Source organism: Streptomyces sp. NPDC020884, assembly GCF_044333935.1.
In the GTDB taxonomy this organism is placed as follows: Bacteria; Actinomycetota; Actinomycetes; order Streptomycetales; family Streptomycetaceae; genus Streptomyces.
In genome coordinates this window covers 55420-170325 of the sequence record NZ_JBIRRY010000009.1, presented here as the reverse complement: position 1 = coordinate 170325, position 114906 = coordinate 55420, and the positions used below count along the sequence as shown (strand labels likewise).

The window sequence follows — 114906 nt, the reverse complement described above, 5'->3', positions numbered from 1 at the left end:
GGCTACCGTCAGCTGGTGAAGGACATCGTCGCGGCCGCCGACCCCCGGGTCGACTTCTCCGCGTACGACCTGGTCAACATCCTGGTCAGCCCGAACGCCGGCCCCTCCGCGCTGGACACCGTGCTCTCGGTGACCTTCTCCGGCAACGACGAGGCCCCGACGGCGGACGGCGTCCCGCTCTCCAACACCTCGTTCGTCTACAGCCGCCAGGACGACGGATCGGGGTCGTACGCCGAGACCGGCTACCGCGTCCTGCCGCACGAGAACGGCCATGTCTTCGGCCTCCCCGACCTCTACACGATGGAGGGCGGCGGCTCGGTGGGGCACTGGGACATCATGTCCGAGGACTGGGGCGCCAACAACGACTTCCTGGCCTGGCACAAGTGGAAGCTCGGCTGGCTCGACAACGACCAGATCAGCTGCGCCTCGCAGTCCGGCATCAGCGAGCACACGCTCGGCCCGCTGGCCACCGAGGGCGGCACCAAGCTCGCGTTCGTCCCGCTGAGCGCCCAGTCCGGCTACGCCGTGGAGGTCCGCACCGCCGGGGGCAACGACGAGGCGGTCTGCCGGCCCGGGGTGCTGATCTACAAGGTCAGCTCCGACGTGGACACCGGCCAGGGCCCGGTCTCCGTCGCCGACGCCACCGAGGACAGCGGCGGCTGCACCCGGCGCCCCAACGTCCACGCGGAACTGTCGGACGCCCCGTTCCGCCCCGGACAGACCTTCACCGACCGGGCCAACGGCGTACGGATATCCGTGCTGGACGAGGACGACGACGGCAACTACCGGGTACAGGTCACCCGCCCCTGAGCGGCCCGTCGGTGCGCAGCACCTCGGCCGGCCGCTACTGGAGCCGGCCGACGACGGAGATCCGGCCCTCCCGGCGTACGGCGAGGTCCCCCGTACGGAACCAGCCGCCGTCGCCGAACGCCTTCCCGGTCGCCGCCGCGTCGCGCCAGTAGCCCCGGAAGAGCGACTGGCCGCGCAGCCACAGCTCGCCCGGCTCCCCGTCCGGCAGCTCCTCCCCCGAGGGCCCGGCGACCCTCACCTCCGTCACCGGGGTCGGGCGGCCCGCACTGCCGGGCTCGGTGCGGTAGTCGTCGCCGAAGTGGGCGAGGACCCCGCCGCCGGTCTCGGCCAGGCCGTACCCGTTGCGGGGCTCGACACGCGCGCCGTACCGGGCGGTGAGGCGGGCGACCAGGGCGGGCGGGGGCACGGCTCCCCCGGTGTCGAACAGCGTGAGGCTCTCCAGCCCGTCCCCCGCCCGCTCCGCGGCCTCCAGCAGCTGGAGCCCGGTGGAGGGGGACCCGGCGAAGTGCGTGACGCGGTGCGTACGGATCAGCCGCAGCGCCTCGTCCGCGTCCCACTCGTGCATCAGGACGAGGGCGCCGCCGACCGCCATCGCCCCGTAGCAGCCGGTGAACGCGGCGGCGTGGAAGAACGGGAACGTCATCAGCGAGACCGGGGCCGGCCCCTGCCCCGGGATGACGCCGCGCGCCAGTGCGGAGGCCGCCGCGTGGTAGCGGGGATTGAGTGCGGCCGCCGCCTGGGCGAGATGGGTGGCCACCGCGCCCTTGGGGCGGCCGGTGGCGCCCGAGGTGTAGAGGATCGTGGCGTCGTCCTCGGGCCGGGGCTCCACGTCGGGCGGCGCGGCCAGCGGGTCGGGGGCGGGGAAGTCCTCGTACCGCTCGACGCGCAGCCCCGAGGCCTCGTCCCCCTCACCTCGGGGACTGTCCGCCGCCCGGCCCGCCCCGTGGAAGAGAACGATCCGGGTGCCGGTCCGCCGGGCCCAGCCCGCGACCCGGCCCAGCCGCTCCCCGTCCACCAGGAGCACCCCGGGCGCGCAGTCGTCCAGGGCGTGCGTGAACTCGTCCTCGGACCACCGGGCGTTGAGCGGTACGGCGACGAGACCGGCCAACTGGGCGGCCCAGAAGGCGATCTGCCACTCGGGGTGGTTCCGCATCGCGATCACGGCCCGGTCCCCGGGGCGCAGCCCGTACCCCTCCCGCAGACGTACGGCGAGGGCGGAGGCGGCCGCGAAGAACTCGGCGTAGGAGTACCGCTGTTCACCGGCGATCAGGAACGGCGTGTCCCGGTAGGCCCAGGTGGTCTCCACGAACTCCCGGAGCGTGCGGGGCCCGTCGGCGTACTCCGGCGTCCCCCGCTCGCCGAGGACCACGGCGAAGGGTGCGCCGGGCGCGGTGAGCGAGGCCTCGACGCGCGCGGCGCGGCGGGTGCGTTCCGCACGGGCCGCGGTCTCTTCGGGGGCCGGGGGCGGGGACGGATGGGTGTGCGGCACGGACGGCCTCTCTCACGCTGGCGCTGGCTGACACGCGTGACGCTATGCGGGAGGCGGCTCGACGCAAAGGGGCGGCCCGTCATCCCTGGCGGGGACGGTCGCGCGGGACGGGGGCGGCGGGACGGCGGGCGATCCCCGCCGGACAGGTCCGGGGCGTCGAAGTGCCGCTCGGCCCGGTTGGCGCAGGACCTCCTCCGCCACCACCGGGGCCGAGGCCCGCCACCGGTGGGGGCGAACTCCGCACCCCGCCGGTGGCGTCAACCGGACGGATCGACTTCATACCTCCGCGGTCAGGGCGTCCTCGCCACGGGTTCCGCCGCAGGTTGCGCTGCGGGTTCCGTTGCGGGCGAGGGGATCCGGGGGGCCGGCAGCCCGGTGGTGAACTCGACCTTTCGGGACCTGCGCAGCGCCCGGACACCCTCTCGCCGGACCTTGCCCGATTCGGTGCGCGGCAGGTCGTCCACGAACTCCAGGAACCGAACCGGCTGGGACGCGGACAGCCGTTGCCGCAGGTGCGCGAAGAGCGCCTCGGCGGTGGCCCGGCTGGCGTTCCACCCGGCGGCGAGCACGACGTACGCCTTGGGCGCCAGTGCCGTGCCCTCGGACACCGGCACCACGGACAGTTCGGCGACGGCGGGGTGCAGCACCAGCACGTGTTCGAGCTCGAGGGGGGCGATCAGCGACCCGTCCGGCCCCTCGAACACGTCCTTGCGCCGCCCGAGATAGACCAGGGACCCGTCGCTGTTCCACCGGGCCAGATCACCGGTTCGGTAGAGGCCGCCCGGGGTGTGGATGGCGGCGTTGTCCTCCGGGTCCAGATAGCCGCGCATCATGCCGACCGGTTCGTTGCTCAGGTCCAGGCACAGCTCGCCCTCCTGGGCCGGCTCGTCGGTGCCGGGCCGGACGACCACCAACGCGTAGCCCGGCAACGGGTGGCCCATGGACACCGGGTCAGCCGCGGAGGAGGCGGTGACCCCGGCCAGGGCGGTGACCTCGGACTGCCCGAACCCGTTGCGGACGGTCACCCCGGCGAGGTCGCGGACCTGCTCGACCACATCGCCCATGAGCGGTTCACCGACGCTGACGGCGTGCCTCACCCCGGGCAGGCCGTCGGGCAGACCGGTCCGGATCAGCGCCCGCCAGGTGCTGGGCGGGGCACAGAAGCTGCTGATCGTCCCGGTTCGCAGGACCTCCAGCAGCCGCTGCGGGGTCGCGTCCGCGCTGTCCATGGACACCACGGTGGCCTCGGCGTTCCAGGGACCGAACAGGGAGCTCCACGGGTACTTCGCCCAGGCCGGGGCGGAGACGTTGAGATGGGTGTCCCCGGGCTTCAGCCCGTTCCAGTACATGCTCGCCAGATGGCCGATCGCGTAGCTGACGTGGGTGTGCACCACCAGCTTCGGCCGCGAGGTGGAGCCGGAGGTGAAGTAGTAGAACAGCGGCTCGTCGGCCTCGGTGGGGCCCTCCGGCACGAAGGCGCCCTCGTGCTCGGCCGAGGCGGCGAAACCGACCCAGCCTTCGTGCTCCCCGCCCACGACGATCCTGGTCCGGAGCCCGTCCACCGCGAGCCCCGGCACGATCCGATGGTCCGCGATCATGTGCTGGGCCTTGGCCCGGCCGATCCTGGTGCTCAGCTCCTCGGGCGAGATGGAGAGGAAGAGGGGGACGACGACGGCCCGGATCTTGATCAGGGCCAGCATCAGCTCCCAGAGTTCGAGGCGGTTGTCCATCAGCAGGACCACCACCTCGCCCCGGCGCACGCCCTGCGACGCCAGCCAGTCGGCGGTCCGGTCGGAGCGCCGGGAGAGCTCCTGGAAGGTCAGTTCGCCCTGCCCCACGATGCGCAGGGCCACCCGGTCGTTGCCCTCGGCGATCCGGTCGAACCAGTCGATCGCCCAGTTGAACTGCCGCGGCCGCGGCCACTGGAAAGCCTTGCGTGCGGCGTCCTGGTCCTCGGCGTGCTGCAGCAGGACGTCCCGCGCGGCCCGGAACTCCCGGTAGGCATCGTCTTGCACGGACAACGTTTCCCCGATCACTGGAAGGCCTTGGACTTGGCCCGGCGCAGCACGCTGAGTGCGATCACGTCGGCGTCCCTGGAGAAGGAGGTGTTCACACCCGGCCTGCCGTTGCCGATCTGGGTGAACCAGCACACCCGCTCGGTCGGAATGCCCAGCGCGTAGACGGCCCGGTGCGGCCTGCCGTCGGCGGTGATCACGCGGCGCTCGGCCGGTGTGATGTGCAGCGCGCCGGTTTCGAATATCTCCTCGTCGTCGCCGTGCACGAACCCGACGGCCACCCGCTCGTCGACCAGTTGCCGCATCAGCGGGTCGGTGTTGCGCACCAGACCGGCGGCCGGGATCCGCGAGTCGATGAGTACGTCGCAGTGCCTGCGCGAACCCTCGACGGCCGGGGACTCCAGGAAGAACCGGCCCTGCTCGGCGTCGTATCCGTGCTGTACGTCCGGCCCTGCGACGTCGAGCACCTTGGCCTCGATCAGCGCCAGGAACTGCGCGGAGCGTTCCAGAGGCGGGCCGGTGAAGAGCCGCGAGGTCCGCGAGACGAACCGGCCGAGGAAGTCGGCCCGATGGGACCGTGGAGTGAGTCCGCCGAAGTCCACGGCGTGCCGCAGTACTTCGCGGGAGTCGCGGATGGCGTCCAGTGCGGCCTTGAGCGCACTGTCCACATTGCCCTGACCGGCCTCCGCGATGTCGGCGCGCATGATGCGCCCCACCTCGGCGACGACGTCCGCGGCGGAGTCGAACCGCTGGGTCCGGAAGGGCCTGGACAACTGGTCTAGGTCGACGGGTGCCACGTCCTGGAGCCCGTGGCGCAGGGCCGCGTCGCGCCAGCTCGCCAGGTCCGGGCCGATGGCGCGCAGCTCGGCGGCGAGCTCCTCGGCCCGCGCCGCCCCGTGCTGGATCCTTGCCTGGGTGGTGTAGTAGACGTAGTTGATCTCGGCTTGCAGCAGGGGCAGGACGTCCTGGTCGAAGTCCAGGCTCGGGCTTCCCCGGCCCGCCACGTTGCGCTCGCGCAGTCGGCCGATGGCGGCCGAGGTGAGGAACTTCGGCGCCGAGCGGCCGGTCACGTCCTTCTGGTTACGGCCCCGCGAAAGGATCGGCAGGCCGCTGCGGGAGCCCGCTACCAGCTTGGGTTCGTTGCCGCTCGGTACGTAGAACATCGACCCGTCGACGCTCTCCTTGAACTTCCCGCCCCGGCCGACGGTGCAGGACATCAGGATGTCGTAGAAGGACAGGCCGAGCCCCACCACACCGACCGTGGCGTGCGACGGGATCGAGGGCAGGTCCAGGTCGGCGGCCGAATCGCCGCTGAGGTAACGGAGTCCGGGCCGCTCCCGCGCGGACCGCGCCAGCGCGGACTGGTGCTCCGTCAGCTCCGCCCGTGCGTGGCCGGAGGTGATCACCACCGCGTCGGCGGTCACGGTGAACGCGTCGTCCGATGTGGACACTTCGAGGGTGTAGGCGTCCTCGGACTCCCGCAACGAGGTGACCCGGCCGACCACCTCGACGATCTCGCCGAGCTCGGACACGCTGCGCACCACCGCGTCGTACACATACCGCAGATACCTGCCGTAGGCGTATCTCGGCGCATAGTCGTCACGGCCCAGACCCGACAGGGCCGGGTCCGGCTGTGTGCTCAACCACTGTTGGAAGGACAGGCCGGCGCCCGGCCGACACGGCTTGCTGTCGTCGACCCCGGAGAACATGCTGATCTCGCCGACCACGGTGTTCATCAGGAAGCAGGTCTCCTGGTCGGTGCGCCAGATGCGGCCCGCCCCCAGTTCGGCCGCATCGATCAGCCAGATTCTGACCCTGGGTGGGTCGGATTCCGCCGTCAGGTTGGCCGCGATCCGCTCGAACACCGAGATCCCGCGCGGCCCGGTTCCCACGATTGCGACGTTCAGCACCTCGTCGGTCAGGTGTCGCACGGCCTGTCACCCCCATCTGTGAAGCGTTTCCTCAGCGCGCTGCCGCGCCGAGGTCGTCCATGGCCGGCAGGCGACCGAGTGATGCGGCGATCAGTTCGTCGGAGGCCGCCATGTCGGTCATGCCTCCGCTGAGGAAGTGCTCGTAGGCCGACAGGTCGAGCAGTCCGTGGCCACTGAGGTTGAACAGGATGACCTTCTCCCGGCCTTCCTTCTTGGCCAGCAGCGCCTCGTCGATCGCGGCCCGGATGGCGTGCGCCGACTCGGGGGCCGGGATGATGCCCTCCTCGTTGGAGAAGGTGATGCCGGCCTCGAACACCGAGTGCTGCGGGTAGGCCACCGCCTCGATGAGCTTCTGGTGGTACATCGCGCTCACCAAAGGGGCGGCGCCGTGGTAGCGCAGGCCGCCGGCGTGGATGCCCGGGGAGACGAAGGTGTGCCCCAGGGTGTACATCTTGGTCATCGGCGTGACGCCGGTGTAGTCGTTGTAGTCCCAGGCGTAGCGGCCCTTGGTGAGCTTCGGGCAGGCCTCGGGCTCCACCGCGACGAACCGGGTGTCCAGGCCTTCGCGCACCTTCTCGTGGAAGAACGGCAGGGTGATGCCGGAGAAGTTGCTGCCCGCGCCGACCGAACCGATCACGACGTCCGGGAAGTCGCCGATCGCACGGAACTGCCTGACCGCCTCCTGCCCGATCACGGTCTGGTGCAGCAGGACGTGGTTCTCCCCGCTTCCCACCGACAGGTTGCAGCGGTCCACCTGCCGGGCGTGCTCGAAGGCCTCCGCGTTGGCGATGGACAGGCTGCCGTCGGTGTTGGGGTCACGGGCCAGCGCGGCGCGGCCGGCCTCGGAGTTCTCGTTGGGGCTGGAGATGACCTCGGCCCCGTTCATCTCCATCATGATCCGGCGGTAGGGCTTCTGGTTGTAGCTGACCCGCACCATGTAGACGGTGCACTTGATGCCGAAGATGCGGCAGGCGACGGCGAGCGCCGACCCCCACTGGCCGGCGCCGGTGCCGGTGGTCAGGCTCGTGATGCCGGCCTGCTTGTAGTAATAGGCCTGGGCCAGCGCGGTGTTCAGCTTGTGGCTGCCGGTGGTGTTGGTGCCCTCGTACTTGTAGTAGATCCGGGCCGGGGTGTCGAGCAGCCGCTCCAGCCGATGCGCCCGGTTGAGGGGGGTCGGCCGCCAGCGCAGGTACTCCTCGCGCACCGGCTGCGGGATCTCGACGAACCGCTCCCGGCCCATGCTCTGCCGGTACATCGACAGCGGGATCTGCGGGGTGATCGGGCCGCCGTCCTGGCGGGTCTCCGGCCTGGCCTGCCGCAGCTTCGCCGCGTCTTCGACGCCGCTGAGGTCGGACAGCACGTTGTACCAGTGCGTGGGAACGATTTCTTCAGGTGTCAGCGAAGCTTCTGCCGAATTTGCCATGATGTCTCCGATCCTGGTTCCTAAGAACTTCCGACGTGGGACTGGACCAACTTCGCGATGTCGCCGACCCGGCTCAGCGCGGCTTCGAATATCTCACCGTCTCCGATCTTGATGTCAAACTCCTGCTCAAGACGGACAACGATTTCAAGAATATTGAGTGACTCGATTCCGATCTCGTGCAACTCGTCATCGAGTGCGATATCGGCAGGCGCAGACGAGCCGATCACGGCCGTGATGACCTCGCGCACCCGAGTTTCGATCTTCTCAGGAGACGTCACATCAATCCCTCTTCCCGGACAGTCCTTCGCTTATTTCGGCCATTCCGCTAAGCCATGGGAGCGGCCATCGCCACGGTGCGCAGCCCGAGGAGCAGCAGGATCGCTCCGCTCGCCCAGGCCAGTCCCACGCGCACCGCCGGTCTGACCAGGAGCCGCCTTGCCAGGCCGACGAGCCCGACCACCACCGCGTACCAGGCGGCGCTGATCAAGATCTGGACGGCGGTGAGTGTGGCCACATCGGCGGGTGAACCGCCGCCGGCCGGCAGGAACTGGGGGATCAGCGCCAGGTAGACGGTGGCCATTTTGGGGTTGGCAGCACTGGTGACCAGCCCTGATCGATAGGATTGCCACAAGGTGAACGCATCGCGCCCCTCAGGTGCCTCCGTCGGCTGGTGGCCGTAGTTCCGCCGGTTGTACACCGTCGTCACCGCGAGGTAGCAGAGGTAGGCGGCGCCCGCCAGCTTGAAGGCGGTGAACACCGTCTCGGAGCTCTGCATCAGCGCAGCCAGCCCGAGGGTCGAGGCGACGGCCCACATGAGCAGGCCGGTACTGCTGCCGAGAATGGTCACCATCCCGGCCCCCCGACCGAATCGTAGTGTCTCGTTCACCAGCACCATGAATGACGGCCCCGGCGCAGCAACCATGACGAAAACCGTCGCAATGAAAACCCCAGTCACCATGAGGGCGGCTCAATTCCGGCCAACATGCGACCGGAATATGGATCGAGCACTTGCGCGTCCAAACGGAAGACACCCCTCCAGTTTTCGGCATCCATGGTTGTCGATTGTCGGCGCCGGCTTTCCGGCGTCTACGGTATCCGCCTCGGGCATAGCGGGCAACCAACCTCCAATGTATTGAGGCAGCCAACGGGCATTAATCACGGCCAATTTCGGCCATCCCGAAGTACGGCCAGAAACATGTTCTACCGGATGCGGCCACGGCATCCGCAGAGCCCGATCGCGGCCACCATGACGCGGGTGTCGTCGCTGGTGGCAGCCTGTCGCCAGGGCCTGGCACCGACACCACCGGGCGATCCGGCGCAGGCCGCGCTCGCGGCCGGGCGGCCGGGGGTGGCCGTACGAAGACACGCGGGAGACAGACGAGATCGGGACAGATCGACGGGGCGAGCCCAGCCGTACCCGACGGGGTGAACGCACACCGCCGTGAACGCGCGGACGAGCGCGAGGGAGACGGTCCCCGCGGCCGGGTCTTCGGTCACCTGCCGGGGGTGCGCGCGGCGGCCGCTCGGGCGGCGCCTCGGCCGTCATCGGCACCTGCCGGCCGCCGCCCCCTCGCAGGATGCACCTGTTCGTTCACCGCGAGACCGCGGCAGAAGTCATGGGCCGATGTGCACAGGGGAGGCCCAGAGGGAGGGGCGGTCGGGGTGGCGTGCTCGGAGCTCGGACACCGCGTGGTGGAGTGCAGGGGCGACGCCCGTGCTCGGGTAGGCGGTCAGGTGCTGGTAGAAGGACTCGGCCAAGCGAACGCTGGCATGGTCGGCCACCGGCCAGAGGCTTCCCACCAGGTCGCTGAAGCCGGCCAGTTGGAAGGCGGAAAGCAGGTTCAGCGACTCATCGGGGACGTCGATACGACTGCGGGCGGTCCCACAGGCGGACAGAAAGGCCAGACCCCCCTGTCCGGCGCGGGCGGTCGCGATGTCGCTGAAGTGCAGCCTGCCGTCGGGCAGGACGAGGTGGCCTTCGTAGTGACGATCGGCGTCGAACCCCGCATGGCCGGCGATGTGGACGATGTCGTGGCGCTGGAGCTCCGCCATCAGACGCTCGCGCGTGGCAGCCTGCCCACGCAGGAGGCGGGCTCCTGGCAGCAGGCCGATGAGTACAGCGGCTTCCTCGTCGGCACCGGGGAGATCGGGAACTCCGGGAGCGTGCGGTACGGCGACAACCAGCGGCCGGCTCCCGGCGCTCGTCCGCGACGGCCGCGTTCGGCCGAGTGCGCGCACCGTGCCGGTGTACGACGAGGTCACCAGGTCGAAGGCGGAGCCTTCCGCGGGGCGCTCTGCCATGTGCAGGGGAAAGTAGGAGAGGAAACCGGTGGGACACCACCACAGTCGTGGCCTGCCGGTCGGATCGTCCGTGCCGCTACGAGGAAGGTCCCGGACGGCGTCGAGGACCGGGCCGACGACGGCGTCCCAGAGCAGTGCCAGGCCGGACCGCACGTCGTCCTCGGCGAGAAGCCGCTCGCGTACGGAGCGTTCGGCGTCCAGCGCGAGTTCGGATCCGGCGATGATGCTGGTGCTGAGCGCCCTGACGGTGGCCCGGCTGAGCCGGGGCAGGGGGAGCGAACGTACACCGTCCTCCGTCACGATCAGTGCGTGGGATCCCTCGCCGTCCTTGCCGGCGATGGGCACCACCACCGGGCCCGCCTTGCACGCGGCGAGGATCTCCGCGAGGCGCGGCGGATGAAGGAATCCCTCGAACCCCGGCACCCGTCGGACCTCGGCTGTCAGCCGCTCCCGCTGTTCGGCCAGTTGCTGCCGACGGTCGGCGTCCGGTGCCGCCCGCCATTCGCCCGGGAGGGTCTCCAGCGCGGCTGCGAGCTCGGGGGACCGGGCGCGCAGACGTTCCAAGTCCGCCGAGATGGCCGCTGATTCCCCATGGATCAGCCCGCGTCCCTGTTCCAAGAGTTCGAGTGCCCGTTCCGGCCGGCCGATGGAGATCAGGCACGCAGCGGCCACCGCTGGGAGCGGCGCGTACTCCACGAGGGTGCGGGCCCGGTCCCGGTCGTCCCACACCTGTCCGACGCGTTCCGGGAGGAGACGGACAGCGAGCGTCAGATCCTCCGCGGCGGTGGCAGGGGCGCCCAGGGCTAGGGCGAGCTTGCCCGCAGCCCACGCACCGTCCAGACGGTGGCGCACGGAGGCGGCGGCGGAGTCTGCCACCTCGCGCAGCAGCCGTGCCGCTTCGCCCGCGTCCGCAGGGTTGCCGAGATCCACGTACCGGTTGTTGAGTGCGGATCCGAGTATGAAGCGCCGCACTGCCTGTCGGTACGGGGTGTCCGCCGCGTCGACGGCCGTCCGCAGGAGGACCACGGCCTCATCGAGGGCCGCGCGGTCCCCGGAGCGGGTGTACCGGTCCGACAGGGCGTTGGCCAGTGCTTCCAGCACCACGCCGGTCGGCTGGCCGGAAGAATCCTCGTAGGCCTCTCGGGCCAGGAGCAGTGCCTCGTCGGTGTCACGGGCTGCCGCCTCCCCTGGCCGGGAGAGCGTGGCCCGTAGCCTCAGCCAGCGGCTGAGGTTGGCTGCCAGCGCGATACGCAGCTCCAGCGCCGGTCCCGGGCCGGCCGTCGAGGCAAGTGCGGTCCGGCCGAGGCTGATCATCTCGTTCAGTGTCGCGGTGTCGATCAGCCCGCTCTCGTCCCCGGCCAGTCTTTCGAGGTGGAAGGCGAGATTGTTGAGTTCCCGGGGGATGGCCGGATGCCCAGGCGGAAGTGCCGCGACCAGTGATCTGCTCAGGGCCACCGCTTCGCGCAGGCACCCGATGTCGCCGGTCGCCTGGTACTGGCGGTGCAGCAGGCCGGCGAGGTTGGTGGTGTGGTCCGGCCGGTTCGGATGGTCGCCCGGCAGCATCTTCAGCGCCCTGCGGTTCAAGCCGATGAGTTCGGCGAGCGCGTCGGGGGTGTGCCGGGACTCGTAGGCCACGAGCAGCACCTCGCACAGGCGTGTCAGGTAGGCGGCCTGCTCGGGCGTTTCGGAAGAGGACTCCTCGAACAGCCGCCGGGCGAAGCCGAGTGCGCCCGTCATGGCGTCCGGGACGGCGTGGTGCTCGTGAAGCAGAGTCAGCACGTGCGCCAGGTTGCTGGTGGACCGGGCGCGGTCTGCTTCGGCCTCGGCCATGACCATGCCCAGTTGCAGCACAGCGGCAGCGGCGAGCAGGGCCGTCCTGTCGCGCGGTCCGGCTTCCTGAAGGAGGTGACCCGCGAGGTCGCCCCAGCCACGGACCTGGGGCGCACCTGGCCGTGGAGGTGCCGGAAGGGCACGGCGCACTGCTTCCGGTGCGGACTCCGGTTCGGCGTCCCGCAGGGGGGCGAGCAGCGTGAGCGAGAGCGTCAGATCCCGTTCGTGCCGGGGGTTGCGCTGAGGGTCCGCTCCGCCGCGCAGCCAGAACACCCAGCCGGCCAGTTGGAGGAGACGTAGATGCGGCTCCACGTCGAGCTGCATGTCCTGGACCACGGCGCGTACGGCGGATTCCAGGGATTCGGCCGCTTCCTGCTCCGCCTCGGATACCAACAGGACGCCGATGTCCTGGCGGGCGGAGTACGCCGCGAGCCGTCGCGACAGCGAATGCGCCGCAGGGCCTTCCGGATTCAGGCCCTCCGGCATGGGAGCCACTCCTCTCGGCTCTCGTCCCAGACAAGGGTGCGGCCCCGGAGTTCGGTGCGGTCCATCGCAGCCAGTTGGCGCAGGGCGCTCGCCGGGACGGGATCCGGCACCACAAGGTGCAGATCGGTCTCAGGATCGAGCACGCTGAGGTATTCGGCGGGAGCGGCGGTCGGGGGAGCCTCCACGGCGGCCGGCTCCGCGCTTCGGGAGCCCTGCAACCGGGCGCGCAGACTGGCGTAGGCGTCGTCGGAGGACTTGCCCACGAGAGCCTGCACGAAGGGAAGGACCACCGAGGTGGCGACACCGCCGAGGACCAGCGCCACCCATTCGGGCACGTCGCGTACGACCGGGACCTCGATGGCCTCCCTGTGGGCGGAAGTCTCCGGGCGCCGGGCCATTCCGTCGGCGATCAGAGCGGCGACCGTAGCGGTGTCGCTGCTTCCGGGTATCGGCCGCCCCTCTCTTCCCGGGGACGAGACCTGCCAGTTGTCGTCGGCCGCACTGAAGCGGACGACGCAGTCGTGCGGCTCCTGTGGGTACAAAGGTGGATCGGCACGGAGCCATAGCCACCCCATGTCTCCCGTCCCGTCGCAACTCTCGTCCCAGTAGACCCTCTTGCGCACCAGGCTGAAGCCCCGTGCGAGGAGAGCCTCGGTCATGCCCGCGAGTCGCTCGTCTGCCCCTCGCAGCTCGTTCGTGGCGTCACCCTCTGAATCCAGCACACTCCATTGTCTCCCCAACTTCTTCGTGGGGAGGGGGACTTCGGGTAGTTGACCCTACGTGCGAGCTGTCTCTGCGATGCGCTCACACTGACCTCGGACAGAACCCTCAGCGGGGGCGCGCCCTCGGCGACGTAGTTCTCGCCGCTGTCAGGCTCGACCGGCATCGGGCAGCGAGGGAGACCTCCGACGTAGCGAGACGCTGCACATATTTCCGTCATCGATGGCGCACTCACAGGCATACGCGGAAGCAGGCGCAAGAAGGCCCTGGCCCTGCCACTGCCCGTAGACCGGGAACCGTCGGCCACTGCCCGGAAACCGACATCCCGGCGCCGCACGGACATCCCACCCCACCCGCGCACCGTGGACACCTTGATCAAATAGGCCTCCACCCCCACGCGCTCCCCGGAACTTCCCAGGTCAAACGGCATGGCGCGACCACACGGCGGCGCTGGGCGGCAACGGAGGCGACCGCGGTAACCCCTATCGGCTAGGCTGTCACCGGTCAGTCGACCTTCAGGGTGCCTGCCTGGGAAAGTGTCCCTCCAGACCGCTTCCGGGCATCGCCTCAGGGGAGCCTGACCAGGGCGTTTGTCACAGCCTGCCCGGCATTCCCCACGGGTTTTCCGGCAAGGTTTTCGACAAACCCCGCCTTCGTAGCTCAGGGGATAGAGCACCGCTCTCCTAAAGCGGGTGTCGCAGGTTCGAATCCTGCCGGGGGCACACTCTTCACCAGCATGGACATCAAGAAGGGCCAGGTCAGGGCATATGCCCCGATCTGGCCCTTCGTCGTGTCGTCCCCCGCCGTGTCGCGGGCCCCGGTTCCCCGGGGGTCAGCCGTTCGGAGTGCTGTCGACCTTGAAGCTCATCTTGACGCTGCCGTTGAGGACCGACGTCGCGGTGACCGTCACGCCGTACTGCTTGCCGTCGGCGGCCAGTTGGCAGCGGACCACGGCGTTCACCCGGGCCGGCAGGTCCTCGGGGCAGGAGAAGGCGTCGGGCGCCTGGCCCGTCTGTGCCGTCAGGGCGGCCTTGCCCTGACGGGCCACCTCCGCCTTGGCCACCGCCGGTCCCCCGCCACCGGCGCTCGGCGTGCCGGTGGGCTGGGCCGACTCGGTGGGCTCGGTGGATTCCGGCTCTCCGGAGGCGCCCGCGCCGGGGGCGTCGTCGACCTTGAAGTCCATCTTGACCTTGTCGCCGTCGACCGACGCCGCGGTGGCCGTCATGCCCTGCTTCACGCCGCCCACGGTCAGCTCGCAGCGGACGGTCTCGCCCACCTCGGCCTTGAGGTCGTCCTCGCAGGTGACGTCGTCGATCTCGCGGCCGACCTTCTGGCTCAGGGCCGCCGACGCCTGCTTCGCGACCTCGTCCTTGCTCACCGCCTTGGGGCTGCCCACGCTCACCGAGCAGCCCGCGGCGAACAGCACCGCCAGCATGCCCGCTGCCGTTCGCGCCACGATCCGGTTCCGCGTCGTCTGCTGCATCGATTCCCCCGTAATTATGTTCATGTCAAGCATCAGCGCGTAAACGTATCACTGGGTTCCGGTAGCCGGACGCCTCCGGCCAGGGCCGGTCCGGCGCCCCGGAGGCCGCCCCTCCGCTCACCCCCGGCCGCTCGGCACGAGGAGAAAACCTGTGGGGCGCGACCCACCCCGTACGGGAGGATCGGCGACCATGACCGGTCCGCGCACGCTCGTCCTCCCGCCCCGACTCACCGCCTCCGCCCGGACGTTGCGGGGAGTCGCGCTGCGGCGCGGGATGCGGGTGGTGGAGTCGGCCGCCTCCGCGGTGCCCGAGAGGCTGGGGAGACCGGAGGGGCCAAGTGGGGCGGGCAGGACGGGTGGGGCGGGTGTGCACCTGCATGCCGGGCCCTCCTTCGCCGACGTGGTGGCCCCCACCCTCGGAATCGCCCTCCTGGAGGCTCCCGCCGACTGGCTCGCACGGCTCCCGCAGGCGCTCACCCGGCGGGAGATCCGGGCCATGCCCATCGATGAGGCGTACCGGCTGCGCCGCCCCGCCTTCGTCAAGTCGCCGAACGACAAGAGCATTTCGGCGCTCGTGTACGCGGACGGGTCCCGGCTGCCCGGACCGGATGCCGTGGACCCGGCGACCGTGGTGCTGGTGAGCGACGTGATGACGTTCGCCGTCGAGTACCGCCTCCATCTGCTCGACGGGGCCGTCCACACGGCCGGGCAGTACGCCGAGGCCGGCCGGCTCCGCCTCGGACCGCCGGACAGCGGCGCGCTCGCCTTCGGGCGGGAGGTGCTCGCCGCCACCGGGCAGACCCTGCCCTCCGCGATCGTCGTCGACGTCGGCCGGGACGACGAGGGCCGATGGGCGGTGATCGAGGCCAACGCGGCCTGGGCGAGCGGGTGCTACGCGGCCGCCCCGGACCGAGCCCTGGACACGGTCCTCCGTGCCGCCGGGCCCGCCACGGACCTGTCGCCGCACGACCGCGGGTTCGTACGGTAGTGGCCACTCAGTGGCAGGACGCCCTCATCTGGGCCGCCGCGTGGTGCGCGCCGACCCGTCGTGCGTCGCCCCAGTCCCGGCCCCGGTCGATGAGCTGCACGGCGAAGACGTCCCCCTTGACCGGGTAGCTGCGCACCGGGACCCCGCTCCCCCGGTGTTCCGTCTGGAGCACCGCGAACCCCGTGTACGCGGAGTCCGCGTCGTCCGGGTCGGAGAGCACCCGGTAGACCGTCGGATCCCCGGCCGTGTCGCGGGGGCTGCCGCTGTCGGGGACGAAGACGGTCAGCGCGCACTCCCGGAACCCCTGGCCCAGCCGCCAGGACCAGGTGGCCGTGGAGCCCCGGTCCTCCGTCGGGCTGCCCGACATCGGGACGGCGCTGAACCGGCCGTCACACCCGCCGCCGTCGAAGCCGCCGTTCTCGACCGTGTACCAGCCCGCGTCCCCGTTCTCGAAACGGCCGCGTTCCTCGTACGTACCGTCCGCGCAGCCGGGGCCCGCCCACTGGGCGAAGCGGGGCCCGCCGCCCGGGGGCTTCGACGGCTCGGGAGTGGCGGGGGCGTCCGTGCCCGCGTCCGTGCCCGGTCCCGGTCCCGGGGCGATCCTCGTGGGGGCCCCGCCACCGACCCGGTCGGGCAGCGCGCCCGCCCGGCCCGCCGCGTCCGTACGGGTGCCCCCACCGCCCACGCCCCCGCCGACCAGCAGCGAGACGACGGTGACCAGGCCTCCGGCGGCCACCACGACGCCCGCCGCGAGCAGGGCCTTGCGCCGGCGGGGCAGCGTGGAGAGCCGGCCCGTCAGCGTCTCGCGCACGACCCAGGAACCGTCCAGGCCGGCCGCGCGGGACGCCCCCGCCGAGCAGCCGGGGCAGACCATTCCGGGCAGCGGGCCTCGCCGCCCGCCGCCGCAGTGTTGGCACCTCATGGCAGGACACCTTGCCAGTGCGCCGCCCGCAGAGGGAGAGTCCGTACACGATGGCCCGTACACGGGACGTGAGAGCCCGGCGGGAGCAACGCCCTTGCCGTACCGGCGTGTTCGCCTTCGGGAAGCGGGACGGGGTGGAGCGGTCCGTTCCGGCCGGGTCCCCGGGTGGGGTCAGCTCAGCTCTTCGGGGCAGGGCGTGCCCGGCTGGAACTGGTACGGGGCCGCCAGCCGGTAGACGCCCGGTCGCGGCGCGAGGAGTTCGGTCCACTCGTCGCCGTACGGGCCCTCCTCCACCTTGTTCAGGCAGCCGTGCGTATTGACGAAGGTCTTCGGCGCGGTCTCGTCCTCCTGCGACCGCTCCTTGGACTCCTCCGTCTCCTGCGGGCGCTCCACGCTCTTGCCGTCCTCGTCGACGAGGGCGAGCCACCGCGAGTACGGAACCCGGATCAGCAGCCGGCCGGCCGACTTCACGGTGATCGTCAGCTCGTCCGCCCCCGCCCGCTCCACCGTCGCGGGCGGATCGGCGAGCGGCACCGGGTCCAGGACCCGGAAGAGCTTCCAGTTCGCGTCGCCCCAGATCTGACGCAGGTAGGGCTGCCCCTGCTCGACCAGCTCCGCCTCCTGGATCGCCCCGTTGTCCGGCCGGTCCTTGGGCAGCACCACGTAGTGCACGGCCCAGCGGTCCAGCCACTCCCGGTAGTTCACCGGGTCCAGCGTGTCGTCGTAGAAGAGCGGGTTGCGCTTCATGTCCGCCTGGCGGTTCCAGCCGCGCGCCAGGTTGACGTACGGGGCGAGCGCCGATGACTCGCGGTGACTGCTCGCGGGCACCACCTCGACCCGGCCGCGCTCCGCCTCCACCTGCTGGAGCTGGTTGACCAGCGGGGCCAGCTCCCGGTTCCAGGACGCGGCGGGCGCGGTCCGGACGATGTCGTCGACGCCCTTGAACCCGATCCAGAAGTTGAGGCCCACGAAGGCCAGGACCAGGGCGTACCAGCGGCGGCTGCGCGGCACCGCGTACGGCAGGGCGGCGAGCAGCGCCACCCCGGCGAACAGCATCGCCATGCGCGTGATGTTCGACCCGATCTGCGAGTCGATGACGTACGTGAGCAGCGTGCCGATCCCGTAGACGGCGGCGGCGGTGCGGACCGTGCTCCAGTCGCGCGGTACGAGGACGTACACGAGGGCCGCGAAGAGGAACGGCAGCGACAGTGTCCCGAGCGACATCGGCTGCGTACCGGAGAACGGGAACAGCCAGGCGGACAGCCCCACCACGGCGACCGGGGCGAGCCCGATCGCGTACGCGCCGGGGCGTCGTTTGTGGAGGAACAGCGCCGCCGCGACAACACCGAGGAAGAGCCCGGCGACCGGGCTGGACGCGGTCGCGAGGGCAGCGAGCGGGGCGGCGACGGCGGCCTTGGCCCACCGCTTGTACCGCCACCGGTACGGCCAGCAGAACACCGCGGCCACCGCGCCGACGGCGAACATCATCCCGAGTCCGAACGTCACCCGGCCCGACAGCGCGTTGCACAGGAACGCGAAGACCCCGGCGAGCGAGCAGGCCAGCGGATTGCGGACGGCCCGGACCCGCACGAGGATCAGCGCGGTCAGCGCGGAGGAGATCGTGCCGACGATCATCATCGTCGTACGGACGCCGAGCAGCGACATCAGGTAGGGCGAGACCACGCTGTACGAGACGGGGTGCATGCCCCCGTACCAGGCCAGGTTGTACGCGGTGCCGGGGTGCCGGCCCACGAACTCGGCCCAGGCGTCCTGCGCGGCGATGTCGCCGCCGGTGTTGGCGAAGAAGAAGAACCAGAGGAGATGGAGGACGGCGGCGGCCGCCGTCGCAATGGTGACGGGGTGCCGCAGCAGCCGCCGGGCCGAGACGGACGACGAGTCGGGGGCGGCAGCGGACGACGGCTCGGGGGCGGCAGCGGCGGCCGACCCCGCGACGGGGTCGCGCGACCCGGGGTCGCCGGCGGATCCCGGGGACTCGGTGGGCTCTGAGGGCTTGGTGGGCTCTGAGGGCTCGGTCGGCTCGGTGAGCTCGGTCGGCTCGGAGGACTCGGTGGGCTCGGTCGACTCGGGAATCCCGGAGGCATCGGCAGCCCCGGAGGAATCAGGGGACTCCAGGGAATCAGGGGACTCCGGCACGCGGGGAGACGGCACGCGAACGTGCAGGGCGTCGTCCCCGGCCCCGGTGGTCTCGTCCGCCTCGCGGCCGGGCTTCGGCTCCGCGGTGGTCACTACGGCTCTCCCCGTCCTCCGCCGGCCCCGTACCTCCCCAAGGACGCGTCCCGGCGTCCTGGAGTTGTCCGGGGACGCTAACACGTACCTCCGACAGCTATCTCCGTCATGAACGGGAGGGGCGGACGACTCCGCCCACCCCTCCCATCAGGCGTCTCAGCCGATCCTGGCCAGCTTGTCGCCGAAGGCCGGCTCGGGCAGGTCGCTCTGCAGCACCACCGGTGCCGTGACCTTCCCGGTGCCGGTGCCGACGGTCACCTGGCCGACCTCGCTCCCGGCCTTCGCCGCGTGGTCGATGCCCTCGCCGTTGTCCGTGACCTTGAGCTCGACCTTCAGACCGGACCAGCCGACCGCCTTGAGGTTCTTGGTGGCGACCACCGGGGTCTGTCCGCCGAACCCGTTGTCCACGTACCCGACGACGTCGCCCTTCTTCACCACCGTCGCCGACGTGGCGGCCTCCTGCGCGTCCTTGATCAGCTTCAGGCTGTTCTGGAGGGACAGCTCCAGGCTGTCGTAGACCCGGCCGGTCCCGGCCTGCTGGCCCATGACCGCTCCGTAGATCCACAGCGTCTTGCCGTCCACGACGGTGTTCGCGGACCAGAGCAGGTTGCCGCCCGCAGGGGTGGAGGACCCGGTCTTGATGCCGCTCACGCCCGGCTGCAGCAGGAGGTTGTTGTTGTTGTAGATCTTGCCGTCGATGCCCTCGATCTCGACCTCGGGCATGTCCACGATCTTCCTGAAGACCTCATTGCGCATGACCGCCTGAGCCAGCTTCAGCTGGTCGGTGGCGGTGGAGACCGTGGTCTTCTCCAGCCCGCTCGGGTCCGTGTACGTCGACCCGGTCATGCCGAGGTCCTTGGCCGCCTCGTTCATCTTGTCGATGAACGCGTCCTCGGTCTTGGCGTCCCACCGGGCGAGCAGCCGCGCCGCGTTGTTCCCCGAGGGGATCATCAGCAGCTGGAGCATCTGCCGTTGGCTGAGCTCCTGGCCCTTGGTCAGCGGGGCCGTCGACTCGTCGGGCCGCTTGGACTCGTCCTCGGCCTTCTGGTCGACGGTGATCGTCTCACCCTCCTCGTCACCCTTGAGGGGGTGCTCCTTGAGGATCACGTAGGCGGTCATGACCTTCGCGACGCTGGCGATCGGGGCCGGCTTCTGCGCACCCTCGGAACCGAGCGACCCGACGCCGTCGACCATCACGGCCGACTGGCCCTGGCCCGGCCAGGACAGCTTCGTCGCAGCGCCCTCGAAGGTGTACGTCGGCTTCGCCGTGAGCTCGAGCGAGGGCTCCGGCAGCGGGCGCATCACCTGCACGATCGCAAAGATGATCAGCAGGAGGAGCACCAGCGGGGTCCAGATCTTGACCCGTCGTACGGCGGTCCGGACCGGGGTCTCCGCGGGCGGCGGGGTGTTCGTCAGCTCGGCGAGCAGGTCCAGCGGCGGCCTCGGCGGCAGCGGCTGCTGCCGGGTGCGCTCGGCCGCGGCCCAGGACGGGGCGGCGGGCTCGGCGGAGGCCGGAGAGCCGGCCTCCGGGGTGGGCGCGGGCGCCTTGGCCCCGGCACCGGGTCCCGCCTGGGCCCCGGGCTCGGACGCGGACTCGGGCTCCGGCTTGCGGGGCGCGGGGGCGGACCGTACGTCGTCGGAGCGCAGCGGCACGAACGTGCTCGTGCGCTCGGCCTCGCTCTCGGGCTTGCTCCCGCTCCTGCCCGTGCCCTCGCTCTTGCTCCCGGGCTTGTTCTCGGGCTTGCTCTCGCGTGGCGGGAGCTTCAGCGCGGTCGTCGCCTGGTCGACCCGCTCGGCCGGCTTGAGCGCCTTGAAGATGGCGGTGGGCTGATCGATTCCTCGCAGGTCGGAGGCGTCGTCGGCGTCAGCCTCGGGCTTCGGCTTGTCGTCCGCCTCACCCTTCGGCTCCGCATCCGGCTCGTCCTTCGGCTCCGCGTCCGCCTGGGGCTCGGGTTCTGCGGTCGCGGAGGGCTCGTCCTTGCCGTCGGCATCGGCACCGACCTCGGCATCGGGCTCCGCCTCGGAGTCCGCGCCTGCGTCCGCGTCCGCGCTTGCGTCTGTGTCGCTCTCGGCGTCCGCCGCCGGCTTGTCCTCGGCGTCGGCATCGACCCAGGCGGCCACCGCGTCACGCAGACGGCCGTCCCCGGGCTCGGGCTCGGCCTCGGCCTCGTCCGCCGTCTCCTCCGCGGGCGTCTCCGCGTCGGAGGCCTCCGCGTCCGTGTCCGGGCTCGGGCGGTCGTCGGCGTCCCCGGTGTCCTCCGGAGGCGCGTCGGCCTCCCCAGAGGCCGTGGAGGCCGTCACAGCCGCACTCTCCGGCTCAGAGACGGTCTCCTCCGGCTCAGAAGCGGCCTCTTCGCGCTCGGGAGCGACCCCCTCCGGCTCGGAGACGGTCTCCTCCGGCTCGGAAGCGGCCTCCGCGGGCTCGGAGACGGTCTCCGCCTCGGGCTCGCGCCGGGCGGAGTCCTCCGGAAGCCGGGGACGGAAGACAGCGGTCGCGGTGTCCGAGGTGACCCCCGGGACCGACGCCGTACCGGGACGGTCGTCCGAGCCGGAGTCCGCCTCCGCCTCCGCATCCGCGCCCGTGTCCTCGCCGGGGTCACGGAACACGGCGAAGCGCGGGTCGCGTTCCTCCGCAGCCGTCCCCGACGACTTCTGCTGCTCCGTTTTGTCGGGGGACTCGCCCGCCACCGATGCCTCCTCATGCGCTGCGGGGCAACCCCGCGCTGTCCGAACCATCTACCAGTGTCCTGTGTGAACCCCTGGCCGAGCTGCTAGACGAGAACGACATACCTACTGGTTCCCATACAAAGCAGGCAGGCGCTCTCGACAGATGAATGTGAGAGGGGTCACCCTGTCAGACATCCACGCGGGGAGGCATGGATGGGCAGGAGCCGCAGAACAATCCCGGAGGAGCTTTTGTTGCTCGCTCTGGACCCGACCACGGGTACCACAGCGCAGCCGCAGTCGCTCGACCTCGGCCTGGCCGGGGCACAGCTAGTGGAGCTGGCTCTGGCAGGACGGATAGCCCCTGACGGGGATCGTATCGCCGTGGTGATGCCACGGCCGACAGGAGATCCGACTCTGGACTCCGCACTGGAACTGCTGCGCCGTCGTGGCAGCCCGGTTCGGGCGGTCCACTGGATCGGCGGGCCCCGACTGGGGCTGCGCCAGATCTATCTCGCTCATCTGGAGCGTTGCGGCATGGTTCATGCCGTGGCGGGCCAGATGTGCGGAGTGCTGCCGACGACTCGCTACCAAGCGACGGAGACGGCGATCAGCCGGGACATCAGGGCCCGGCTGGACAGTGCGATCCGCACCGGCGTACCGCCGGACCCGCGGACCGCGGCGCTCGCCGCACTGGCCCACGCGGTCGGACTCGGCAAGCACCTGTACCCCGGGAACGAGGGGCGCTCATCGCGCTCCCGGCTCCGGGACCTGATCAGGCACGACCCGATGGGCGGACTCGTGGCGCACGCCGTGATGGACGTCCAGAACGGAGTGGCAGTCCAGCCACGCCGTACGCAGCAGGCAGCGGGCGTTCCGTTGCAGCCGCAAGCACAGGCCCGTCGAGGCAGCATGGTGCACACCGCCGCGAGCTGACCGCACGGACCTGAGAACAGCACACCGCCGTACCGTCGTCACAGGACCCGGTCCGGGAGCCGCACCACGCACGGGGCAGCCGGTAGTCACCACCACCGGCTGCCCCGTGCGCTTGCGCGCCCTCCCGCGCACCGGTGCGTACGCCCCCTGTGGCCTGCGTGTGGCCGTTTCCCAGCGCGGCCGGGGCAAGGGGTGGCAATCTGCTGAGCAGTAGATACGCACAGCTACATAGCCGGAGGTGCACTTTCCGTGCCGTCCAACGTCAATCCCACTGTCAGGCGACGCAGGTTGGGCCAGGAACTGCGCCGCCTGCGCGAACTCAAAGGCATGACGGCCGAGGAGGTGGCGGAGCGCCTGCTGGTCTCGCAGTCGAAGATCAGCCGCCTGGAGAACGGCCGCCGCTCCATCAGCCAGCGCGATGTGCGCGACCTCTGCGGGGTGTACGAGGTCGAGGACCACCGCATCGTGGACTCGCTCATGCAGATGGCGAAGGACTCCCGCCAGCAGGGCTGGTGGCACGCCTTCGGCGACATCCCGTACAGCGTCTACATCGGTCTGGAGACCGACGCGGAGTCGCTGCGGGTGTACGAGCCGCAGATGGTCCCGGGCCTGCTCCAGACCCGGGCGTACGCCGAGGCGCTGATCAGCGGCGCGCTGCCCGAGGCCCCTCCGTCGGACATCGAGAAGCGCGTCAACGTACGGTCGCGGCGGCAGGACCGGGTCAACGCGCCGGAGAACCCGCTGCGGCTGTGGGCCGTGATCGACGAGTCGGCGCTGCGCCGGCTGGTCGGCGACAAGCAGGTGATGATCGACCAGCTGGAACACCTCGTCGAGCAGTCCCACCTGCCGCACGTCACGGTGCAGGTGCTGCCGTTCGACATGGGCGCGCACCCGGGCATCAACGGCCAGTACGCGATCCTGGAGTTCCCGGACGCCGCGGACTCCAGCGTCGTCTACATCGAGGGCGTCACGAGCGATCTCTACCTGGAGAAGGCGAACGACGTGCAGCGCTACAGCGTGATGTACGAGCACCTGCGGGCGCAGGCGCTGAACGTGGAGCAGACGCGGGAGTTCATCAGCAAGATCGCCAAGTCCTACACGAGCTGACGGACCTGGCGGGAGCCGACGGAAGCCTGCGGCACCTGGCTGCACCAGCGGAATCAGGACACCTGTGCGGGCGTCCGCAACGCGATCCGGGGAGCGTTGAGTGAGCGGCGGCGGCATGGTACACCGCCGCCCACTCACCACGGAAGGCTTACCAGCAGAAGACCATCCGGTCGAGTGAACGGCCATCTCATGGACGGGGCTTGGCGAGTAGCGTCGATCACGCCAATCGGAATCAGGTTGGTGCGACTCACCCAACTCTCTGAACCGGAGTGAACATGGCCATTCATCAGGGTGCTACGGACCAGTGGACGAAGTCGTCGTATTCCGGGGGCAACGGCGCGTGCGTCGAGGTCAAGTCCCCGGTCGTTCTGTCCATCGCCGTCCGTGACTCGAAGGCCCCCGAGGGCCCCTCGCTCACCTTCGTCCCCGGCGCGTGGAACGCGTTCGTGCGTGATGTCGCCACCGGCACGGTCAACGCCTGACCACGCATCACCGTACGACCGCATCAGCGCACGACCGCATCACCGTACGACTGCACCACCGCACGTATGCATGACCGCATCACCGCATGACCTGATGGAGCCCTCTCGACCGGTTCGCCGTCCTGGCCGAGGGGGCTCGGCACCACCCGCCACCGCCCGCCACCGCCTGCCGACGTCACCGCAGCCGGTCGACGTACCGGTCGGTCCCCGGCACGGTCGGCACGAACGGGGCGACCAGCTCGACCCGCCCCAGGCCGGACTCCGCGACCGCCGCGTCCAGGCCCGTGAAGTGCTCCTCCCAACAGGCCCGCGGATCCTCCTGGAGGAACCACAGCAGCGTCAGCCGGGTCCCGACCCCCTCGACCTGCTTCACATACGTCATCCGGTCGCCGGGCAGAGGCGTCGGCCGGAACACCGTGACCATGGCCGCCGGTGACCCCTTCAGCCGCTTCGGGAGATGGCGCGAGCGCAGCCACTCCAGCAGCTCCGCCCGCCGTTCGGGCCCCTCGGCGTCGACGACCTGAAGGACGAGGCCCGCGTACGGGTGGTCCAGGGCGTGGAAGTCCCGGGGACCGGCGGCTCCGTCGCGGTAGACGGTGGCCTCGTGGTCCTGGAAGGCCGTGAAGACATGGGTCCGGTCCTGATAGACCCGGCCGTCCCGGTTCAGCCTCCTGTTGATCGCCACGGTCCACTTCATGTGGTCGTCGTAGCGCCCCTCGGTCACCCAGTACGTCGACAGATAGCATCCGGCACCGACCGGCTGGGCCACCGCCGACTTCTCCGGGTACCGCAGTCCCTGGAGGTCCTTGGTGGCCACCCAGCGCCGCCCGGCGAACATCCACGGCATCGCCGTCGCACCCGCGTAGTAGTGGTCGTCCTCGTACCAGCGGTTGTAGGCGTACTCATGGCCCGGATGCGGTTCGACCATGGTGATCAGAGCGTGTCCCGGGCGGACCCCGTACGGCCCCGCTCCCGCCAGCTCCGCGTACCGCTCGCTCGCCGCCCCACCACTCGCCCCGCCACTCGCCGCCCCATCGCCTGCCGCCCCGGCGTCATCGGTCATCGCGTCTCCCTTCCCCTTCCATCGGGTCTCGCTTCCCCCTACTCTGACGGTCCGTCAGATGAACTTCCAGGGCTGGGAGGCGCCGATGTTGCTCGCGGGGAAGACCGTCATCGTGTCGGGCGTGGGGCCGGGGCTCGGGCACCGGGTCGCTTCAAGCGTCGTCCGGGACGGCGGGCGCGCGGTGCTCGGGGCGCGTACGGCGGCGAATCTGGCCAAGTCGGCGGCGGAGATCGACCCGGAGGGCCGGCACACCGCCCACCTGTCGACCGACATCACGGACGAGGCGCAGTGCGAGGCGCTGGCCGCGCTGGCGGTCGAGCGGTTCGGGGGCATCGACGCGGTGGTCCATGTCGCCGCCTGGGACAGCTACTTCGGCGGGATCCAGGACGCGGACTTCGCCACCTGGCAGTCGGTCATCGACGTGAACCTCCTGGGAACGCTGCGGATGACCCGGGCCTGCCTGCCCGCCCTCAAGGAGCGGGGCGGCTCGGTGGTGATGATCGGCACCCAGTCCGCGGTGGCCGCCCCCTCCCAGGTGTGGCAGGCGGCGTACGCGGCATCCAAGGGGGCGCTCACCTCGGCGATGTACTCCCTGGCCCGGGAGTTGGGGCCGGACCGGATCCGGGTCAACACGGTGCTGCCGGGCTGGATGTGGGGGCCGCCGGTACAGGCGTACGTCCGGTTCACCGCGCACACCGAAGGCGTGCCGGAGCCCGAGGTGCTGGCCCGGCTCACCGAACGGATGGCACTGCCGGAGCTGGCGACGGACGGGGATGTGGCGGAGGCCGTCGCCTTCCTGGCCTCCGACCGGGCCCGGTCGATCACCGGGCAGTCGCTGCTGGTCAACGCGGGCGAGCTGATGCGCTGACGTACTGCCGCACGAGGCACCCTCCCTCTCGACTTCTCGGCCGCACGGGACCCGCGTCCCGTGCGGCCTTCGCGCGTTGTCGCGTTCTCGCGTGCTCCTGACGTTCTCTGCACAGCCTGACGAAGTGCCCGCCCATCGTGTGGCCGCCGTCACGTTCGCGACAACGCCCCACAAGGTCAAGAACAAGTAAAATCGTTCGCCTTGCTGACTTGCGTTCACATGCATGACCGCCGAGAGCCTTGACCGAGGGCCCCGGGAGGGGGTTCAATCCCCGAAGTCCCCGCTCCCGCACGGGGACGCCGCTGAACGGCCGTGCCGACGAAGTGCGTTCCCGTTCACAAGGCGGACCCCTGGAGGGGGACATGAACAGTCTCGACTGGGCTGTACTCATCGGCTACTTCGGCGTGATGGTCGCGATCGGACTCTGGTCGCACAAACGCGTGGACAACGTCAGCGACTTCTTCACGGCCGGCGGCAAGATGCCGTGGTGGCTGTCGGGCATCTCGCACCACATGTCGGGCTACAGCGCGGTGATGTTCACCGGTTACGCCGGCATCGCCTATCAGTACGGGGTCACGTCCTTCGTGACCTGGTCGCTGCCGATCGCCATCGGCATCTTCATCGGCGCGAAGCTCTTCGCGCCCCGGCTGAACCGGCTGCGCTCGCGGCTGCATGTCGCCTCGCCGCTGGAGTACCTCAAGAACCGCTACAACATCCAGACCCAGCAGGCGCTCGCCTGGTCGGGGCTGCTGCTGAAGATCGTGGACGTCGGAGCCAAGTGGGCGGCCATCGCCACCCTGCTGTCCGTCTTCACCGGTCTCTCCATCACCCAGGGCATCCTGATCACCGGGGTCGTCACCGGGATCTACTGCACCGTCGGCGGCTTGTGGGCGGACGCCCTGACCGAACTGGGCCAGTTCATCATCCAGTTGTTCGCCGGACTGGCGATGCTGCTGGCCGTGATGAGCAAGCTCGACGGGTTCTCCACCCTGTGGACGGTCTGGGACAAGCTCCCGGAGGGGCACGCGGACCCGACCGCGGGCCCGTACACGGTGACGTTCCTGATGGCGTTCCTGTTCATCAAGACCTTCGAGTACAACGGCGGCATGTGGAACCAGGCCCAGCGGTACATGGCGACCGACTCGGCCGCCTCCGCGACCCGCTCCGCGCGGCTCTCGGCGGTCCTGTGGCTCGTCTGGCCGGCGGTGCTGTTCTTCCCGATGTGGTGCGCCCCGCTGCTGGTCGACGCGCAGAAGCCGGACGCCTCCGACAGCTACGCGCTGATGACCGAACAGCTGCTGCCGCACGGGCTGCTGGGCCTGGTCATCGTCGGCTTCTTCTCCCACACGATGGCCATGTGCTCCTCGGACGCCAACGCCATCGCCGCCGTCTTCACCCGGGACATCGCCCCGACCCTCTCGAAGGCGGCGCGCGGCTGGAGCGAACGCGCCGGGCTGATCGCGGCCCGCTGGACCACCGTGGCCTTCCTCGCGCTCTCGATGGCGATCGCGACGCAGATCAACTCGCCCGCGTTCAAGGACATCATCACCGTCGTGATCAAGTGGGTCGCCGGGCTGATGGGCCCGATCGCCATCCCGTTCATGCTGGGCCTGCTGCGCCCCTTCCGGAAGTCCGGACCGACGGCGGCGCTGGTCAGCTGGGGTGCGGGCCTGTTCGCCTTCTGGCTGGTCAACTACCCGATCCACTGGGCCGTCGAGGGCGGGGTGCCGCTCCAGTACCAGGTGTCCGTACCGCTGGCCGTCTCGCTCGTGCTCTACATCCTGATCGGCTTCGTGAAGCCGGAGGACACCCCGGAGCGCGACGCGGTCCTGGCCCGGATCAACGAGGGCGACGGGGACGACGACGGCGACGGCACGGCGAAGGCCGCGACGATCCCCGCCCAGGACGGAGGCGGCAGCCCGGCCCCTCAGCCGCGCGGGTAGCGGGCCAGCCAGCCGGGGGCGACGGCGGTCGGGCTGTGCAGGGCGGGGCCCTGGGTCATCTCCATCGCGAAGTCGTCGGCCAGTTCGAGGAGCGTGGCCCTCCCCTCCAGCTCCGCGAGCCAGGCCGGCGGCAGCGCGGTCTCGCCGTGCAGCGCCCCGAGCAGCGCCCCGCAGACCGACGCGGTGGCGCGGGAGGGACCGCTGTGGTTCACCGCGAGCCGCAGCCCGTGCCGGATGTCCTCGCTGACCAGCGCGCAGTACACGGCGACGGCGAGGACCTCCTCGGCGGCGTCGCTCGCACCGAGCCCCTCGATCAGCGCGGGGCCCGGGATGCCCTGCCGCACGGAGCCGAGGGCCTGTTGCAGGGCCTCGGTCACCGGCTCGTGGCCGGGGCGTTCGACGAGCAGCGCCAGCGCGTGCTGCACGGAACCGTCCAGGCTCTCCCCGCGCGCCAGCCCGTGCACGAGTACGGCGTAGGCTCCGGCGGCCAGCTGGGCGGCGGGGTGGCCGTGGGACTGGGCCGCGCACTCGACGGCCAGTTGCAGCACGAGCCCCGGCTCCCAGCCCACGAGCAGCCCGAACGGCGCGGACCGGGTCAGCGCGCCCGCGTCCCGGGCGGTGGGGTTCTTCGGCTGGTCGAGGGTGCCCATGACCGGGTCGCCGAAGCCGCCCAGGCATTCCCGGGCGGGGGCGCGGCGGGCGTAGAGCCACTCCTCGGCGGCCAGCCAGCCGTTGTCCTCGCGGCGTTCGTCGGGCCCCCAGTCGTGCTGGGTGGCGGCCCAGCGCAGATGGGCCCGGTGCACATCGGTGGGCGGGTGCCAGGCCCCGGTGTCGCGGCGGACCTGGGCGCGGATCAGTCCGTCGACGGTGAACAGGGTGAGCTGGGTGAGGGCGGTGACGGCACCGCGTCTGCCGTGCGCGACGAGATAGTCGGCGACCCCTTCGACCCCGTGGGCGGCGCGGATCTCCTCCAGCGAGAGGCCGTTGACTCCGGCCCCGAGTGCGTCCCCGACGGCCCCGCCGAGCAGGGCCCCGCGGACCCGACTGCGGAAGTCCTGCTGCTCGGCCCGGCCCCAGACCACCGTGGTCCCTGTGCTCACCCCGCCCCTCCCCGTCACTGCTCCCGGCACCGCGTGCGTCTGTACGGCCCTCGGCGGGCGACCGCGCAAGCACTGTAATCGAACGGGAACGGGGGGTAGAGGGGGCGACCCGGGTACGTACGGGTATGTCGACGGACGTCCCGCAGGTCGTTTTTGACCGGTGCGGGCGGCGGCGGGGCGCGGCGCGGATCAGCCCGCAGGCGGCGCACCGGCCGGGCCCAGCCGCTCCCGCTGCGCCCGCGCCCACCCGTAATCCGGGTCCAGCTCCAGCGCCCGGTCGAGGTCCCCGCGCGCCTCCCCGAGCCGCCCCAGGGCCTCCTGCGCGAGGGCCCTGCTGCCGTGCGCCCAGGCGTAGTCGGGGTCCAGGGCGAGGGCGCGGCCGTAGCAGGCGACGGCCTCCTCGTGCCGGCCCGTCGCCCGGTACACCTCGCCCCGCTCCCCCTCCGTACCCGCCCGCCCGGGGGTCAGTTCCTCGGCCCGGTCCAGGTCGGCGAGGGCGCCCACCGGGTCGCCCAGCGCGGTGCGGACCCGGGCCCGCCGGACCAGCGCCCAGGCGTACTCCGGCCACAGCGCGACCGCCCGGTCGAAGTCGTCGAGCGCCTCCTCGTGCCGGCCCAGCACATGGCGGACCAGCCCCCTGCTGGCGAGCGGCACCGCGTCGGCGGGATCCAGGGCGTGCGCCCGGTCCAGGACGGTCAGGGCCTCCTCCAGACGGCCCATCCGCCGGTAGGTCTCGCCCCGCTCGCGCACCGCCCAGGCCCAGGCGGGCGCGATCTCCTCGGCCCGGTCCAGGTCGGCGAGGGCGTCCTCGTAGCGGCCGAGCGACCGCAGGATCACCGCCCGGCCCTGGTGGGCGCGTTCGCAGTTCGGGTCGACGGCGATGGCCCGCCCGTGGTCGGACAGCGCCGCGTCGAACTCCCGGGCCCGGAAGCGGTCCCAGGCGCGCGCCACGAGGGCGGCCGCCCGGTCGGTGTCGGTCAGCTCGGCCCGGGTCAGCAGCAGCCCGAGGGCCGCGGTGGGGCGGGGCCCGTGGTCGGTTATGGCGGCGAGCAGGTCCCGGCCCCAGTCCCGCAGTACGGCGTTGTCCGCGTCCTCGCCCGCCTCCACGAGGATCCGGGCCCAGTGCCGGGCCCGGGACGGCCGCTGGGAGCACAGCGCGATCCCGGCGCGCAGGGCCTCGGGCAGCGCGGTGCGGGGGCGGGCGCAGAGCCGGTGGTAGAGCACGTCCAGGGCCGCCCGCCGCCAGGACTGCTCGGCCCAGAGGCGTTCCGGGTCGATGCCCTCGGCCGCCGCGTCCCGCCGGGCCGCGAACGCCTCGGCCAGCCGGTCGTGCGCCGCCTTCCAGCGCCGCGGCGACCCGGTGCGCTGGAGCCGGAGCATCGGGGCCCGGACGACGGCGTGGTAGCGGGAGTGGCCGGAGTGCCGCTCGGCGACGAACGGCAGCTCGTGCAGCCAGTCGTAGAGCCCCGGCACGGCGTGCGGCCCGTCCTGCGGTGCGGCGACGGCGACGGCCACCAGGTCCTCGTCGAACCGGCGGGGCAGCGCGCAGGCCAGCGCGGCCGCCCGGCGGGCCGGGTCGCTCTCCCCGGCGAGGAAGCGTTCGACGGCGGTGGCGTTCGCCTCGCCGGCCGCCCCGGGGTTGGCGGCGAGCGTCGACACCAGGACCGGCAGCCCGCCGGAGAGCCGGAGCACCTCCCGTACGGCGGGCTCCGCCACCACGCCGCGTCCCGACAGGAGCTGGCGCGACTCGGCCTCCGTGAACGGCCCCAGCGGTACGTCGGCGACCAGGCGGCCCCGGTCGCCCCAGTGCACGGGGTCGAGGCGGCGCTGACCGGCCAGGGTCAGGACGAGGTTGGCGGGCAGTTCGCCGTACCGCCCCGGGGTCAGCAGGTCCGCCAGCCACCGGTCCAGCTGGGGCGCGGTGCGCTCGTAGGTGTCCAGGAACAGGGCGACCCAGGGCACCGCGTCCGCGACCCGGTCGATCTCGGCGACGAACACCGGCGTGAGGACCCGCACCGGCTCCGCCAGCAGCCGGGCCTCCTCCTGCTGCCGGGCCCGCCCCCCGAACACCGCCCGCAGCCCGCCCGCGCCCCGCGCCACGACCGCCGGGTCGATGCCTCCGGCCAGCGCCCCGACGACCGGAATCGCCCCGGCCGCGATGAGCCCGGCCTGCGCGGCGGCGAGCGCTCCCGGCGAAGGGTCCCCGCCCGAGGCCTCCTGGTCCGCAGCCAGCCGGCCGACCGCGTCGTGGAGGGTGCGGCGGTAGCCGGCGAGCAGCCGATCGAGCGCCTTGAGCGGGTGCCCCTGCTCGGCGAACTGCGCGGCTACGGCCTCGAGTACGTCCGGCACGGAGTCGGTGCTCTCGTCGACCGAGGCGGTCAGCGCCCCGAACTCCCCTGCCGCGCCCCGCCATTCCCGTACGAGCGAGGTCTTGCCGACCCCCGCGTTGCCCCGCACATGGAAGACGAACCGGTGCCGGGGGTCCTCGGGCGGCAGGGCGAAGTTGGCGCGGAACAGGTTGAGTTCGGCTTCCCGCCCGACGAAGGCGGCGCGGCGCTGCCCTTCGACGATCTGCTGGAGGGAGAGGCGGCGGGGGCTGGACGGTGGCATGGCCCCAGTCTGTCAGCGGACCGGCACGTCGGGGAGCCTCCGCCCCCGGCTGTGCGCGACGACCAGCACCTCCCGCAGGGACAGGACGGCCTGCGTCAACGCGAACCGCAGGGCGACCTCCCCGGCCGACCCGTCCGCCAGCACTTCCTGCGCGCCTTCCAGGACGACGTTCCCGCACTCGATCTGCTCCTCCTCCATCTCGTCGGCGAGTCGGGAGAACCTGCTGTTCGGGTCGCCGGTGCTCAGGTAGCAGGGCTTGCCTTCGTCCGACCTCCAGGGGAGGAGGCGGAGCTGTGAGATGTCGGTCATGTCATTCGTCCTTAGCGCGAGGGGGGTGCCCCTGACGGGTGGCGATCACCGTTCGTGGCCCCATCGTCACGGTCGCCGCCCTACGCTCGACAGAGGCACGCGATTGCCTGCGAACAGGACAACAGCAAGGGGTCGGGGATGACCGAAGTCGCCGAAGCGGAAGCGGAGTCGGGGCGCGCGGCGCTGGGGAGCGCCCTGCGCTACTTACGGCAGAAAGCGGGGCTGTCGCTCGGCCAGCTCGCCGAGAAGACCCGCTACGACAAGAGCTACCTGTCACGCCTTGAGGCGGGGAAACGGCTCTCGAAGTTGGCGGTGATGGAGGACCTGGACCGGTTCTACGACACGGGCGGGCTGCTGGTGGAGCTGTGGAAGGTGGCGCGGCGGGAGGTCTTCAAGGACAAGTACAAGGAGTTCATGCGGCTGGAGCTCACAGCCTGCATCATGCATCTGTTCACGCTCGGCATTCCGGGGCTGCTCCAGACCGAGGACGTGGCACGCGCACTGTTGTCCGGCGCTCAGGAAACGGCGAGCGAGGCGGAGTCGGTCGAGGAGCAGGTCATAGCACGCCTGGGCCGTCAACAGCTGATCCACCGCAACCCGGCCCCGACCATTCGGATCATCATCGACGAGTCCGGACTGCGGCGTCCGGTGGGTGACCCGAAGGTGTGGGAAGCCCAGTTGGAGTATCTGATCGAGATCGCGGAGCTGCCGATGGTCACGCTTCAGGTCCTGCCGTTCTCGGCCGGAGCCCACCACCTGATGGACGGTGCGCTTACGCTCCTGTGGCAGGAGGACGGAAGCGCCGTTGCCTATACGGAGGGCAACCGGTGCGGTGAGTTGCTGGAAGATTCGGCCGATGTCACGCGCGCCCGGCTGTCCTACGATCGGGCACGGGATCGGGCGTTGCCCCCGCCTGACTCCATCGCGTTCATCAGGGGCGTCCTGAAGGAGTTCAGAGGATCATGAAGCGCACGCCCGACCTCTCGACCGCGATCTGGCGCAAGTCCACCTACAGCGACGGCGGCCCCAACAACTGCGTCGAGGTCGCGGACGGCTACCCCGGAATCGTCCCCGTACGCGACAGCAAGGCCCCCGCAGGCCCCGCGCTCCTCATCACCGCACCGGCGTGGACCGCCTTCGTGAAGTTCGCGGCCGAGCGCTGACCCCACTGCCGTACACCGCAGGGCCCGCGCCCCGTCCTCACCGGACAGGGGCGCGGGCCCTCGTGCCTACTCAACCGCCCCTGAGTACCCGCGCTCATGATCGCCCGCCGACCGCTGCCTAGCGTGGCCGGCATGGACACGGAAGCAGCAGCCACCGCGACAGACACGTCTCCCGCCGCCGGCTCGCGGGGGTTCTACGGCTGCGCGATCGCCCTGATCGCCTTCTTCGCACTGATCGCGCTGGGAGCGCATGCGCTCACGGAGTTCGAGAAGGGGCTCGACGGCGACGGGCAGATGGAGCAGCCCGGCTCTTCGGGCAGCGCCTACCAGCCTCTCGGCCCCGGGATGACGGCCCGGTACGAGGACGGCTTGTGGGTCACCGTCAGCCATGCTCAACCGCACGACGACGGCACTTACAGCGTCACCGTGACCTTCAAGAACGGCACTGACGAAGAACTGCGCCTCGGCGAGGAGGCGTTCCCCGGCACGCTCGACGTCGAGCCCGGTGAATCCGGCCAGGACTACGCCCCCGGCTACGACGTGAACTGGCTGAACCGGGAGGAGTCCGCCTCCGCCCTCGTGCCGCCGCTCCCCGAGGACGACGAGCGCACCGCCCCGGTCCGTCTGAAGCCGGCCCGGAAGGGGGCCCCGGTAACGCTGGAGGTCACCCCTCCGGACGCCGGTTACCGGGAGACGGCCCACTTACAGCTCACCCTGGGCTGACCCTGCCGACAGACTGACGGTCGCCCGGCATCATCCCCTCCCCCGGCTCACTCATCCGGCACCAAGCGCAGCACGTCCCCCGGCCGACATTCCAGCACCCGGCAGAACGCGTCGAGCGTCGCGAACCGCACCGCCTTGGCGCGGCCGTTCTCCAGAACGGCGACATCGGTCAGAAGACGCACTGTGTCGGCGACCCGTCAGGCCCAGGGGTCGAAGGGGATCCCTTCGGGCTTGGAGTTGTTGAGCAGGTTGCGGAAGCGGTCGTCCTTGTCGGTGACCTTGATGGTCGCGGACCCGAAGTCGGCGTTCATGAGCTTGTCGCGCAACTCCGTGCTGGGGAAGCCGTTCCAGTCGACGATCGGCGGGTAGCGCCAGTTTCCGTAGTGGTTCTCCGGCGGCTCGTCGTTGTCGTTGGCGAGGCGGAAGAAGTGCGTGCTCGGACCGTCCTTGTGGTAGACGGCCTTGGGGTGCGAGCCGTCGAACCGCACCTGCGAGCGCGGGTAGGTCTTGACGGTGCTGTGCTGCGTCGTCGAGACGTAATCGACCTGGTTGGAGCCCTGGTTGACCCAGGAGATCACATGCTCGAAGTCGTGCCGGTGGCCGCCGAGTCCGCTGCCGTGGACGGCCTGGTCCTTCTCGAAGTACCCCGCGTAGACGATGCCGCACCAGCCGTTGTTGCACTTCGAGCGGGCGTACGTCTGGGAGTTGTCCAGGTCCCACTGGTCCCGGCAGCTGCCGTTGATCGCGCCGGTCGTGTTCAGGCCGGGCGCGAGGGTGCCGTCCGGGCCGATGGCGGGGGTGGCGTAGCAGCCGTCGCCGTCGTAGTCGAAGGCGGGCGAGAACGCCTGCTCGTAACCGCCCGCGTTCTGGGGGAGGCTGCCCGGCGGGTCGGCGTGGGCGGCGGAGGCGGTGCCGAGGACGAGGAGTCCGGCGGCGGCGAGGACGGTGGCGGTGCGGGTGGCGCCGGTACGAGCGGTGCCCCTGCGGGCGGCGAACCGGTTGCGGGTGGGAAGCCGGGCGCTCACACCGGCGAGGTCGGCACTTCGGCTGCCGGGGGACATCGGCGGTATCGGCGGAGTTCGCATGGTTTCTCGCTCCTGACTCATCTGACACATCAGCACGTGGCAATGGGGGTCGACTCTGCATGAGTTGCCCGGACCATGACAAGAAGAAACGGAAGGCGACCTCTCACCTGCCGCTCGGCATGCGGCCAACGCCCGCCCAGCAAACGATCAAGAAGCGAAGATAACGTAGGGGAACAGTCGGCCCCAGGGCGGCAGAAGAATCGATGTACGGCTTCACGGAGGACCTATGGCTTGGGACGAGTGGGAGCAGGCGAAGGCGCGGGCGCAGCAGGACGCGTCCATGCAGCTGAACAAGGTCGCTCCCGAACCCGGCGGGAGCGGCGGCGACGGAGACCTGGTCGTGCACGACGACGTGCTCGGCGCGCTGGGGAACCTGGCCCACACCCTGCGCCAGCACTTCTCCACGGCGTCCGACCACGCCCGGCAGAACACCTTCGACGCGTCCATCCAGCTGTTCAACGACGGGCTGGACATGGGCTCCGCCCTCACCGAGCTCCACGACGCCTGGAACACGAAGGCGGGAACGCTCAAAGAGGCGTGCGCGCACATCTCCAACCACCTCGACTACTCCCGCGCCCAGCACGCGAAGGACACGGTCAAGATCGCGACGGACCTGCGTACGGTCGGCGGGGACGAGCTGTCCGTGTCGCGCATCAACGACTACTACAAGTAACCAGCACGGCGGACAACGGGGGCACACATCATGGTCACCTTCCAAGACCTCAACGACCTGCGACTGGGGAAACTCCAGGAAGCGGTCAAGGATTGGCAGGCGATGGTCGACAAGCTGGTCAAGGTCGCCGACGGCGGCAACGGCGAGGTCAGCGCGGCCGACCTGGCCAGCAAGGCCAAAGCAGCCGACTGGAAGGGCCAGAACGCGACGGTGACCAAGGACTTCGTCACGGTCACGGCACGGGAGTTCGATGACGTCGTCACCGTCGCACGGAGCGTGCACACGATCCTGAGCGGCGCGCACACCAAGCTGACGAAACACAAGAGCGACCTGGCCGACGCGGTGAGCCGCGCGGCCAAGAAGAACATCTACGTGGACGACAAGGGCATGGTCAGATCCGCCACGCCCTCGCCGCAGGCGATCGGCGACGCGAAGATCGAGCCGCCGACCCAGGCGGAGATCGACGCGACGGCCAAGGAGATCAGCACCATCCTGACCGCGGCCGGCGAGACCGACAGCACGGCCGCCACGGCGCTGCGCTTCCACGCGAAGGACAAGCACGGGTTCGAGTCGAACGGATTCAACAGCTTCGACTCGGCGCAGAAGAGCATCGACGACTCCAACGAGCTCATCGCCCTGGGCAAGAAGGACCCCAGCCAGCTCACCAACGAGCAGCTGGAACGCTTCAACGCCCTGATGAAGGCCCACCCCAACGACCCGGTCTTTGCCGAGCGCGTGGCCCTCGGCCTGGGCCCGGAGGGGACGCTGAAGTTCTTCGCCGGGGCGGTGAACCTGGACAACTGGGAGAACCCGAACAGCGGCGGCGGCACGGCGACGCGCGAGGAGCGCATGCAGCTGCTCGGCACGATGGAGAAGCAGCTGGGCTCCACGCTGGCCACCGCCTCCCACTCCAACAGCGAGGGCATGGAGTCCTGGAAGGAGCGGGTGGTCGCGCTCGGCGGGGAGAACGTCGGCGGCGGCCAGGGCGGGAGCCAGACCCGTGTCTACGGCTTCCAGGCCATGAGCAACCTCATGCGCCACGGGAAGTACGACGGCGACTTCCTCAACGACTACGGCAACGCGCTCGTCAAGTACGAGAAGGAGAACACCGGGGACGTCAAGGACCCGGGCCCCGGCGGAAAGCGCCGGGAGGACGTGCTGCCCTGGGACAAGCTGCCGTCGTACGCGAAGGTCGACCAGCTCCACTACGGCGAGAACACCGACGCGGGTACGGACCCGATGACCGGGTTCATGAAGGCGCTGGCTCACAACCCCGACGCGGCGACGGACTTCTTCAGCTCGACCGACCCCCAGGACAACGCACAGCACGTCCTCAAGGACCGCAAGCCCTTCAACGACGTGGTACCCGACTCCCTGGGCTACGGCGAGTCCGCGAGCGACTACAAGGGCCCGAAGGCGAGTTACGAGGCGACCGGCGACGCTCTCGTCGCGGCGGCGACGGGAGTCAACCCGGACGACAGCTCCGCGCGGCCCCCTGAGCACACCGCGCAGCACCGGGAGGTGCTCGACAGCTCGCTGAAGTACCTCTCGGAGCGGGGCGACGACTTCCCCAGCGAGATGCGGGACGACATGGCGATCGTGCTGACGAACCACGGTGACGCGGTTCATCATTCGGCCAGTGCGCTGGCCGAGGACCCCAACGACCCGAAGCTGCTGGACAGGGACCAACTGCTGGAGGTCTCCAAGCAGGTCTCCCGCGACCAGAACGCCTACGGCATGCTCAACGAGGGCCTGAACCGGGAGATCGTCAGGGACATCCACGAGGACAACCCGAAGGACCCCAAGGAGACCCTGCTCCGGGCGGGCAACACCGTCGGCTTCCTGGAAGAGGCCCGCTACCAGGCCCTGGTGACCGACAAGGACGACCCCTCGTGGGACGCGAAGTGGATGTACCACGGGTTCGGCAGCATCGTGAACTTCGTACCGGGGGTCGGGGACATCGCCCAGCGCGGCGTCGACGCGGTCGCCTACGAGTGGCAGACGCAGGAGCAGGACCGGATCGACGCGATCCAGCAGCAGGACAACGAGAAGACCTTCAAGGGCAGGGAGCAGCAGTTGCAGGCACTCGCCGACGAGTGGGCCAAGGCGAACCCCGGCCACTCCAACAGCCGCTACACCCTGACCGAAGAGATCAACGGCGCCGCGTACAACGGGAACGACCGGGCCAGCGGGTTGAACGGAGGGGGATGAGCACGATGAAGGCGATGAAGAAGAGCGTGTCGCGACGGGTGGGCTCCGTCGCACTGCTCACTGCGATGCTCGCCGGGGTCGCCGGCTGCGGAGAGCCCGAGCCCTTCAGCATCTCCGAGGCGTGCGGAACCAAGATCGACCCGAATCTCATCGGCCGGCTCCTCCCCAGGGGCGAGGAGTTGAAGACCAAGGACACCTTCTCCGAACCCAAGCAGCCACGCTGCGAGTTCGAGGTGGACGGGGAGGACCGGGTGGGGCTGAGGGGCGACGTCGTCGAATCGTTCGTCAAGCCGCTGGAGGTCAGCGCCGACGGCATGCGGCGGCTGGGCAACCCGGCACCGGCCGACATCGGCGACGGCGCCACCATCGCGGACCACGGGGGGATGGCCCTGAAGGCCTGCACCTACCAGGGCGAGAAGATGCAGTTCGTGCTGGCCATCGACGGCGTGGAGGACCCGAAGGACACCGCAGAGCGCCGTCGCATCCTGGAGAAGTTCCTGCGCTCCCAACTCCCCGTCGCGATGGAAGCGGAGGGCTGCCGCCCGTAGGGGGCATCGGCGGCGAGCGGATGAAGAAGGAGATTCTGCGACAGGTGCTCGGCGGCATACTGCCCGCAACTCTATTGATCGGGGTCGCCGGTTGCGGCGGCCCCGAGTCGTTCACGGTCTCGGAGCTGTGCGGGAGGAAGGTGGACTCCGCCCTCGTCGCCCCGTTCCTCCCGGAAGGCGAAACACTGAAGGTCGACGACGGTATCTCCGCCCCGGAGCAACCACGCTGCAAGGTGTCCGTGGACGGTGAGCTCTACCTCTACGTGCGGGGCAGCATCGACAAGGCCGACTTCGACATCCTGAAGGCCTCGGAGCGGAGTATGCGGCGGCTGGGCAACCCGGCACCAGCCGCTGGCATCGGTGACGGCGCCACCATCGCGGACCACGGGGCGATGGCCGTCCAGGCGTGCACGTACAAGGGAGAGAAGAGCCAGTACATCCTGGACATCGACGGGGTCGACAACCCGAAGAACACCGCCGAACGCCGTGCGGCCCTCGAAAAGCTCCTGCGGGCCCACCTGCCGGTCATCATGGAAGCGGAGGGCTGCCGCCCGTAATGGCGGGGCAGAAGATGCGTCGGAGGCCCGGAGGAAGTAGTGAGGGGCACATGCGAAGGAACGTTCTGCGGCAAGTGGTCGGCATCGCGCTGCTCGCCGCACTGTTCGTCGGGGCGACCGGCTGTGGCGGCCCCGACGCGTTCAAGGTTTCTGAAGCCTGCGGCACGAAGGTCGACCCCGACCTGATCGGCCGGCTCCTCCCCAGAGGCGAGAAGCTCAAGACCAAGGACACCTTCTCCGAACCCAAGCAGCCACGCTGCGAGTTCGAAGTCGATGGCAAGGACACGGTGAACCTGCGCGGTGACGTCGTCGAGACCGGTTTCGACCCCCTGAAGGTCACAGAGCGGAGTATGCGTCGGCTGGGGAATCCGGCTCCGGCCGACGGCATTGGTGACGGCGCCACGATCGCGGACCATGGTGCGATGGCTGTACAGGCATGCACCTACCAGGGCGAGAAGAGCCAGTACGTGCTGGACATCGACGGTGTGGAGCATCCGGCGGACACCGCCAAACGCCGTCGCGTCCTCGAAGAGTTCCTGCGCTCCCAGTTGCCGGTCGCCATGGAGGCCGAGGGCTGCCGCCCGTAGTGGGCGCAGGCAGCGAGCGAATGAAGAAGAACCTTCTGCGACAAGCACTCGGCGCCACCCTGTCCGCAACTCTGTTCATCGGGGTCGCCGGGTGCGGCGGGTCCGAGTCGTTCACGGTCTCGGAGCTGTGCGGGAGGAAGGTGGACTCCGCCCTCGTCGCCCCGTTCCTCCCGGAAGGCGAAACACTGAAGGTCGACGACGGTATCTCCGCTCCGGAGCAACCGCGCTGCCAGGTGTACGTGGACGGCGATCTCCACCTCTACGTGCGGGGCACCATCGACAAGGCCGACTTCGACATCCTGAAGGCCACGGAGCGGAGCATGCGACGGCTGGGCAACCCGGCACCAGCCGCCGGCATCGGTGACGGCGCCACCATCGCGGACCGCGGAGCGATGGCCGTGCAGGCGTGTACGTACAAGGGGAGAAAGAGCCAGTACATCCTGGAAATCGATTGGGTCGACAACCCGAAGAACACCGCCGAACGCCGTGCGGCCCTCGAGAAGCTCCTGCGGGCCCACCTGCCGGTCATCATGGAAGCGGAGGGCTGCCGCCCGTAATGGCATCGGCGGCGAGCGCATGAAGAAGAAGATTCTGCGACAGGTGCTCGGCTCCACACTGCTCGCCACACTGCTCGTCGGGGCGACCGGCTATGGCGGCCCCGACGCGTTCAAGGTCTCTGAAGCCTGCGGCACGAAGGTCGACCCCGACCTGATCGGCCGGCTCCTCCCCAGAGGCGAGAAGCTCAAGACCAAGGACACCTTCTCCGAACCCAAGCAGCCACGCTGCGAGTTCGAGGTGGACGGGGAGGACCGGGTGGGGCTGAGGGGCGACGTCGTCGAACCGTTCGTCAAGCCGCTGGAAGTCAAGGAATCGGTCATGCTCCGCCTGGGCGATCCGGCACCCGCCGACATCGGCGACGGCGCCACCATCGCCGACCACGGGGGGATGGCCCTGAAGGCCTGCACCTACAACGGCGAGAAGATGCAGTTCGTGCTGGCCATCGACGGCGTGGAGGACCCGAAGGACACCGCAGAGCGCCGTCGCATCCTGGAGAAGTTCCTGCGCTCCCAACTCCCCGTCGCGATGGAAGCGGAGGGCTGCCGCCCGTAACGGGCCGACAGCACACGTGCGTTCGAGGTCTTGACCTAGAACGCACTCGAAGTCCTACAGTGCGGCAGGTCCGGCCCCAGCACACCGCACTCACCAGGGAGCTCGACCATGCTCTACCGCACACTCGGCGGCACCGGCATCGAGGTCAGCGCGCACTGTCTCGGCACGATGATGTTCGGCTCGGTCGGCAATCCCGACCACGACGACTCCGTGCGCGTCATTCACGCCGCCCTCGACGCGGGCATCAACTTCGTCGACACCGCCGACATGTACTCCGCCGGTGAGTCCGAAACCATCGTCGGCAAGGCGCTGAAGGGGCGGCGCGACGATGTCGTCCTCGCCACCAAGGTCCACTTCCCGATGGGCGACGGACCCAACCGGGGCGGGAACTCCCGGCGTTGGATCGTCCAGGAGGTCGAGGAGAGCCTGCGCCGCCTCGGGACCGACCGGATCGACCTCTACCAGGTCCACCGCCCCGACCACACCACCGACGTCGAGGAGACCCTCTCGGCGCTGACCGACCTCGTGCGCGCGGGCAAGATCCGCGCCTTCGGCTGCTCCACGTTCCCGGCCGAGGAGATCGTGGAGTCGCACGTGGTGGCCGAGCGGCGCGGACTCGGGCGGTTCCGGACCGAGCAGCCGCCGTACTCGATCCTCGCCCGGGGCATCGAGCGATCGGTCCTGCCGGTCTGCCGGCGCTACGGGATGGGCGTGCTCACCTGGAGCCCGCTCGCCTCCGGCTTCCTGACCGGGAAGTACCGCAAGGGCGGGGCCATCGACCTGTCCACCGGGCGGGCGGCGCTCACGCCGCACCGGTTCGACCCGGAGGCCCCGCTGACCACGGCCAAGCTGGAGATCGTCGAGCAGCTCGTCGCGCTGGCCGACAGCATCGGGACCACCCTGCCGGAGCTGGCGGTCGCCTTCCCACTGGCTCACCCGGCGGTGACCTCGGTGATCATCGGGCCGCGCACGATGGAGCAGTTGGAGGGGCTGGTGAAGGGCGCCTCGCTCACGCTGGACGACGAGACGCTCGACCGGATCGACGCGATCGTCGCGCCCGGGACCGACGTCTACCCGCCGGACGGCGCGTGGACCCCGCCGTCGCTGACCGACGTCGGCCGGCGCAGGCGGCCGGTGGGCGAGCGCGCGGCGGCCTAGGCCGGGGAGTGTGCGGCGGCCTAGGCCGGGACCTGGGGGTCGGCGACGGTGACCCGCTTCTGCGCCAGGAAGCCGGCCACCGGCCGCTTCGCGCCCTCCTCGGGTGCTTGGAGTGTCCGCCCGGTGACCGCGAACCCCGCCTGTTCCAGCAGCTCGGCGATCCGGTCCGCGGGCAGCCGGTAGCTGTCGAAGGAGGCGGAAGGGCCCCCGTAGCCGTACGTCCGACGCTGGTGTCCCTCATCGCCGACGCGGGTGACGAGCAGCAGGTGCCCGCCGGACGCCAGCGCCCGGCAGAACTCGGCGAACACCCCGGGCAGTGACGCCGGCGGCAGATGATGCGTGGAGTAGAAGGCCAGGACGCCGCCGAGCTCACCGTCGCCGGCCTCCAGCGCGGACATCGAGCCGACGTCGAACCGCAGATCCGGATAGCCCGCGCGGGCCAGCCCGACCATCCTCGGCGACAGGTCGACCCCGAAGGCGGAAACCCCCAGCCGGGACAGGTACGCGGTCACCTTGCCCGGCCCGCAGCCCGCATCGGCCGTCGGCCCGAGGTCCGCCGACGTGACGAGCTCGGCGAACGCGGCCAGCACGGCGCGCGACAGCGGGTCCAGTGCGCCGGGGTCCTTGACGGACCGGGCGTAGTCGGCGGCGACGGCGTCGTACGACTGCCGGATCGTCTTCAGGTGCGGGGGTTCCATCACCCCGTGACGCTATGCCGACCCCAGGAGGGGCGGCTACGGGTGTGACCGAGTTGTGTGGATCCGCCTCCGACAGGTTCACATAGCACGCGGGTTGCTAACGTGCAGGGTGAAGAGGTTCGTGGTCGGCCGCGCGTGGGGGACGGTTCAGTTCATGGCATGGGACGAGTGGGAACAGCTCAAGAGCGAAGCCGCGCAGCGGGACTCCGTCGGCATGCAGCTCAACGAGGCGCCGCCCGGCGGAGGCGGAACTGCGGGCGACGGTGATCTGGTCGTCCACGACAACGAGCTGGGCAAGATGGGTAACACCGCGTACGAACTGCGCCAAGAGTTCGGCGTCGACAGCGACTTCGCCCGCCCCAGCACGTTCACCGCGTCGATCGACCTGTTCAACGACGGGCTCGACATGGGCGCGGCCCTGACCGAGCTCCATGACGCATGGAACACGCAGACGGGGACGCTCAAGGACGCCTGCGCGCACATCTCCAACCACTTCGACTACACCCGCGCGCAGCACGCCAAGGACCAGGTCCAGGTCGCGACGAGCATGCCTGTATCGAAGATCGATGACTACATAAAGTAGCTTTCGCAAAGCGGAAAGAACCGCCGAACGGCACACGGGGGCTGGGCATGGCGAGCGAGACGATGACCGCGCAGGAGCTGACGGATCTGCGCCTGGGCACACTCGACACGGCGGTCACGGACTGGGAGACCATGTCCAAGCGCCTCAAGAGACTGTCCACCGGTGACGGGGGCGGGGTGAACGCGAAGCGGCTGGAGTCGGAGGCGAACGCCGCCGACTGGACTGGCCTCAACGCCACCGTCACCAAGGACTTCGTCACCAAGACGGCCGTCGAGTTCCAGGACGTAGCGGCGCAGGCCACGAGCGTGCTCGGTCTCCTGCGCGATGCCAGCGCGGCGTTCAAGAAGCACAAGGCCGCCCTGACGACGGTCATCGACGACGTCGCCAAGCAGAACATCTACATCAACGCCAAAGGCAGCGCCATCGCCTCCGTGCCCTCGGGCGCCGCGGCAGGCAAAGGTGACATCCCCGCCCCCAGCAACGAGGAGTTGGCCGTCGCGGAACGCCGGGTCAAGCGGGTCCTCTGGGAGGCGAGCGAGACCGACCGCATCGCCGCCCGCGCCCTGCGCGCCCTCGCCAAGAACAAGCACGACTTCTCGGGCGACGGCCCCGGTGGCCTCAAGGAGGCCGACGACCGGCAGGGCAAGGCGGACGCCGACTACTGGGCGAAGAAGGTGCAGGAGAGCGACCCCGGGGAGTGGAGCGACAAGGACGTCGAACGCTTCAACGAGACGCTGATCAACCAGCGCGACAACCAAGGGTTCGGTGAACGGTTCGCCACCACGCTGGGCGCGGACGGCACACTCCAGTTCTGGCGGGACCTGGCCGCTCCGCCCGGTGGCGCGGTCGAGGGCGAGCGGGCCAAGGTCCTGGCCCAGGTCCAGGACAACCTGAGCATGACCCTCGCCACCGCTTCGCACAGCGACAGCCCTGCCATGGAGACGTGGAAGCGGGACGTGATCGCCGCTGGGGACAAGCCGTTCCCCATCCAAGGGCTGCCCATGGGGCCCAACGGCTTCCAGGTGATGAGCAGCCTGATGGGCAAGGGCAAGTTCGACGACGAATTCCTCAACGACTACGGCACGGCTCTGGTCAAGCACGAGCGTGAGTTCCCCGGGGATCCGAAGGTCGCCTGGCGCGACACGGCCAACCTGAACTACCCGCCGACCGATGAGCCCAATGACCCCTTCGCCGGCTTCATGGAGGGCCTCGGGCACAATCCCGAAGCCTCACTCGAATTCTTCAACGACTCCACCAAGGCCGACGGCAAGGACCTCGACAACTGGGACTACCTGGTGGCCAAGGGTGACGACGCACGCGAATGGCCCGTGGGCGAGGACGGTAAGCCCCTCGGCCACGACGCGTTGGGCCACGCCCTCGAATCGGCAACGATCGGCGTCCCGCACGACTCGGACGCCACACCGCCGAAACACTCGGCCGGCAGCGCCGAACTCGTCAACCGGATCGTGTCGGAGTTCGGCAAGAACTCGGACCGGCTGGACGAATCCGCTATGAACGACAGCTTCGGGAACATCACCGCGGAGTACATGCGGGATGTTCAGGACGGGATGAACGGCGATCGCGAGATCAAGACCTACGGGAGCAACGCCAACCTGGGCGACCTGCCCCGTGGCCAGCTCAAGGACTTCATCGCGCAAGTGGGCAAGGACCCCGACGCCTACGGCGCGATCATCAACTCCCAGCAGGCGGTCACCACCGAACTCATCAACGAGGGTTACCACGACAAGGCCAAGTACGCGGAGTTCTCCGAGGAGATCGCCAACCGCATCACACCCGGCGCCGAAATCGCGGGCATCATGGCCGAGTCCCGCACCCAAGCCGTGTACGACGACAAGATCGCCTCCGACGCCGAGTTCAACGAGAGTCTGGCCACCACGGACAAGTGGGCCGGACGAGCCATCGACATGGGTCTGTCCCGGTTCCCCGTCGCGGGCGATGCGGCTGGAATGATCATCGAGGACATCCGGGGCGCCGTCGTGGAGCACTACACCCGCGACTCCAGTGAGCAGGCCGGGCAGGACCGCAGTGATTTCCTCGAGGACCAGCGGAACAAGTCCGCGGACGCGATGTATGACGCCACGTACCAGGCGGCCATCGAATCCGGAACAGATCCGGAGAACGCAAGGAGCCAGGCCGATTCCGCTGCCCGCGAAGTGCGGGTCGGCTACGGAATGGGCCGGCAGCGGGCAGGGAGCTAGCGTGGGAAACAGTGCCGGGGCAACGCCCCCGAGGAGCAGGCGCCACAGGGCACTCATCGTGGGCCTGGGCGTCCTCGTCATCGCCGGGACGGGTGTGGCCCTGTTCCTGCCGGACCGGAAGTCGCAGGTCGCTGTTCCCGATCGCGTGTGCCAGAAGGCGGTGTCCGGTGCGCAGGTGGAGGCCCTGCTGCCGGGGACGGGTGACCCGTTCGAGGAAGTACGCTCGACCAACTTCGTCGCCGACGCTTCGAAAGGGCTCGGAACGTGTGAGCTGTCCGGTGGGGGCCAGGATCTCGCGATCAGCTACCGACGGATCCAGGACCCGGACTTCACCACCGACACCGTCGCGCGCACCGCGTCCAAGCCCGGCAACACCCCGATCTCTCTGGGGCCGGCCACGGGCTACATCAGCCGTTACAAGGCCGCGCTGTTCGTCGCCTGCCCCTACACGAAGGACCGGAACGACCTGCTCGAAGTCTCGGTCGACGCCGGGGGCGTACCCGAGATCAAGGATCGCGCCATGAAGGAGAAGATCTCCGCGTTGACGGCCGACGCGGCACGCGCTGTCGCCCGCGAGGTGGTGCGCTGCGCGGGAGCGGCCGAACTCCCGGATAACGCACCGAAACTCGGCTGAGGACAGCGCGACACCGGCTGCGGCAGTCCCGAAGCATTCAAGATCTCGGAAGCCTGCGGCACAGAGGTCGCCCCCGAGCTGATCGGCCCACTGTTGCCCGGGGGCGATAAAGACGGAGGGCTGAGCGCGCGGCGGCGTGAGGAGAGGGGCAGGACCGTCACAGGCCTGCTCAGCTCGGGCAGATCCCCTCCGGCAGGCCCGAGGGCAGGCCGTCGCGCTCCTCCGCCGTGAGGTCGCGGCCGACGACGGCGCACAGGTGGCGCTTCCAGAGCTCGGGGTCGAGGTGGATCAGGTCCAGTCGGCCCCGGTCTCCGTTGCCTCCGCCGAAGCTGCCTCCGGAGAGTGTGCGCAGCAGGGTCCTGCCGTCCTTGGCGGCCGCCAGGAAGTGCTGGTGCGCCGCGAAATCGTACGTCTCGAAGGTGTTGGGGTCCGAGAGCTTCTGGAAGCGCACCGAGCTGCCGTTCGCGATGAAGAACTCACTCTCGGCTCCGGTGAAGTTGAAGACGTATCCCCCTCCGGTGAAGTGTTCGTCAGACCCCAGCGGTCCGATCGGTCCGGACAGTCTGGCCGGCGGTTCTCCGGTCTCCGTCGACCACAACTCCATCATGCCGCCGGGCGACTTGGCGGCCGCGTAGCTGCCACTGCCGTCCCGGACCGCCCGTTCGATCCTCGGGCCCAGCCGGACGCGCAGATCCTTGTTCTCCTTGCCGGTACGCAGATGGACGGCGTGCAGGACCGGGGCGCGGGCGACCATGACCTGCACATAGCCCTTCTCCGCATGGGGGTTCACCGCGAAGCCCGAGTCCACGGTCCCCTGGCGGCCGGAGCCAAACAGCGGCGGGTTCTTCTTCGTGAGGCCCAGCGCGCGGGCGTCGATGACGGGGGACAGGCGGCGGCCGGTCCGGGCGGCCCAGTGTTCGATGCGGCTGCCGGAGAGGGTCACGAGTTCGTCGCCGCCCCGGAGGAAGGTCAGCGTCAGCGCTTCCGGGCCGCCGTCCCGGTCCTCCGGGGGCGCGTGTGTGCGGACCTCCGCCACCTGGCGCAGCGACGGTATCTCCCGGATCTGGACCCGGTCGCGGTCGACCACGTCCGCCACGAGGGTTCCGGCGTCGTTCACCAGCAGGTCCTGCTCCGCGGGCCGGTCGGTCACCACGGCGGACGAGGGCCGTTTCACCTCGGTGGTGATCCGGCCGGACGCCGCGTCGACGAGCGCCAGCGTCTCGCCCTTGTCGGGCTCGTCCAACTGCCTGATGTGGGCCACCAGGGACGTGCCGCCGTCGACCAGGCGCGGAGAGCCGACGAGGATGTCGGAGCCGTCGACGCCGCGCGGGATCAGCGGCTGGGCCGTCACGTGGTTGTCGCCGTAGGCGACCGCCGGAACGACCGCCTGGCGCGCGTCTCCGAGGAGGCGGCCGACGACCAGCTCCGGCGAGGCCACCTCGGCCCTCGTCACGCGGCTGCCGCGTCGCGTGCCGACGATCATCCACGACTCATGGTGGTTCGCCGCGAAACGATCGCCCGTCCCGTCGACGGCGATGCTTCCACAGCCGCTGTTCGGCCCGGTGTAGGTGTAGCTGTTCAGCGTCCGCCCGTCCTTCACGCGCAGAGCACGGTAGACGGCGACCTTCTCGTCGCTCTTCTCCACCTGACGGCAGAAGACCAGAACGCCGCCGTCACCGGACAGCGCCGTCACCGAGCCGTTCGTCGCCATGTCGTCGACGCCGTCCGCCAGCTCACGGGCCTTTCCTGTGCCGACGTCCACCGCTTCCATCACGAGGCCGTCGCCGTCCTCGCCGCTCCGGCTGACCACCAGGGTGTTCTCGTCGGGTCCGAACCACACGGACTCGCCCCTCGCGACCGGCGGGCCCGGCACGTCCCGGCGGCGCCCCGTCGCCAGATCCCACAGCGTCAGCCGGCCTTCCACCATCGTGACCAGGCTTCCGGCGTCCGGCGAGAGAGCCATCAGTCTCTCCTCCGCGAGCACCCAGCCCACGGTGTCGGCTATCTCCCCGAACTCCGTTCCCCCCAGTGGGGGTTGCGGGCGGAGCAGGTCCTCGGGACGGTCGGCGGCGGGGTCGACCTCGTACCGGACCAACGTGCCCGCTCCCGACACATGAGCGATCTGCCGACCGTCCCGGCTGACCAGCGGGTGGAAGGCCATCTCGTCCAGGTCCAGCTGGAGCCGCTGGACGCGTCCTCCGGCCTGGCGTACGAACAGGGTGGCGCGCCCGTTCTCGGTCGTCACGAGCGTCACCGCGCCGTCCACGCTCATCGCCACGTCCCGGATGCTTCCCTCCGTCCCGCTCAGGACCCACGCGGCGTTCTTGACCTGGTCGTACCTGCGGAGCACGGCGTTGCGGGCCTCGTTCGTGGGCGCGATGCCGTACGCGCCCATGGCGATCAGCGCGGCCTGTCCCGGATCATGTCTGGCGACCTCGGCGGAGTAGTTGGCCAGTAGACGCGACCGACCGTCCGCCTCGCGCTGGGTACTGACGCGCTGCTGGTAGACGAGGAAGGTGCCGAGGCCGACGATCAGCGCGAACACCACGGCGGCCGCGGTCCAGGCCGCGCGGCCGCGGGCCCGCCGCAGACGGCGGCGCTGCCGCCCCCGCTCCAGGAAGTCCCGCTCGGGCGCGTCGAGTTCCGCCTCCCGGTCCTTCACCCAGGCCTGGATGTAGGCAAGTTGGACATCTCCCGGCAGCAGGTCGGACGGCCTGTCCTGCTTCGTCCAACGCTCGCGGTCATGGTTCAGCTCGGCGCGGCCCGTCAGGAACCGTTCGTCCTCCCGCACCTGGTCCCGCAGCGCGGGCCACACCTCGATCAGCTTCTCGTGGGCCAGCTCGGCGGTCTCCGGCTCTTCGTCGCCGCCGCGCAGTACCAGCAGCCGGAACGGCTGAGCGCCGAACGACTTGGCGAGCTCCCACCCCGCGGGGCCCGCCTCGCTCTCCGTGATCCTGCGGCGCAGCGGCTTCCCGCTCCCGGGCAGCACTCTCACCAGGCCCCTGAGCAGCCTGGCGGCGGCGGTCCGCTCGCTCTCGCCGACGTACCGCTTCCAGGCGGCTTCGCAGTGCTCCTCCAGCGCGCCCTCGACCCCGTTCAGCTCCTGGTACGTCGAGGTGCGCAGCCGGCCGGCGGACCGGTTGTCCCACAGCTGCTTCAGCAGGAAGCCGAGGAGCGGGAGGTTCTCCGGCTCCCGGCAGGCGTCTTCCAGGATGCGCTCGGCCAGCCCCGGGTCGTACTCCACCGCCGGAGCCCTCTCCACCGGTCGGGTGATCACGGCCTGGAGCTGGGCCCGTGACATCGGCGTCAGCGGAAACAGTGTGCTGCCGCGCACCAGGGGGCCGAGGCGAGGATGTCTGAGCGCCGCGTCCATGAAGTCGGACCGGAGCGTGACGAGCAGCAGGGATCCGGCGGTCGGGCCGCCTTCCGGAAAGAGGAGCCCGGCGACTTCGCCGAACTCCTTCTCGCCGATGTGCAGGAGAGCCTCGGCCTGGTCGAGGACGACGAGATACCTGTCGTCCGAAGCGCCTCGCAGCCGGTTCAGCGTCTGCACCAGGCCTCGGTCCGCCAGCCACTCCTCCACCTGGTCGACGCTCTCCGCGCGCCGGTCCCCGTACCGTCCGGTGCGTACGGCTTCGTACAGGTCGACGGCCAGTCGGGAGAGCAGGGAGCCGTCGGCACCGGCGTTCACCACGATCGCGTCGGGGCCCGGCCGGTCGTCGTCCTCCCCCGCGCCGCTTCCGCGCCGCATCCGGGGAACCACTCCGGCCAGCGCCAGCGAGGACTTGCCGCAGCCAGACGGTCCGAAGAGCGTGACGACCCCGTCCAGCTCCAGCGCGTCGACCACGTCCTCGATGTCGTGGTCGCGGCCGAAGAAGATGTCCTCGTCGCGCTCCTGAAAGGTGTCGATGCCCCGGAACGGATGCGCGGCAAGCTCGCGATCGAGATCGGGCAGCTTGGCGAGCGCCGCTTTCACGCTGATCGCGAAGGACTGCTGGGTGTCGTCGCGTTTCCGCTGGGCCGCGACGACGATGCCGACCGCCGCGCCGCGCTGCTCGTCCCAGACGGGGCTGCCGCTGTAGCCGCCGGTGATGTGGGTCGTCCGGCTGTCGGCACGGGAGAGCTGGATCCAGTCGCCCGACGACTTCCCGCTGAGCTCCCCCCGGTGCCAGACCACGCCCAGTTCGTCGTCCGGAAACCCCACGACGCGCACCGGCCGGTCCGACACCGCGGCGGAAGCGGCCACCGGCAGCGGACGCGTGCCGGGAACCACCTCGCGCAACCGCAGCACCGCCACGTCCCCGCAGTGCCTGGGCTCCTCCGGTATCCACTGCTCGACCTCGGCGACGAAACGCCGCTCACCTGGCCCGTCGGCGAGCGGGAAGTCGATCAGCACCTCGGTGCCGACGGCGACGTCGAGGCCCCGTGTCCTGGCCAGCGCGTCGGACACGACATGAGCGCAGGTCAGCACACGGTCGGCGGTGACGAGGAAGCCGCCGCCGGCGATCACGCCGTCCCTGCCCCGGAGCCGGACGACCGCCGCGTTCAACGCCTCGTCGGCGCTCGGTCCCTCTTCCCCCGACACCCTGTCCCCCGCGTCCCCCCGTAAGCCGGTCATGTCAACCCACGGCCGGCACAGGCTCGTTCGGGTCGACCGTGTCGCCCTTGTGCCACGTCAGACTCACCGAGAAGTTCGCCGCCGTCGCGGTGCTGGCGATGACCACGTCCGCCTCGGCCGACAGCGACACACCGAACTCCAGCGTGATCTCGTCCGGCGCGTTGGCCAGCCCCCGGAACCTGCCGACGAAGCTCTCCGCCACCGGCCGCACCGTGTCCAGCATCTGTCCGAACGACCGCTCCGCACGGGCGACGGAGCGGTCTCCGCGCCCGACCCGCACCAGGGACTCGTCCACCTCACGGATCTGCACCCGGATCATCTCGTCGCTGCCGTCCTCCAACGGCAGTTCGACCGTGCGGACAGGGCTTTCGCTCACTGCGACCTCCAGCGTTCGGGAGGGGCGATCATAACGAAGGCAACTGACCGCACAGCCAGGGTGGTTGTTGTTCGGCGTGGCTGCCGCGCCCCTCCCCCGCCCTCAGTTGGGCAGCACCGGCAGCAGTTCCGGCAGATGGCCGTCCGACGCCGTGGCCGCCGAGACCCGTTCGGCCGGGACCTCCCCGTACAGGGTCGTGCGGGGGCGGGACGGGCGGCCCGCCAGCTCGGCGATGGCCTGCAGGCCCTGGATGGAGCGGTACGAGCCGTAACTCGACCCCGCCATACGGGAGATGGTCTCCTCCATCAGGGTGCCGCCCAGGTCGTTCGCGCCCGAGCGGAGCATTTCCGCCGCGCCCTCCGTGCCGAGCTTGACCCAGCTCGTCTGGATGTTGGTGATGTGCGGGTGGAGCAGCAGCCTCGCCATCGCGGTGACGGCCCGGTTGTCGCGGTCGGTGGGTCCCGGGCGGGCGATGCCGGCCAGATAGACCGGGGCGTTGGTGTGGATGAAGGGCAGCGTCACGAACTCCGTCAGGCCGCCGGTCTCCTGCTGGAGCCGCGTCAGCGTGCGGAAGTGGCCGAGCCAGTGACGGGGCTGGTCGACATGCCCGTACATCATCGTGGAGGACGAGCGCAGGCCCACCTCGTGTGCCGTCCTGATGACCTCCAGCCAGGTGGCCGTGGGCAGTTTGCCCTTGGTGAGGACCCAGCGGACCTCGTCGTCCAGGATCTCCGCGGCCGTGCCGGGGATCGAGTCGAGCCCGGCCTCCTTGGCGGCGGTCAGCCAGTCGCGGATCGACAGGCCGGTGCGGGTCGCCCCGTTGACGACCTCCATGGGGGAGAAGGCGTGCACGTGCATGCCGGGGACGCGCTCCTTCACCGCCCGCGCGATGTCGAAGTACGCCGTCCCGGGCAGGTCCGGGTGGATGCCGCCCTGCATGCAGACCTCGACCGCGCCGACGTCCCACGCCTGTGCCGCCCGGTCCGCGACCTGGTCCAGGGAGAGCGTGTACGCGTCGGCGTCCGTGCGGCGCTGGGCGAAGGCGCAGAAGCGGCAGCCGGTGTAGCAGACGTTGGTGAAGTTGATGTTCCGCGTGACGATGTACGTGACGTCGTCGCCGACCACGTCCCGGCGCAGCGCGTCCGCGATCCGGCACAGCTCGTCCAGCGCCGGGCCGTCCGCGTGGAGCAGGGCGAGGGCCTGGTCGTCGGTGAGCTTCGTCGGGTCGTCGGCGGCCTGGCCGAGCGCCTGGCGTACGTCGGCGTCGATACGGGAGGGGACCATGCCGGGGGCGGCGGCCTCGCGGAGCGCCTCCCAGTCCCCGTACACCTCGTCGAAGTCGTCGCGGCGGTCGCCGGTGCGGCCCTCGGTGTCGATGGTGGTGTGGAGGTCGGTGCGGCCTGAGGAGGTGAACCCCTCGTCCGGCTCCTGCCACGGCAGGCCTGCGGGGAGCGCGCCCTCGCGGGCGAGGCCCGTCTCCGGGTCGGCCAGGGCGCGGACGTGCGGGAGGAGGCGGGGGTCGAGCCACGGCTCGCCACGCTGGATGAACTCCGGGTAGATGGTGAGGCGTTCGCGGAGCTGGAAGCCCGAGTCGGCTGTCCTGGCCGCCAGTTCGTCGATGTGCGGCCAGGGGCGCTCGGGGTTCACATGGTCGGGCGTGAGGGGCGAGACGCCGCCCCAGTCGTCGATGCCCGCGCCGATGAGGAGCGCGTACTCGGCGTCCACCAGATTCGGCGGGGCCTGGATCCGGGCGGAGGGGCCGAGGATATGCCGGGCGACCGCGATGGCGGCGGCCAGCTCCTCCAGCTCCGCGTCGGGCATCCCGCGCATCGCCGTGTCCGGCTTGGCGCGGAAGTTCTGCACGATGACTTCCTGGATGCCGTGGTAGGCGCGGGCCGTCTTGCGCAGCGCGAAGAGGGAGTCGGCGCGCTCCTCGTACGACTCGCCGATCCCGATCAGGACGCCCGTGGTGAAGGGCACGTTGGAGCGGCCGGCGTCCTCGAGGACGCGCAGCCGTACGGCGGGTTCCTTGTCCGGGGAGCCGTGGTGCGGGCCGCCCGGCTCGGACCACAGGCGGGTCGCCGTCGTCTCCAGCATCATCCCCATCGAGGGCGCGACGGGCTTGAGGCGCTGGAGGTCGGTCCAGGTCATCACGCCCGGGTTGAGGTGGGGCAGCAGGCCCGTCTCCTCCAGGACCCGGATCGCCATCGCCCGTACGTACGCGAGGGTGTCGTCGTACCCCTCCGCCTCCAGCCACTCCCGCGCCTCGGGCCACCGGTCCTCGGGTCGGTCACCGAGGGTGAACAGCGCTTCCTTGCAGCCCATGGCCGCACCCTCGCGGGCGATGGCCAGCACCTCGTCGGGCGACAGGAACATCCCGTGGCCCGCTCGGCGCAGCTTGCCGGGGACGGTGACGAAGGTGCAGTAGTGGCACTTGTCACGGCAGAGGCGGGTGAGCGGGATGAAGACCTTGCGCGAGTACGTGATCACGCCCGGTCGGCCCGCCGCTTCCAGGCCCGCGTCCCGGACGCGGGCCGCGGACGCCGCGAGATCCGTCAGGTCGTCGCCGCGTGCCTGGAGCAGGACGGCGGCCTCGGTCATGTCGAGGGCGACGCCGTCACGGGCACGTTTGAGCGCACGCCGCATGGCGTTGGAGGTGGGGCGTCCGCTCTGAGGATCGGTCATGAACCGAGCATACGAGCGAGGTGCGTGCGCCGGACCAGGGCCTCGGGTGCGGATTCGCTCCCCGCGACGTGCTCGTGGTCACTCGTGCGGGCCGACTCACCCGAATGAGAGCCCGCCGACGGTGTCCTCACGCTTAGTGTCGGAACGGTGATGGAAACGATCGTCCTCGACATCGGCGAAACCCTCGTACGCGACGACCGGTACTGGTCGTCCTGGGCCAACTGGCTCGGCGTGCCACCGCACACGCTCGGCGCGCTGGTGGGCGCGGCCGTCGCCCAGGGCCGCGAGGCCACGGACGCGCTGCGGATCCTGCGGCCCGACATGGACATCGAGGAGGCCTACCGCGCGCGGGCCGCCGCCGGGCGCGGAGAACACCTCGACGAGTCCGACCTCTACCAGGACGTCCGGCCCGCGCTGGGCGAGCTGCGGGCCGCGGGCATCCGGGTCGTGGTGGCGGGGAACGGCACGGTCCGGGCCGGGGAGCTGCTGCGGGCGCTGGACCTGCCGGCCGATCTGGTGGTCACCTCGGACGAGTGGGGCGTGCGGAAGCCGGATCCGGAGTTCTTCGTCCGGGTCGCCGAAGCGGCGGGCGCGGCTCCGGAAGCGACGCTGTACGTGGGCGACCATCCGGCCGACGACCTGTTCCCGGCCGCGGCGGCGGGCCTGCGGACGGCGCATCTGCGGCGCGGGCCGTACGGGCACTGGTGGGCGGACCACCCGGACGTGGTGGAGACGGCGGACTTCCGCATCGACGCGCTGACGGAGCTGGCGGGGCTGGCCGGGCCGGCGGGGTCACAGGACTCGAAGGACTCGAAGGGTTCGAAGGACCCCAAGGGCTCGACGGGCTCGACGGGCTCGACGGGTGCGACCGGGGCGACGGGGTCGGCCGCGTCGGACGGTTCCTCGGAGGAGGAGGCGAAGGTGGTGCGGCGAGGGGCGCTGAGGTCGGTGCGGTAGGGCCGCGACGCCGAGCCCACCCACGCGGCTCGGCACGGCCCGGCGCGACCCGACCCGGCGCGACCCGGCGCGGCTCGGCCCGGCACGGCACGGCCCGACCCGGCGCGGCGCGGCCCGACCCAGCGCGGCTCGGCTCATGACGCACGGGCCCTCTCTCCTCTCCGCTCCCCTCGCTTCCCCCCTCGCTCCTGCTCACTCCTGGGCGGCGGCCTCCGGGAGGACCGGGCGCTCGAAGAACGTCTCCAGGACGACCGTGGCCTGCGTCCCGCTGACCCCGTCGATCGCGTAGATCCGGCGCAGTACGTCCTGCAACTGCTCGGTGGTCGCGGTCCTGACCTTCACCAGCACCGACGCGCTGCCGGCGATGACGTGCGCCTCCACGATCTCGGGGAGCGCGGCGAAGTCCTCCGCCGAGTCGCCCATCCAGGAAGCCGAGTCGACCATGACGTAGGACAGGACGGGGTGACCGGCCGCCACCGGGTCCACCTCGACGGTGGTCCGCCGGATCACTCCGCGTTCGCGCAGCTTCCGTACCCGCTCATGGGCCGCCCCGGCCGAGAGGCCCACCGCCCGGCCCAACGCGGCATAGGGCTGGGTGGCGTCCTGCTGGAGATGCGCCAGCAGGGAACGATCGATGTGATCCACAGCTCTCCATTCGGATATTCCTTGCTGGAACCATATCTCATACGGCAATCTCCCTTCCTAGCCATAGATAGTTCATCAGGCGTGGGGATGGGGAGAGCTCATATGACCAGCGAGCAGGGTGCGTTGTACGAGATGTTCGACGAGCGGTTCCGCACCGGGCGGTGCATGAACGGCGACGCCGATCCGGAGGTGCTGTACACCGGCTGCCGCTGGGCCGAGGGCCCTCTGTATGTGCCCGCCTGGCGGCAGTTGATCTGGAGCGACATCCCCAACGACCGGATGCTGCGCTGGGACGAGGAGACCGGTGCGGTCGGCGTCTTCCGCCGCTCCGCCGGACACCCCAACGGCAACACCCTCGACCGCCGAGGCCGGCTGATCAGCTGCGAGCAGGGCAACCGCCGGGTCACCAGGACCGAACACGACGGCACGATCACGGTGCTGGCCGACCGCTGGCAGGGCAAGCGTCTGAACAGCCCGAACGACGCGGCGGTCCGGTCCGACGGCTCCGTCTACTTCTCCGACCCTGACTTCGGCATCACCAGCGACTACGAGGGCCACCGCGCGCCGAGCGAGATCGGCTCCAACAACGTCTACCGGATCGACCCCGCGACGGGCGACGTGCACCTGGCCGCGGACTGCTTCGGCGCGCCCAACGGGCTCGTCCTCTCGCACGACGAGCGGCAGTTGTTCGTCTCCGACACCCGGGCGGGTCTCATCCGGCGCTTCGACGTGCGCGAGGACGGCACGCTCTCGCAGGGCACGGTCTTCGCCGAGGCCGGAGCCGGCGGGGCCGCCCGCTTCGACAACCTCCGCTTCGACGACGACGGCCGGCTCTGGGCCGCCGCGATGGACGACGGCGTGCACTGCTACGACCCCGACGGCACCCTGCTCGGGCGGCTCCGCATCCCCGAGAAGGTGTCCAACATCGCCTGGGGCGGGGCCAAGCGCAACCGGCTCTTCATCACGGCGGAGACCAGCCTCTACTCCGTGGTCATGAGCGCCACGGGCACCCACCCGACCGGGCCGGTGCGGTAGGCGATAGGTGGTCGGGCAGGCAGTCGGGCAGGCAGCCCTAGTCCCCCAGCACCGCCTGCATCACGCTCTTGGCGATCGGTGCGCCGAGCCGGCCGCCCGAGATGTCGGAGCGGGAGATGTCCATGTCCGTCGGGTCGATGAACACGGCGACCGCGACCGAACGGCCGTCGTCCTTCTTGCCGTAGCTGACGAACCAGCCGTACGGGACCTCGTCGCGGACGTTGACGCCGCGCTGGGCGGTGCCCGTCTTGCCGCCTACCGTCACACCGTCGATCAGGGCGCGCTGGGCGCTGCCCTCCTTCGCGGTGTGCTCCATCATCTCCTGGACCTTCTTCGCCGTCTCGGGCGAGACGGCCTGGCTCATCTCCATCGGCTCGTTCTTCTCCAGCGTGGAGAGGTCCGGTCCGCGCAGCTCGTCGACGATGTAGGGCTGCATCAGCTTGCCGTCGTTGGCCAGGGCCGCCGTGACCATCGCCATCTGCATCGGGGTGCTGGTGAGGCTGCCCTGGCCCATGCCGGTGAGGGCCGTGCCGGGCTTGTCGAGCTTCGGCGGGTAGAGGCTCTTCGTGGCGAGCAGGTCGCCGAACTCCTCCGCGTACACGTCCTCGTTGAAGCCGAACTTCTCCGCCGTCTCCCGCATCCGGTCCTCGCCCAGCTCGGCCGCCGCGTCGAGGAAGACGTTGTTGCAGGAGTACTGCATGGCGGTCTTCATGGACGCCTTGTTGCACAGCGCGTCGCCCGCCTCGCTGCCGATCTTGTTGGTGGAGAGCGGCAGGGGATACGGCGAGACCGCGTCCGTCCTGGCGTCCACGTCCGTGACCACGCCGTGCTCCAGCGCCGCCGCGGCCGTGAGGATCTTGAAGGTGGAGCCGGGCGGGTAGGTCTCGCGCAGCGGGCGGTTGGCGAGCGGCTTGCCCTTGTCCTTCTCCAGCGCCGCGAAGCGGTCGCTCTCCTTGAACGAGTTCCCGGCGAAGATCTCGGGGTTGTACGAGGGCGTGGAGACCAGGGACAGCACCTTGCCGGTGCGCGGGTCCAGCGCGACCACCGCGCCCCGGGCGTCCAGGTCCGTCAGCCCCTTGTAGGCCGCCTTCTGCGCCTTGGCGTCGATCGTGGTGATCACATCGCCGCCGCGCCGGGGCTGCCCGGTCAGGATGTCCTTGGCGTGCCGGAAGGCGAAGCGGTCGTCCTGGCCGCTGAGGACGCTGTCGTACGTCCGCTCCAGCAGCGAGGTGCCCCGGCCCTGGGAGGCGTACCCGGTGACGGGCGCGTACATCGGACCGCCCTTGGAGGTCCGGATGAACGCGTAGTCCCGGCTCTCGGTCTCCTTCGAGCCGGTGATCGCCTTGCCGCCGACGATGATGTCGCCGCGCGGGGTGGCGAACCGTTCGAACCGCACCCGGGCGTTGTTCTCGTGCTGGGCCAGCTCCTGGCGGTCGACGTGCTGGAGCCAGTTGGCCCGCAGCAGCAGGGCCAGCACCAGCAGCCCGCAGAAGATGGCTATGTGCCGCAACGGCCTGTTCATTCGACTCCCCACCCGACCGGGCCCGCGTATGCGATCCCCGGTGAGTAAGGATGCCCTGTGGGCGCACCCGGTTGCACGCCCGGCCCCGCGCGCGGGGCCGGGCGGCCCTCCCTCAGAGGTACGCGGCGTACGCGTCCAGGGTCCGCAGGACCTCCGGCTCGGCCGCCGGGGGCAGCTGGAGCACGACCTCCTCGATGCCCAGATCCGCGTAGTGGGCGAGCTTCCCGGGGCTGGGCAGGACCGCGTACGGCACCACCTGGAGGCCCTCCGGGTCGCGCCCGGCCTCCTCCCAGGCCGCCCGCAGCTTCGGCACGGACTCGGTCAGGCCCCCGCCGCCGATGGGCAGCCAGCCGTCCGCGTACTCCGCGATGTGCGCGAACAGCTTCGGGCCCGCCCCGCCGCCGATCAGGGTGCGCGGGCCGTTGACCGGGCCGCGGGGCCGCTGGGCCGGCTTGGGGTGCGCCTCGCTCGCCTGCACCGACCCGAACCCGCCCTCGTAACCGGTCGGCTCGTCCGCCCACAGGGCCCGCATCAGGGCCATCCGGTCCCGCCCCAGGTCCCGGCGCGTCGACCACTCCACCCCGTGGTCGGCCGCCTCCTCGACGTTCCAGCCGTAGCCGATGCCGAGGGTGAACCGGCCGCCGGAGAGGTGGTCCAGGGTGGCCGCCTGCTTGGCCAGGTCGATCGGGTCGTGCTGGGCGACCAGTGTGATGCCGGTGCCCAGTGCGAGGCGCTCGGTGACGGCGGCGGCCTGACCGAGGGCGACGAAGGGGTCCAGCGTGCGGCCGTACTCGCGGGGCAGCTCACCGCCCATCGGGTACGGCGTGCGGCGGCTCACCGGGATGTGCGTGTGCTCGGGCAGATACAGCCCGCCGAACCCCCGCTGCTCCAGCTCGCGGGCGAGCCTGACCGGGGTCACCGTCTCGTCGGTGAGGAAGATCGTTGTGGCGATCCGCATCGAGAACACCTCCGTCGTCCGTCTGTCGTCCGTCTGTGGTCGGTCTGTGGTCTGTCGTCCGTCGGTCGTTCGTCGTTCGTCGTCCTTCAGCGCGTCATGCTGCGAAGGGCCAAGGTATTCCGTACGCCAACGAAATCCGAGACCGTCGACCGCGTCGCGGAGGCCGGTACGGAGGGCCGGGAAGCGGGAAAGCACGGAGCACGCGCAACGGGAGCCGGACGGAGAGGAGCCGCGATGGGACCGGGACGGAGACAGGCACGGGGACAGGGGCTGGGGCAAGGGCAAGGGCTGGGGCTGGGGTACTTCCTGCTGCCCGCGGGCGGCGCACTGAGCCTGACCGGGGTCATCACCGGCAACGGCACGCTGATCAGCCTGAGCTGGATCATGTGGGTGCTCGGGATCCTGCTGCTGTTCCGCGACCGGTCCCGCCGGTCCGCCGATCCCCGGGAGCTCGCAGCGGCGGCCGCCGCCGGGGACACCCGGGCGGCACGGCGGCTGCGCGCGCTCGCCCTGACCGCGCGGGCCGAGGGGCGTCCCGAGGCGGCCGAGCGGCTGCTGCGGCAGGCGGTGCGGGCCGGCGACGTGGAGTCGATGTGGGAGCTGGGCCGCCTGGTCGAGCAACGCGAGGGCCTGACGGCGGCGGAGCCGTGGTTCCGGATGGCGGCGGAGCGCGGGCACGCGGTGGCCAAGCGGCTGTTCCGGCCGGGCGGAGCGCTGCACGCGGACGGGGCGGGCCCACCGCACTCCCCGACCCTCTGAATTTAGGTTAGCCTCACCTAAAGTGACCCTCTGGGCAGTGGGCCGGGGCACCGGGGCGAGGCGGGAGACACCGTGGGGCATGGCTGGGAAGGCGTCGTTCTCAAACTGTTCCGGGGGCGTGATTTCACGTTCACGGTGACCGGCACGGAACAGGTCACCGACCGCTTCCGGCGGGTGCGTGTGACCGACGGCGGGCTGCTCGCCGCGACCGGTGGAGCCCACCCGACGATGTGGGTGCGCCTGTGGTTCGAGAAGGACGGCAAGCCGCACCAGCGCGCCTACACCCTGGTCGACCCCGATCCGGAGGCCGGTGACTTCAGCCTGGAGTTCGCCCTGCACGAAGGGGCCGCGTGCACCTGGGCGCGGGAGGCGAAGGCCGGCGACACGATCGACGCGACGTTGCAGGGCACCGGTTTCACGCTGCCCGACCCGGTGCCCTCACGACTCTTCGTGATCGGTGACGCGGCGGCCCTGCCCGCGATCAACTCCCTGCTGGACGCGATCCCGTCGACCCCGGCGACGATCTGGTTCGAGACCGCGCACGAGGAGGACCGGAAACTGCCCATCCGCCTCGACGCGGCCCACCACACCCTGCACCACGTGGAGCGCCGCGGGGCGGGCGCGCATCTCGTCGCCGAGGTGAAGGCGGCCCTGCCGGAGCTGCTGGGCGAGGACCACACGGACGCGTACGTCTGGGTCGCCTGCGACACGTCGACCACCCGGACCCTGTCGGCGTACCTCCGCAAGGAGCTGGGCCTGCCCAAGGACCGGCTGAACACACTGGGCTACTGGCGGCCGTAGCCGGGTACGGGGAACGCGCCGAGCCGCTGGTGCGGCTCGGCGCTGCGGCCGTGCGTCAGCTCTGCGCGGTGTCGTCGCCCGCCTGCCCGGCGGTGTCGGCGGCGTCGGCCGTGCCCGCCTTCTCGCGCATCTTGCGCACCAGCTCCGCCTTCTGGTCGGCCGCGCCCTGACGGTCGAGGTTGCGGTGCGGACCGTTGTTCTGGCGTTCGGCGCGGGACAGCCTCTTGCGCTGGCCGCCGCCCATGCCCACGGGGTTGTTGATGTTCTTGCTCACGGTCATGACAAGGACGTTACCGGGTTCCGGGCCCCGGTCGTACCGGAGACCTCAGTCCCGGACCACGAGGGCCGGGGTGTCCTTGGTCAGGATCTCCCCCCGGAAGAACGCCGGGCTGCGGCGCTCCATCGCGACCATCAGCACCACGCCGAGGAGCAGCAGCCCCACCCCGATGACGAAGACCGAGCCGACGCCGAGGACCGAGGAGCCGGAGCCGTACGCCGGGTCCCACATGTCGTAGAGGGTCTTGGCGAAGACGGCGGCGAGCAGGGTGCCGCCGAGGAGCGGGAAGAGGCCCTTGAAGACCAGGTCCCGGGCGGAGCGGGTCAGTTCGGCGCGGAAGTACCAGGCGCAGGCGAAGGCGGTCAGCGCGTAGTAGAAGCAGATCATGAGGCCGAGCGCGTAGATGGTGTCGACCAGGACGTGCTCGCTGACCAGGGTCATCACCGTGTAGAAGACGCCGGTGCCGATGCCCGCGGTGACCGTCGCCCGGCCGGGGGTCTTGAAGCGGGGATGGACCTTGGCGTACGAGGCCGGCATCGCCTCGTACGCGGACATCGCGAGCACCGTGCGGGCGACCGGGATGAACGTGGTCTGGAGGCTGGCGGCGGCCGAGGCGAGGACCGCGAGGAAGAGCAGGATGCCGAGGCCGGGCCCCATCACCGGTCCGGCCAGGGCGGCGAAGACGTTGTCGGAGGTGTCCGGGTTGGCGAGGCCGAGCCCGGAGGTTCCGGAGCCGACGGCCATCTGCGCGGCGATGCCGGTGGCCAGGTAGGAGCCGACCAGGACGACCATCGCGATGAGGGCCGCGCGGCCGGGGGTCTTCTCGCTGCCGGTGGTCTCCTCGTTGGCGGTCAGACAGGCGTCCCAGCCCCAGAACATGAAGATGGAGAGGGAGAGACCGGCCGTGAAGGCGGCGAAGGACTGGACGGCGAACGGGTTCAGCCAGGACCAGGAGAAGTCGAGCGAGGACGCGAAGTCCGCCCCGCCGCCGCCCGCCTTGTTCAGGGCCATCGTCACGAACAGTGCGAGGACGACGAGTTGGAGCCCGACCAGGGCGTACTGGATACCCTTGGTGGCGGTCATGCCCCGGTAGCTGATGGCGGTGGCGACGGCGATGAGGACCAGACAGGTGAGGATGTGGACGGGCTTGCTGTCGTCCAGGGCGGCGATGGCGTCACTGCCGGTGATCTCGCCCGCCAGCAGCCAGAAGTACGAGGTGGCGACGCCCGCCAGGTTGGACAGCACGATGATCGTCGCGATGACCAGGCCCCAGCCGCACATCCAGCCGACGCGCGGGCCGAACGCCTTCACCGTCCAGGTGAAGGAGGTGCCGCAGTCCGGCATGACCTTGTTCAGCTCGCGGTAGGCGAAGGCCACGAGGAGCATCGGCAGGAACCCGGCGAGGAAGACGGCGGGCATCTGCACGCCGACCTCTCCCGCGGTGGAGCCGAGGGTCGATGTCAGGCAGTAGACGGGGGCGACGGTGGAGACGCCGATGACGGCGCTGCCCATGAGGCCGACGGAGTTCCCGCCGAGCCCCTTGCCGCGTACACCGCCGTCGGCCGGGGCGCTTCCCCGTACCGTGTCTCCGGCCTGTGGCCGCGCGTCCAGCTGAGTCATGAGAAGGACGCTATGCGCTGCGATATCCACATCCGGAGCGTGAGACCCCAACGTCTCACCCTTGGTTGTAGCGGCCAACAGCCCAGGAACACCACATCAATTCAAGGTCACTATCCCGCCAAGCCTTGTATTGCATGCCGCTTGACCGAGCGTGACAGCGTACGGTAATCGCAGCACTGTCCGTTTTGTGGTGGTTCAAAATTTTCCCGCGGCCCGGGAACGGGGCTCCCGGGGCGCGCCTCAGCCGGGCCAGACGATCGCCTGGGTCTCGCTGTAGGCATGCAGCGCGTACGAGCCCACGTCCCGTCCCACCCCGCTCATCTTGAACCCGCCGAACGGGGCCTCCATGTTCCGCCCGACCGTGTTGACGCCGACCCCGCCCGCACGCAGCCGGCCGGCGACCCGGAAGGCGCGGGCCACGTCGCCGGACCACACGTAGTCGATGAGGCCGTAGTCGCTGTCGTTGGCGAGGGCGACGGCCTCCTCCTCGTCGTCGAAGGGCACGACCACGACGACCGGTCCGAAGATCTCCTCGCGGACGACCCGCATGTCGTTGGTGCAGTCGGCGAGGAGCGTGGGGGCCACGTAGAAGCCCCGGTCCAGGTGGGCGGGGCGGACGCCGCCGGCGACGACCCGCGCTCCCTCCTTGCGGCCCAGCTCCACGTACGCCTCGACGCGGTCGCGGTGGGCGGCGGAGATGACCGGGCCGACGACGGTGGCCCGGTCCGCGGGGTCGCCGACGGTGAGGCGGTTCGCGTACGCGGTCAGCGCGGCGATCAGCTCGTCCTGACGGGACCGGTGGACCAGGACCCGGGTCGGAGCCGTGCAGATCTGTCCGCTGTAGAAGGAGAACGTCGTGCCGATGCCCGCGACCGCGGCGCTCAGGTCCGCGTCCGCCAGGACGAGCGCCGCGCCCTTGCCGCCCAGCTCCATCAACTGCCGCTTCATCCCGCGTCCGCACACCTCCGCGATGCGCTGCCCGACGGCGGTGGAGCCGGTGAAGCTGACCATGTCGACGTCCGCCGAGGCGACGGAGGCTTCGCCCACCGCCGCGCCCGACCCGGTGACGACGTTCACGACACCCGGCGGAACGCCCGCCTCCGCGAGGGCCGCGGCCATCCGGTAGACGGAGAGGGGGTCCTGCGGCGCGGGCTTCACCACGACCGTGTTGCCCATCGCGAGCGCGGGCGCGATCTTGCCCGCCGGGTTGGCCCAGGGGTTGTTGTACGAGGTGATGCAGGTGACCACGCCCACCGGCCGGCGTACGGCGAGCGCTCCGAAGACCCCGGCCCGGCCCATCGGCCCGGCCTCGTTGATCTGCGGCGCGACGGCCTCCTCGACGGGCTCCAGGGCTCCTCGCGCGTACCGCCGGAAACGGGCGGCACCCACCCCCACCTGCATCCCCCGGGCGGTGGAGGCGGTGGCTCCGCTCTCCGCGCGGGCGATCTCGGCGTGGGCGAGGAAGTCCCGCTGGACGAGGTCGGCCGCCCGGTCCAGGATCGCGGCGCGCTCCTCGGGCCGGGTCCGCGACCAGGCCCCGAACGCCCGGCGGGCCGCGGCCGCCGCCTCGTACACCTGGGCGCGGCTCGCCTCGGGGGCGAGGCCCACGACCTCCTCGGTGGCCGGGTCGATCACCTCGTAGTGCCCGTCGTCGGGCTCGGTCCACGCACCGTCGATGAACAGCTTCCCGGAGGTTCCTGGTTCGGGGCTCACGCCGTGCTCACCGTCCGGGTGTCGCGGCCCGAGCGCAGCACCGTACCCGGCACCGCCCCCGTCACCTTGTCGTCGCGCAGGGTCTCGACGCCGTTGACGCGTACGGAGACGATCCCGAGGGCCTTGGAGTCCAGGCGCGGGCTGTCCCCGGGCAGGTCGTGGACGAGCGTGGCGGGTCCGGCGTCGATCCGTTCGGGGTCGAACAGGACGAGATCGGCGTGGAAGCCCTCCTGGATCCGGCCGCGTTCGCGCAGCCCGAAGAGCCGGGCCGGGTCGTCGGTGAGCATCTTGACGGCGGCGGTCAGGGAGACGAGCCGGCGTCCGCGCAGGCAGTCGCCGAGGAAGCGGGTGGTGTACGGGGCCCCGCACATCCGGTCCAGGTGCGCGCCCGCGTCGGAGCCGCCGAGCATGACGTCCTCGTGCTCCCAGGTCCGCTGCCGCAGCGCCCAGGAGTCCGGGTCGTTGTCGGTGGGCATCGGCCACAGGACCGTCCGCAGGTCGTCGGCGGCGCAGATCTCGACCAGGCAGTGGAAGGGCTCCTGGCCGCGCTCGGCCGCGATGTCGTTGACGACGCGGCCGCTGAGCCCCTCGTTGGCGGCGCTGTAGGTGTCGCCGATGACGTACCGGCCGAAGTTCGCGAGCCGCCGGAAGACCCCGGCCTCCCTGCTGTCCGCGCGACGCAGCAGCTCGGCGCGGGTGCCGGCGTCCCGGAGCCGTTCGATGCGCTCGGGCACCGGGAGGGCGAGGACCTCGCCCCAGCCGGGGATGAGGTTGAGGGCGCAGAAGGTGCCGAGCGACATGTTCATCGGGGTGAGGATCGGCATGGTCAGCGCGACGATCCGGCCGCCCGCGCGGCGGGCGCGTTCGCTGGGGACCAGCTGGCGCGGCACGCGTTCGGGGACGGAGGCGTCGATGGTGAGGACGTTCCAGTTGAGCGGGCGGCCGGCGGCGGCCGTCATGTCGACGAAGAGGTCGATCTCCTCGTCGGAGAACTGGTCCAGGCATCCGGCGACGATCGCCTCCAGCTGGGTCCCCTCGTGCTCGCCGACCGCGCGGGAGAGGGCGAGCAGCTCCTCGGGCCGGGCGTGCCGGGAGGCGACGGGCTCGCCGTCGCCGTCGGAGTGGGTGGAGGACTGGGTGGTGGAGAGGCCCCAGGCCCCGGCGTCCATCGCGTCGTGGAAGAGCGCGAGCATGGCGTCCAGCTGCCCGGGGGTCGGCTGTCCGCCGACCGCGTCCGCGCCCATGACGTGCCGGCGCAGGGCGCAGTGGCCGACCATGAACCCGGCGTTGACGGCGATGCGGCCTTCTAGGGCGTCGAGGTACTCGCGGAAGGTGGACCAGGTCCAGTCGACGCCTTCCTCCAGCGCGGCGAGCGCCATGCCCTCGACCCGCGACATCATCCGCCGGGTGTAGTCGGCGTCCTCGGGCCGGTCGGGATGGAGGGGCGCGAGCGTGAAGCCGCAGTTGCCGCCCGCGACGGTGGTGACGCCGTGGTTCATGGAGGGGGTGGCGTAGGGGTCCCAGAAGAGCTGGGCGTCGTAGTGGGTGTGCGGGTCGACGAACCCGGGGGCGAGGACGAGCCCGTCGGCGTCCTCGGCGGTGAGGGCCTCTTCGGTGATCGTCCCCGGCTCGGCGACGACGGCGATCCGGCCCCCGCGGATTCCGACGTCGGCGGTGCGGGCGGGGCCGCCGGTGCCGTCCACGACGGTCGCGCGGCGGATGAGGTGGTCGAGCATGACGGTTCCCTTCTCCGTGGGTCCTTCCCCGGCCGGTCGGGACAGCCGGGGTGCGCACGCTTGGGCCGCGGTACGCACCCCGGCTCACAGGGCGACGGTCCGGGAAGACGCCGCCCGGCTGTGGGCGGGGGCTCCGCCCCCACACCCCCGCTCCTCAATCGCCGGAGGGGCTGGACAACCAAGCCCCTCCGGCGATTGAGGAGCGAGGTCCGGGGCGGAGCCCCGAATCAGTTGGCGGCGGCCCGGAACCGCGAGGTCCGATGCACGGGATCCGTGTCGATCTGCGGAATCACGTGCTCGCCGATCAGCTTGATCGTGTTCATCGTGTCCTCGGGGCTGATCCCGATCGGCAGCCCGAAGCTCAGCTGGTCCGCCCCCGCCCGGTCCCACCGCCGGCACTGCTTCAGCACCTCGTCGGGGTCCCCGCAGATCATCAGCTCCTCCGCGATGAGCAGCTCGACGATCTCCTCGGTGTACTCCGGCAGCAGCTGAGGCCACTCCGGAATCCCCTCCGGCCGCGGGAACGTGTCGTGGTAGCGGAACAGCAGCGACTGGAGGTAGTTGAGCCCGCCGCCGACCGCGATCTCCACGGCCTCGGCATGCGTCTCGGCGCAGATCGCGGTGGACGTCACCATCACGTTGTCGTTGACGAACGCCCCTATCGGCTCCGCGTCCTTGACGGCGTTCTTGTAGGACTCCACGACCCATTCCATGTCGGAGACCTTCTGCACGCTGAAGCCCAGCACCCCGAGCCCCTTCTTCCCCGCCATGGCGTACGAGGACGGCGACCCGGCCGCGTACCACATGGCCGGGTGGGACTTCCCGTACGGCTTCGGCAGGATCTTGCGCGGCGGCAGGGACCAGTGCTTGCCCTGGAAGCCGACGTACTCGTCCTGGAGCCACATCTTGGGGAACTCGGCGATCGTCTCCTCCCACAGCTCCTTCGTGTGGTTCATGTCGGTGATGCCCGGCATGAACCCGAGGATCTCGTGGCTGCCCGCACCGCGCCCGGTGCCGAACTCGAAGCGCCCCTCGGAGAGATGGTCGAGCATCGCGACCTTCTCGGCGACCTTCACCGGGTGGTTGACGGGCGCGAGCGGGTTGAAGATGCCGGAGCCGAGGTGGATGCGGTCGGTGGCGTGCGCGAGATAGCCGAGGTACACGTCGTTGGCGGAGAGGTGCGAGTACTCCTCCAGGAAATGGTGCTCGGAGGCCCAGGCGTACTTGAAGCCGGACTTGTCCGCCTGGATGACGTACTCGGTCTCCTCGATCAGTGCCTTGTGCTCTGCCTCGGGGTCCACCTTGGCGCGCGCGGCGGGCACGTACCCCTGAACAAAGAGCCCGAATTCCACGGAGGTTCACCGTCCTCAAGTTTTTCTGACGCATCGTCAGATTGTGATGCGACCGACTGTTCCACCGCTGCCGCGACCCGTCAATACCTGACACTGCGTCAGGTGAGCGGGTCAGAAGGGACTGACCCCGGCCAGCCACCCCCCATCGATGACGAACGGCTGCCCGGTGATGTACGAGGAGTCCCCCGAGGTCAGGAACAGCACCAGCGCGGCGACCTCCTCGGGCCGGCCGATCCGCCCCAGCGGCACGAGCTTGCGGTAGTACGCGTCGAGGGCGGCGCTCGACGTCGTCAGGTCGGCCTCCGCGTCCAGCAGGGCCGGGTTGCTCATCGCGGTGTCGACCGCCCCCGGGCAGACGGCGTTGACCCGGACGCCCTTCCCGGCCAGTTCCATGGCGGCGACCTTGGTGAGGCCCAGCACCGCGTGCTTGGTCGCGGCGTACGCCCCCACCAGGGGCATGCCGGTCAGACCGGTGTACGAGGACGTGTTGACGATCGTCCCGCCGCCCGCGGCCTCGATCTCCGGCGCGACGGCCCGGATCCCGAGGAAGGCACCCGTCAGATTGACCCGCACGACCTGCTGGAACTCCTCCAGCGGGGTGCTGACCAGCTCGTTGAAGCGCAGGATGCCCGCGTTGTTGACGAGCCCGTCGATCTTCCCGAAGGCGTCCTTGGCCACGGCGACGGCGGCGGCCCAGTCCTCCTCGCACCCCACGTCCAGCCGCACGAACCGGGCCACGTCCGCGCCCAACTCCTTCGCCAGCGACTCCCCTTGTTCGACCAGCACATCGGCGACGACGACCCGCGCGCCCTCGGCCGCGAAGAGCCGCGCCTCCTGCTCGCCCTGCCCGCGCGCGGCCCCGGTGACCAGGACGACCCGCCCGTCCAGCTTGCCCATGACACACTCCCTAGCTGTCGAGATGAGGGGCCACGTCCGCATCGAACGCCGCCATCTGATCGGTCAGTTCGTCCACGCTCCGGCTCCGGAAGCGCACCTGGATCTGGTGCACGCCGATGGCCGCGTACTCCCGCAGCGACTCGGCCAGCGCCTCCGGCTTCCCGGCGAGCGTCCGCCGCCCCACGGACCACGCCGGCTCACCCACGTACAGCGGTTCGGTGATCGCACCGATGACGATCGGCACTTCGACCCCCGCCTCCTCCCGCAGAGCGCGCAGCCGGGCGATCTGGGCGGGCAGCCGGTCCCGGGGATCGCCCTGCGGCAGCCACCCGTCCCCCCGCACGGCGGCCCGGCGCACGGCGGCGGGCGAGGAGCCGCCGACCCAGACCGGCACCCGTTCCTGGGCGGGCCGGGGCAGCTGCCCGAGCCCGCTGAACGAGAACCGCTCCCCCGCGAACTCCGGGTACTCCTCGGGCCCGAGCGCGGCCCGCAGCGCGTCGATGCTCTCGTCCAGCACGCCCCCGCGCCCGTCGAAGTCCGCCCCGACCGCCTCAAACTCCTCCCGTACGTGCCCCGCGCCGACGCCGAGGATCAGCCGCCCGCCGCTGAGGTGGTCGAGGGTGGCGTACTGCTTGGCGGTGACGAGCGGGTGGCGCAGGCCGACGACGGCGACATGGCTCATCAGCAGCACGCGTCCGGTGACCCCGGCGAGGAACGAGAGCGTGGCGACGGGGTCGTACCAGACGGTGCTCATGCCGTCCGCGAGCCGTCGCGGGATGGCGACATGGTCACAGCCGGCGATGTAGGCGAACCCGCCGAGATCGGCGGCGCGGGCGACCCGGACGAGATCGGCGGGGGTCGCCGCCGCCTCCCAGGGTTCCGCGTAGATGACGCTCTGCGACTGGACCGGCAGCTGCATCCCGTACGACAGCGGCCCGCTGGGCAGTATCGGCACGGCGGCCTCCTTCCCCTCGGCCCGGGACGCTTCCGCCCCGGGTGACGGCCGCCATCGTCATACCTGACGGTCCATCAGACAAGGGCGGGCGCGCTCCCGGACCCGTCGGCCCGGCGTCGTCACATCCGCGCCGTCCCGGCGGGCGAGCGACGAGCCGAGCAGCTTGAGCGCCGAGCGCGAGCACAATATGGGAGCGCTCCCAAATGAGGATTCCGCCCGGCGCTCACCGAAGGCGTGCGCATCCGCCCCAGCCCCCGTCAGCCCGCACCGCACCCGGCGCATCGCATGCCGGAATCGACCCACGTCACCACTCGTCAGACGTCAACTCGACGTCCTCACCACGTGTTTGATCGACATCGAGCGTGCAGCGCAGGACGGGAATCCAACAGCCGCACGCACCTTGCCAGAGCCGCCGCCCCCCTCTATCTTCACTGGGAAAGAACAGAGAAAGCGCTTTCTAGTCGCAGCGGAACTCCTCCCGAACGAAAGGTCGTGATGGCGCAAGTGGGAGCGCTCCTACTTTGTCATGCACCTGACAGCTACGTATCACTCGCACCCCCAAGACACAGGGAGACGAACATGAGGCAACCCGTCACACGGCGGCTGCAGGCAGCACTGGCCACCCTGGCCCTCGCGGCCGCGGCCGGCATCGTCCTGACGGCTCCCGAGGCGTCGGCGGCCGCCGGCAGCGCCACGGGCTACGCCACCCAGAACGGCGGAACCACCGGCGGCGCCGGCGGACAGACGGTGCGGGCCACCACCGGCACCGCGATCCACACGGCCCTCTGCGGCCGCGCCGCCGACAGCACGCCGATCGTCATCGAGGTCGAAGGAACCATCAACCACGGCAACACCAGCAAGGTGTCCGGCGGCAGCTGCAACACGGCCGACGGCGTGATCGAGCTGAAGCAGATCAGCAACGTCACGATCGTGGGCGTCGGCGGTGGCGCCGTCTTCGACCAGATCGGCATCCACATCCGCGAGTCCAGCAACATCATCATCCAGAACGTGACCGTCCGGAACGTCAAGAAGTCGGGGTCCCCCACCTCCAACGGCGGTGACGCCATCGGCATGGAGTCCGGCGTCCGCAACGTCTGGGTCGATCACACGACGCTGGAGGCGTCGGGCGGCGAGTCCGAGGGATACGACGGCCTCTTCGACATGAAGGCCGACACCCGGTACGTGACCCTCTCCTACAGCATCCTGCGCAACTCGGGGCGCGGCGGCCTGGTGGGGTCCAGCGAGAGCGACGTCTCCAACGGGTTCGTCACGTACCACCACAACCTGTACGAGAACATCGACTCCCGCGCGCCCCTGCTGCGGGGCGGCATCGGCCACATGTACAACAACCACTACGTACGGCTCAACTCGTCCGGCATCAACTCCCGTGCCGGCGCCCGCGCCAAGGTGGAGAACAACTACTTCGAGGACTCCAAGGACGTCCTGGGCACCTTCTACACCGATGCCGCCGGCTACTGGCAGGTCAGCGGCAACACGCTGGACAACGTGACCTGGTCGAGCCCCGGCAGCGACAACAACCCCGCCGGGCCCGACATGAAGTCCACCACCACCGTCAGCATCCCCTACGCCTACACCCCCGACGCGGCCGGCTGTGTGCCGGACGTCGTGAGCCGGACGGCGGGCGCCGGCAAGGGCCTGAAGGTCTCGGACGGCAACTGCGCGACCCAGCCCACGCCCGACCCCACCGACCCCACCCAGCCCACACCGGACCCCACGGACCCGACCCCCGGCCCCACCGACCCCACGCCGCCGAGCGGGACGAACCTCAGCATCGGCGCCGGTTCCGACGGATCGAGCAAGGCCTCCGGGACCAGCTTCGGCAACCTGCGGGACGGTGACCTGAACACCTACTGGTCGCCCGCAGGTTCGACCGGTCACGCCTCGATCAAGTGGGACTCCCCCACCGCCCTGTCCTCGGCCGTCATCCGGGAGGCGGCGGGATCCGCGGGCTCCGTCGGGGCCTGGCGGCTCATCGACGCCGACACCGGGGCCGTCCTGGCCTCCGGCGACGGGGCGGGGACCATCTCCTTCCCGCGGACCACGCTGCGCAAGATCACCTTCGAGATCATCGGCTCGACCGGCACCCCGAGGATCGCCGAGTACGAGACCTACGCTTCCTAGGGTCGGTCGTCGCACGGCAGCCGGCCGTGCGACGACAGACTCCGGCGGCGTGCTCCCCGGCCGGGGTGTGCGCACGGGCCCCGGAGGCGCTGAGCTGGGGCCGGACGAGCCGGTGAGCCGTAGCGGCCGAAGGGGCGGGGGTTCGCGGACCGGGCGCCGGCGGACGGTCCGCCGAGGGCGAGCGTGGCGCCCGCGCCGGTGAAGCGGACAGGGCGGTGCGTCGGGTGGGCATGACGGTTACTCCTCCGGGCGGGCGGCGAAGGGCCGGAGCGGCGCTCTCCGGGGTGGTGGAAAGCGTGCGGTGCCGCTCCGGCCGGTTCTTCGGGGACGCGGGTGCGCGGAACGCGCTGTGGGGCGCGACCTGCTTCGGGATCGGGTGGCGAGCTGTTTCGGGAACGGGTGCGGACGGGTTCAGGGCTGGACGCCGGTCATCGGCGGCCGGACGCCCTGCCCGCCCCGGCCTTGAGGCCGACCAGTGCGGGGACGGCCCAGGGGTGGTGGACCGTCGTGCGCAGTTCGGGGGTCCAGCCCGCGCCCTCGGTGAGCTGCTCGCCGGGGACGCCGGCGTTGTGCACGGCGATCAGATCGGTCCTGCGTCCGTTGACGTAGTTGTTCTCCGCGGTGAGCGGGGCCTCCGACCACTTCTTCAGGACGGTGGCCCGGTCCACGCCGCCGGCGAGGGTGAACGCGTTGTGCTCGGCGACCAGGCGGGACTCGGCGCCGATGCCGTAGGTGTAGCCGTAGGCACTGCCGCGCGTGGCGACGAAGTGGTTGTTGTACGAGTCGACCTGGCCGAAGCGGACGCGGGGAGCGCGCTCCTTCACGTCCTTGAACAGGTTGTGGTGGAGCGTCACGCGGAGCTTGCCGCGGTCGGTCGCGCCGGCGCCGTCGCTGTTGCCGATGAGCATCGTCTTGTCGTGGTCCTTGAGGACGTTCCACGACACGGTGACCAGGTCGGCGCCGCGCACGATGTCGAAGAGGCCGTCGTGCTGCTGGTACAGCTGACCGAAGTAGCGGGGCTGGTCGGCGTCGGGGCGGTCGCCGTCGCTGAAGGTGTTGTGGTCGACCCAGACGTGACGGGAGCCGTACACGACGAGGTTGTCGTACTCCGAGTTCCAGGCGCCCTCGCTGCCGTCCGTGGGGTCCCACTGGGGGAAGCAGTCGTAGGTGTCCGCGAAGGAGATGTTCCGGACGATGACGTTGGAGACGTCCCGGACCTGCAGACTGGCGCCGATGATCTCGGGGTTCGCGCCGACCCCGATCAGGGTGGTGTTGGACGGGACGCGGACGTCGACGGCGGCCTGCTGGAGCTTCGCGGAGGCCACCCGGGCGTCCTCCAGCGGGCCCTCGGGGATCCGGTCGCTGCCCCAGACCTCCGGGTCGTAGGCGGCGAGGTACTTCTCCAGGGTGTAGCCGTCGGTCTCGTACTGTTCGCAGCCGATCGGGATGCCTTCGGCGTCGGAGTTGCCGTGGAGGGTGCCGGCGACTCTGACGATCTTCGGCGCGTCGCCCGCCTCCTCGAAGGCGGCGACGAGTTCGGCCCGGTCGGTGACCGTGTAGACGTGCTCGGGTGCGGCGTCCGCGCCTCCCGTGGTGGAGCCCTCGGCGGCGGCCCAGCCGTCCCCGGCGGGCAGTACGGCGCGCTCGATCCCCGTGCCGTGGGGGCCCGGCCGGGGGGCGGCCTGGGCGGGGACGCTCAGCGCGAGGGCCAGTGAGGCGCAGCCCAGGGTGACGGCGACGGCCCGGGTGTGACGCGTGCGTGCGGGCATGGCGAAACCTTCTCTGTCGTCGGAGGAAGTGGAGAAAGCAGAGGGGAGAGAGAGGGGCGGGGGCCTGCGGCCGGCGGCGACCCGGGCCGCCGCCGGTCTCCCGTCATCGGGGACGAGGCGTGCGGGACGGCGGGGTCTCAGCCGTTGCCCAGCTCCGCCCACTCCTTGTTCGCGGCGTTCAGCTCCTCGGCCATCCGGTCCAGGAAGCGCTTGGCCGTGGTCTTGCCGAGGAGCAGTTTCTGGAACTCCGGCTCGTTGTCCGCCTTGCTGATGTTGTTCCAGTCGGGCAGGTAGTACGGCAGGTCGACGACCTCGGTGGAGCCGTCCGTCAGTGTCTTCGCGGCCAGCGCGGTCGACTCGGTCTCGTTGATCCACGGGTCCTTCGCCGCTTCGGCGTTGGCGGGGATGGCACCCGCCGACTCGTTCCACTTGCTGTTGGACGCGTGGGAGGCGGCGAACTCGATGAACTTCCAGGCCGCGGTCTTGTTGTCGCTCGACCGGAAGAGGCCGAGTCCGTCGACGGGGTTGGAGACCTGCACGCGTGTGCCGCTGTCCCCGATGGGGGCCGGGATGCCGGCGAACTTGCCCTCGCCCAGGGCCTTCGCGTGGTCCTGGTAGGAGCCGAGGTTGTGGCTCAGCATGCCGATGGTGCCGGTGTCCCACTGCGCGACCATCTTGGTGAAGTCGTTGTTGACGTCGGCCGCGGGCGTGGTCCTCTTGAAGAGGCCCGCGTACTTCTCCAGCGCGGCGACGTTCTTCGGGTCGTTGAGCGTCGTCCTGTCACCGGCCCAGAACTCCGTGATGCCGGACTGGCCGTAAACGGCGTCCAGCGCCTGGGCGATGGAGCCGGCCCCGCCGCGGATGGTGTAGCCGAACTTGTTGTTCTCGGCGTCGGTGAGCTTCTCGGCCGCGGTGTAGAAGTCGGCCCAGGTCTCGGGGGCCTTCAGTCCGGCCTGCTCGAACAGGTCGGTGCGGTACCAGAGCACGCCGTTGTTCGCGGAGGTCGGGACGGAGTAGATGTCGTCGCCCCGGCCGGCGGCCGACCGGACGCTCTCGACCATGGAGTCGACGAGCCTGCCCTCCAGGGCAGATCCCTTCAGCCGCTTGTTGACCGGCTCCAGGGCTTCCTGCGAGACCATGTTGGCGAGGTAGGCGGTGCCGACCCCGCCCACGTCGGGCAGCCCGCCGCCGGCGATCGCGGTGTCGTACTTGGACTGGACGTCGGCGATGGGGATCGGGACGTACTTCACCTTGATGTCCGGGTGCTGCTTCTCGAAGTCCTTGATGATCTCGGTCCAGATGGCGGTGCGCGGCCCGCCGTTGTTGTCCCAGAAGGTGATCTCGCCCTTGCCGCTTCCTTCCGTGCCGGCTCCGCTGCCGTCGTCGCCGCACGCGGCGGCCGTCAGCGCGAGGGCTGCTACGAGGGAGACGGCGGATGCGGTACGCCCCCGCCGGGTCTTCGAGATGGTCATGGTCGGCTCTTCCCTGTCGGATGTGTCGGGGTGGTTCCGTACTTCTGCGCTTCTGCACTTCTGCACTTCTGCACTTCTGCACTTCTGCACTTCTGCACTTCTGCGGGGGGTCAGTGGGTGGCGCGGAAGGCGGTGAACAGCGCCGTGCCGGCGGGGCCCGTCCCGGCCGGCGCGGTGGCGAAGAGGCCGAGGAGCGCGGCGACCCAGCGCCACGGGGTGGCGGCGAAGACCTGCCCCGAGGGCCGGAACCCGTCGCCCGTGTCGGCGGAGAAGCGGCAGCGGGCCCCTGCCGTGACCTCGATGCGCAACCGGGCCCGGCCACCGGGAGAGGCGCGGGCCTCGGCCGCGTCGCGTTCGCTTTCCGCGACGCCCTCGGCGTACCGGTGCACGAGCCGGGGCGTCCCGTCCGCCCCGGCCTCCAGACCGATCCAGCAGAACGCGTCCCCGAGCACGGCCAGACCCGCCTTGGCGCCCGGCTCGTCGCTGTGCAGCACGAGGTCGACCTCGACGGTGAACTCCTCGGCGGGCAGGCGCTGGACCAGGACGTTGGGCAGCAGCCGCAGGTCGTGCGCGTCCGTCGTGCGTACGCAGGTGAGCCGCAGCCCGGCTGCGGAGTGCTCGGTCCACGCATCGGGGCGGGAGTTGGCCGTCCACTGCCACTGCTTGCCGTGGGCGCCGCCGGGGAAGTCGTCGTCCACGGCGGGCGCTGCCACGGGCTGCTCGGGGGCGGCCGGTTTGGGGTGCGTGGAGACGGGTTCGCCCGCGTCGCCGATGACGGGCCAGCCCTCCGCGTCCCAGCGCATGGGCTGGAGGTGGACGACCCGCCCGTACGCACCGCGTGCCTGGAAGTGCAGGAACCAGTCCTCGCCGGCGGCGGTCCGCACCCAGCCGCCCTGGTGCGGCCCGTTGACGTGGGTGCGCCCCTGGGACAGCACGACGCGTTCCTCGTACGGGCCGAAGAAGTCCCGCGACCGGAACGCGCCCTGCCAGCCGGTCTCCACGCCGCCGGCCGGGGCGAAGATCCAGAAGCGGCCGTCGTGGCGGTGGAGCTTGGGGCCCTCCAGGGTGAACCAACCGGGTATCCGGTCGGCGTCGACCAGGGTCCGGCCCGCGTCGAGGAGCGTGCGTCCGTCGGCGCTCATGCGGTGCCCGGTGAGACGGTTCTTGATCCCGGAGCGGGACCTGGCCCAGGCGTGGACGAGGTAGGCCTCGCCGGTCTCCTCGTCCCACAGGGGGCAGGCGTCGATGAACCCCCGGCCGGGCTTGAGGAGGTGCGGGGCGCTCCACGGTCCTTCGATGTGCTCGGCGTTGATCTGCTGGACGCCCTGGTCGGGGTCGCCCCAGAAGATCCAGAACCGGCCGGCGTGGTGGCGCAGGGAGGGCGCCCACACCCCGGCGTCGGGGCGGGGCCGGGCGAAGTCGGCGGCGGGCTCCACGCGGTCCAGGGCGTGCCCGACGAGCGTCCAGTTGACCAGGTCGCGGGAGTGCAGGAGCGGCAGCCCCGGGGCCCGGCCGAAGCTGGACGCGGTGAGGTAGTGGTCCGCACCGACGCGGACGACGTCCGGGTCGGACCAGTCGGCGTTCAGCACGGGGTTGCGGTACGTGCCGTTCCCGAGGTCGGCGGTCCAGGGCCGGTTCAAGCGGTCACCGCCCGTCGGACGTACTCGGCGGCGGTCTCCCGGTCCAGCCTGCCGTCCGCGACGACGGTGACGATCCGACGTACGACGGTGGCTCCGGAGGGCACGGGCAGCCGTTCCTCCGCCGCGAGGGAGGAGCCGACCCCCGGGTACGCGGACGTCCGCACGAACCACGGATCGCGCCGGGTCTCCTCACTCGCCCCGGCGAAGACGAGGGTCCAGCCGTCCCCGGCGAGCGCGAGCCAGTCGGCGGCCCGGCCGTGCACCGCCTCCTCGCCCGCACGGTCGGCGGTGAACACGTCCGGCGGCGCTGCCTCCCTGGGGGCACGCCAGAAGAAGCCGCCGTAACCGGCGCCGGGGCGGCCGTTGGTCGCGGGGCTGCCGATGGAGAGGTCGCCCGCAGCGTGGTTGGTGAGCGCGAAGGAGACGTCCAAGGCCCAGGCGGTGCCGGAGAGTTCGACCGCGTCCACCGTTCGGTGCTCCCGCAGCAGTTCGACGCCGTCCGCCTCCCAGACGAGCAACTGCGCCAGCCCGCCGGGGCCGTGCCGCTCCCGGCCGAGGCAGCGCTGGACGCCGTGGTTGTCGAGCTCGGTGGGCCCCTGCCCCCGGACGTAGGTCCGCCCGCCCCAGAAGTTGCGGCCGGCCACGTCGGGCACGGCGATGGAGACCCCCAGGTGGTGCGGGTGGTCGGCGGGGCGCTCCTGGGTGACGGTGCGGCCAGCGAGCGTGGTGACGGGGTGCAGGCGGGGGCGACCATCGGCGGCGGCCCCGTAGGCGTAGTGGGCGACCGTGCGTCCGGCGCAGTCGAGGAGTTCGGGGAGCGCGGGCGGGGTGGCGGGCGAAGGAAGGGGCGGGGCGGGGGGCGGGGTGGCGGACGAGGCCGCGGCAGGTCGGGTTGTCATGAGGCCGCCACCTCGCTCCGCCGGGCCCAGGCGGCGCCCAGTTCCGAGAAGAGGGCAAGGGATTCGGCCCCGGCGGCGACCAGGCCATCGATACCGTGCACCGTGCGCCGCGCACCCCCGCCGGGGGCGTCGCACCGGGTCTCCCAGGCGTCGGCGGGCAGGGCGACGGGTTCGGGGGCCGTCCGTACGGCCTCGACGACCCGCATGAACGCTCCCGTGCGCTCGGGCGGCACCAGGAGCGCCGTGCCGTGCTCCAGATGGTCGACCAGGTTCTCCAGGAGGTCGGTCCGGCCGTGGACGCTCTCCTCGGGGCCGTGGCCCGCGCGTTGGATCAGGACGCGGTCCTGCTTGTACCAGAAGGTGATCCGGCCCCGCTCGCCGTGGACGATCACATAGGGCTCCCCCGCCCGTGCCGCGCAGAGGGTGGCGGCGACGGTGACGGGCAGGCCGCCGGTGGTGGTGACGCGGACGCAGCTGGTGTCGTCCGCCTCGATGTCATGGGCCCGGAACAGCTCGGTCTCGACGGAAAGGACGTCCTCGGCCGTGCCCCGGTCCGCGAGTTCGAGCGCGGTGGCCACGGCGTGCGCCAGCGGATTGGTGAGCACGCCGTCGACCACGTCGGTGGAGCCGAGCCTGCGCCGGCCGGACCAGGGAGCCCGGCGGAAGTAGGCGTCGTCGCGGACCCAGGCCCCGGCGGCGCCGATCCCCGTGAGCTTCCCGATCGCCCCGGTGCGGACCAGGTCCTGGACGGCGGGCACGGCGTGCGAACCGAACGACTGGAAGCCCACCTGGCAGGCGATGCCCGCCCGCCGGACGCCGTCGGCCATCCGCGCGTAGGCGGCCCAGCTCGCGGCGGGCGGCTTCTCCAGCAGGAGGTGGACACCGCGGGACGCGGCGGCCAGGGCCAGGTCGGTGTGGGTCGGGATGGGGGTGCAGACCACGGCGGCACGGGCTCCGGTGGAGTCGAGGAGCGCCCCGAAGTCGGCGGACTGCTCGGGTGCGTCGCCGCCCAGGAGGTCGAAGGCCGCCAGTTCGTCCGCGGTCAGCGGCTCCAGCTCGCAGATCCCGGCCAGCCGCACCCGGCCCTGATGCTGAAGCCGGCGAAGGTTGGCCAGGTGCCAGCGGCCGTGGCCCCGGGCGCCGGCCAGGACGACGGGCAGAGGCGCGGCGGGGGCTGTCAGGTCGGTCATCCCTTCACCGCACCCGCGCTGAAGCCCGTGACGAGCCATTTCTGGATGAACGCGAAGACGATCACGACGGGCACCGCGGCGATGACCCCGCCCGCCGCGAGCGCGCCGAGGTCGACGCTGTCCGCGCCGATCAGGGTGTTGAGGCCGACCGGGATCGTCTGCTTGTCCTGTTCGCTGAGGAACATCAAAGCGAACAGGAAGTGGTTCCAGCTGTGGACGAAGGCGAAGGAGCCGACCGCGATCAGCCCGGGGCGCAGCAGCGGCAGGACGACCGCGCGGAAGGCGGTGAAGCGCGAACACCCGTCGACCCAGGCGGCCTCCTCCAGGGAGACCGGGACGTTCTTGATGAACCCGCTGATCAGGATGATCGACAGAGGGAGCTGGAAGACGGTCTCCGCAATGACGACGCTCCACAGGGAGTTGATCATCTGGAGGTTCCGGAAGATCTCGAAGAGCGGCACGAGCATCAGGGCGCCGGGAATGAACTGTGAGCAGAGCAGCGCCAGCATGAACACGCCCTTGATCGTGAAGTCGAACCGGGCCAGGGCGTACCCGCCGGCCAGGGCGACCAGGGTGGTGGCGAGCAGGGTGGCGACGCCGACGATCATGCTGTTCTGGAAGAAGACGGCGAAGCTGCGCTCGTTCCAGACCTTGGAGAAGTGCTCCCCGGTCATCGGCCAGGGCACCAGCGCGGTGGAACCGGCGGGCCGCAGGGCGAACAGGAGCATCCAGTAGAACGGGATGAGCGTGAACAGCAGGTAGAGGCCGAGCGGCAGATAGATCTGCCAGCGCGGTACGTCGTCGTAGGCGCGCTCCCGTCCGGGGCGGCGGCGCGAGGGGGGCGGCGGACCGCCGGGCCGGGCGGGGGTCCGGGCGGCGCCGTTCTTCTCGGTGAGTACGGCGGTCACTTGTGGTCGCCTCCGAACTTGCTCAGGCGCAGATAGAGGATCGAGCAGAAGAGAAGGATCACGAAGGCGACGGTGGTGAGCGCGGAGGCGTATCCGAAGTCGTGTCCCTCGATGCCGGTGTTGGCGACGTAGAGCGGCAGCGTGGTGGTCTCGCCGGCCGGTCCGCCGCCGGTGAGGGTGTAGAGCAGGTCGACGTTGTTGAACTCCCAGACCCCGCGCAGCAGAGTGGCCAGGATGATCGCGTCGCGCAGGTGCGGCAGGGTGATGTGGAAGAACTGCCGGAGCCTGCCCGCACCGTCGACCGACGCCGCCTCGTACAGCTCCTTGGAGACGGACTGAAGGTCGGCGAGGATGAGGATGGCGAAGAAGGGCACGCCGCGCCAGAGTTCGGTGACCGTGGCCGCCCAGAAGACGGTTCCGGTGTCCGAGAGCACCGAGGTGCCGTACTCCCCGATCCCGGCGTCCGCGAGGTAACGGCTGAAACCTGTCGAGGAGTTGTAGAGCAGAATCCAGATGGTGCTGGTCAGCACGCCGGAGACGGCCCAGGGCGAGAAGACCATGGCCCGGGAGATGCCCCGGCCGACGAAGGTCTGGTTGACGATCAGGGCCAGCGCGAGGCCGAGCACGAGCTGCAGGGTGACCTGGGTGAAGACCCACTGGGCGCTGAAGCCGAGCGTCGACCAGAACTGGTCGTCCTCGGTGAAGATCCGCCGGAAGTTGTCGAGTCCGGCGAAGCCGTTCCGCCACGGCTTGGTGACGTTGTAGTTCTGCAGGCTGTAGTAGAAGACGCTGATCACCGGGTAGGCGATGAAGCCCAGCATCAGCAGGCCCGCGGGCGCGATCAGCAGATACGGCAGGCGGCGGGGTGTCGCCGTGCGGCGCCGGGGCGACTTGGGCGGCGGGGTGGCCACGGCGGCGGGTTGGGCCATGACACGTCTCCGATCTCGGTACGCGCTCGATGCGCTGAATGTGCGGACCTGCTGCATGTGCGGACCTGCTGTCGCGCAAGGCGGCAAGCGCTTGCTATTGATCGCTGGGCCGGCCGGACGCCCCGTCGCGTGGAGCCCCGCGCCGCTCGGCTCACCCCACGTACGGGTCGGGCACTTCTCCTTGCCGGGCCAGGAACGCGAAGTCGCATCCGGTGTCGGCCTGGGTGATCTGGTCCTGGTACAGCGCCCCGTAACCGCGCCCGTAGCGGGCGGGCGGCGGGCTCCACGCGGCACGGCGGCGTTCCAGCTCGTCGTCGTCGACGCCGAGGTGGAGCAGGCGGGCCTCGACGTCCAGGGTGATGAGGTCGCCGGTGCGGACGAGGGCGAGGGGCCCGCCGACGAACGACTCGGGCGCGATGTGCAGGACGCACGCCCCGTAACTGGTGCCGCTCATCCGGGCGTCGGAGATCCGCACCATGTCCCGCACCCCCTGCTTCAGCAGGTAGTCCGGGATCGGCAGCATGCCGTACTCGGGCATGCCGGGGCCGCCCTTGGGACCGGCGTTGCGCAGCACGAGGACATGGTCCGGGGTGAGCGCCAGGGCCGGGTCGTTGATCGTGCGCTGCAGCTCCCGGTAGTCGTCGAAGACGACGGCGGGACCGGTGTGACACAGCAGGCGCGGCTCGGCGGCGACGTGCTTGATGACCGCGCCGTCGGGGCAGAGATTGCCGCGCAGCACCGCCACCCCGCCCTCCTCCGCCAGCGGGTCGGACCGCTCCCGGATGACCTCGGCGTTGTGCACCCGCGCCCCGTCGAGCTGTTCGCGCAGGGTGCTGTGCGCGACCGTGGGCCGGTCCAGGTGCAGAACGCCGGTGAGCCGCGTCAGGAATCCGGGCAGCCCGCCGGCGAAGTGGAAGTCCTCCATCAGGTACCGCCCGCCGGGCCGGAGGTCGGCGAGGACCGGCACGGTGCGGGCGATGCGGTCGAAGTCGTCCAGCGTGAGCTTGACGCCGGAGCGGCCCGCCATGGCGGTCAGGTGGATGACGGCGTTGGTGGAGCCACCGAGCGCCAGGACGGTGGCGACGGCGTCCGCATAGGCGTCGGCGGTGAGGATGTGCGACAACCGCGTCCGCTGCCACACGAGTTCGACGATCCGCAGGCCGGATGCGGCGGCCATCCGCTCGTGCCCGGAGTCCACGGCCGGGATGGAGGAGGCCCCGGGCAGGGTCACGCCCAGCACCTCGGCGGCGGCCGTCAGCGTGGAGGCGGTTCCCATCGTCATGCAGTGGCCGGCCGAACGGGCGAGGCCGTTCTCCAGCTCCCCCATCTCGCAGTCGCCGATGAGCCCGGCCCGCCGGTCGTCCCAGTACTTCCACATGTCCGTGCCGGAGCCGAGTACCTCGTTGCGCCAGTGGCCCGGCAGCATCGGCCCGGCCGGCACGAAGACGGTCGGCAGGTCCACGGACGCCGCGCCCATCAGCAGCGCGGGCGTCGACTTGTCGCAGCCGCCCAGCAGTACGGCGCCGTCGACGGGGTACGAGCGGAGCAGCTCCTCCGTCTCCATCGCCAGCAGGTTGCGGTAGAGCATGGGGGTCGGTTTCTGGAAGGTCTCCGAGAGGGTGGAGACGGGGAACTCCAGTGGGAATCCGCCCGCCTGCCAGACGCCCCGCTTCACCGCCTGCGCCCGGTCGCGCAGGTGGGCGTGGCAGGGGTTGATGTCGGACCAGGTGTTGAGGACCGCGATGACCGGCTTGCCGAGGTGTTCCTCGGGGAGGTAGCCGAGCTGGCGGGTGCGGGCCCGGTGACTGAAGGAGCGCAGGCCGTCGGTGCCGTACCACTGGTGGCTGCGCAGCTCCCCGGGCGCGACGGGGACGGCTCTCCGGTCATCCGTCACAGGGACCACGCGGCTATCTGCCCGGCGACCTCGGCCCGGCGGTCCTCCGGAAGGACCCGGCTCGGCGCGCGTACCTCGCGGCGGCAGAGCCCGAGCACGGACAGGGCCTCCTTGATGACCGTGACGTTGTTGGCGGACTGGTCCTCGGCGCGGAACTCCTCGAAGGGCCGGATCTGCTCCCACACCTTCATCGCCGCCCCGTAGTCACCGGCGCGCAGGGCCTCCAGCATGGCGAGCGAGACGCCGGGGGCGACGTTGACGAGGCCCGAGGTGAACCCGGTGGCGCCGGTGGCGAAGTAGGAGGGGGCGTACAGCTCGGCGAGGCCGGCGACCCAGACGAACCGCTCCAGTCCGGCGTCGCGGGCGAAGGCCCCGAAGCGCGCCGCGTCGGGCACCGCGTACTTCACGCCGATGACGTTGGGGCAGCTGTCGGCGAGTGCGGCGAGCCGGTCGCCGGCGAGCAGCGGGTTACGGATGTACGGCACGACTCCGAGGTCCGGGACGGCCTCGGCGATCGCCCGGTGGTAGTCGACCCAGCCCTCCTGGGCGACATAGGGGTGCACCGGCTGGTGGACCATCACCATCTCCGCGCCGGCGTCCCTGGCGTGCTCGGCGTCGGCCACGGCGGTGGGCACGTCATGGCCGACCCCCACCAGGACCGTGGCTCGGCCGCGGGCCTCCTCCATGGTCAGCTCCGTTACGGTGCGCCGCTCGTCGGGGGTCAGCGCGTAGAACTCCCCGGTGTTGCCGTTCGGGGTGACGATGCGGACGCCACCGTCGAACAGCCGCCGTACCAGGGCACGGTGCGCCGGGGCGTCGATGCTCCCGTCCTCGGCGAACGGGGTGACGGGGATCGCCACCACGTCTGCGAGGGCCGCCTTCAGCGGGAAGATGTCCATGCGGACCGGCCTTTCGTCGAGGTGAGCTGGTGGTGCGCGTCCGGCGAACGGTTCACGCCGCCCCACCCCCGTCTTCGTCGTCGGGGAAAGCACGGCGCACGAAGGAGGCGATGTGATGGTGGAGTGCCCCCGCGGCCGCCTCCGCGTCCTCGGCGAGGGCGAGCCGCAGGATCTCGCGGTGCTCGGCCGCCTCCCGATCCCAGGACGGGACGGCCGACCAGGCCACCGTCGAGACGAGGGCCGCCTGGTCGCGGACCTCGTCGAGCATCCGGGAGAGCAGCGGGTTGCCGCAGGGCAGGTACAGAGCGCGGTGGAAGTCCCGGTTGGCCAGCGACAGATCGGCCCTGTCGAGCGCCGAGTCGGCCCGTTCCAGGGCTTCCTGGGCCGACTCCAGCGAGGCGCCGCGACGGATGGAGCGGCGTAGTGCCTCCGGCTCCAGGAGCAGGCGGACGTCGTAGACCTCCCGGGCCATCGTCGCGTCGACGAGTCGCACGGTGACGCCCTTGTACTGGTTCATCACGACGAGCCCCGTGCCCGCGAGCGTCTTCAGCGCCTCGCGCACGGGCGTCTTGGACACCCCGAACTGCGCGGCCAGTTCCGTCTCCACCAGCGCCTGCCCCGGTTGGAGTCTCGCGGTGAGGATGGCGTGCTTGATGGCCTCCAGCACGTACTGGGTCCGGGACGGGTTCGGGGCGGGCGCAAAGGTCATGGGTGACGGGCTCTCACATCTCGCGTATCGCGTCTCATATATGACGTACGAAGTACGACGCGATGAAGCTAGAGCCGCCCGGAAGGCTTCGTCAACGCTTCGGACAGAACAACTTTCCGGTCCGCCAGGGCACTTGACGTAACCTCGCGGACTTCTTAGCTTGTCCACGTATGCGAACGTGGTCCACGGCCTTGAAGGCCGTGGGCGTCAGCGCACACCCGTCCCGCCGGGCGGGAAGGGCCGGGCGGGGTAGGCCGGCCGGGGGGCACCGATGAGTTTCGCGGCCGCGGGCGGTCACCAGGGGTGGGACGTACCGAGCGACCAGGGCGCCCCGACGCCAGGCCCACCAGGGCGCCCGAGCACCGACCGAGCGAGGAACCGCCATGACAGCCCCCACCAGCGACAACACCGGCAACGCCGGCAACGTCACCGGCCTCGGAATCATCATCGGCAGCACCGACTCCGACGCCCTGATCGCGTGGTACCGCGCCGCGCTGGAGCCCCTGGGCGCCCGCTGGGCGGAGCACCTCCTGATCGTCGGCCCCGGGGCGATCATCGGATTCGACCAGCGGGACGACGTGGCGGACAAGGCCGCCGAACCGGGCCGGCACCTGGTCAACCTCACCGTGCGCGACATCCGGGCGGCCGAGCGGCACCTCGACTCCCTCGGGGTGACCTGGGTGCGGCCGGTCGAGGACACCGGGGGCGGCTGGTTCTTCTCCACGATCGTGGACCCGGTGGGCAACTACCTCCAGATCCTCCAGGGCCCCCAGACGCCCTGACGGCTGCCGGGACACCCCCTAGATTGTCGAGGGCATCCGGACAAGGGGAGTTCAGAGAATGCCATCGACGACGTTCCGTATCGGCGGAGACCTGACCGTGGGGCGACTGGGGTTCGGTGCGATGCACCTGCCCACCGCATCGCCCGAGGACCGGAAGGCCGCCGTCGCGGTGGCCCGCCGGGCCGTCGAGCTGGGCGTCACCCTGATCGACACGGCCCACATGTACGGGCACGGGGCCAACGAGGAGGTGCTGGCCGAGGCGCTCCACCCCTACCCGGACGGCCTCCTGATCACCACCAAGGTCGGGGTGGCCCGCTCCGCCGAGACGGGCGAATGGGGCCTGGACGGCCGCCCCGCGGTCCTGCGGGATCAGGTGGACCACGCGCTGCGCCGGCTGCGCACCGACCGGATCGAGCTGCTCCAGCTCCACCGCATCGACCCGGGGACCCCGCTCGCCGACCAGCTCGGCACCCTGCGGGAGCTGCGCGACGCGGGGAAGGTGGGGCGGATCGGCCTGTCCGAGGTGACGGCCGCCGAACTGGCCGAGGCCCGTGAGACCGTCGACATCGCGAGCGTGCAGAACCGCTACAACCTGACCGACCGCGAACACGAGCCGGTCCTCGCGGCGTGCGAGGCGGCGGACATCGCGTTCCTGCCCTGGCGCACGGTCGCCTGGGGCAAGGCGGGCGACCGTGCGGAGGTGGCCTCGGTCGCCGCCGAGCTGGGCGTCACGGCCACCCAGGTCTGCCTGGCCTGGCTGCTGGACCACTCCCCGGTGATGCTCCCGATCCCGGGTACCTCCCGCCTCGCCCACCTGGAGGAGAACACGGCGGCGGCCGACATCACGCTGACCCCGCGGATGCGGGCCCGGCTGGACGGGGTCGGGGGGCGGGGCGCGGCCTAGGGTCTGTCGTCGGACCGCCGGGCGCGAGGACCCCGGTAGCGCCGGTGCGGGGCAGCCTCAGCGGAACGCGGCGACATGGCGGGCGGCCCACTCGGCGAAGGGGCGCGGGGCGCGGCCGAGGACCCGCTGGACGTCCGGGCTGACGCGCAGCTCGGCCGGGCTCGGGGAGCCGAGGATGTCCAGGGTGTCGTCGGCGAGCTCCACCGGCATGCTCCGGCCCATGGCGGCCCTGGCCTCCTCGCGGGTGAGCTCGTGAAACCTCACCGGCGAGCCCAGCGCGGCGGCGATGGCCTCCGTCTGCCCGCGCGGGGTGATCACCTCCGGGCCGGTCAGCTCGTACACGCCGCCGGTGTGCCGGTCGTCCAGCAGGGCGGCCGCCGCGACCTCGGCGATGTCCGCCGGGTCGATGATCGGCACCCCGATGTCACCGAAGGGCGCGGCGACCAGCTGCTGCGCACGGACGGACTCGGCCCACCACAGGGCGTTGGAGGCGAAGCCGCCCGGCCGCAGGATGACCCACTCCAGGCCGGACTCCCGCAGCGTGTCCTCCAGTGCGCGCATCGCGATCCGGGTCCGGCCGGCGGGCCTGGTCACCACGCCCAGCGTGGAGAGCAGGACGACCCGGCGGACCCCGCCGGCCGCGGCTTCGCCGATGATGTCGGCGGGGTTGGCTCCGGCGGCGTGCAGGTCGCCGGACAGCAGCAGGAACAGCGCGTCCGCCCCGGCCAGCGCGGGCTTGAGGCCGGCCGGCTCGGCCAGGTCGGCCACCACGTGGCGGACGCCGTTCGGCACCGCCGCCGGGTTCCGCGACACCGCCGTCACGGGCCGGCCCGTCCCGGCCAGCGCCTCGGTCAGCGGCCGGCCGATGTTCCCGGTGGCCCCGGTTACTACGATCATGATGAGCTCCTCGTCGATGTCCTGTGTGGCCTCCACGCTAGAAGTTGAACTTACTTTTGATAAGGACATACCTTAAGGTAAGTTCATTACATGATCGAAGGTGTGCAGTACAGACGGGCCGACCCGGGGCAGCGGTATGACGTGTTTCACACCGACTGCCCCGCGCGCACCATGGTCGACCACGTGACCAGCAGATGGGGCGTCTGGGTGCTGATCTCCTTGCGGAGCAACAGCCTCCGTTTCTATGAACTGCGCGAGAGCATCCAGGGCATCAGCGAGAAGATGCTCGCCCAGACCCTGCGCGCCCTGGTCCAGGACGGCCTGATCTGGCGGGAGGTCGAGCCGACGACACCGCCCCAGGTCACCTACGGGCTGACCGAGTTCGGCCAGGACGTCGGCGAGCCGCTGACGGAGCTGTTCGACCGGATCACCCGGAGGCTGTCGCCGCGCGGCGCGGAATAGCGCGCCGCGCGGGCGATGCGAGCCGGGGCGGCGCGCCCGCTCAGCAGTCCGGGATCACCGCACCGTTGTTGTCACGGGCCTCGTCGTTGCCCCAGCGGGAGAGGTAGTACGCGGAGACATGGGCGTTGCGGCCGTTCTTGCCCGCGTACACCGTGTCCAGGTCGGTGCGCAGCCACCAGTGGTTGAACTGGCTGTCCGTGCCGACCCGCGCTCCCCACACCTTGCAGTACACGTAGTTCGTCCCGGCGTTCAGAATGCCCTGGGCATCCGCGGTGTTGGCGGCCGCGTAGCCGGTGGCGGCGGCGAAGGTGTCGACCCAGTACTTGCCGTCGCCGCCTCCCCCGCAACCGTTGTCGCTGGTGAGGTACTTGTTGTAGTACGAGCCCGGATACGGCGCGAGGGACTGGCCGTTGATCACGATGTTCTGGCCGACGCCGTTGTAGAGCTGCTCGTAGTGGATGTGGGCGCCGGAGCTGTTCCCGGTGGAGCCGGTGGTGCCGATCTGCTGGCCCTGGGCGACCTGGGCCCCGTTGGCGACGGAGTACGCGGCGAGGTGGAAGTAGTACGTCTTCCAGCCGCCGCCGTGCTCGACGGCGATGTAGTTGCCCGCGCCGCTCGGCTGGGAGTAGCGGTAGGCGGTGCCGGCGGCCGAGGCGAGGACCGGGGAGCCGGCGGTTGCCCCGCCGTCCGTGCGGACGAAGTCGAGAGCCTGTCTGACCTCGGCGGAGTGATGGCTGTAGGTCCACTGCTGACCGCAGCCGTAGGGGGCTTTGAAGTTGGGGGCGGCCGCGGCCGGGCTCGCGGTGGCCGTGACCGTGAGCAGGCCTCCGAGGAGCGCCAGCAGGGCCAGCAGACTGGTACGGGTCGAACGCATGGGTGAGGAATCCTCCGGGGTCGACAACCGGGCAGTGGGGTGCGGGGTGCGCCGTGCGGAAACGCGCGGAGGGCACCGCGCGACATGCGAAGTGCCGGGAGATCTACGCGAGTTGAACGGGTACCAGGGTGCCGCAACTTCAGCCCGGGGGACAGACCTTCAGGGGCGGCTCCTGCACCCGTTCGAGCGCGGCCGGCAGGGGCCGGGATCGGCCCGGCTTCACCCGGCGGAGTGGAGTCGGCCGCCTCCGGAGGCGTTCCGGCCTCGCCCTGCCCCGGTCTCGTCGTGGTGTGCCGAACGATGAGCACATGCCACTCAACCCTCTGCGTTCGCTGGCCCGCCGCGTGGTCCCCACGCTGCTGGTCGCCCAGGCCGTCCTCGTTCCCCTGCAGTCCGCCGCCGCCGAACCCGCGGCACACCCGTGCCGGTCGTCCGCCGCATGCGGTTCGGTCGTCGTCGCCCCCGTCTCCCGGGCAGCGCCGGACCACGGCGACTGCACCAGTCCGGAACCGGTCGTGTGCCTGATCCGGAGCGAGACCCCGCAGGAGCGCGAGGTCGCCCGGGACCAGCGGATGCGCTATCACCACCTCCTGGAGGACATGGAGCGCACGGAGTGCGCCCTGCGCGCCGAAGGCCGCTCGGAGGAGGACATCGCCCGCGTTCTGGTCCGGATGCGCAATGACGCCAAGGACGTCGTCCGCGCCGGCATGACCCCGGAACAGGTCGCGGAGCTGGAGGCGCGCAACCAGAAGAAGTACGGCAACCCGCTCGGCCCGACGGCGGACCAGCTCTATCTGAAGTACGGCTCCTGGGAGAAGGTCTCCGAAGCGGCCACCCGTTCGAGCGCGGCTGTGGACCGCGAACTCGGGCTGGAGTTCCGCCACTGCTCCTGTGAGGTCCTCCGGGCGGCCTGACCCGGCCCCCTCACTTCCGGTACAGCGCCTCGATCTCCTGCGTGAAGTCCCGTGCGATGGCGTCCCGCTTCAGTTTCAGCGAGGGCGTCAGATGGCCCGCCTCCTCCGTGAAGTCCACCGGCAGCACCGTGAACTTGCGGATCGACTCCGCGCGGGAGACCAGGCGGTTCGCCTCGTCGACCGCCTTCTGGAGCGAGGTGCGCAGGTCCTCGTCATGGACCAGGTCCCGCAGCGGGATGTCCTGCTTCTTGGTCATCTGGCGCCAGTGCTGGAGGCCGTCCGGCTCCAGGGTGACCAGGGCGGTGATGAACGAGCGGTTGTCGCCCACGACCATGCACTGGCTGACCAGGGGGTGGGCGCGCAGCCAGTCCTCCAGGGGCGCCGGGGTGACGTTCTTGCCGCCCGACGTGATGATGATGTCCTTCTTGCGGCCCGTGATCGTCAGATAGCCGTCCTCGTCCAGCGCGCCCAGGTCGCCCGTGGGGAACCAGTCGTCCGCCAGGAGCGCGGGGATCGCCTCCGCCCGTTCGCCGTCCCAGTAGCCCCGGAAGACCTGGCCGCCCTTCAGGAGCACCTCCCCGTCGTCCGCGATGCGCACCGAGGTGCCGGGCAGCGGCCAGCCGACCGTGCCCAGCCGGGGTTTGAGGGGCGGGGTCACCGTGTGGGCGGCCGTGGTCTCGGTGAGGCCGTAGCCCTCGAAGATGCCGATGCCCGCACCCTCGTAGAACGCGGCGAGCCGCCGGCCCAGCGGTGAGCCGCCGCAGATCACGTACCGGACCTTGCCGCCGAGCGCCGCCCGGATACGCCGGTAGACCAGCGGGTCGTACAGGGCGCGGGCCGCGCGCAGGCCCAGGCCGGGGCCCGGTCCCGTGCCGTGCTCGACGGCCTCGACCGCCTTTCCGTAGCGCTGGGCTATGCGCGCCGCCCGGTCGAACGAGGAGGCCCGGCCCATCTTCTCGGCCGTCGCGCGGCCGGTGTTGTAGACCTTCTCCAGGACGTAGGGGATCGCCAGGAGGAAGGTGGGGCGGAAGCCGGCCAGGTCGGCGAGGAGGTCTTCCGTCTGGATGGAGGGGGCGTGACCCAGGCGCACCCTGGCCCGCATGCAGCCGATCGCCACCATGCGGCCGAAGACGTGCGAGAGGGGGAGGAAGAGGAGGGTGGAGGCCGGGTCCTTCGAGACGGACTTGAAGACCGGGTGGAGGAGCTCGATCGCGTTGTCGACCTCGGCGAAGAAGTTGCCGTGGGTCAGCGCACAGCCCTTCGGGCGGCCGGTGGTGCCCGAGGTGTAGATCAGGGTGGCGGGGGTGTCCGGCTCCAGGGTGGCCCGGCGAGCCGCCACCGCCGCGTCGGGGATGTCCTTGCCGAGCGACTTGAGGTGGCCGATCGCCCCCGTGTCGAACTGCCACAGATGCGCCAGGTCGCCGAGCTGCTTGCGTTCCTGGCTGATCAGGCGGCCCTGCTCCTTCGTCTCGACCGCGCATGCCACCGCGCCCGAGTTCTGGAGGATCCAACGGGCCTGGAAGGCGGAGGAGGTGGGGTAGATCGGGACGGTCACCAGGCCCGCCGCCCAGGACGCGAAGTCCAGCAGCGTCCACTCGTACGACGTCCGGGCCATGATCGCGACCCGGTCCCCCGCCCCCAGCCCCTCCGCCATCAGGCCCTTGGCGACCGCCAGCACCTCGGCGGCGAACTCGGCCGCCGTCACGTCCTGCCAGGCGCCCTCGGCGTCCTTGCGGCTGAGCACCGGGTCCGACGGGGCCTCCCGCGCGTTGTCGAACGGGATCTCCGCCAGCGAGCCGCGCGCGACCGTCGGCGCGAACTTCGCTACGGAGACCTCCTGGACCCTGCCGTCGGGGCCTCGCTTCTTCGTCGGTTCGACCAGAACGGGCTTGGTCGCGGGGGCGGTCGCGGCTGCGGAAGGTGGCGTTGACACGTGCGGCTCCTCGGTTCGGGGGTCGGGCGGGTCGGGTCGCCGGGTCGTCCGTCCGGCAGGGTGGCGCGGGAGGTGGGGAGAGGGGGCCCGTTACGGGCGTTCCAGGATGGCCGTCACCCCCTGGCCGCCCGCCGCGCAGATCGAGATCAGCCCCCGGCCCGGAGCGTCCCGTTCCGCGAGGAGCTTGGCCAGGGTGGCGACGATCCGGGCGCCGGTCGCGGCGAACGGGTGGCCGGTGGCGAGGGAGGACCCGGCCACGTTCAGGCGGGAGCGGTCCACCGGGGCCAGGCCCTGCTTCTCCCAGGCGGCGAGGGTGGCCAGCACCTGCGAGGCGAACGCCTCGTGGACCTCGAACAGGTCGAAGTCCTCGATCGTCAGGCCCGCGCGTTCCAGCAGGCGCGGCACCGCGTAGGCCGGGGCCATGAGGAGGCCGTCGTCGCCGTCCACGTAGTCCACCGCCGCCGTCTCGTAGAGGGAGAGATACGCCAGGGGTTCCAGTCCGCGTTCCTCGGCCCACTCCTCGGTGGCCAGCAGGACGGTCGCCGCGCCGTCCGTCAGCGGAGTCGAATTGCCCGCGGTCATGGTGGGCTCGGGGCCGGAGGTCCCGAACACCGGCTGCAGCCGTGCCAGCTTCTCGACCGTCGAGCCCGGACGCAGGTTCTGGTCGCGTTCCAGCCCCCGGTAGGGGACCACCAGGTCGTCCAGGAAGCCTCGTTCGTACGCGGCGGCCAGGCGCTGGTGGCTCGTGGCGGCCAGCAGGTCCTGGTCCTGGCGGCTCACCGCCCAGCGGCGCGCGGTGAGCGCCGCGTGCTCGCCCATCGACAGGCCGGTGCGGGGTTCGGCGTTGCGCGGGATGTCCGGCACGAGGTGGCGGGGGCGGACGCCGGCCAGCGCCTTGAGGCGGCCGCCCGTGGTCTTCGCCCGGCGTGCGGCGAGCAGGATGCGGCGCAGGTCGTCGTTGACGCCGAGCGGCGCGTCGCTGGTGGTGTCGGAGCCGCCCGCGATGGCCGAGTCGGCCGCCCCGAGCGCGATGGTGTTCGCGGCGGCGATCACCGCCTGGAGGCCGGTGCCGCACGCCTGCTGGATGTCGTACGCCGGGGTGCGCGGGTCGAGCGCGGAGCCGAGGACCGTCTCCCTCGCCAGGTTGAAGTCCCGGCTGTGCTTGAGGACCGCGCCCGCGACGAACGTGCCGACCCGGTCCCCGGCCAGGGCGTACCGCTCGACCAGGCCGCCCAGCGCCGCCGACAGCAGGTCCTGGTTGGAGGCGGTCGCGTACGGTCCGTCGGAGCGCGCGAACGGGGTGCGGCTGCCGCCGATGACCGCCACGCGGCGCGGCCGGGGCAGGGCGAGAGGAATCAACGGGCGCGGTGTCGTCACAGTGACCATCTCGTCTCGGTCGGTCCGGGATTGTGCATCTCGACCAGCTCCTGACTCTTGAGTAACCTTACTCAACAGTAAATCTACGACCGAGCAGGGAGTCAGGACAATGGCCGATCGCTATCTGCACCTCACCGGCACAGCCCCCGGCCGCTTCCTCACCCGGCGGCTCGGCCTGCCGCAGCCCGCCCCGCTGCGCCGCTGGAGCCTGGAGACACCGGGTCTGGACGGGCCGCTGCTGCATCTGACCGCCGGGACCTCGGCGATCACCGACGAGCTGGCCAAGGTGCTGGCCGCGACCGGGCTGACCGTCGAGGCGCAGGCCGACCGGCCCGCCGGAATCGTCCTGGACGCCACCGGTGTCAGCTCCGCCGCGGCCCTCGCCCAGGTGCACGCCGCCCTCCACCCCGTCGTACGGTCGACGGCCCCCGGCGGCCGGATCGTCGTCCTCGGCACGCCGCCGTCCGCCGAGGACCACCACCAGGCCGCCGCCCAGCAGGCGCTGGAGGGCTTCGTCCGCTCGCTGGGCAAGGAGGTCGGGCGGGGCGCCACCGCCCAGCTCCTGCGGCTCCCGGCCGGCGCCGCGCCGGCGGCCGCCGAGTCCACCCTCCGCTTCCTCCTCTCCCCCCGGTCCGCCTACGTCAGCGGCCAGGTGATCGAGCTGACCGCCGCCGCACCCGACCCCGTGCCCGACTGGGACGGCCCGCTCGCCGGCCGCACCGCCCTGGTCACCGGAGCGGCCCGGGGCATCGGCGCGTCCGTCGCCTCCGTGCTGGCCCGCGACGGGGCGCACGTCATCGTGCTGGACGTCCCCCAGGCCCAGGAGGACCTCGTCCGCACCGCCGACCGGCTCGGCGCCACCGCGCTGCCGCTGGACATCACCGCCCCCGACGCCGCGGCCCGCATCGCCGCCGCCGCACCGGACGGGCTCGACGTCCTGGTCCACAACGCGGGCATCACGCGCGACCGCCGGCTCGCCAACATGCCCGCCGACCGCTGGGCCCAGGTCATCGAGGTCAACCTCGACAGCGTGCTCCGCACCACCGACGAGCTGCTGGCCTCGGGCGCCCTGAACCGGGGCGGCCGGATCGTCGCCACCGCCTCGATCGCGGGCATCGCGGGCAACAACGGCCAGACCAACTACGCGGCCAGCAAGGCGGGCGTCATCGGCCTCGTCCGCTCGCTCGGCCCGCGCGCCGCGGCCGAGCACGGCGTCACGGTCAACGCGGTGGCCCCCGGGTTCATCGAGACGAAGATGACCGCCGCCGTGCCGTTCTTCATCCGCGAGGCGGGCCGCCGGATGAACTCCCTGTCCCAGGGCGGACTTCCGGCCGACGTCGCCGAGGCCGTCGCCTGGTTCGCCCAGCCCGCCTCCAGCGCCGTCAACGGCCAGGTGCTGCGCGTCTGCGGCCAGAGCCTGCTGGGGGCGTGAGACCGATGACCTCACTCAGCGCGTCACTGGTGCGCGGGGCCCTGTCCTCACCGTTCAAGCGCGCCGGACAGCCGGACGCCACGCTGCCCCCGGGCCGCCTCTCCCGCCCGGCTGCGCCCGTCACGCCCGGCCCCCTCGCCGCGTACGCCAGGATCTGCGGGTTCGCGGAGTCCGGGCCGCTGCCGCTCACCTACCCGCATGTGCTGGCCTTCCCGCTCACCATGCGGCTGATGACGGGCCGCGCCTTCCCGCTGCCCGTCGTCGGGCTCGTCCACACCTGGATCGAGATCACCCCACACCGGGCCACGCACCCCGCGGAACCGCTCGAACTGACCGTGTACGCCGACGGGTTGACCCCGCACCGGCGGGGCACCGAGGTCACCATGGCGACCGAGGCGCGGGTGGACGGGGAGCTGGTGTGGGAGTCGCGCAGCGGCTATCTGTCCCGGCACCGGCAGACGGCGGGCACGCGGCGTCCCGCGCCCGCGGCCCCGGCCGCCGGGGAGCCGTCCGCCGAGGCCCCGGCCGTCGAGGAACCGCCCGCCGTCGCGGAGTGGCGGCTGCCCGGCGATCTGGGGCGGCGGTACGGAGCCGTCTCGGGCGACCGCAACCCCATCCATCTGCACCCGCTGACCGCCCGGCTGTTCGGGTTCCCCCGGGCCATCGCGCACGGCATGTGGACCGTCGCCCGCTGCCTCGCCGAGACCGGGGACCCGGCCTCGATCCGTTCCGTACGGGCCGAGTTCAAGGCCCCTGTCCTGCTGCCCGCCACCGTGACGTACGCGGCCGACGCCGCCGGGAACGCCTTCGCACTGCGGAGTGCGGGAGGCGAGCGCGTCCACCTCGTGGGGGCGCTGAGGCGGGTCTCCTGAACGGCCCGGGAAGCGGGGCGGCCCCGGCTTGTATCCGCTTTGTATGCCCCTCCCCTTGAATCGCCCGGGTCACCGAGGACCCACCGAGGACAAGGGGAAGACCATGCAGAGACATACCCGCAGGCTTCTGGCCGCCATCGGCGTGGCCGCGGCCCTGGCCGCCACGGCACCGGCCGCCGTCGCCGCCCCGCGGGAAAGCACGTCGGACGCCGCGCAGGTCGCAAGCCGTCCCGACTTCAAGGTGCCGTTCCGCTGCGGCCAGAACTGGCGCGGCAGCAACTGGAACGGGCACAGCCCCGCGCACTCGATCGACTGGAACCATTACAACGCGAGCGGCGCCCCGGACGACCTCGGGCGCCGGGTGCTCGCCAGCGCGGGCGGCGAGGTCGTCGCCTCGTACTACGCCACCGACACCGGCTACGGCCACACCATCGTGATCGCGCACGGCGACGGCTGGCGCACCCGCTACGCCCACCTCAAGACCCGCACCGTCCAGCGCGGCGCCCACGTCCGCGGGGGCCAGCTCATCGGGGAGGTCGGCGCCTCCTCCGCGGTCTACGACCTGTCCCCGCACCTGCACTACGAGCAGATCCACAACGGCTCGGTCGCGGTCGCGGTGGTCCAGGGCCTGTCGTACCCCGACTACACCGTGCGGTACCAGACCAGCCGGAACGGGTGCTGAGGCGCGGCCTCCCCCGCCCGTGACGGCGACCACGGCCCCGTCCCGGTCGCCGTCACCTCCCCGGTCGCCGTCACCCCTCGGCGGCTCAGCCCGGTGGCCGCAGCCTGGCGCCCACGACTTCGGCCTGGTCGCGGGCGCCGAGGCGGCGCCAGGTGGACAGCGAGCGATGGAAGTAGCTCAGAGCGGTCTGCTCCCGCCCGGCCGCCCGGTGCACCTCGCCGAGCAGGCAGGCCACGCGGGCCTCGGCGGGGCGGTCACCGAGCCGCTGCTGCACCGCGAGCGCGTCCACCAGCGGCGCCGAGGCCCTGTCGGCCATGCCCCGGCGCAGGAACAGCTCCCCGAGCGCCTGCCGCACATAGGCCGCGCAGTGCAGGTCGCCCAGGTCGTCGAAGGCGCCGAGGGCCTGCTCCAACTCGCCCTGCGCACAGGCCGCTTCACCCCGCTGCTCGTACAGCACGGCCCTCCTGCGGCGCACCTGGGCCTCCCGGTGCCGGTCGCCCAGCTCCCGGGCCAGCCGCAGCGCACCGTCCAGCCAGGGCGCCGCCTCCTGAGGGTCCTGCCGCTGGAGCCACACCGAGGCGATGGCGTTGTGAGCCACCGCCTCCCGGTGCCGGTCACCGGCCTTGCCGAAGTGCCGCAGGGCCCCGGCGAACATCTCCAGGGCGGCATCGGGCTCGCCCATCATCCGGTACACCGACCCGGCGCCGAGCCGGGCGACGGCCTCACCTGACAGGTGCCCGAGCGACACGAAGATCGCGCGGGCCCGGTCGAAGCAGGCCAGCGCGTCCGCGTAGCGGTCCTGGTAGAGGTGGAGCTGTCCCAGGTTGCGCAGCAGTGCGGCGGCGCGCACGTCACAGGGGTCGGGCATCGCTTCGAGCACCAGCTGATGGGTGCGCAGCCAGTCCTCGTAGCAGAAGGACATGTCGAAGAAGCCGGCCAGCTCGATCGCCAGGTCGGCGGCGGCGACGACGGACCCGAGGCGCAGCGCGTGCTCCACCGCGGCCACCAGCGTGCGGCGTTCGGTCTCGAACCACGCCACCGGCCGGGCCCGCACCAGCGGCAGCAGAGCGGCGGCCGGTCCGGTCGGCGGCACCGGCTCACCGAGGACGCCGAGGAAACGCGTGGGCATCGCCGCGTTCGCGCACCGGGCCAGCGCCGTCAGAGCCCCGACCACCCGAAGGCGGCTCGCGCGGCGCACCCCGGAATCGTCCGACTCGGCCAACTCCCGTGCGTAGCAGCGGAGCAGGTCGTGCATGCGGTACCGCTGAAGGCCGAGGGCATCCGTGCCGGCCGCCTCGATCAGGTGCTCGTCGAGCAGCATCTCCAGCTCCGCGGCGGCGCCGTCGCCGAGGCCCGCCGCCTCCGCGACCAGCCAGCCCGCCACCGCCTCGTCCCCGAGGCGGCCGAACGCCCGGAAGACGGCCGCCGCCGGGGCGGACAGCTGCCGGTGGCTGAGCCCGGCGCTCGCCCGTACCTCCAGCTCCCCCGCCCGGAACCGGTCGAGACGTCCGCGTTCGTCGTCCAGGGAATCGGCGAGGGTACCCACGGTCCAGCCGGGCCGGTTCGCCAGCCGGGAGCCGGCGATCCGTACCGCCAGGGGCAGTGAACCGCAGCCGGCCAGCACCCGGTCGGCGTCCACGCCCTTCCCGCGCAACCGGTCCGGCCCCACGATCGCGCCGAACAGCGCGCGGGCCTCCTCCCGCTTCATCGGACCGAGCAGGCAGGAGTACGCGGGCAGGTCCGGCATCGGCCGACGTGAGCTGACGAGCACAGCCGAACCGCCGGTGCCCGGCAGCAGCGGACGTACCTGGGCCGAACCGGCGGCGCCGTCCAGAACGACCAGGAACCGCCGCTGCGCCAGGCGCGAGCGGAACAGCGCCGAGCGCTCGCCGAGTCCGGCCGGGACAGCGCTGTCCAGGACGCCGAGGCCGCGCAGCATCTCCGCCAGGACGTCCCCGGGCTCCCGCGGTAGGCCACCCGGCCCGCCCAGGTCCACGAAGAGCTGCCCGTCGGGGAACATCTCACGCACCCGGTGCGCGACATGGACCGCCAGTGCGGACTTGCCCGAACCCGGTGGGCCCGAAAGCACCGCGACGACCGGCTGCCGACGCGCCCCGGACAGTAACCCCTCCAGTACGCCGGCCTCCTCGGCACGACCGCTGAAATCCGGTAGATCCATCGGGAGTTGACACACCGGCGCGAACGCCGCCGCGCCGGTTCGGCCGGTGCAGCCATATCCGCCCAGCTCCTGGCCCAGGGCCCGCAGCGGCGCACTCGGCTCGATGCCGAGCCCGGCGGCGAGGACCCGCTCGGCCTCCGCGTAGGCGGCCGCGGCCTCGGTGGTGCGGCCCGCTCCCCGCAGCGCGCGCACCAGCATCTGCCACAGGTCCTCACGGAACGGATCCTGGGCCAGCCGTGCTCTCAGTTCCGCGACCAACGGCGCGAAGTCCCCCAGCCGCAGGCGCACTTCCAGGCACTCACCGACAGCGACCGAACGCAGCTCTTCCAGGCGGGTGACGACCGGGTCCCACACCACACTGGACGGCACGTCCTGGAGCACCGTTCCCCGCCACAGGCCCAGCGCCGACTCGTAGGCGCGCAGCGCCGCCGCGTCCCCGCCCCGGTCCCGCTCCGCGCGGGCCCGGTCGAGACGCCGCTCGAAAAGCAGTGCGTCCACGTCCTCCGGGTCCACGTCCAGCACATAGCCGGAAGACCGCGTGGACAATCCCCCGGCGTCAACTCCCGCAGCTGTCAGGGAACTTCGGAGCATGCGCACATACGTACGTACATTGGCGACCGCCGACCGGGGAGCGCCCCCGGGCCACAACACCTCCGTCAGGACATCGAGCGAGACGAAACCGCCCGGCTGAAGGAGGAGCGTGGAAAGAACCGCCCGAGGCTTGGGCCCACCGACCCTTACACTCACACCGCCCGAGCGCACCCGAAGCGCCCCCAGCACCCCGAAAGCCGGCTCCGCCATATACGCCTCCGTGACAGTCCGTTACGGAGGGCAGCGTACTGGCGCGTAACCCATCCGAACAGGGGTGCGTGCCGGACCTCACCGCGCCGACGGGAGGAGCATGCGAACCCTGCCCGTCCGCGACGGGCGTCAGGCGTCAGGTGGCGTCCACGGCCGGGCGTGCATCAGGTTCTCCAGGCCCGCCCAGGCGAAGTTCATCAGGGTCGCCGCGGCCTCCTTCGCCGAGACGTCCGGGGTGTCGTTGGCCCAGCCCGCCAGCGACTCCGCGGCCCCCACCAGGGCCTGGGCGAGTCCCGCCACGTCCCGGTCCGCGAGTGCGGGGTCGCGGTGGGCCTCGCGGGCGGCGGCCCCGATCAGGCCCGTCACGAACGCGACGATCTCGTCCCGCATGGAGCCGACCTCGCTGACGAAGGGCTCCCCGTGCGAGCGCGCCTGGCGGTGCAGGACCGACCAGCCGTCCGGGTTCTCGGCGGTGTGGAGGAAGAACGCCCGCAGCCCCGACCACAGTTGGCCGTCGGCGGGCAGTCCCGGCTCCGCCCCGGCGCGCACCGCCTCCAGCAGGGCCTTGGCCTCACGGCGGATGCAGGCGGAGAACAGCTCTTCCTTGGAATTCAGGTACAGGTAGACCAACGGCTTGGAGACGCCCGCCAGCTCCGCGATCTCGTCCATCGAGGCCGCCCGGTAGCCGCGCTGCCCGAAGGTCCGCACCGCCGCGTCCATCATCTGCTGCTCGCGCACGGCGCGCGGCATCCGTTTGCTCTTCACTGCACCCACGTCCGGCTTCCTCCCCGCCCCCACTGCCCTGCTCCCCGCCCAGGGTACGGCGGCGGGCTGCCGGGCGTCGTCGGGAGCGGTCGACCGCGGGCCGGATGGCTTGTTGCGACCGACGGGAGGCACCGGGTCCGACGTGCGGATCAGCGGGGATCAGAGCGGATGGGGACGGATCAGGGCGGATCAGGGCGGGGCGGGGAACCGGAGCCGGCGAACCCGACCTGATCCGAACGGCAGGCCCTAGCGTTGCGTTCATGACCATCTCCCTTCGCAACAGACCGGCCACGGCCGCCGTGACCGCCGCGGCGCTCGCCCTGACCGTCCTGGCCACCCTGACCGGCACGGCCGCGACCGCCTCGGCGTCCGGGCCTGCGCCTGCGCCCGCCGCCGGGTTAGCCGCGGCCCCCCACGGCCTCGCCGGACCGGACGCGCCGGTACTCCCCCGCCCCACGGGCCCGTACGCCACCGGCCGCGACACCCTGTTCCTGACCGACCACGGGCGCCCCGACCCGTGGGTGCCGGCCTCCGGGCCTCGCCATCTGGTGGTGTCCCTGACCTACCCGGCCCGCCCCGGCACCGGCGGCGACCCGGTCCCGTACATGACGGGGGAGGAGGAGCGGCTGATGCTCCTGGAGAACGGGATCGATGACCGGGTGCCGCCCGGCGTCATCGCCGCCACCCGGACCTACTCCCGCGACGCCGCCCGGCCGGCCCCGGGACGCTTCCCGCTGGTCCTGCTCTCCCCCGGCTTCGGCGCGCACCGGGCCACCCTGACCGGGCTGGCCGAGGAACTGTCGAGCCGGGGTTACGTCGTGGCGACCACTGACCACGCGTACGAGTCGGCCGGCACGCAACTGGCCGACGGGCGGGTCCTCACCTGCGTCGCCTGCGACCGGGCGGACGCCCAGCCCGACGACGCGGCGCGGCGCAAGGTCCTGGCCACCGTCGCCACCGGGCGGGCCGCCGACTTCTCGTTCCTGCTGGACCGGCTGACGGGCCCGCACCCGGCGTGGCGGCACGCCCGGACGATCGACCCGCACCGGGTGGGCATGGCGGGCCACTCCATCGGGGGCAACGCGGCCTCCTCCACGATGACCGCCGACCGCCGGGTGGACGCGGGGCTCACCATGGACGGCACCTTCTACGACCCGGCCCCCGCCCGGGGACTGGGCGGGCGGCCGTTCCTGATGCTGGGGGCCGACGCCGAGCGCGGTCCCGGCGGCGACGCGTCCTGGGACGAGGCCTGGCCCCGGCTGGACGGCTGGAAGCGGTGGCTGACGGTGCGGAAGGCCTGGCACTTCACCTTCACCGACAACCCGGAGATCGGTGAGCAGCTCGGTCTGGAGAGTCCGAGCCCGGACCTCTCCGCCCACCGCTCGACCGTGATCACCCGGAGCTATGTGACCGCCTTCTTCGACCGGAGCCTGCGCGGCCGGCCCGCCCGGCTGCTCGACGGCCCGACCCCGGCCAACCCCGAGGTCCTCTTCCAGCACCCCTGACCCAGCAGGACAGGACAGCGCCCCCGGACCGCGTACGAAGACGTGGTCCGGGGGCGCTGTCAGGACTGCCGACCGCCGTGGGGCGTCAGGCGGTGACGGGCACCGCGCTCTTGGTCTCCGCGTCGCGGACCTCGTCCCGGTCGGCGTCGCCGAAGCCGTCGATCGGGGAGGCCGAAGCGGAGTTGTACGCGTCGTGGTCGAGGATCTTCTCGCGGGCCGCGACGATCACCGGGACCAGCGCCTGGCCGGCCACGTTGGTGGCGGTGCGCATCATGTCCAGGATCGGGTCGATGGCCATCAGCAGGCCGACGCCCTCCAGCGGGAGGCCCAGCGTGGACAGGGTGAGGGTCAGCATGACCGTCGCGCCGGTGAGACCGGCGGTGGCCGCCGAGCCGATCACCGAGACGAAGGCGATCAGCAGGTAGTCGCCGATGCCCAGCTGCACGTCGAAGATCTGCGCGATGAAGATCGCCGCCAGCGCCGGGTAGATCGCGGCGCAGCCGTCCATCTTCGTGGTCGCGCCGAACGGCACGGCGAAGGAGGCGTACTCCTTCGGAACGCCGAGGCGCTCGGTGACCCGCTGGGTGACCGGCATGGTGCCGACCGAGGAGCGGGAGACGAAGGCGAGCTGGATCGCGGGCCAGGCGCCCTTGAAGAACTGGAGCGGGCTGACCTTGGCGACGGTGGCCAGGAGCAGCGGGTAGACGCCGAACATCACGATGGCGCAGCCGATGTAGACGTCGGCGGTGAACGTCGCGTACTTGCCGATGAGGTCCCAGCCGTAGTCGGCGATGGCGTAGCCGATGAGGCCGATGGTGCCGATCGGGGCGAGGCGGATGACCCACCACAGGGCCTTCTGGAGCAGCTCCAGGATCGACTGGCTGAGGGTGAGGATCGGCTGGGCCTTCTCGCCGAGCTTGAGGGCGGCGATACCGGCGACGGCGGCCATGAAGACGATCTGGAGCACGTTCAGCTCGGTGAACGGCGTGATCACGCTGTCCGGGACGATGCCGGTCAGGAAGTCGATCCAGCTGCCCTTGGTCTCGGAGAGCTCGCCGTCCTTCGGCGTGAGACCGGTGCCGGAGCCCGGGTTGGTGACCAGGCCGATCGCGAGGCCGATGGCGACCGCGATCAGTGAGGTGATCATGAACCAGAGCAGGGTGCGGGTCGCCAGCCGGGCGGCGTTGTTGACCTGGCGCAGATTGGTGATCGACACCAGGATCGCGAAGAAGACCAGCGGTGCGACGGCCAGCTTCAGGAGCTGGACGAAGAGCGAGCCGATCTCGTCGAGGGTGGTGACGAGCCAGCCGAGGTCCTGGCTGCGGGCCAGCCAGCCGAGCAGCACGCCGAGCACCAGACCGGCGACGATCTGGGCCCAGAAGGGGACCTTGGGTATACGGAAGCCTGAGCCGGAGCCGGTGGGCTGCTCGGCCTCGGGGGCGGCGGACGCGGGGTTCGCGGACACGGACACACTCCAGTTAAGGACGCATCGGGACGCACGGAGGCAGTCCGTGCGGTCGTGCGGTGGAACGGGGACGGGGTCGCGGCGCCCGCGTCAGGGGCGGCGCCGCTGCATGATGCCGTATCAGACCTTGTGGCAACAGACCGCGGACATACAGCGGCAGAGATCGACATGCAGGCGCGCCACGAGCGGGATGCTCGCGGCATGACGGAGGCGCACAGCTGTCTTCATGTCGAATACGTTAACACTTGAACTTTGGGAACCTCAAAGTCCTTCTTTGGTTCCGGGGCGGGGCTCCACCGGCCGGGAACGACCGGAAAGCCCCGCAGAACGCCACGGACCCCGGTACTGGAGCGGTCGGCTCCGGCCCGGGGTCCGGTGAGAAGGGGGCGCGCACGGCGCGCGCGTGTGAGGAAGCTTACGTGGCGCCTACAGGCGGGTCCGGCGCGTCGGCTGGACGGGGTGCGCCACCGGCCGCTACTGGATCGCGTCCTCGCGGGTGCGGTTGGCGTCGAGGCGCGCCTTGGTGCGGTCGACGGTCGAGACGATCTGCTCGGACATCTCGTCGCGCTGCCTGCGCAGCAGCACATAGCTGAGCGGGGCGGAGAGAAGGAGACCGAGGAGGATCACCCAGACGATGTTGGAGCCTCCGAGTCCGGAGGGCACCAGCCCGAAGTGGACGGCGACACCGGCGACGAAGAAGCAGCCGACGAAGATCAGCAGGCGCAACGCCGTGTAACGGATCAACGCGCTCGGCTTGGCAGCGGACACGACCGGCCCTCTCTTCCCATGAACTCTCGACACGCTTCTGCCCGTCCAGTGAAGCATGGTCCGCTTTCTCTCGGTTGAGGGGGCTGCTTCTCCCGGTCGAGGGGGCTGCCTCTCCCGGCTCAGGGGGCCGCCGGACCCAGCGGCAGCAGCATGACGATGTCGTCCCGGTCGTCGCCGGGAGCGACCCGGATCGCGTCCGGCACCCGGCCGACCTCCTTGTATCCGCAGGCGGCGTAGAAGCGGTCGGCCCCGGTGCCGCCCCGGCAGGTGAGACGGATCGCCTCGATGCCCTCGACGGAGCGGGCGGCGCCGGCGGTGGCGGCCATGAGGTCGCGGCCGTACCCCTTGCCCTGGTGGCGGGGGTGGACCATGACGGTGTAGAGCCACAGCCAGTGCTTCATCAGGCGGTGCGTGTTGAGCGCGAGGAACGCGGTCGCGGCGACGGCGCCGTCCTCGTCACGGCCGACCAGCAGCCGGGTGCGGCCGTCCTCGATGGCGACGAGGTGCTTGAGCAGTTCGGGCCGGATCTCCTCGGCCGTGACGGGCGGGACGAAGCCGACGGCGCCCCCCGCGTTGCTGACATCGGCCCAGAGAGCGGTGATGCCGTCGCGCAGGGCGGGGGTGAACGCGGGATCCAGTTCGAAGGTAAGCGCCATAAGGGCAGGGTAACCATTACTTCCACCGCACTCAATCCCTGTCCGAAACGCGGGAAAGCCCCGGCCGGGGACGGCGGCCGGGGCTTGCTCGGAGTGCGAGGAGAGACGCGTCAGACGCGCATCGGCTGCGGCGACTCGCGCCGGTCGGCCTCCGGGCCCGGGTACTCGCGCAGGATCTCGTACCGGGTGTTCCGCTCGACGGGCCGGAAACCGGCGTCGCGGATCAGGTCCAGCAGATCCTCACGGCCGAGCTTGTTCGGCGTGCCGAAGTCGTCGGCGTCGTGCGTGATCTTGTACTCGACGACCGAGCCGTCCATGTCGTCCGCACCGTGCTGCAACGCGAGCTGGGCGGTCTGCACACCGTGCATCACCCAGAACACCTTGACGTGCGGCACGTTGTCGAAGAGCAGCCGGGAGACCGCGAAGGTCTTCAGCGCCTCGGCGCCGGTCGCCATCGTCGTGCGCGCCTGGAGCCTGTTGCGGACCTTGCCGTCCTTCATGTCCACGAAGTCGTGCTGGTAGCGCAGCGGGATGAAGACCTGGAAGCCGCCGGTCTCGTCCTGCATCTCCCGCAGCCGCAGCACGTGGTCGACGCGGTGACGGGGCTCCTCGATGTGCCCGTACAGCATCGTCGCGGGGGTCTTGAGCCCCTTCTCGTGCGCGAGGCGGTGGATGCGCGACCAGTCCTCCCAGTGGGTGCGGTGGTCGACGATGTGCTGGCGGACCTCCCAGTCGAAGATCTCCGCACCGCCGCCGGTCAGCGATTCGAGGCCGGCCTCGATCAGCTCGTCGAGGATCTCGGAGGCCGAGAGACCGGAGATCGTCTCGAAGTGGTGGATCTCCGTCGCCGTGAACGCCTTCAGCGCGACGTTCGGCAGGGCTTCCTTCAGCGCGCTGAGCGAACGCGGGTAGTAGCGCCACGGGAGGGTCGGGTGGAGCCCGTTGACGATGTGCAGCTCGGTGAGGTTCTCGCCCTCCATCGCCTGGGCGAGACGGACGGCCTCCTCGATGCGCATCGTGTACGCGTCCTTCTCGCCCGGCTTGCGCTGGAACGAGCAGTAGGCGCACGAGGCGGTGCACACATTGGTCATGTTGAGGTGACGGTTGACGTTGAAGTGCACCACGTCGCCGTTCTTGCGCATGCGCACCTCGTGCGCCAGTCCGCCCAGCCACGCCAGGTCGTCGGACGCGTAGAGGGCGATCCCGTCCTCGCGGGTCAGCCGCTCGCCGGCCCGGACCTTCTCCTCCAGCTCGCGCTTGAGTCCCGCGTCCACTAGACCGCCTCCCATATCTCCGTGTATCAGACTTCGGCCAACCGTACTCCCCCACACTTCGGGCGGGAGGGGCCCCCTTTACGGCGCTCCGCGCCTACACCTCTTCGGGGAGTTCTCCGACCCGGTTCTCCCACTTGGTGGAGAGCACGATCGTCGTACGGGTCCGGGAGACGCCCTTCGTGCCGCTGAGGCGGCGGATCGTCTTCTCCAGGCCGTCCACGTCGCCGACCCGGACCTTGAGCATGTACGAGTCGTCGCCCGCGATGAACCAGCAGTCCTCGATCTCCGCGAGGTCCTTCAGCCGGCGCGCCACGTCCTCGTGGTCGGCCGCGTCCGAGAGCGAGATCCCGATGAGCGCGGTCACGCCGAGGCCCAGCGACGCGGAGTCGACCGTGGCGCGGTACCCGATGATGACCCCGGCGGTTTCCAGCCGATTGATGCGGTCGGTGACGCTGGGCCCCGAGAGCCCCACGAGCCGCCCGAGCTCGGCGTACGAGGCCCTGCCGTTCTCCCTGAGGGCCTGGATGAGCTGCCTGTCCACCGCGTCCATATGACTGAGACCTTCCATTGTTCAGCAGTACCGCGAGTTTACGTGTAGAATCTAAGGCATGCAGGGCTGAGGCCCTGTAAATCTTCTAGAACATCCAAGAAACGCTTTCGAATCTTCAGGAGTGAACTTCACCGTGTACACGATCGAGATGGCCTACGCCCGGATGCGCGAGCTGCAGGACCTGGCCAACCGCTCGCGTGCCCACCAGCCCGCCGCCGCGCACCGCGTCGACAAGACCCGCTCCCCCCGCGCGCACAAGAAGCGCTGACCAGGGCCTATCGGTCCCGAGGGGTCCGGGAGGCGCCACCGAGCTCTCCTTCCCAACGGCGGTACAGCCGGTGCGGCACTCCTGCCGCGTCCAGCACCCGCCCCGCGACGAAGTCCACCAGGTCCTGGATGTGCGTCGCGCCCGCGTAGAACGCCGGAGAGGCGGGCAGCACGATCGCGCCCGCCTCGTCCAGGGCCACCATCTGCTTCAGCGTCTGGCCGCTCAGCGGGGTCTCGCGCACCGCGACGACGAGCGGGCGGCGCTCCTTGAGCGTCACGCTCGCGGCCCGCTGGAGCAGATCCTTCGACAGACCGAGCGCCACTCCGGCCACACAGGCCGTCGAGGCCGGCACGATGAGCATCCCCCTCGCCGGGTACGACCCGGAGGACGGCCCGGCGGCCAGATCGCCGGCCGGCCAATGGCGTACGCGCTCCAGCTCCGCGTCCCGCACCGCGAACGCGTCGGGCTTCCCGTCGGCGCCGCGATCCAGCCAGCCGCGCAGATCCTCGCGCCAGTGCCCGTCCCGGAACGCGATGCCGGTCTCGTCCAGCAGGGTGAGGCGCGAGGCCCGGCTCACCACCAGGTCCACGCTCTCGCCGGCCGCCAGGAGCCCGCGCAGGACCGCGGCCGCGAACGGGGTCCCCGAAGCACCGGACACCCCGACAATCCAAGGCCGCCGCTGCTGATGAGTCACTGAAGTCCCGGATTCCACACCTGCGAGCCTATCCGGCACGCCCCCGCACGCGGCACCCGGAACCGGGCGGGCGCCCCAGACGTTCCCCCGGTGACGGGCAACCCGGGGGCAGGGACGGATCATGGGCGATTTCTGGACCACCGACCGCACCACGAGCAACGGCTCCACCGGCAGCGGGCGGGCCCTGACCGCCGGGATCCTGATGGCGGGCTGGGTGGCCCTGCTGTGGGTCCTCGAGGGAATCGACGCGGCCACGGGCAACGCCCTGGACACCTACGGCATCAGCCCGCGCGACCCCGCCGAGCTGCGGGACGTGGTGCCCGCCGCGTTCCTGCACAGCGGCTGGGACCATGTGGCCTCCAACAGCGTGCCGCTGCTGGTCCTCGGCTTCATCACCGCCCTCGCGGGGCTGCGCCGGTTCGCCGCCGTCGTCGTGACGGTCGTCCTGGTCAGCGGCCTCGGCGTCTGGCTGACGGCCCCGTCGAACACGGTGACGCTCGGCGCGTCCGGCGTGGTCTTCGGGCTGCTCGGCTATCTGCTGGTCCGCGGCTTCGTGGACCGCCGCCCCTGGGACGTCCTCATAGGCGTCGGCGTCGCCGTGGTCTACGGCTCGCTCCTGTGGGGCGTCCTGCCCACCCAGTCGGGCGTCAGCTGGCAGGGGCACCTGTTCGGGCTGATCGGCGGGGTGGCGGCGGCCTTCTTCTTCCGCCGGCCGCGCGGCGCACCGGACAACCTCGTCACGGTCTGAGCCCCGGGCCCCGCCCGGCCAACACCCCTACGGGGTCAGGCCGCGCACCAGCAGGTCGAGCAGTGCGCAGGCGAACAGCGCGATGCCGATGAAGCCGTTCACCGAGAAGAACGCGCGGTTCAGCCGGGACAGGTCGTGCGGCCGCACCACCCGGTGCTCGTACACGAACGCCACCGCGACGATGACCATGCCGATCCAGTAGAAGACCTCGGCGTCCGTGGCCAGCCCGAACCACACCAGCAGCCCGGTCGTGACGGCGTGGCACACCCGCGCGCCCCACAGCGCGGCCGGGATCCCGAAGCGCGCCGGGAAGGAGAGCACCCCGTGGGCCCGGTCGGCCCGGACGTCCTGGCAGGCGAAGATCAGGTCGAAGCCGCCGATCCAGATGCCGACCGCGAGCCCGAGGATCACCGCGTCCCACGACCAGCTGCCGGTCACCGCGAGCCAGGCGCCGACCGGCCCGATGGCCTGCGCGAGGCCCAGGATGGCGTGCGGGAAACTCGTGAACCGCTTGCCGTACGGGTAGACCACCATCGGCACGACGGCCAGTGGCGCGAGCGCCAGACACAGCGGGTTGAGCAGGGCCGCCGCGCCCAGGAAGACGACGAGCGCGACGAGCGCCCCGGTCCACGCGGACCTCACCGACACCGCACCGGTCACCAGCTCGCGGCCCGCGGTGCGCGGGTTGCGGGCGTCGATCTCCCGGTCGATGATCCGGTTGGCCGCCATCGCGAACGTCCGCAGGCCCACCATCGCCAGCGTGACGAGCAGCAGCGTGCCCCAGTGGATGGTGCCGTCCAGCAGGAACATCGCGGTCAGCGCGGCGATGTACGCGAAGGGCAGCGCGAAGACCGAGTGCTCGATCATCACCAGCCGCAAGAAGGCCTTCACCCTGCTGTTCGACGGTGCGGGCCCGTGGACGGACGCCGCTTCTGCCGCACTGGTCACAGTCCGTATTCCTTCCAGCGGCGGTCGACCTTCGCCGCCGTCTCCGGGTCGGACTCGACCATCTCCGGCCAGCCCCCGTCCCGGGTGTAGCCCTCGGCGGGCAGCTTCCTGGTGGCGTCGATGCCCGCCTTGCCGCCCCAGAACTGCTGGTAGGAGGCGTGGTCCAGATGGTCGACGGGGCCCTCGGTGACCGTGAGGTCGCGGGCGTAGTCGGTGTTGCCGAGCGCCCGCCAGGCGACCTCGTGCAGATCGTGGACGTCGCAGTCGGAGTCCACCACCACGATCAGCTTGGTCAGCGACATCATGTGCGCGCCCCAGATCGCGCTCATCACCTTCTGCGCGTGCTTCGGGTACTTCTTGTCGATCGAGACGATCGCACAGTTGTGGAAGCCGCCCGACTCCGGCAGGTGGTAGTCCACGATGTCCGGCACGATGATCTTCAGCAGCGGCAGGAAGAACCGCTCCGTGGCCCGGCCCAGCGGCCCGTCCTCGGTCGGCGGGCGGCCCACCACGATGGACTGGAGCAGCGGCCGCTTGCGCATGGTGACGCAGTCGATGGTCAGTGCGGGGAACGGTTCCTGCGGGGTGTAGAAGCCGGTGTGGTCCCCGAACGGGCCCTCGGGGAGCATCTCGCCCGGCTCCAGCCAGCCCTCGATGACGACCTCGGCCTGCGCGGGGACCTGAAGCGGCACGGTCTTGCAGTCGACCATCTCGATCCGCTTGCCCTGGACGAACCCGGCGAAGAGGTACTCGTCGATGTCCCCGGGCAGCGGCGCGGTGGAGGCGTACGTCACGGCGGGCGGCGCGCCGAAGGCGATGGCGACCGGCAGCCGCTCACCGCGCCGGGCGGCGACCTGGTAGTGGTTGGCGCTGTCCTTGTGGATCTGCCAGTGCATCCCGATGGTGCGCTTGTCGTGGCGCTGGAGCCGGTAGAGGCCCAGGTTCCGGACGCCGTTCTCGGGGTGCTTGGTGTGGGTGAGGCCGAGGTTGAAGAACGATCCGCCGTCCTCGGGCCAGGTGAACAGCGCGGGCAGCTTGTCCAGGTCGACGTCGTCGCCGGTCAGCACCACTTCCTGGACGGGCGCGTCGCCGGACTTCACCTTCTTCGGCGGCACGTGCACCATCGAGCCGAGTTTCCCGAAGGCCTCCCGCACCCCGACGAAGCCCTGCGGCAGCTCCGGCTTGAGGAGCCCGCCGATCTTGTCGCTGATGTCGCTGTACGCCTTCAGGCCCAGGGCCTTCAGGAGACGCCGGTCGGTACCGAAGACGTTCATGGCCAGGGGCATCGAGGACCCCTTGACGTTCTCGAACAGCAGAGCGGGCCCACCCGCCTTGTTGACCCGGTCGACGATCTCACCGACCTCCAGGTGGGGGTCGACCTCGACCTTGACGCGCTTGAGATCACCATCGCGCTCGAGAGCCCGGAGCAGGGAGCGAAGATCGTCGTAAGCCATGCGGTCCAGTTTGTCATCCCCGCCCGCGCGGCCCCGCCGGGGCTCCCCGCTGCCGGGCCCCGGATCCGCGGCGGCAAGCCGGTACCCTGGCCGCGACACCGGGGGAACACCGAGCCCCGCCGCCGCCCACTGGGGGACGCACCATGAGAGCCCTGCTGTTCATCGTCCCGCTGGCTCTGACGATCTACGCGTTCATCGACTGCCTGAACACCTCGGAGGAGGACACCAAGCATCTGCCGAAGGTCGCCTGGGTCTTCATCATCCTGCTGTTCTGGATCGTCGGCCCGGTCGTCTGGCTCGTCGCCGGCAAGGCCCGCCACAACAGCCCCGGGGGCGCCGGACCCTCCTCGTGGCAGCGGAGCAGGCGGCAGCAGTGGGTGGCCCCGGACGACAACCCGGACTTCCTCAAGTCGCTCAAGGACGACAAGGACGCCGAGGCCGAGGCCGTCGAGGAGGAGCCGGAACGGGAGCAGGAGCAGGGCCGCCGGGACGGCGGGACGAACCCCGACGACAAGACCCCGCCCACTTCCTGACCCGTTATTCCGGCCGACCGGGGTGATCCTTCCGACCGGCGCGGTGGGCGCGTCGCGGGGGCGGCGTCGGCCATCCTCGAAGAGGTGACGCAGAAGCAGGCACCACCGCGTGATCCTCTTGAGGAGCCCCCCATGTCCGAAACCCCCGCCCACCTCGTCGCCCGCCTCCGGGCCTCCTTCCGCACCGGCCGCACCAGGGACCTCGCCTGGCGCACCGGCCAGTTGGAGCGGCTGCGCGCCCTGCTCACCGAGCACGGCGACGACCTCGCGGACGCGCTCCGCGCCGATCTCGGCAAGGGCCCCGAGGAGGCGTACCGCACCGAGATCGACTTCACCGTGCGGGAGATCGACCACACGCTGGAGCACCTGGCCCACTGGCTGCGCCCCGAGCCCGCCCCCGTACCGCCGCATCTGGCCCCCACCGGCGCCGAGGCCCGTACCGTGCTGGACCCGCTCGGCGTCGTCCTGGTCATCGCCCCCTGGAACTATCCGGTGCAGCTGCTGCTCGCCCCGGTCGTGGGCGCGCTCGCGGCCGGGAACTGCGTGGTGGCCAAGCCCAGCGAGCTGGCGCCCGCGACCTCCGCCGCCGTGGCCCGGCTGCTGCCGCGGTACCTGGACCCCGAAGCGGTCGCGGTCGTGGAGGGCGCGGTCGAGGAGACGACGGCCCTGCTGGAGCAGCGGTTCGACCACATCTTCTACACCGGCAACGGCACGGTCGGCCGGATCGTGATGGCGGCCGCGGCGAAGCATCTGACGCCGGTCACCCTGGAGCTGGGCGGCAAGTCGCCGGTCTTCGTCGACCGGGGCACGGACCTGGCCGCGGTCGCCGCCCGGCTGGTAGCGGGGAAGTTCCTCAACGCCGGACAGACCTGTGTGGCCCCCGACTACGTGCTGACGGACCCGGAGACCGCCCCGGCCCTCGCCAACGCGCTGGCGGGCGCGGTGGAGAAGCAGTTCGGCGCGGACCCGGCGGACCACCCGGAGTACGGGCGGATCGTGAACGAGCGTCACTTCGACCGGCTGACCGGGCTGCTGGACTCCGGCCGCACGGTGGTCGGCGGCGACCACGACCGGGCGACGAAGTACATCGCGCCGACCGTGCTGGCCGAGGTCGCCCCGGACGCCCCGGTGATGGGCGAGGAGATCTTCGGGCCGATCCTGCCGCTGGTCACGGTGGACGGCCTGGACGAAGCGATCGGCTTCATCAACGACCGGGACAAGCCGCTGGCGCTGTACGCGTTCACCGATTCCGACACCGTACGGCGGCGGCTGCTGGCCGAGACGTCATCGGGGGCGGTCGGCATCGGCCTGCCGCTGGCCCATCTCACCGTCTCGGACCTGCCGTTCGGCGGGGTCGGCGAGAGCGGCATGGGCAGCTACCACGGCCCGTACTCCCTGGAGACGTTCAGCCACCGCAAGGCGGTTCTGGACACTCCGCTGGGCTGACGCGCAACGGCTCCCCGGACGGAGATCCGTCCGGGGAGCCGGGTGTTTCCGGTCTCAGACCCCCGCGTAGGAGTGCAGGCCGGAGACGAAGATGTTCACGCCGTAGTAGTTGAACAGCCAGCAGGCGAAGGCGACGAGCGCCAGATAGGCGGCCTTGCGGCCCTTCCAGCCGGCGGTGGCGCGGGCGTGCAGATAGGCGGCGTAGGCGACCCAGGTGATGAAGGACCAGACCTCCTTGGGGTCCCAGCCCCAGTACCGGCCCCAGGCGTCGCCCGCCCAGATCGCGCCCGCGATGATCGTGAACGTCCACAGCGGGAAGACGGCCGCGTTGATCCGGTACGCGAACTTGTCCAGCGAGGACGCCGAGGGCAGCCGCTCCATCACGGAGGCGGCGAACTTCCCCGGGGTGCCACCGGAGGCGAGCTTGTTCTCGTAGCTGTCGCGGAAGAGGTAGAGGACCGTGCCGACCGCGCCGAGGTAGAAGACCGCGCCGCAGATGATCGCGGTCGAGACGTGGATCCACAGCCAGTACGAGTGCAGTGCGGGCACCAGCTGGTCGCTGTCGGTGTAGAGCGTCGTGACCGCGATGCCGAGGTCCAGCAGGACCGTGGTGACCAGCGGGAGGCCGATCCAGCGGACGTTCTTCTTCAGCGCGAGCAGCACCAGGTAGGCGCCGACCGCCACCGTGGAGAAGGTGATGGAGAACTCGTACATGTTGGCCCAGGGGGCCCGCTGCACCGACAGGGCGCGGGTGGCGACGCCGCCCGCCTCGACGAGGAACGCGACCACGGTCAGTGAGACCGCGATCCGGCCCCACAGGTCGCCCTTGAACGTGCCGCCCGCCGCCCCCGGGCCGTCGGGCACCTCACGGGTCCCGGCGGCGGCGCGGGTGACGACCTCGGGCCGCTCCAGCACCGCGGTGCCGCCGGACTGCGCCTTCACCACCGGGGCGGCGGCAGCGGCAGCGACGGCTCCGGAGCCGGACAGCGCGGCGGCCGTGCGGCCGACCTTGCTGCGGCTGCCGAGGACCCACTCCGCGATGTGCGCGAAGAAGGCCAGGGTGTAGACGGCCATCGACGAATAGATCAGCACATTGCTGGTGTGCGCCAGGCTCTCGTTGGTTGCGGCGGCGAGATTCACTTCTCAGCCCCTTCGGCAGGTGCTTCGGCAGGATGTACGGGCCGGCTCCCGGCCTCGTTCGTGGCATCGGTCGTACCGGACCCGTCCGGCGCGTCCGGTTTCTCCGGGGCGGCGGCGACGGGCGCCGTGGTGACGAGAGCGGCCGAGAGGTCGCCCAGTTCCTCGGGGAGCTTCGCCGACTCGCTGCGGCCCAGGCCCGCCATCTCCACGACCGTGACGCCGTCGGCGCCCCGGACCGTCCGCACCCACACCCGGCGGCGCTGGATGAACAGCGACCCGGCGAGGCCGGCGATGGCGGCGACGGATCCGCCGAGCGCCCAGCCGTTGCCCGGCTGCTGCGAGACCTGGAAGCTGGCCCACTCCTCGACGCCCTCGAAGGTGATGGATCCGGCGCCGTCGGGCAGATCCATCTTCTCGCCGGGGCGCATCATCTTCTTGAGCAGCTCACCGTCGGAGTCCTTGAACTCCTTCATCTTGGACGTGTTGAGCTGGTAGACGTTCTGCGCGAGTCCGGAGTCGACGCCGAGAGAGCCCTGGTAGGCGCTGAGCGCCAGCACGGGGAAATCCAGGCCGGGGAACTGCGAGAACATCTGGCCCTTGCCCTGGCCGGCGAAGGTCGGCACGAAGAACGCCTTGAAGCCCAGCTGGGTCTTGACGCCCTTCTTGTCCTTGTAGCCGTCCATCACCTTGATGGCACCGGACGAGGTGATGTTGTCGTCGATCGGCAGCAGCGGGACGGCGGACCGCGAGACGACCTTGCCCGCGCCGTCCCGGACGGTGACGACGGGCGCGTAGCCGTGGGCGATCAGATAGACCTTGGTGCCGTCCACGACGAGCGGCTCGTTGACCTTGATCACGCCCTTGCGCTCCGCGCCCTCGGCTCCCTCGGTGTAGGTCACCCGGGCCTCGAAGGTGCGCGGGGTGCCGCGCTGCGGACCGCTCTTCTCGTACGTACCGACGAAGTCGTCCAGCACGAAGCTGAACGGGGCCAGCGAGTCGGAGTCGTAGAGGGAGCCCGACGTGAAGTCGTCGTACTGGGTGAGCGTGTTGGAGAAGCCGTCGCCCTCGACGACCAGCTTGCCGCCCTCGGACTTGAAGAGCTGCCCGGAGGCGAAGGCGATCAGCATCACGATCAGGGCGATGTGGAAGACCAGGTTCCCGGCCTCGCGGAGGTAGCCCTTCTCGGCGGCGACCGCGTCGCCCACCTCGTGCGTCCGGAAACGCCGCTTGCGCAGGAGGGCGAGGGCCGCCTCGCGGACCTCCTCGGGCTCCGCGTCGGTGCGCCAGGTGGTGTACGCGGGCAGCCGCGTCAGCCGATTCGGCGCGCCCGGCGGGCGGCTGCGCAGCTGGCCGACGAACTGACCGGTGCGCGGCACGATGCAGCCGATGAGCGAGACGAACAGCAGGATGTAGATCGCGGAGAACCACACCGAGCTGTAGACGTCGAAGAGCTGGAGCGTCTCGTAGAGCGGGGTGAGGGTGGTGTGCTGGTCCTTGAAGGCCTGCACCTTCATGTCGTCGACGCTGGTCTGCGGGATCAGCGACCCCGGGATCGCGCCGAGGGAGAGCAGGAAGAGCAGGATCAGCGCGACGCGCATCGAGGTGAGCTGACGCCAGAACCAGCGCGCCCAGCCGATCACGCCCATCGCGGGCACGCCCGCGCCGGTGTCGGGGCGCTCCTCGCGGGGCGCGGTGGAGAGCCGCTCGCCGGCCGCGCCGTGGGCGGAGCCCTGTTCGCGCTCGTCCTCGTCCTGCCGCGTCTGCGTGCTGTTCGCCTTGGTCATGAACTCAGATCCCTACAACGAAGCCGCTGGACCAGCTCTGCATGTGCTGCATGAGCGTGGCCCACGCACCGGTCAGCAGCAGGATTCCGGTCACGATCATCATGCCGCCGCCGATCCGCATCACCCATGCGTAGTGGCGCTTGACCCAGCCGAACGCGCCGAGCGCCTTGCGGAAGGCCACCGCGGCCAGGACGAACGGGACACCGAGTCCGAGACAGTACGCGACGGTCAGTATCGCGCCGCGTCCGGCGGTGCCCTCGGTGAACGCGAGCGTGCTCACGGCGGCGAACGTCGGGCCGATGCAGGGTGTCCAGCCGATCCCGAAGAGGGCGCCGAGCAGCGGTGCGCCGGCCAGTCCGGTCACCGGCCGCTTGTGGAACCGGAACTCGCGCTGCGTCACACCCGGCAGGAGCCCCATGAAGAAGACGCCCATGAGGATCATCAGGACGCCGAGGATCCTGTTGAACACCTCGGCGTGCACCTGGAGCTCCCGGCCGAAGTAGCCGAAGAGCGCTCCGCCCGAGACGAAGACGACGGTGAAGCCGAGGACGAAGAGCGCGGCGCCCGTCACGACCCGGCCGCGCCGGGCCTCGGCGAGGTCGGTGCCGCTGACGCCGGTGACGTAACTCAGATAGCCGGGCACGAGGGGCAGCACGCACGGGGAGAAGAAGGAGATGAGACCGGCCAGCAGGGCGATGGGCAGGGACACCAGCAGGGTCCCGCTCATGACGGTCTCGTTGTACGCAGCCAGCGTGATGGTCTCGGAGTGGGCGGCGAGCGGGGTCACCGGATCACTTCTCCGCGATGATCGGGTCGATCATCTTGCGGAGCTCGTCCGCGTCGAGCGCCTGGAGCGTGCGGGCCGCGATCTTCCCGTCCCGGTCGATGACCACGGTGGACGGGATGGCCTGCGGGTTCAGGGTGCCCTTGGGGAAGCGGAGGATGAGCTTGCCGATCGGGTCGTAGAAGCTCGGGTACTCGACCCCGTAGTCCTTCTCGAAGTTGATCGCCTTGTCCCGCTCGGGGTCCCGGGTGTTTATCCCCACGAACCGGACGCCCTGGTCGGCCGTCTCCTGGGAGACCTGCGCGAAGTACTTCGCCTCCAGGCGGCAGGGGCCGCACCAGGAGCCCCAGACGTTGAGCACGACGACCTTGCCCCGGTAGTCGGCGAGGTCGAGCGGCTTGCCCTCGAGGCTGTTGCCGTCGAGCTTCGGCGCCGCCACCCGGTCGCCCTTCGCGACGGTGGAGATACCCCCGCTGCCGGTGACGAAGTTGGTGTTGCCGCCGCCCCCGGCCTTGTTGCCGCCGCCGCACGCGGACAGCGCCAGGGCACCGGCCACAGCGGTGGTGGCGAGCAGGGTGAAGCGGCGTCGGGACGCGCGGCCAAAGCTCATGTGAAAAGTTTCGCATGGCAGTTTCCGGGCTTCCCCGCGCCCCCCTCGGTGCCCGTAAAGCCCCTTGTCAGGCCTGTTTAAAGAAGGAGTTCCAACCGCCGGCGGGCGCCTGACCGACGTCCAGGGTCCGGAGCTTGGCGAGAACGGCGGGATCCTGTACGTCGAGCCAGTCGACGTACTGCCGGAACGAGACGAGACGCACGTCGTCCTTGTCCGCGACCTTCTTGATCACTTCTTCCACGGCATCCATATAGATGCCGCCGTTCCACTCCTCGAAGTGGTTGCCGATGTAGAACGGCGCACGATTCGACTCGTACGCGCGCTGGAATCCGGCGAGATACGCCCCGGTCGCCTGGGTGCGCCAGCCCGGAT

At 71.0% G+C, this 114906-nt stretch carries 98 protein-coding genes, 1 tRNA gene and 1 pseudogene (2 of these 100 cut by a window edge); 39 read left to right on the top strand and 61 right to left on the bottom strand.

Annotated elements, in window-relative coordinates; translation table 11 throughout:
- Window positions 1–810: the 3' portion of a M6 family metalloprotease domain-containing protein gene (locus ACH4UK_RS26450; RefSeq protein WP_398360206.1), read on the top strand. Its footprint begins 468 nt before the window's first position; 810 of the gene's 1278 nt are visible here — the last part of the coding sequence; its start codon lies off the left edge, out of view; its stop codon occupies window positions 808–810.
- Between the two features lie 37 nt (window positions 811–847).
- Here the strand turns inward: ACH4UK_RS26450 and ACH4UK_RS26445 are convergent.
- The 8 genes and pseudogenes from ACH4UK_RS26445 to ACH4UK_RS26410 all read right to left on the bottom strand — a co-directional run.
- Window positions 848–2299: pseudogene (locus tag ACH4UK_RS26445) on the bottom strand (class I adenylate-forming enzyme family protein); the annotation flags it as partial.
- A gap of 290 nt (window positions 2300–2589) precedes the next feature.
- Complete coding sequence (locus tag ACH4UK_RS26440; protein ID WP_398360205.1) at window positions 2590–4314, bottom strand: AMP-binding protein; 1725 nt, start codon at window positions 4312–4314, stop codon at window positions 2590–2592.
- A gap of 17 nt (window positions 4315–4331) precedes the next feature.
- Window positions 4332–6245: an FAD/NAD(P)-binding protein gene (locus ACH4UK_RS26435; protein ID WP_398360203.1), complete on the bottom strand. Its 1914-nt coding sequence runs from the start codon at window positions 6243–6245 to the stop codon at window positions 4332–4334.
- A gap of 31 nt (window positions 6246–6276) precedes the next feature.
- Window positions 6277–7668, bottom strand: a complete 1392-nt coding sequence (locus ACH4UK_RS26430; protein ID WP_398360201.1) for a TrpB-like pyridoxal phosphate-dependent enzyme — start codon at window positions 7666–7668, stop codon at window positions 6277–6279.
- A 20-nt stretch (window positions 7669–7688) separates the two neighbouring features.
- Window positions 7689–7946 (bottom strand): acyl carrier protein, encoded by a 258-nt coding sequence (locus tag ACH4UK_RS26425; RefSeq protein WP_398360199.1) that lies wholly within the window; start codon window positions 7944–7946, stop codon window positions 7689–7691.
- Window positions 7947–7993: 47 nt separating this feature from the next.
- Window positions 7994–8590 carry a LysE family translocator gene (locus ACH4UK_RS26420; RefSeq protein WP_398360197.1) on the bottom strand — a complete coding sequence of 199 codons (597 nt, stop codon included), beginning with the start codon at window positions 8588–8590 and terminating at the stop codon, window positions 7994–7996.
- 692 nt (window positions 8591–9282) lie between these two features.
- Complete coding sequence (locus ACH4UK_RS26415) at window positions 9283–12285, bottom strand: CHAT domain-containing protein (RefSeq protein ID WP_398360195.1); 3003 nt, start codon at window positions 12283–12285, stop codon at window positions 9283–9285.
- On the bottom strand, window positions 12270–12944 hold the full coding sequence (locus tag ACH4UK_RS26410) for a hypothetical protein (protein WP_398360194.1): 675 nt from the start codon (window positions 12942–12944) through the stop codon (window positions 12270–12272). Before ACH4UK_RS26410 ends, ACH4UK_RS26415 begins: the two co-directional genes overlap by 16 nt.
- Before the next feature lie 710 nt (window positions 12945–13654).
- On the opposite strand from ACH4UK_RS26410, the gene ACH4UK_RS26405 reads away from it, so the two are divergent.
- Window positions 13655–13727: transfer RNA gene (locus ACH4UK_RS26405), tRNA-Arg, on the top strand.
- A 110-nt stretch (window positions 13728–13837) separates the two neighbouring features.
- Here the strand turns inward: ACH4UK_RS26405 and ACH4UK_RS26400 are convergent.
- A complete protein-coding gene (locus tag ACH4UK_RS26400; protein ID WP_398360622.1) occupies window positions 13838–14488 on the bottom strand; it encodes a DUF4333 domain-containing protein in 651 nt (216 codons plus the stop codon).
- Between the two features lie 190 nt (window positions 14489–14678).
- Between ACH4UK_RS26400 and ACH4UK_RS26395 the strand changes: the two genes are divergently transcribed.
- Entirely contained in the window at window positions 14679–15476 is a 798-nt protein-coding gene (locus ACH4UK_RS26395) for an ATP-grasp domain-containing protein (protein ID WP_398360192.1), read from the top strand.
- A gap of 7 nt (window positions 15477–15483) precedes the next feature.
- Here the strand turns inward: ACH4UK_RS26395 and ACH4UK_RS26390 are convergent, their stop codons facing one another.
- The 3 genes from ACH4UK_RS26390 to ACH4UK_RS26380 form a co-directional block, all read right to left on the bottom strand.
- The gene (locus ACH4UK_RS26390) at window positions 15484–16350 is read right to left on the bottom strand and encodes an adhesin (RefSeq protein WP_398360621.1); all 867 of its coding nucleotides are present in this window, start codon (window positions 16348–16350) and stop codon (window positions 15484–15486) included.
- 219 nt (window positions 16351–16569) lie between these two features.
- Window positions 16570–18645, bottom strand: a complete 2076-nt coding sequence (locus ACH4UK_RS26385) for an MFS transporter (RefSeq protein ID WP_398360189.1) — start codon at window positions 18643–18645, stop codon at window positions 16570–16572.
- A gap of 156 nt (window positions 18646–18801) precedes the next feature.
- Window positions 18802–21333 carry a serine hydrolase gene (locus ACH4UK_RS26380; RefSeq protein WP_398360188.1) on the bottom strand — a complete coding sequence of 844 codons (2532 nt, stop codon included), beginning with the start codon at window positions 21331–21333 and terminating at the stop codon, window positions 18802–18804.
- A 192-nt stretch (window positions 21334–21525) separates the two neighbouring features.
- Here ACH4UK_RS26380 and ACH4UK_RS26375 point away from each other — a divergent pair, with 192 nt between their 5' ends.
- The 3 genes from ACH4UK_RS26375 (at window position 21526) to ACH4UK_RS26365 (ending at window position 23834) form a co-directional block, all read left to right on the top strand.
- A complete protein-coding gene (locus ACH4UK_RS26375; RefSeq protein ID WP_398360186.1) occupies window positions 21526–22245 on the top strand; it encodes a GPP34 family phosphoprotein in 720 nt (239 codons plus the stop codon).
- Window positions 22246–22494: 249 nt separating this feature from the next.
- Complete coding sequence (locus tag ACH4UK_RS26370) at window positions 22495–23352, top strand: helix-turn-helix domain-containing protein (protein WP_398360184.1); 858 nt, start codon at window positions 22495–22497, stop codon at window positions 23350–23352.
- A 275-nt stretch (window positions 23353–23627) separates the two neighbouring features.
- The gene (locus ACH4UK_RS26365) at window positions 23628–23834 is read left to right on the top strand and encodes a DUF397 domain-containing protein (RefSeq protein WP_398360183.1); all 207 of its coding nucleotides are present in this window, start codon (window positions 23628–23630) and stop codon (window positions 23832–23834) included.
- Between the two features lie 175 nt (window positions 23835–24009).
- Here the strand turns inward: ACH4UK_RS26365 and ACH4UK_RS26360 are convergent, their stop codons facing one another.
- Window positions 24010–24897 (bottom strand): hypothetical protein, encoded by an 888-nt coding sequence (locus ACH4UK_RS26360; protein ID WP_398360181.1) that lies wholly within the window; start codon window positions 24895–24897, stop codon window positions 24010–24012.
- Window positions 24898–24982: 85 nt separating this feature from the next.
- Here ACH4UK_RS26360 and ACH4UK_RS26355 point away from each other — a divergent pair, with 85 nt between their 5' ends.
- The gene (locus tag ACH4UK_RS26355; protein ID WP_398360619.1) at window positions 24983–25765 is read left to right on the top strand and encodes an SDR family oxidoreductase; all 783 of its coding nucleotides are present in this window, start codon (window positions 24983–24985) and stop codon (window positions 25763–25765) included.
- Window positions 25766–26127: 362 nt separating this feature from the next.
- Window positions 26128–27708 (top strand): sodium:solute symporter family protein, encoded by a 1581-nt coding sequence (locus tag ACH4UK_RS26350; RefSeq protein WP_398360179.1) that lies wholly within the window; start codon window positions 26128–26130, stop codon window positions 27706–27708.
- On the opposite strand, the gene ACH4UK_RS26345 is transcribed toward ACH4UK_RS26350, so the two are convergent.
- The 3 genes from ACH4UK_RS26345 to ACH4UK_RS26335 all read right to left on the bottom strand — a co-directional run bounded on the left by ACH4UK_RS26345 (window position 27693) and on the right by ACH4UK_RS26335 (window position 31727).
- Window positions 27693–28808, bottom strand: coding sequence for an ADP-ribosylglycohydrolase family protein (locus tag ACH4UK_RS26345; RefSeq protein WP_398360177.1), 1116 nt, complete (start codon window positions 28806–28808; stop codon window positions 27693–27695). The two genes, ACH4UK_RS26350 and ACH4UK_RS26345, sit on opposite strands and share 16 nt — an antisense overlap.
- A 189-nt stretch (window positions 28809–28997) precedes the next feature.
- Window positions 28998–31418: a tetratricopeptide repeat protein gene (locus tag ACH4UK_RS26340; RefSeq protein ID WP_398360176.1), complete on the bottom strand. Its 2421-nt coding sequence runs from the start codon at window positions 31416–31418 to the stop codon at window positions 28998–29000.
- Window positions 31419–31430: 12 nt separating this feature from the next.
- Window positions 31431–31727: a sulfatase gene (locus tag ACH4UK_RS26335; RefSeq protein WP_398360174.1), complete on the bottom strand. Its 297-nt coding sequence runs from the start codon at window positions 31725–31727 to the stop codon at window positions 31431–31433.
- 138 nt (window positions 31728–31865) lie between these two features.
- Between ACH4UK_RS26335 and ACH4UK_RS26330 the strand changes: the two genes are divergently transcribed.
- From ACH4UK_RS26330 to ACH4UK_RS26320, 3 genes are all read left to right on the top strand, one after another.
- The gene (locus ACH4UK_RS26330; protein ID WP_398360172.1) at window positions 31866–32693 is read left to right on the top strand and encodes a helix-turn-helix domain-containing protein; all 828 of its coding nucleotides are present in this window, start codon (window positions 31866–31868) and stop codon (window positions 32691–32693) included.
- Complete coding sequence (locus tag ACH4UK_RS26325; protein ID WP_398360170.1) at window positions 32690–32890, top strand: DUF397 domain-containing protein; 201 nt, start codon at window positions 32690–32692, stop codon at window positions 32888–32890. Before ACH4UK_RS26330 ends, ACH4UK_RS26325 begins: the two co-directional genes overlap by 4 nt.
- Before the next feature lie 132 nt (window positions 32891–33022).
- On the top strand, window positions 33023–33613 hold the full coding sequence (locus tag ACH4UK_RS26320) for a hypothetical protein (RefSeq protein WP_398360168.1): 591 nt from the start codon (window positions 33023–33025) through the stop codon (window positions 33611–33613).
- Window positions 33614–33660: 47 nt separating this feature from the next.
- On the opposite strand, the gene ACH4UK_RS26315 is transcribed toward ACH4UK_RS26320, so the two are convergent.
- Together ACH4UK_RS26315 and ACH4UK_RS26310 are read right to left on the bottom strand one after the other, a co-directional pair.
- Entirely contained in the window at window positions 33661–33795 is a 135-nt protein-coding gene (locus ACH4UK_RS26315) for a helix-turn-helix domain-containing protein (protein ID WP_398360165.1), read from the bottom strand.
- A gap of 15 nt (window positions 33796–33810) precedes the next feature.
- Window positions 33811–34698: an NPP1 family protein gene (locus ACH4UK_RS26310; protein ID WP_398360163.1), complete on the bottom strand. Its 888-nt coding sequence runs from the start codon at window positions 34696–34698 to the stop codon at window positions 33811–33813.
- Between the two features lie 226 nt (window positions 34699–34924).
- Between ACH4UK_RS26310 and ACH4UK_RS26305 the strand changes: the two genes are divergently transcribed.
- From ACH4UK_RS26305 to ACH4UK_RS26270, 8 genes are all read left to right on the top strand, one after another.
- Entirely contained in the window at window positions 34925–35371 is a 447-nt protein-coding gene (locus ACH4UK_RS26305; RefSeq protein ID WP_398360161.1) for a hypothetical protein, read from the top strand.
- Window positions 35372–35401: 30 nt separating this feature from the next.
- On the top strand, window positions 35402–37582 hold the full coding sequence (locus ACH4UK_RS26300; protein ID WP_398360159.1) for a DUF6571 family protein: 2181 nt from the start codon (window positions 35402–35404) through the stop codon (window positions 37580–37582).
- On the top strand, window positions 37579–38130 hold the full coding sequence (locus ACH4UK_RS26295; protein ID WP_398360158.1) for a hypothetical protein: 552 nt from the start codon (window positions 37579–37581) through the stop codon (window positions 38128–38130). The genes ACH4UK_RS26300 and ACH4UK_RS26295 overlap by 4 nt, the downstream gene beginning before the upstream one ends.
- Window positions 38131–38150: 20 nt before the next feature.
- Window positions 38151–38687: a hypothetical protein gene (locus ACH4UK_RS26290; protein WP_398360156.1), complete on the top strand. Its 537-nt coding sequence runs from the start codon at window positions 38151–38153 to the stop codon at window positions 38685–38687.
- Window positions 38688–38761: 74 nt separating this feature from the next.
- Window positions 38762–39274 (top strand): hypothetical protein, encoded by a 513-nt coding sequence (locus ACH4UK_RS26285; RefSeq protein ID WP_398360154.1) that lies wholly within the window; start codon window positions 38762–38764, stop codon window positions 39272–39274.
- 20 nt (window positions 39275–39294) lie between these two features.
- Window positions 39295–39831, top strand: coding sequence for a hypothetical protein (locus tag ACH4UK_RS26280; protein ID WP_398360153.1), 537 nt, complete (start codon window positions 39295–39297; stop codon window positions 39829–39831).
- 19 nt (window positions 39832–39850) lie between these two features.
- On the top strand, window positions 39851–40384 hold the full coding sequence (locus tag ACH4UK_RS26275) for a hypothetical protein (RefSeq protein ID WP_398360151.1): 534 nt from the start codon (window positions 39851–39853) through the stop codon (window positions 40382–40384).
- Window positions 40385–40492: 108 nt separating this feature from the next.
- Entirely contained in the window at window positions 40493–41542 is a 1050-nt protein-coding gene (locus ACH4UK_RS26270; protein WP_398360149.1) for an aldo/keto reductase, read from the top strand.
- Between the two features lie 20 nt (window positions 41543–41562).
- On the opposite strand, the gene ACH4UK_RS26265 is transcribed toward ACH4UK_RS26270, so the two are convergent.
- Entirely contained in the window at window positions 41563–42240 is a 678-nt protein-coding gene (locus tag ACH4UK_RS26265) for a class I SAM-dependent methyltransferase (protein ID WP_398360148.1), read from the bottom strand.
- 154 nt (window positions 42241–42394) lie between these two features.
- Here ACH4UK_RS26265 and ACH4UK_RS26260 point away from each other — a divergent pair, with 154 nt between their 5' ends.
- From ACH4UK_RS26260 to ACH4UK_RS26250, 3 genes are read left to right on the top strand one after another with little or no spacing between them, the layout of a single operon-like run.
- Window positions 42395–42823, top strand: coding sequence for a hypothetical protein (locus ACH4UK_RS26260; RefSeq protein WP_398360146.1), 429 nt, complete (start codon window positions 42395–42397; stop codon window positions 42821–42823).
- Between the two features lie 47 nt (window positions 42824–42870).
- The gene (locus tag ACH4UK_RS26255) at window positions 42871–45042 is read left to right on the top strand and encodes a hypothetical protein (protein WP_398360144.1); all 2172 of its coding nucleotides are present in this window, start codon (window positions 42871–42873) and stop codon (window positions 45040–45042) included.
- 58 nt (window positions 45043–45100) lie between these two features.
- On the top strand, window positions 45101–45676 hold the full coding sequence (locus tag ACH4UK_RS26250) for a hypothetical protein (protein ID WP_398360142.1): 576 nt from the start codon (window positions 45101–45103) through the stop codon (window positions 45674–45676).
- Window positions 45677–45845: 169 nt separating this feature from the next.
- Here ACH4UK_RS26250 and ACH4UK_RS26245 read toward each other — a convergent pair whose 3' ends face one another.
- The 3 genes from ACH4UK_RS26245 to ACH4UK_RS26235 all read right to left on the bottom strand — a co-directional run bounded on the left by ACH4UK_RS26245 (window position 45846) and on the right by ACH4UK_RS26235 (window position 53355).
- Window positions 45846–50261 carry a trypsin-like peptidase domain-containing protein gene (locus tag ACH4UK_RS26245; RefSeq protein WP_398360140.1) on the bottom strand — a complete coding sequence of 1472 codons (4416 nt, stop codon included), beginning with the start codon at window positions 50259–50261 and terminating at the stop codon, window positions 45846–45848.
- A 34-nt stretch (window positions 50262–50295) separates the two neighbouring features.
- Window positions 50296–50670, bottom strand: coding sequence for a CU044_2847 family protein (locus tag ACH4UK_RS26240; protein ID WP_398360138.1), 375 nt, complete (start codon window positions 50668–50670; stop codon window positions 50296–50298).
- 102 nt (window positions 50671–50772) lie between these two features.
- Entirely contained in the window at window positions 50773–53355 is a 2583-nt protein-coding gene (locus tag ACH4UK_RS26235) for a bifunctional FO biosynthesis protein CofGH (protein WP_398360136.1), read from the bottom strand.
- Window positions 53356–53505: 150 nt separating this feature from the next.
- Here ACH4UK_RS26235 and ACH4UK_RS26230 point away from each other — a divergent pair, with 150 nt between their 5' ends.
- Window positions 53506–54312 carry an HAD family hydrolase gene (locus ACH4UK_RS26230; protein ID WP_398360617.1) on the top strand — a complete coding sequence of 269 codons (807 nt, stop codon included), beginning with the start codon at window positions 53506–53508 and terminating at the stop codon, window positions 54310–54312.
- 192 nt (window positions 54313–54504) lie between these two features.
- Here the strand turns inward: ACH4UK_RS26230 and ACH4UK_RS26225 are convergent, their stop codons facing one another.
- Window positions 54505–54957, bottom strand: a complete 453-nt coding sequence (locus ACH4UK_RS26225; protein ID WP_398360134.1) for an Lrp/AsnC family transcriptional regulator — start codon at window positions 54955–54957, stop codon at window positions 54505–54507.
- 102 nt (window positions 54958–55059) lie between these two features.
- On the opposite strand from ACH4UK_RS26225, the gene ACH4UK_RS26220 reads away from it, so the two are divergent.
- Entirely contained in the window at window positions 55060–55992 is a 933-nt protein-coding gene (locus ACH4UK_RS26220; protein WP_398360132.1) for an SMP-30/gluconolactonase/LRE family protein, read from the top strand.
- A gap of 37 nt (window positions 55993–56029) precedes the next feature.
- Here the strand turns inward: ACH4UK_RS26220 and ACH4UK_RS26215 are convergent, their stop codons facing one another.
- Window positions 56030–57514 carry a peptidoglycan D,D-transpeptidase FtsI family protein gene (locus ACH4UK_RS26215; protein ID WP_398360130.1) on the bottom strand — a complete coding sequence of 495 codons (1485 nt, stop codon included), beginning with the start codon at window positions 57512–57514 and terminating at the stop codon, window positions 56030–56032.
- Window positions 57515–57626: 112 nt separating this feature from the next.
- On the bottom strand, window positions 57627–58472 hold the full coding sequence (locus ACH4UK_RS26210; protein WP_398360128.1) for an LLM class F420-dependent oxidoreductase: 846 nt from the start codon (window positions 58470–58472) through the stop codon (window positions 57627–57629).
- A 234-nt stretch (window positions 58473–58706) separates the two neighbouring features.
- Here ACH4UK_RS26210 and ACH4UK_RS26205 point away from each other — a divergent pair, with 234 nt between their 5' ends.
- Window positions 58707–59231 (top strand): sel1 repeat family protein, encoded by a 525-nt coding sequence (locus tag ACH4UK_RS26205; protein WP_398360126.1) that lies wholly within the window; start codon window positions 58707–58709, stop codon window positions 59229–59231.
- 72 nt (window positions 59232–59303) lie between these two features.
- Window positions 59304–60032, top strand: a complete 729-nt coding sequence (locus ACH4UK_RS26200) for a siderophore-interacting protein (RefSeq protein WP_398360124.1) — start codon at window positions 59304–59306, stop codon at window positions 60030–60032.
- Between the two features lie 55 nt (window positions 60033–60087).
- Here ACH4UK_RS26200 and ACH4UK_RS26195 read toward each other — a convergent pair whose 3' ends face one another.
- The 7 genes from ACH4UK_RS26195 to ACH4UK_RS26165 all read right to left on the bottom strand — a co-directional run bounded on the left by ACH4UK_RS26195 (window position 60088) and on the right by ACH4UK_RS26165 (window position 68582).
- Window positions 60088–60312 (bottom strand): DUF6243 family protein, encoded by a 225-nt coding sequence (locus ACH4UK_RS26195; RefSeq protein ID WP_398360122.1) that lies wholly within the window; start codon window positions 60310–60312, stop codon window positions 60088–60090.
- A gap of 45 nt (window positions 60313–60357) precedes the next feature.
- Window positions 60358–61929, bottom strand: a complete 1572-nt coding sequence (locus ACH4UK_RS26190; RefSeq protein ID WP_398360121.1) for an APC family permease — start codon at window positions 61927–61929, stop codon at window positions 60358–60360.
- Window positions 61930–62169: 240 nt separating this feature from the next.
- The gene (locus tag ACH4UK_RS26185; RefSeq protein WP_398360119.1) at window positions 62170–63642 is read right to left on the bottom strand and encodes an aldehyde dehydrogenase family protein; all 1473 of its coding nucleotides are present in this window, start codon (window positions 63640–63642) and stop codon (window positions 62170–62172) included.
- On the bottom strand, window positions 63639–65378 hold the full coding sequence (locus ACH4UK_RS26180; RefSeq protein WP_398360117.1) for an amidohydrolase family protein: 1740 nt from the start codon (window positions 65376–65378) through the stop codon (window positions 63639–63641). The genes ACH4UK_RS26185 and ACH4UK_RS26180 overlap by 4 nt, the downstream gene beginning before the upstream one ends.
- A gap of 227 nt (window positions 65379–65605) precedes the next feature.
- Window positions 65606–66730 carry an LLM class flavin-dependent oxidoreductase gene (locus tag ACH4UK_RS26175; protein WP_398360116.1) on the bottom strand — a complete coding sequence of 375 codons (1125 nt, stop codon included), beginning with the start codon at window positions 66728–66730 and terminating at the stop codon, window positions 65606–65608.
- 111 nt (window positions 66731–66841) lie between these two features.
- Window positions 66842–67627, bottom strand: coding sequence for an SDR family NAD(P)-dependent oxidoreductase (locus ACH4UK_RS26170; protein WP_398360114.1), 786 nt, complete (start codon window positions 67625–67627; stop codon window positions 66842–66844).
- 10 nt (window positions 67628–67637) lie between these two features.
- Entirely contained in the window at window positions 67638–68582 is a 945-nt protein-coding gene (locus tag ACH4UK_RS26165) for a TIGR03619 family F420-dependent LLM class oxidoreductase (protein ID WP_398360112.1), read from the bottom strand.
- 579 nt (window positions 68583–69161) lie between these two features.
- Between ACH4UK_RS26165 and ACH4UK_RS26160 the strand changes: the two genes are divergently transcribed.
- Window positions 69162–70724 carry a polysaccharide lyase family 1 protein gene (locus tag ACH4UK_RS26160; protein ID WP_398360111.1) on the top strand — a complete coding sequence of 521 codons (1563 nt, stop codon included), beginning with the start codon at window positions 69162–69164 and terminating at the stop codon, window positions 70722–70724.
- Window positions 70725–71152: 428 nt separating this feature from the next.
- On the opposite strand, the gene ACH4UK_RS26155 is transcribed toward ACH4UK_RS26160, so the two are convergent.
- From ACH4UK_RS26155 to ACH4UK_RS26110, 10 genes are all read right to left on the bottom strand, one after another.
- Complete coding sequence (locus ACH4UK_RS26155; RefSeq protein ID WP_398360109.1) at window positions 71153–72493, bottom strand: polysaccharide lyase family 1 protein; 1341 nt, start codon at window positions 72491–72493, stop codon at window positions 71153–71155.
- 137 nt (window positions 72494–72630) lie between these two features.
- Window positions 72631–73965: an ABC transporter substrate-binding protein gene (locus ACH4UK_RS26150; RefSeq protein ID WP_398360107.1), complete on the bottom strand. Its 1335-nt coding sequence runs from the start codon at window positions 73963–73965 to the stop codon at window positions 72631–72633.
- 110 nt (window positions 73966–74075) lie between these two features.
- Window positions 74076–75605: a family 43 glycosylhydrolase gene (locus tag ACH4UK_RS26145; RefSeq protein ID WP_398360105.1), complete on the bottom strand. Its 1530-nt coding sequence runs from the start codon at window positions 75603–75605 to the stop codon at window positions 74076–74078.
- Window positions 75602–76504 (bottom strand): PmoA family protein, encoded by a 903-nt coding sequence (locus tag ACH4UK_RS26140; RefSeq protein WP_398360103.1) that lies wholly within the window; start codon window positions 76502–76504, stop codon window positions 75602–75604. Before ACH4UK_RS26140 ends, ACH4UK_RS26145 begins: the two co-directional genes overlap by 4 nt.
- On the bottom strand, window positions 76501–77694 hold the full coding sequence (locus ACH4UK_RS26135; protein ID WP_398360102.1) for a Gfo/Idh/MocA family protein: 1194 nt from the start codon (window positions 77692–77694) through the stop codon (window positions 76501–76503). The genes ACH4UK_RS26140 and ACH4UK_RS26135 overlap by 4 nt, the downstream gene beginning before the upstream one ends.
- Window positions 77691–78602 carry a carbohydrate ABC transporter permease gene (locus ACH4UK_RS26130; protein WP_398360100.1) on the bottom strand — a complete coding sequence of 304 codons (912 nt, stop codon included), beginning with the start codon at window positions 78600–78602 and terminating at the stop codon, window positions 77691–77693. Before ACH4UK_RS26130 ends, ACH4UK_RS26135 begins: the two co-directional genes overlap by 4 nt.
- Window positions 78599–79531: a carbohydrate ABC transporter permease gene (locus ACH4UK_RS26125; protein ID WP_398360098.1), complete on the bottom strand. Its 933-nt coding sequence runs from the start codon at window positions 79529–79531 to the stop codon at window positions 78599–78601. Before ACH4UK_RS26125 ends, ACH4UK_RS26130 begins: the two co-directional genes overlap by 4 nt.
- Before the next feature lie 151 nt (window positions 79532–79682).
- A complete protein-coding gene (gene araD / locus ACH4UK_RS26120; protein ID WP_398360097.1) occupies window positions 79683–81425 on the bottom strand; it encodes an L-arabinonate dehydratase in 1743 nt (580 codons plus the stop codon).
- Window positions 81422–82324 (bottom strand): dihydrodipicolinate synthase family protein, encoded by a 903-nt coding sequence (locus ACH4UK_RS26115; protein ID WP_398360095.1) that lies wholly within the window; start codon window positions 82322–82324, stop codon window positions 81422–81424. The genes araD and ACH4UK_RS26115 overlap by 4 nt, the downstream gene beginning before the upstream one ends.
- Before the next feature lie 52 nt (window positions 82325–82376).
- Window positions 82377–83033 carry a GntR family transcriptional regulator gene (locus tag ACH4UK_RS26110; RefSeq protein ID WP_398360094.1) on the bottom strand — a complete coding sequence of 219 codons (657 nt, stop codon included), beginning with the start codon at window positions 83031–83033 and terminating at the stop codon, window positions 82377–82379.
- 383 nt (window positions 83034–83416) lie between these two features.
- On the opposite strand from ACH4UK_RS26110, the gene ACH4UK_RS26105 reads away from it, so the two are divergent.
- Both ACH4UK_RS26105 and ACH4UK_RS26100 read left to right on the top strand, forming a co-directional pair.
- Window positions 83417–83815: a VOC family protein gene (locus tag ACH4UK_RS26105; RefSeq protein ID WP_398360092.1), complete on the top strand. Its 399-nt coding sequence runs from the start codon at window positions 83417–83419 to the stop codon at window positions 83813–83815.
- A gap of 58 nt (window positions 83816–83873) precedes the next feature.
- Window positions 83874–84719 (top strand): aldo/keto reductase, encoded by an 846-nt coding sequence (locus ACH4UK_RS26100; protein WP_398360090.1) that lies wholly within the window; start codon window positions 83874–83876, stop codon window positions 84717–84719.
- 57 nt (window positions 84720–84776) lie between these two features.
- On the opposite strand, the gene ACH4UK_RS26095 is transcribed toward ACH4UK_RS26100, so the two are convergent.
- Window positions 84777–85616: an SDR family oxidoreductase gene (locus ACH4UK_RS26095; protein WP_398360615.1), complete on the bottom strand. Its 840-nt coding sequence runs from the start codon at window positions 85614–85616 to the stop codon at window positions 84777–84779.
- 90 nt (window positions 85617–85706) lie between these two features.
- On the opposite strand from ACH4UK_RS26095, the gene ACH4UK_RS26090 reads away from it, so the two are divergent.
- Window positions 85707–86078 (top strand): winged helix-turn-helix transcriptional regulator, encoded by a 372-nt coding sequence (locus tag ACH4UK_RS26090; protein ID WP_398360088.1) that lies wholly within the window; start codon window positions 85707–85709, stop codon window positions 86076–86078.
- A gap of 40 nt (window positions 86079–86118) precedes the next feature.
- On the opposite strand, the gene ACH4UK_RS26085 is transcribed toward ACH4UK_RS26090, so the two are convergent.
- Window positions 86119–86952 (bottom strand): M23 family metallopeptidase, encoded by an 834-nt coding sequence (locus ACH4UK_RS26085; RefSeq protein WP_398360086.1) that lies wholly within the window; start codon window positions 86950–86952, stop codon window positions 86119–86121.
- 308 nt (window positions 86953–87260) lie between these two features.
- Between ACH4UK_RS26085 and ACH4UK_RS26080 the strand changes: the two genes are divergently transcribed.
- The gene (locus ACH4UK_RS26080; protein ID WP_398360084.1) at window positions 87261–87866 is read left to right on the top strand and encodes a hypothetical protein; all 606 of its coding nucleotides are present in this window, start codon (window positions 87261–87263) and stop codon (window positions 87864–87866) included.
- 10 nt (window positions 87867–87876) lie between these two features.
- On the opposite strand, the gene ACH4UK_RS26075 is transcribed toward ACH4UK_RS26080, so the two are convergent.
- Window positions 87877–89799, bottom strand: coding sequence for an AMP-dependent synthetase/ligase (locus ACH4UK_RS26075; protein WP_398360083.1), 1923 nt, complete (start codon window positions 89797–89799; stop codon window positions 87877–87879).
- A gap of 90 nt (window positions 89800–89889) precedes the next feature.
- The gene (locus tag ACH4UK_RS26070) at window positions 89890–91185 is read right to left on the bottom strand and encodes an acetyl-CoA C-acetyltransferase (RefSeq protein WP_398360081.1); all 1296 of its coding nucleotides are present in this window, start codon (window positions 91183–91185) and stop codon (window positions 89890–89892) included.
- A 100-nt stretch (window positions 91186–91285) separates the two neighbouring features.
- On the opposite strand from ACH4UK_RS26070, the gene ACH4UK_RS26065 reads away from it, so the two are divergent.
- From ACH4UK_RS26065 to ACH4UK_RS26055, 3 genes are all read left to right on the top strand, one after another.
- Window positions 91286–92608 carry a 3-oxoacyl-ACP reductase gene (locus ACH4UK_RS26065; RefSeq protein ID WP_398360079.1) on the top strand — a complete coding sequence of 441 codons (1323 nt, stop codon included), beginning with the start codon at window positions 91286–91288 and terminating at the stop codon, window positions 92606–92608.
- 5 nt (window positions 92609–92613) lie between these two features.
- Window positions 92614–93480: a MaoC family dehydratase gene (locus ACH4UK_RS26060; protein ID WP_398360078.1), complete on the top strand. Its 867-nt coding sequence runs from the start codon at window positions 92614–92616 to the stop codon at window positions 93478–93480.
- 103 nt (window positions 93481–93583) lie between these two features.
- On the top strand, window positions 93584–94162 hold the full coding sequence (locus tag ACH4UK_RS26055; protein WP_398360076.1) for a peptidoglycan DD-metalloendopeptidase family protein: 579 nt from the start codon (window positions 93584–93586) through the stop codon (window positions 94160–94162).
- 85 nt (window positions 94163–94247) lie between these two features.
- On the opposite strand, the gene ACH4UK_RS26050 is transcribed toward ACH4UK_RS26055, so the two are convergent.
- Window positions 94248–96887, bottom strand: coding sequence for an ATP-binding protein (locus ACH4UK_RS26050; RefSeq protein ID WP_398360074.1), 2640 nt, complete (start codon window positions 96885–96887; stop codon window positions 94248–94250).
- Window positions 96888–97271: 384 nt separating this feature from the next.
- The gene (locus ACH4UK_RS26045; protein ID WP_398360072.1) at window positions 97272–97916 is read right to left on the bottom strand and encodes a TetR/AcrR family transcriptional regulator; all 645 of its coding nucleotides are present in this window, start codon (window positions 97914–97916) and stop codon (window positions 97272–97274) included.
- Window positions 97917–98167: 251 nt separating this feature from the next.
- On the opposite strand from ACH4UK_RS26045, the gene ACH4UK_RS26040 reads away from it, so the two are divergent.
- Entirely contained in the window at window positions 98168–99412 is a 1245-nt protein-coding gene (locus ACH4UK_RS26040; RefSeq protein ID WP_398360071.1) for an alpha/beta hydrolase family protein, read from the top strand.
- Between the two features lie 85 nt (window positions 99413–99497).
- On the opposite strand, the gene ACH4UK_RS26035 is transcribed toward ACH4UK_RS26040, so the two are convergent.
- The 5 genes from ACH4UK_RS26035 to ACH4UK_RS26015 form a co-directional block, all read right to left on the bottom strand.
- Entirely contained in the window at window positions 99498–100877 is a 1380-nt protein-coding gene (locus ACH4UK_RS26035; protein WP_398360070.1) for a dicarboxylate/amino acid:cation symporter, read from the bottom strand.
- A gap of 474 nt (window positions 100878–101351) precedes the next feature.
- A complete protein-coding gene (locus ACH4UK_RS26030) occupies window positions 101352–101645 on the bottom strand; it encodes a DUF4229 domain-containing protein (RefSeq protein ID WP_398360068.1) in 294 nt (97 codons plus the stop codon).
- Between the two features lie 119 nt (window positions 101646–101764).
- On the bottom strand, window positions 101765–102301 hold the full coding sequence (locus ACH4UK_RS26025) for a GNAT family N-acetyltransferase (protein WP_398360066.1): 537 nt from the start codon (window positions 102299–102301) through the stop codon (window positions 101765–101767).
- Between the two features lie 110 nt (window positions 102302–102411).
- On the bottom strand, window positions 102412–103575 hold the full coding sequence (mqnE, locus tag ACH4UK_RS26020; RefSeq protein WP_398360613.1) for an aminofutalosine synthase MqnE: 1164 nt from the start codon (window positions 103573–103575) through the stop codon (window positions 102412–102414).
- Between the two features lie 94 nt (window positions 103576–103669).
- Window positions 103670–104125 carry an Lrp/AsnC family transcriptional regulator gene (locus tag ACH4UK_RS26015; protein WP_398360065.1) on the bottom strand — a complete coding sequence of 152 codons (456 nt, stop codon included), beginning with the start codon at window positions 104123–104125 and terminating at the stop codon, window positions 103670–103672.
- A gap of 121 nt (window positions 104126–104246) precedes the next feature.
- On the opposite strand from ACH4UK_RS26015, the gene ACH4UK_RS26010 reads away from it, so the two are divergent.
- Window positions 104247–104393 (top strand): hypothetical protein, encoded by a 147-nt coding sequence (locus ACH4UK_RS26010; RefSeq protein ID WP_164216548.1) that lies wholly within the window; start codon window positions 104247–104249, stop codon window positions 104391–104393.
- A 7-nt stretch (window positions 104394–104400) separates the two neighbouring features.
- Here the strand turns inward: ACH4UK_RS26010 and ACH4UK_RS26005 are convergent, their stop codons facing one another.
- Window positions 104401–105087, bottom strand: coding sequence for a UbiX family flavin prenyltransferase (locus ACH4UK_RS26005; RefSeq protein ID WP_398360064.1), 687 nt, complete (start codon window positions 105085–105087; stop codon window positions 104401–104403).
- A 121-nt stretch (window positions 105088–105208) separates the two neighbouring features.
- Between ACH4UK_RS26005 and ACH4UK_RS26000 the strand changes: the two genes are divergently transcribed.
- The gene (locus ACH4UK_RS26000; protein ID WP_398360063.1) at window positions 105209–105835 is read left to right on the top strand and encodes a rhomboid family intramembrane serine protease; all 627 of its coding nucleotides are present in this window, start codon (window positions 105209–105211) and stop codon (window positions 105833–105835) included.
- Between the two features lie 27 nt (window positions 105836–105862).
- Here the strand turns inward: ACH4UK_RS26000 and mqnP are convergent, their stop codons facing one another.
- On the bottom strand, window positions 105863–106783 hold the full coding sequence (mqnP, locus tag ACH4UK_RS25995) for a menaquinone biosynthesis prenyltransferase MqnP (RefSeq protein ID WP_398360061.1): 921 nt from the start codon (window positions 106781–106783) through the stop codon (window positions 105863–105865).
- Complete coding sequence (locus tag ACH4UK_RS25990) at window positions 106780–108237, bottom strand: menaquinone biosynthesis decarboxylase (protein WP_398360059.1); 1458 nt, start codon at window positions 108235–108237, stop codon at window positions 106780–106782. Before ACH4UK_RS25990 ends, mqnP begins: the two co-directional genes overlap by 4 nt.
- A 143-nt stretch (window positions 108238–108380) precedes the next feature.
- On the opposite strand from ACH4UK_RS25990, the gene ACH4UK_RS25985 reads away from it, so the two are divergent.
- Window positions 108381–108770: a PLD nuclease N-terminal domain-containing protein gene (locus tag ACH4UK_RS25985; RefSeq protein ID WP_398360057.1), complete on the top strand. Its 390-nt coding sequence runs from the start codon at window positions 108381–108383 to the stop codon at window positions 108768–108770.
- A gap of 132 nt (window positions 108771–108902) precedes the next feature.
- Window positions 108903–110216 carry an aldehyde dehydrogenase family protein gene (locus ACH4UK_RS25980; protein ID WP_398360055.1) on the top strand — a complete coding sequence of 438 codons (1314 nt, stop codon included), beginning with the start codon at window positions 108903–108905 and terminating at the stop codon, window positions 110214–110216.
- A gap of 54 nt (window positions 110217–110270) precedes the next feature.
- Here the strand turns inward: ACH4UK_RS25980 and ccsB are convergent, their stop codons facing one another.
- The 5 genes from ccsB to ACH4UK_RS25955 form a co-directional block, all read right to left on the bottom strand.
- Window positions 110271–111356 carry a c-type cytochrome biogenesis protein CcsB gene (gene ccsB, locus ACH4UK_RS25975; RefSeq protein WP_398360053.1) on the bottom strand — a complete coding sequence of 362 codons (1086 nt, stop codon included), beginning with the start codon at window positions 111354–111356 and terminating at the stop codon, window positions 110271–110273.
- Window positions 111353–113140: a cytochrome c biogenesis protein ResB gene (locus tag ACH4UK_RS25970; RefSeq protein ID WP_398360051.1), complete on the bottom strand. Its 1788-nt coding sequence runs from the start codon at window positions 113138–113140 to the stop codon at window positions 111353–111355. The genes ccsB and ACH4UK_RS25970 overlap by 4 nt, the downstream gene beginning before the upstream one ends.
- Window positions 113141–113144: 4 nt before the next feature.
- Complete coding sequence (locus ACH4UK_RS25965; RefSeq protein WP_398360611.1) at window positions 113145–113867, bottom strand: cytochrome c biogenesis CcdA family protein; 723 nt, start codon at window positions 113865–113867, stop codon at window positions 113145–113147.
- Between the two features lie 64 nt (window positions 113868–113931).
- Window positions 113932–114534 carry a TlpA family protein disulfide reductase gene (locus ACH4UK_RS25960; protein ID WP_398360050.1) on the bottom strand — a complete coding sequence of 201 codons (603 nt, stop codon included), beginning with the start codon at window positions 114532–114534 and terminating at the stop codon, window positions 113932–113934.
- A gap of 67 nt (window positions 114535–114601) precedes the next feature.
- Window positions 114602–114906, bottom strand: the end of a protein-coding gene (locus tag ACH4UK_RS25955; protein WP_398360048.1) for a hypothetical protein. The gene runs 952 nt beyond the window's last position; only the last 305 of its 1257 coding nucleotides appear in the window; its start codon lies off the right edge, out of view; its stop codon occupies window positions 114602–114604.

Coding starts and splice junctions, on each gene's coding strand:
- ACH4UK_RS26210 (WP_398360128.1), bottom strand. CDS start 58,472: ATGCGGATCGCCACAACGATCTTCCTCACCGACGAGACGGTGACCCCG.
- ACH4UK_RS26180 (WP_398360117.1), bottom strand. CDS start 65,378: ATGCTCGACCACCTCATCCGCCGCGCGACCGTCGTGGACGGCACCGGC.
- ACH4UK_RS26060 (WP_398360078.1), top strand. CDS start 92,614: ATGACCTCACTCAGCGCGTCACTGGTGCGCGGGGCCCTGTCCTCACCG.
- ACH4UK_RS26190 (WP_398360121.1), bottom strand. CDS start 61,929: ATGACTCAGCTGGACGCGCGGCCACAGGCCGGAGACACGGTACGGGGA.
- ACH4UK_RS26100 (WP_398360090.1), top strand. CDS start 83,874: ATGCCATCGACGACGTTCCGTATCGGCGGAGACCTGACCGTGGGGCGA.
- ACH4UK_RS26230 (WP_398360617.1), top strand. CDS start 53,506: ATGGAAACGATCGTCCTCGACATCGGCGAAACCCTCGTACGCGACGAC.
- ACH4UK_RS26055 (WP_398360076.1), top strand. CDS start 93,584: ATGCAGAGACATACCCGCAGGCTTCTGGCCGCCATCGGCGTGGCCGCG.
- ACH4UK_RS26295 (WP_398360158.1), top strand. CDS start 37,579: ATGAGCACGATGAAGGCGATGAAGAAGAGCGTGTCGCGACGGGTGGGC.
- ACH4UK_RS26065 (WP_398360079.1), top strand. CDS start 91,286: ATGGCCGATCGCTATCTGCACCTCACCGGCACAGCCCCCGGCCGCTTC.
- ACH4UK_RS26395 (WP_398360192.1), top strand. CDS start 14,679: ATGACCGGTCCGCGCACGCTCGTCCTCCCGCCCCGACTCACCGCCTCC.
- ACH4UK_RS26195 (WP_398360122.1), bottom strand. CDS start 60,312: ATGACCGTGAGCAAGAACATCAACAACCCCGTGGGCATGGGCGGCGGC.
- ACH4UK_RS25990 (WP_398360059.1), bottom strand. CDS start 108,237: ATGGCTTACGACGATCTTCGCTCCCTGCTCCGGGCTCTCGAGCGCGAT.
- ACH4UK_RS25985 (WP_398360057.1), top strand. CDS start 108,381: ATGAGAGCCCTGCTGTTCATCGTCCCGCTGGCTCTGACGATCTACGCG.
- ACH4UK_RS26140 (WP_398360103.1), bottom strand. CDS start 76,504: ATGACAACCCGACCTGCCGCGGCCTCGTCCGCCACCCCGCCCCCCGCC.
- ACH4UK_RS26420 (WP_398360197.1), bottom strand. CDS start 8,590: ATGGTTGCTGCGCCGGGGCCGTCATTCATGGTGCTGGTGAACGAGACA.
- ACH4UK_RS26280 (WP_398360153.1), top strand. CDS start 39,295: ATGAAGAAGAACCTTCTGCGACAAGCACTCGGCGCCACCCTGTCCGCA.
- ACH4UK_RS26115 (WP_398360095.1), bottom strand. CDS start 82,324: ATGGACATCTTCCCGCTGAAGGCGGCCCTCGCAGACGTGGTGGCGATC.
- ACH4UK_RS26340 (WP_398360176.1), bottom strand. CDS start 31,418: ATGCCACCGTCCAGCCCCCGCCGCCTCTCCCTCCAGCAGATCGTCGAA.
- ACH4UK_RS26270 (WP_398360149.1), top strand. CDS start 40,493: ATGCTCTACCGCACACTCGGCGGCACCGGCATCGAGGTCAGCGCGCAC.
- ACH4UK_RS26325 (WP_398360170.1), top strand. CDS start 32,690: ATGAAGCGCACGCCCGACCTCTCGACCGCGATCTGGCGCAAGTCCACC.
- ACH4UK_RS26085 (WP_398360086.1), bottom strand. CDS start 86,952: ATGCGTTCGACCCGTACCAGTCTGCTGGCCCTGCTGGCGCTCCTCGGA.
- ACH4UK_RS25980 (WP_398360055.1), top strand. CDS start 108,903: ATGTCCGAAACCCCCGCCCACCTCGTCGCCCGCCTCCGGGCCTCCTTC.
- ACH4UK_RS26125 (WP_398360098.1), bottom strand. CDS start 79,531: ATGGCCCAACCCGCCGCCGTGGCCACCCCGCCGCCCAAGTCGCCCCGG.
- ACH4UK_RS25970 (WP_398360051.1), bottom strand. CDS start 113,140: ATGACCAAGGCGAACAGCACGCAGACGCGGCAGGACGAGGACGAGCGC.
- ACH4UK_RS26155 (WP_398360109.1), bottom strand. CDS start 72,493: ATGCCCGCACGCACGCGTCACACCCGGGCCGTCGCCGTCACCCTGGGC.
- ACH4UK_RS26330 (WP_398360172.1), top strand. CDS start 31,866: ATGACCGAAGTCGCCGAAGCGGAAGCGGAGTCGGGGCGCGCGGCGCTG.
- ACH4UK_RS26275 (WP_398360151.1), top strand. CDS start 39,851: ATGAAGAAGAAGATTCTGCGACAGGTGCTCGGCTCCACACTGCTCGCC.
- ACH4UK_RS26040 (WP_398360071.1), top strand. CDS start 98,168: ATGACCATCTCCCTTCGCAACAGACCGGCCACGGCCGCCGTGACCGCC.
- ACH4UK_RS26135 (WP_398360102.1), bottom strand. CDS start 77,694: ATGACCGACCTGACAGCCCCCGCCGCGCCTCTGCCCGTCGTCCTGGCC.
- ACH4UK_RS26430 (WP_398360201.1), bottom strand. CDS start 7,668: ATGGCAAATTCGGCAGAAGCTTCGCTGACACCTGAAGAAATCGTTCCC.
- ACH4UK_RS26320 (WP_398360168.1), top strand. CDS start 33,023: ATGGACACGGAAGCAGCAGCCACCGCGACAGACACGTCTCCCGCCGCC.
- ACH4UK_RS26220 (WP_398360132.1), top strand. CDS start 55,060: ATGACCAGCGAGCAGGGTGCGTTGTACGAGATGTTCGACGAGCGGTTC.
- ACH4UK_RS26150 (WP_398360107.1), bottom strand. CDS start 73,965: ATGACCATCTCGAAGACCCGGCGGGGGCGTACCGCATCCGCCGTCTCC.
- ACH4UK_RS26080 (WP_398360084.1), top strand. CDS start 87,261: ATGCCACTCAACCCTCTGCGTTCGCTGGCCCGCCGCGTGGTCCCCACG.
- ACH4UK_RS26160 (WP_398360111.1), top strand. CDS start 69,162: ATGAGGCAACCCGTCACACGGCGGCTGCAGGCAGCACTGGCCACCCTG.
- ACH4UK_RS26235 (WP_398360136.1), bottom strand. CDS start 53,355: ATGACCGATCCTCAGAGCGGACGCCCCACCTCCAACGCCATGCGGCGT.
- ACH4UK_RS26110 (WP_398360094.1), bottom strand. CDS start 83,033: ATGACCTTTGCGCCCGCCCCGAACCCGTCCCGGACCCAGTACGTGCTG.
- ACH4UK_RS26410 (WP_398360194.1), bottom strand. CDS start 12,944: ATGACCGAGGCTCTCCTCGCACGGGGCTTCAGCCTGGTGCGCAAGAGG.
- ACH4UK_RS26350 (WP_398360179.1), top strand. CDS start 26,128: ATGAACAGTCTCGACTGGGCTGTACTCATCGGCTACTTCGGCGTGATG.
- ACH4UK_RS25965 (WP_398360611.1), bottom strand. CDS start 113,867: ATGAGCGGGACCCTGCTGGTGTCCCTGCCCATCGCCCTGCTGGCCGGT.
- ACH4UK_RS26375 (WP_398360186.1), top strand. CDS start 21,526: ATGGGCAGGAGCCGCAGAACAATCCCGGAGGAGCTTTTGTTGCTCGCT.
- ACH4UK_RS26260 (WP_398360146.1), top strand. CDS start 42,395: ATGGCATGGGACGAGTGGGAACAGCTCAAGAGCGAAGCCGCGCAGCGG.
- ACH4UK_RS26390 (WP_398360621.1), bottom strand. CDS start 16,350: ATGGTCTGCCCCGGCTGCTCGGCGGGGGCGTCCCGCGCGGCCGGCCTG.
- ACH4UK_RS26355 (WP_398360619.1), top strand. CDS start 24,983: ATGTTGCTCGCGGGGAAGACCGTCATCGTGTCGGGCGTGGGGCCGGGG.
- ACH4UK_RS26015 (WP_398360065.1), bottom strand. CDS start 104,125: ATGGACGCGGTGGACAGGCAGCTCATCCAGGCCCTCAGGGAGAACGGC.
- ACH4UK_RS26310 (WP_398360163.1), bottom strand. CDS start 34,698: ATGCGAACTCCGCCGATACCGCCGATGTCCCCCGGCAGCCGAAGTGCC.
- ACH4UK_RS26335 (WP_398360174.1), bottom strand. CDS start 31,727: ATGACCGACATCTCACAGCTCCGCCTCCTCCCCTGGAGGTCGGACGAA.
- ACH4UK_RS26415 (WP_398360195.1), bottom strand. CDS start 12,285: ATGCCGGAGGGCCTGAATCCGGAAGGCCCTGCGGCGCATTCGCTGTCG.
- ACH4UK_RS26365 (WP_398360183.1), top strand. CDS start 23,628: ATGGCCATTCATCAGGGTGCTACGGACCAGTGGACGAAGTCGTCGTAT.
- ACH4UK_RS26205 (WP_398360126.1), top strand. CDS start 58,707: ATGGGACCGGGACGGAGACAGGCACGGGGACAGGGGCTGGGGCAAGGG.
- ACH4UK_RS26170 (WP_398360114.1), bottom strand. CDS start 67,627: ATGGGCAAGCTGGACGGGCGGGTCGTCCTGGTCACCGGGGCCGCGCGC.
- ACH4UK_RS26105 (WP_398360092.1), top strand. CDS start 83,417: ATGACAGCCCCCACCAGCGACAACACCGGCAACGCCGGCAACGTCACC.
- ACH4UK_RS25960 (WP_398360050.1), bottom strand. CDS start 114,534: ATGAGCTTTGGCCGCGCGTCCCGACGCCGCTTCACCCTGCTCGCCACC.
- ACH4UK_RS26000 (WP_398360063.1), top strand. CDS start 105,209: ATGGGCGATTTCTGGACCACCGACCGCACCACGAGCAACGGCTCCACC.
- ACH4UK_RS26305 (WP_398360161.1), top strand. CDS start 34,925: ATGGCTTGGGACGAGTGGGAGCAGGCGAAGGCGCGGGCGCAGCAGGAC.
- ACH4UK_RS26290 (WP_398360156.1), top strand. CDS start 38,151: ATGAAGAAGGAGATTCTGCGACAGGTGCTCGGCGGCATACTGCCCGCA.
- ACH4UK_RS26095 (WP_398360615.1), bottom strand. CDS start 85,616: ATGATCGTAGTAACCGGGGCCACCGGGAACATCGGCCGGCCGCTGACC.
- ACH4UK_RS26215 (WP_398360130.1), bottom strand. CDS start 57,514: ATGAACAGGCCGTTGCGGCACATAGCCATCTTCTGCGGGCTGCTGGTG.
- ACH4UK_RS26090 (WP_398360088.1), top strand. CDS start 85,707: ATGATCGAAGGTGTGCAGTACAGACGGGCCGACCCGGGGCAGCGGTAT.
- ACH4UK_RS26300 (WP_398360159.1), top strand. CDS start 35,402: ATGGTCACCTTCCAAGACCTCAACGACCTGCGACTGGGGAAACTCCAG.
- ACH4UK_RS26265 (WP_398360148.1), bottom strand. CDS start 42,240: ATGGAACCCCCGCACCTGAAGACGATCCGGCAGTCGTACGACGCCGTC.
- ACH4UK_RS26070 (WP_398360081.1), bottom strand. CDS start 91,185: ATGGTCACTGTGACGACACCGCGCCCGTTGATTCCTCTCGCCCTGCCC.
- ACH4UK_RS26025 (WP_398360066.1), bottom strand. CDS start 102,301: ATGGCGCTTACCTTCGAACTGGATCCCGCGTTCACCCCCGCCCTGCGC.
- ACH4UK_RS26255 (WP_398360144.1), top strand. CDS start 42,871: ATGGCGAGCGAGACGATGACCGCGCAGGAGCTGACGGATCTGCGCCTG.
- ACH4UK_RS26360 (WP_398360181.1), bottom strand. CDS start 24,897: ATGACCGATGACGCCGGGGCGGCAGGCGATGGGGCGGCGAGTGGCGGG.
- ACH4UK_RS26400 (WP_398360622.1), bottom strand. CDS start 14,488: ATGCAGCAGACGACGCGGAACCGGATCGTGGCGCGAACGGCAGCGGGC.